This window comes from Nocardia sp. NPDC052316 (assembly GCF_044547795.1).
Classification (GTDB): Bacteria; Actinomycetota; Actinomycetes; order Mycobacteriales; family Mycobacteriaceae; genus Nocardia.
Genome location: NZ_JBIUBB010000003.1, coordinates 572,260 through 685,901 on the forward strand (window position 1 = coordinate 572,260; position 113,642 = coordinate 685,901).

The following is a 113,642-nucleotide window of genomic DNA, read 5'->3' on the forward strand; positions in this document are numbered from 1 at the left end:
CGGACGGCAGCGGCGGCACGCTGAACCTCTACGCCTACGCGGTTCCCAAGCCGGGTTTCGACAAGGTCGCCGTCGAGTTCAACAAGACCGAAAAGGGCAAGAACGTCATCGTCAACGGGTCTTACGGCGCGTCGGGTGACCAGTCCCGCAAGGTCAAGGACGGCGCGGAGGCCGACCTGGTGAACTTCTCGGTCGAGCCCGACATCACCCGCCTGGTCGACGCCGGCCTGGTCGACACGAACTGGAATGCCGACGCCACCAAGGGAATTCCGTTCGGGTCGGTCGTCGCGATCGTGGTCCGCAAGGGCAACCCGAAGGGCATCAAGGACTGGGACGACCTGCTGAAGCCCGGCATCGAGGTGGTCACCCCGAACCCGTTCAGCTCCGGCTCGGCCAAGTGGAACCTGCTCGCCCCGTACGCGGCCAAGTCCGAGGGCGGCAAGAACCCGCAGGCCGGTTTGGACTACCTGAGCCAGCTGGTGTCCAAGGACCACGTGAAGGTGCAGCCGAAGTCGGGCCGCGAGGCCACCGAGACCTTCCTGCAGGGCACCGGCGACGTGCTGCTCAGCTACGAGAACGAGGCGCTGTTCTCCGAGCGCAACGGCGACCAGCTCGAGCACTTCGTGCCGCCGGTCACCTTCAAGATCGAGAACCCGGTCGCGGTGCTGAAGTCGAGCAAGAACCAGGAGAAGGCGCTCGCCTTCCGCGACTTCCTCTACACCCCCGAAGGCCAGAAGGCTTGGGCACAAGCCGGTTTCCGCCCGGTCGACCCGAAGGTGGCGGCCGATTTCAGCACCGATTTCCCGACTCCGCAGAAGTTGTGGACCATCGCCGACCTGGGCGGTTGGAAGGCCGTGGACAAGGAGCTGTTCACGCCGAACACCGGCTCCGTCGCGGTGATCTACGACAAGGCCACCAAGTAACCGGCTCCGGCGCACGGGATACTGGACGACTGTGACTGACACCAGCACCGCCGGGATCGGTACCAAGCCCGCTCCCGGCGGCTCCCCGAACACCGGCCGGTGGAATTGGTCCTGGCTGCGCGTGACCGGCTCGGTGGGCCCGCTCGGCATCGCCACCGCGGTGCTCTGGCTCAGCATCATCGTGCTGCTTCCGCTGGCCGCGCTGACCGTCACCTCCTTCGAGGACGGCTGGTCCGGCTTCTGGGACGCGGTCACCGCGCCCGCCGCGCTGGACTCGCTGCGCATCACCGTGCTCGTCTCGGTGGTGGTCGCGCTGATCAACGTGGTGATGGGCACCCTCATCGCCTGGGTGCTGGTCCGCGACGACTTCCCGGGCAAGGGCATCGTCAACGGTCTGATCGATCTGCCGTTCGCGTTGCCGACTATCGTGGCCAGCATCGTGCTGCTGTCGCTGTACGGTCCGCAGAGCCCGATCGACATCCACCTCAACGCGACTCAGCCCGGGCTGGTCGTGGCGCTGGCGTTCGTCACGCTGCCGTTCGTGGTTCGCTCGGTGCAACCGGTGCTCATCGAGGCCGACCGTGAGGTGGAGCAGGCCGCGCTCTCGCTCGGCGCGGACAACTGGACCACCTTCCGCCGCATCGTATTACCCACCTTGGCCCCTGCGGTCATCTCCGGCGGCGGGCTGGCCTTCGCCCGTGCCATCGGCGAGTACGGCTCGGTGGTGCTGATCGGCGGAGCGATCCCGCGCGAGACCGAGATGGCCTCGCAGTACATCCAGAAGCAGATCGAGATCGATCGTCCGATCAACGCGGCCGCGGTTTCGGTTGCGCTGCTGGCTATTTCGTTCGTATCGCTGCTCGTGCTGCGCTTGCTCGCCGAGCGCAGTGTGCGGAAAGAGCAGGAGACACGATGAATCTGTCGTGGCCTACCCGGATTTCGCTGCGCGTCGTCGCGCTGGGCTACCTGTTCGTGCTGCTGGTGCTGCCGCTGATCATCATCCTGCTGCGTACCTTCGAAAAGGGTATCGGCGCGTTCATCGACTCGATCACCACGCCCGCGGCCATCTCGGCGTTCCAGCTGTCGATGATCATCGTGGCGATCGTGGTCCCGCTGAACGTCGTCTTCGGTATCTTCACCGCGCTCGCGCTGGTGCGCGGAAAGTTCCCGGGGCGCACGCTGGTTCAGGGCATCGTCGACCTGCCGTTCGCGGTCTCGCCGGTGGTCGTCGGTGTCGCGTTGATCCTGCTGTGGGGTGCGAACGGCTGGTTCGGCGGGCTGGAGAGCATCGGCTTCAAGGTGATCTTCGGGCTGCCCGGCATGGTGATCGCCACCATCTTCGTCACGTTGCCGTTCGTGGTGCGTGAGGTCGAGCCGGTGCTGCACGAGATCGGCGACGAGCAGGAGCAGGCCGCCACCACCCTCGGCGCCACCCGGTGGCAGACGTTCTGGCGAATCACGTTGCCCGCCATCCGCTGGGGCCTCACCTACGGCGTGGTGCTCACCGTGGCCCGCGCCCTCGGTGAGTTCGGTGCGGTGATCATGGTGTCGTCCGCGCAACCCGGCAAGTCACAGACGCTGACGCTGCTGGTGCACGGCCGATACATCAACGACCACAACACCTTCGGCGCCTACTCCGCCGCGACCCTGCTGATGGGCCTCGCCCTCGTGACACTCCTGTTGATGACCCTCCTCGAACGCAAGCGGGGCACTAAATGATCACCGTGACCAATGCGAAGAAGAACTACGGTTCGTTCGCCGCGCTCGACGACGTCACCATCGATATACCCTCCGGCGAGCTGACCGCCCTGCTCGGGCCATCGGGTTCGGGCAAGTCGACGCTGCTGCGGTCGATCGCCGGGCTCGAATCGCTCGACTCCGGCATCGTGCTGATCGCGGGCAACAACGTGACCAGGGTGCCGCCGCAGAAACGCGACATCGGTTTCGTATTCCAGCATTACGCCGCGTTCAAGCACATGACCGTCCGCGACAACGTGGCGTTCGGACTGAAGATTCGTAAGCGGCCCAAGGCCGAAATCGCCAAGCGGGTAGACGAATTGCTCGGCATCGTCGGCCTCGACGGCTTCCAGCACCGCTACCCCGCGCAGCTGTCGGGCGGTCAGCGGCAGCGGATGGCGCTGGCCCGCGCGCTCGCCGTCGACCCGCAGGTGCTGCTGCTCGACGAGCCGTTCGGCGCGCTGGACGCCAAAGTCCGTGCCGACCTGCGTACTTGGCTGCGCAGGCTGCACGAGGAGGTCCACGTGACCACCGTGCTGGTCACCCACGACCAGGAAGAAGCGCTGGACGTGGCCGACCGGATCGCGGTGATGAACAAGGGGCGCATCGAGCAGATCGGTACCCCGGAAGACGTGTACGACCGCCCCGCCAACGAGTTCGTCATGTCCTTCCTCGGTGCGGTCGCGCGGCTCAACGGACATCTGGTGCGGCCGCACGATATTCGGGTCGGGCGCGAGCCGAGCATGTCGCTGGCCGAGCACGAGGGGACTGCCGAATCGGCGGGCGTTACCAGGGCGACCGTCGAGCGGGTCGTGCATCTGGGGTTCGAGGTTCGAGTCGAACTGCGTAACGCGGCGACCGGTGATCTGTTCGCGGCGCAGGTGACCCGGGGTGACGCGGAGGCGTTGCGATTGGCCGATGGTGAGACGGTCTACGCGCGGGCGACGCGAATTCCGGAGTTGCCCGCGCACTGATCGGTGGGGCAGTGCCCGCGCGGTAGATCATCCGGCTGCTGGAGCGTTGCTGATCTTGTGCTGGCGCAAGGAAATCCCGTCGTTCGTGCCGTGCGGAGTCCATCGCGTCAAGCCCTGCAAACGTCCGGAAGGTCCTTTCTGGACGGGTGCCCCAGAGGGCCGCGGTGAGAGTCTCGTACTTCTCGCACCGGCGGGCCGGGACAGTATCCGCCTTCGGCGGTCTCCTGTCTGGACTTCGAGGGATTGTTAGGGGCTATCACAGCATGTGAGAACGTGTATCCGCACCGGGTGCCCGACGTTCGCACGGTTGTGGTAGCTCTCCGCAAACACGGATGGGACACCCGCGAATATCGGCGTGTCGCAGTGGGATCCGGCCGTCGTCGCATACGCCGCCGTCCAGGGCAGGTGACCAGGATGGATGCTTGTGCTATGCAACCTGTGCCAAAACAGGCGGGCTGCGGACAACAGGGTGTCCGGTGGTTGGCAGGCGGGTCGCGGAGTGGTTGCGTGGACGGAGTTCGAAGCAAATCGGATCGGCGATCAGGTGGATTGCGATGGCGGTTGGTCTGGGTTTGAGCATCGGCACGGTGAACACGGTTTCCGCTCTCGCGGAGGAAGGTTCAGCGAAGGCTCCGCCGGGCCGCCGATGGGCCCAGCGCTCCCAATCCATCACCCGCCGAACAACTCTCACGTTCGACAGCACGGGCCTGGCCCGGGTCGGCATGATTCCGCGGCACGGGCGCGCGATCATCGAATTCGCCGATCTCACCCAGCGTTCGATCATGTCGGCGCGGGTGGGGCACCGCGCGCTGTCGCCCGCCGACCTGGTTGCGGTGGTGGCCGAGAGTCTCATCAGCGAAACCTTGCTGGATCATCCGCATTGCGACGGGCACGGCGGCGATGTCGGTATCGCGCTGACCTACCCGGCGCGCTATACGGAGGCACACGTCGAAGATCTGCGCGCGTCGCTGGATGCCATCGGTCTCGATCACGTCGCGCTGGTCGCCGAACCCATCGCGGCGGCGACCTGGCTGGAAGCCGATCGCGGCCCGCTCATGCCCGGGCTTGCCCTGGTCTATGACCTAGGTGGCGCGAGTCTCGACGTCACGTTGGTCCGGGTCGGCGCGGGCTGTCCGATCAATCCCATCGTCGGCGAGCCGATGCGTTCCGCCGAGTTCGGTGGCCGGGCTTTCGGTGCGCTTGTCGCGTCGCGGGTGGGGCACGGACTGCCGTCGGCCTCGATCTCCGGTTCGGTCACCGGCACGACCGCGGACGAGTTACGCACCAAGCACGTGCGCTCGTCGCTCGAACTCGTCTACCGATGTCTGCGCGTCGCGGACGTCACCATGGCCGACGTCGACTGCGTCCTTGTGGTCGGCGGCGCGGCGCGGCCGGTCGAGGTGGCCCAGGTGCTGGCGGGCGAGCTGGCCCGGCCGGTGATCACCGCCCCCGACCCGGAGCGCACCATCGCCGACGGGGCGGCGATCATCGGCCGACGGACCGCCGTCGCGGCCGAGGAGGCCGCGGGCAAGCACCACGGCAAGCGGCGCGGTGGCGGCGCGCATCGGGCGGCCACCAGGGCATTGGTGCTGTCGCAGCGGACCAAGCAGCGGCTGACCAAGGTCGCGACGGCCGCGGGGTTGTCCCTCGCCGGTGTCGGTATGGCGCTCGCGCTGCCCGCAGACGGGGTGATCGTGGGGTTGGCGCAGCTCGGGCTGCGGTAAACGGGGTGATCCGGTGGCGGCGGTGACGAGGGCGGCCGGCACCGGGTCCCCTGAACGTTGCGGCCGCGACCGCCTGTTTCCCTGGTGAGGGAACCGGCGGTCGCGGCCTCTTCGCATTTCCGCGGCCCAACTGTCCACGATCGTTGGTCCAGATGTGTCTCCGTGGGTTGACGTGACCTTCTGTAGGTGTAACTATGAGATACAGGTAAACGTTCTACTAGGAGAGGCAGCGACGACGATGTCTACAGCCGTGACGCCCCCGGTCGATTCCGATCTGGAGAAGGCGCAGGAGTACGCCTCGAAGCTTCTGTTGCTCTCCGAAGGCTCGGTCAACAAGCATTTCGACCCCTTCGACGATATCGACTGGGACAACCCCGACTTCGCCCCTGATGCGGGCCCTGAGCGGTGGATCCTGCCGGTCTCGGCGGACCCGCTCGGTCGCCACCCGTGGTACCTCGCGCAGTCCGAGGAGCGCAAGATCGCGATCGGCAAGTACCGCCAGGCCAACGTCGCCAAGGTCGGCCTGCAATTCGAGACGATCCTGATCAGCGGCATGGTGACGCACAACTTCGGCCTGCCCAACGGTTCCCCCGAGTTCCGCTACTGCTCCCACGAGATGATCGAGGAGCACAACCACACCCTGATGTTCCAGGAGATGGTGAACCGGATCGGTGAGGACGTACCGGGCATGGGCCCGCTCGTCCGGAAGTTCAAGTACCTCGGCGCGCCCGTGGCGGCGCTGTTCCCGAACTTGTTCTTCATGGCGGTGCTGGCAGGCGAGGAGCCGATCGACCACATCCAGAAGGCGATCCTGCGCTCCGGCGAGGACGTGCACCCGATCATGCGCGGTGTGATGGCCATTCACGTCGCCGAGGAGGCGCGGCACATCTCCTTCGCTCACGAGTTCCTGAAAATCCATGTGCCGGAGGCGAAGCCGGGCAGCAAGTTCGTGCTGTCGATCGCTATGCCGATCGTCATGTACATCCTCGGCCGCTCGATCTTCACGCCGCCGCGGTCGTTCTGGCGCGAATTCGACATCCCGGACTACGTCCGCAAGGAACTGTTCTACGGATCGAAGGAGTCCAAGCAGGAGTTCAGCGACTTCTTCGGTGACGTGCGCACGCTGGCCAAGGACATCGGCTTGATGAACCCGGTCTCCAAGGCTGTGTGGAAGCTGCTCAAGATCGACGGCCACACCACTCGCTACCGCTCGGAGCCGTTGCGCGCGGCCAAGGCCGGCTGACGTGCCCTACATCGTCACCCAATCCTGTTGCAGCGACGCGTCTTGCGTGTACGCCTGCCCGGTCAACTGCATCCATCCCACGCCGGATGAGCCGGACTTCCTGACCGCGGACATGCTGTACGTCGACCCGCAGGCCTGCGTCGACTGCGGCGCCTGCGCCACCGCGTGCCCGGTCGACGCGATCGTGTCGTCGAAGAAGCTGACCGAGGAACAGAAGCCGTTCATCGAGATCAACGCGAACTTCTACCGGCAGACCCGGCCGCGGCCGCTGCTCGCGAAGCCGGTGCCCGCGGCTGCGATCCACACCGAACGTCAGCCCCTTCGGGTGGCGATCGTCGGGTCGGGTCCGTCGGCGATGTACGCGGCCGACGAACTGCTGACCCAGCCCGACGTGTCGGTGACCGTGTTCGACCGGCTGCCGGTGCCCTACGGGCTGGCCCGGCACGGCGTCGCGCCGGATCACGACAAGACCCGCAAGGTCAGCCACCTGTTCGACATCATCTCGGCCCAGCCAGGATTCGGCTCGTACCTGAATGTCGAAGTGGGCGCGCATGTTTCGCATGATGAGCTGCTCGACCACTTTCACGCGGTGATCTACGCGGTCGGTGCTTCGGCCGATCGCAAGCTCGACATCCCCGGTGAAGGGCTGGCAGGCAATATCTCCGCCACCGACTTCGTCGCCTGGTACAACGGGCACCCCGATCACGTCGATCGCATCTTCGATCTGACGCAGCAGCGCGCCGTGATCGTCGGCAACGGCAACGTGGCCCTCGATGTCGCGCGCATCCTTACCAGCGATCCGGAGTCGTTGGCCGGCACCGACATCGCGCCGTACGCGCTGCGGGCGTTGCGGGAGAGCAAGATCGAAGAGGTGGTCGTCCTCGGCCGCCGCGGCCCGCTCGAATCCGCCTTCACCGTGCCGGAGTTCGTCGGCCTGCTCGGCGCCGATGTGGACATCGCGATCGAGGGCGACCTGCCCGAGCTGACCGACGGCCTGCCGTATCAGGTCGAGCAGAAGCTGCGATTGCTGCACAGCGTGCGCAACCGGCCGTTCGGTGAACGTAAGCGAATCGTCTTCCGCTACCTCGCCTCGCCCACCGCGATCCTCGGCACCGACCGGGTCGCGGGCATCGAGGTGAGCCGCAACGAGCTGGTCACCGACGCCGACGGCCGCACCCGCGCGGTCGCGACGGGTGTCACCGAACGCCTCGACGCGGGCCTGGTGCTCACCTCGGTCGGCTACCGCGGCGTGCCACTGCCCGGCCTGCCGTTCGACGCCGCGTCGAGCGTGATCCCGAACCTCGACGGGCGTGTCCTCGAAAGCCTCGGCGGCGCAGTGCTTCCCGGCACCTACGTCACCGGCTGGATCAAGCGCGGCCCGACCGGCTTCATCGGCACCAACAAGTCCTGCGCCCAGCAGACGGTGCAGCAACTCGCCGACGACTTCAACGCCGGACGCCTGCCCGAACCAGCAGGCACCGCAACGGAATTCGACCGTTTGGTGCGGCAACGCCAACCTGCCGTCCGGGCTGCGGGCGCCACCAAGCGCCGCACTCCGGTCCGCCGCCTGCTGACCCGCTCCTGACAGTCTCTCGCGGGACCGAGTGGTCCCGCGAGCCTCACCATCGACGTCAGCGCCGCCGTCGATGGTGCCCTGCCGTACCGGTCGCGCGATGAGGGCGTGACCGTGATCGGCTGGATTTCCGCACCGCGTAGCGGGTTGAGGGAGTCGATCGGCGCGGGGTGACGAACGGGCGATAGTCGGCATCTCGGCCGGGCCAGGCGAATTGACGTGCGGCCCAAGGGTGTTCTTCCGAGGTCGCTGTGATCATCCACCGCACTGGCCTGCGTGCGTCTGGGGCCAGTGCGGACAAGTGTGCCGGTTGATCAGCAAGTAGTGCACCTGTTCATGGTGCTGTTCGCCCTTGCGCCATCGACGCGGCCACCCAATAATTCTCGCGCTGTGCGATGTGGTCCCGGCATGCGTGTGCTTGTTCAAGGCGTAGCTAACCGCCTGCCGTTCGGACGAAACCACCCCAGTTTCGGGGCCTTGTGGGGGCGGGGGTGGGGCCGAACGATAGAGAGGTTCGGTACGTGGCCGGGGGTCTGTGTCGGCTGCGTTGTGGAGTCGCTGGGTGCAACCTGAGGAGTCGGTACTTGATGAGAAGTCTGCGGAACTCCGTTCCGATCGCTGTCGCGGTCGCCGCCGGGCTGGTCCTGAGCGCGCCCCAGGCGTCGGCCGAGATCGGAGCTCGCGTGGTGATCGCGGGCGGCGGTCTCACGAATGGGTTCGGCACCGGCTGTGCCTACCAGGTGGTCGCTACCGGCAATTCGAGTGCGGGCATGGATTTCTATGACAACGGTGTCTGGTTCGCCGCCACGGAGGGGAGTCCGAACCCGAAGACGCATGTGGCCAACTGGACTCCGCAGACCGTGGGGCCGCACACCATCCTGGTCACCCAGAACGGGGAGTCCAAGACCATCGGCTTGCAGGTGGGCACCGGGATCAACGGTGGGAGTTCTTGCCTGGTGATCTAGCGGGACCACGTCGGGTCGGTCCCGCTTCCGCTCGGACGGGTCGCGCGCGGCGACCCGTCCGAGCTCTCTTTGCGCACGCTACTGAGCGGTGAAACCGCCATCGATCGCCAGCGCGGCGCCGGTGATGAAGCTGGCCTCGTCGCTGAGCAGGTACGCGCAGAACGCCGCGATCTCCGCGGGCTGACTGATCCGGCCCAGCGGATGCAGCCCGGCGATCATCGCCTCGCCCTCGGGTGTCGCACCCATCGAACTGCGGAACGCCGGGGTGTCGACCGCGCCGGACGCGATCGCGTTCACCCGGACACCTTGCGCGGCGGCTTCCAGTGCGACGGCTTTGGTCAGCCCGACAACACCGTGCTTGGCCGCCACGTACGGCGCGACCGATCCCATTCCGACCACGCCGAGGTTCGACGCGTTGTTCAGGATCGCGCCGCCGCCTGAAGCGACCAGCGCGGGCACTTGGTGCCGGAGTCCGTAGAAGACACTCGTCAGGTTGAGTTCCAGGTCGGCCCGCCAGCCCGCCTCATCGATCTCGCCGATGGGGCCGAAGGCGTTTACGGCCCCCGCGTTGTTGAACGCCGCGTCGAGTTGCCCGTACTCGGTGATCGCGGCCTGGGTGAGCCGCGCTATGTCGTCCTCCACGGTGACGTCGGTCGGCACGAATACCGCCCGTCCGCCGCCCGCGCGGATCTCGGCGGCCAGCTGCTCGCCCGCATCCTTGCCGCGAGCGCCGAGCACCACGGCGGCGCCTTCGCTCGCCACGCGCCGGGCCACTGCCTTGCCGACACCCGAACTGGCGCCCGTGATCAGCACGACCTTGTCCGCGAACCGTGTAGCCATGGTCTCCGTTTCCCTTCTCCTTCTTGCGATCTCACCGCGCTGGTGGATCGTGGAAGTAAGTCAAGCCGGAGTCGAGTAGGGGCGCTGGCGGGAAACAGACGTTGAGTTGATGCGTCATTGTTCTTGATTGACGGTCTGTCCTTGCGTGAAGTGCGTTAACCGGCAATGCTTTAGTTACCGACCGGTCAGTGTCGTAAGGTGACTTGTCATTCTTTGGTCGACGCCGACAGAAGATCGGGTATCGGAGCATTGTCTGAATCGCTGCGAGATAACGGGATTGCACCGCCCGGTATCTAAATTGCCTCTTGTCGAGAGGGCTGGACGGTTTGATTCGTGCGCATACTCGCAGGTGATGTGGATCATTGCCGTCGGGAGCTAAACGTTTCACGCCATTCTCGGCCCGTTCATGTCGATTCCACATCCTTCCAGCGAACCCAACAGCTAATCTGTGCTGGCTGTTTGGAAGACGACCGCGGCCACATGGTTCTCTGTGTGATGGACGTGGTCTCGGTACGTTGACGGGATAGCAAATGACCACAGGTCTGGGTTTCAGCATCGGTGCAGTGAACTCTGTGACGGCTTCGGTGACCGGTGCGCGAACCCGGCCCGTCGTGCGCAGTCGACGCACCGCGGTGACCTTCGACAGCGCGGGCGGCCTGCGCATCGGCGGCATCCCGCAATTCAGCATGGCGGTAACGGATTTCGCCGACCTGAGCCGCGACCCGGAGCCGATGATCGTCGGCGGACGCATCTGGTCGCCGGCCAACCTCGTCGCGGCGGTAGTCAATGGCCTGCGGGCGGCTGAAGCCACTGCGGCTGAGTCGGGTGCGGTAGCCACCTATCCCGCGATGTACTCCGACAAGCAGGTGTCCCTGCTGCGGCAGGCGCTCGACCTGTCGGGTGCGAGTGATGTCGCGCTGGTGCCGGAACCGGTTGCCGCCGCGGAGTGGTTGGAGCGCGAGCACGGTCCGCTCGAGCCCGGCTTCGTGCTCGTCTACGACCTCGGCGGGACCAGCCTCGACGTCACCGTCGTGCGGGTGGGTCCCGACTGGGGCAACCATCCGATGGTCGGAAAGCCGTTGCGCTGCTATGACTTCGGTGGTCGGCCGCTCGGGGCGATGATCGCCCGATACGCCCACGACACCGGTCCCGGTGCGACCACGCCGATGTCGCTGCTGTCGATGGTCGACATCGACGGCCTGCGCACCGCGCACGTGCACGACACGCTGGAGGTGGTGCGGGCAGCCGTCCGATCCGCCGACCTCACCCTCTCCGACATCAGCCGCATCCTGGTGATCGGCGGGGCGTCGCGGCCCGCCGAGGTCGCCCGCACGCTCGCCGAACTCGGCCGCCCCCTGGTCGTTTCGGCCGACCCGGGCCACACCGTCGCCGCAGGTGCCGCCATGATGGCCGCGCGCACCATGGCGCTCGCCGCGTCCGGCGCTAAGGAGCATGCGCCGCGGGTCGCCGTATTCTCCAGTGCTGCTGTGGTTTCCGCGGTCGCCATGTCGGCCGTGACCGTCTTCGGCAGCCCCGCCGGCCCCGCCGCGTCACCGGTGCTCGAGCATTACCCTGGCCTCGACACGCCCTCGGCCGACGCCTTGCTCTACGACGCCGGCGCGGACAAATCCGCCGGACAGCACGAAGCCTGGGTGGCCACACCGGCGGGATGGAAGACGTCGCGAACCATCGCGGCCGGTCTCGGTGCGCCGATCCAGTCCGCTTACGGGCGGTTCATCACACCGGTGGCGCGGACCGGCACGCTGGGGCCGAGCATCGCGGAATCCCGGAGCGACGCGCACGACGAACTCGCAAGCCACAGCGGCGCACCGCGGCCCGGCGGCACCTACGCCGATCCGGCCCACTTCATCAATCCGCTGCCGTTCGGCAAGCCTGGACTGTTGCCGGGTCAGCCTTCGGTCCCCGGTGTCCCTGCTCATCCGGTGTCGCCGATCGCGGGTACACCCGCGGCGCCGCCCGCGTCGGGTTCGATACCCGCTGTGCCGCAACCCAATCCCGCGCCATCGGTGCCGGAACCGGTCGCCACTGCGGCCACTGGCGGTGCGGTGAACAGTCCGACGGCCGGCACGGGTGCCGCCACCGGCACAACGCCTTCCGAAACCACCAGCGGCACTACCTCGGGAAGCACCTCGTCCGGCGGAACCACGCCTGGCGGCACTTCCGGCGAGTCCAGCACAGGCGGTACGTCTTCCGGGGAAACCTCGGGTGGCGCCACCTCCGGGACCGGCGGTACCTCCGAAACCTCCTCCGGCGGAACCACGTCCGGCGGTACCTCGACTGGTGGTAGTACTTCCGGCGGGACCTCCTCGGGCGGAAGTACATCCGGCGGCACTTCGACAGGTGGAACGTCCAGCAACAGTACCTCCGAAACCTCTTCTGGTGGCGCCACTTCCGGCGGCTCGACCTCCGGTGGTTCTACTTCCGGCGGCGACTCCGCGAGTAGCCACTAGCTGCAGCGGTCCGTAGTCGACTCGAGTATCCCGTCGGATGCGGTGGATGACTTCCTTCGTCAACGGGCTGAATGTTCAGCTGGCGGCTGTCAGCTGCCCTTCGGCCGTAGCTGAGCGGGCGAGCGGTCCTGCTGCAACGAAATCGGTTTGGCCTGAGCATATTTTCACGCCGTCTACGACCACGGCGGCAGCTACGACATGGTCGTTGGCACCGCTGCGGGGACATGGTCGTCGACATCACTGCGGGATCGCCTGCCGGAACTACCGAGAGCTGTGCTGTGACGTGAACCGCTAGGCGGGGTGGCCTGACGTTCGGGCGGCCCGCTTGAACCACCAGCCGGTCGGGATAGGGGGAGTGCTGAATCACCGGAGCGAGCAGCAGGCTCCATGCGGTTGATCGGGGGACGAGCGCAGCTATCGCGGGGCACAATGGGCTGGTGGCAACTGGGGGACCCCAGCTGATCGCGCTGGATGTGGACGGCACGCTGCTCGACACCGGCAGCCCGGTGACCGAGCGGGTAGCCGCCGCTGTGCGCGCGGCCGTCGCGGCGGGCGCGCATGTCGTCGTGACCACCGGGCGAACCGTGTTGGCGACCCGTTCGGTGCTGGCCGAGCTCGGCCTCGTAGAGGGGCACGCGCTGTGCTCCAACGGCGCGGTGCACGTCGATGTCGCCAAAGGCCAGCCGCTCACCGTGCAGGATTTCGACCCGGCGCCCGCGGTCGTCGCGTTGCGCGCCCTGATTCCGGAGATGATCTTCGCCGTGGAGAAGGTCGGCGTCGGCTACTGGGCGACCGGCGTCAGCCCTGGACAGTTCTCGCTCGGCGAATACGTGCTCGTCGACCACTCCGTCCTGAGCCGCGAGCGCACTCCGCGACTCAACGGCTGGTGGCCGCAGGGTTCACTGGCGGAGATGCTGCGCCTACTGGCGGAACTTCAGGTCCCGGGCGCAAGCTGGGTGCACGGCGAATTCGGCCCCTGGCTCACGGTCTCGCGCCAAGGAGTCTCCAAGGGCTGGGCGCTCGAACGGCTCCGTCTCGCGCTGCAGATCCCATCCACCGCCACCCTGGCGATCGGCGATGGTTACAACGATCGCGAAATGCTGCGCTGGGCAGCGCATTCCGTGGCCATGGCGAACGCCCCTGCGGAGGTTCGGGACTTGGCGGACGAGGTCACCGGCGACGTGCTGGAAGACGGCGTCGCCACGGTACTCGAGCGGTGGTTCCGGCCCTGAGCAGGACCGAACGTGCGCCGAGAACGACCGACTCCGCCTGAAGCGCCTACGGTCGCAACCGCCGCCACAAACCGGCGACCCGGGTGGTCCACCCCGCCTGGCTGCGTGGTTCCGGAGAGTCGTTGTCCGACAACCCTTCCAGCGGCGGCATGATCGCGGTCTGCTCCAATGTGCTGACCGCGGGGATCATTTGGGTTCGGCCGAGCTTGTCCACCGACGGCCGACCGGCCTCGTCCGGGGTTCGATCTCGCAACGAAGGTGCCTCCGCAGCACCGTTCGCATCGTCTGCCGCTCCAGCGGGGATGACCATAGCTGTCCTTCCAAGCCTGAAGCCGCTCGCATTGGCACGGCCTGATGTGGCCCAGATCATATGACGCCCCACCCCGCATCGCCCGGCCCACCCCACCTGCGCCCGATATCCAGCCCGAACTGCGGGTCATGACCGATCGGTCCAGCCCGAGCAATCGCCCCGGGCGTCATCTGAAATGCCTCGCGGGCATTGCATCTCCGATCATCCCCTGGCAACAACCTCGTCGCACGGTCGCACGCTCGCACCGGTCGCGGGGTTTGGCGAGGTTGGCGGGTTACGGCCGCCGGGTTGTCGGGCCGCCAGGTGGCCGGGCTGTGGGGTGGCCGGGCCGCCAGGTGGCCGGGTGGTCGTGCCGAGGGGTTGGCGGGCTACGGCTGGCCGAGCCGCGGGGGCGCGGGTTGCGGGCCGCGGGGTAGCCGGGCCGCGGAGTAGCCGGGTCGCGGGGTTGTCGGGCGGTGGGGTTGCCGGGGTACGGCTGGCCGTGCCGCGGGGTGGCCTCGTTGCGGGTCGCGAGGGTCGCCGGGTTGCGGACGGTCGATTGCCCCGCAGGAGACTGCGGGGCATTCGAATGGATTGTTCAGTGGCGGCGACGCGGTCGCGGCGGGTGACTACGCCGGTCCGGTTTTGGCGAGCACCTCGAGGTAGTGCGGGTTCGACATCAGGCCGAGGACGTTGCCGAAGGGGTCGACGACCGCTGCGGTGACGAAGCCGGTGTTGCCGCGTGGGGTGATCGGATCGTATTCCTTGGCGCCGAGCTCGAGCAGCCGGTCGAAGGTGGCTTGGAGGTCGTCGACGTGCCAGTTGACGATCGCGCCGCCGGGGGCGTTGTGGGCGCCCGCCGGTCCGTATGCGCGGTTGACGATGCCGAATTCGTGCAGGTAGTCGCCGATGCGGAACTCGTAGTAGCCGCCGGGGACGTGGAAGTACGGCTCGATGCCGAGGAACTCGGTGTACCAGTCCTTCGCGGCCTCCAGATCGTCGGCGTAAAACGTGCTCGTCGCCATTCCTCGCAGCATTGTGGTCTCCTTCTTCGGTTTGTTCCTTGCTGGTAAAACCATCATCCGCCCTAAAGTGCTCACCTAATGAGCACTTTTTCGGGCAGAATTGTGCGCATGCGAGCGGACAGACTTGTGGCGATCCTGCTGATGATGCAGACGCGCGGACGAGTGACGGCGGCCGAGGTCGCGGAGGAACTTGAGACCTCGGTTGCTACCGCGCGCCGCGACCTGGAGGCGTTGTCGACGGCGGGCGTCCCGGTCTACCCGCAGCCCGGCCGTGGCGGCGGCTGGTCCCTGGTCGGCGGCGCGCGCACCGACCTCACCGGCTTGACGGCGGGCGAGGCGCGGGCATTGTTTCTGCTGGCTGGGCCGTCGGCGAACGCGGTGCCGGAGGTGAAATCGGCGCTGCGCAAACTGGTTCGCGCCTTACCGCAGCCGTTCCGCACCGATGCCGCGGCGGCAGCCGACGCCGTGGTGATCGATCCGGCCCGCTGGGGTCAGACCGACCGCGAACTGCCGCCGGTGGTCGCGCTGCTCCAGCGAGCGGTGGTGCAGCGCAACAAGGTTCGGCTGCGCTACGCCAGTAAGAAGGGCGAGCACACCGAACGACTCGTCGACCCGTGGGGCCTGATCGACAAGGACGCCATCTGGTACCTCATCGCGGGCACCGCCAACGGCCAGCGCACCTTCCGCATCGACCGCATCACCGAGGCGGTCGTGACCGACGAAACCGCCCACCGCCCAGCCGATTTCGACCTCTCGGCGACCTGGAACGAGGTGGTGGACGAGCTCGAGCAGCGCCGTGCCGCCACCGCCGCCACCGTCCTGATCTCCGAGCGCCTGCTGCCCATCCTGCGCAATCAGCAGGGCAGGCACTGCGTGGTCGACGGCCCGATCGAGGACGGCCGCATCCGTGTCCAGGTCACCGCCCCCACCGCGTGGATGCTCGCCCAGCAGCTGGCTGGCTGGGGAGCCTCCATCGAAGTCCTGGACCCGCCGGAAGTCCGCACCGAACTCGCCCGGATCGGCACCGAACTTCTCGAGCGCTACCACTCCTGACCCGGAACCCCTCGAAAGTGCATACGACCGTTCGTGCATTAAAGTACGACCGTACGTTCTTGTATGCGACTTTTCGTGGAAGAATGGAGCCATGCCCGAGCCGACCACCCCTGTCGACCAGCAGCAAGGCACCGATCAGCGCTTGGCGAAGGGCGCGCGATCCCGGGCTTCGATCGCCAGACACGCCGCCGACGTCGCCTCGGTCGAAGGCCTGACGGGCGTGAGCATCGGCAAGCTGGCCGCCGATCTCGGCATCAGCAAAAGCGGCATCGCCACCTTGTTCGGCAGCAAGGAGAGCCTGCAGTTGGCGGCGGTCAAAACGGCCCGCGAGGTCTTCATCGACCAGGTGATCACGCCCAGTCTGGCCGAGCCGAGCGGCATGCCGCGCCTGCGTGCCCTCGTGAACCATTGGTTCGGCCAGGTCGCCGAACCTGCATTTCCCGGCGGCTGCTTCCGCGTCGCCACCCTCGCCGAGTTCGACAGCCGGCCCGGCCCCATCCGGGATGCCATCGCGGCGGACCACCGCGACTTCCTCGCCTTCCTGTCCAAGGAGATCCGCCTCGCCCAGGAACAAGGCCACCTCGGCGAGCGCAACGCCGACATCATCGCCTTCGAACTGGACGCCGTCATATCGGCCGCGCACACCGCTCGTCAGATGGACGACGAGTGGGGGGTCGCGACGGCTAGAGCCATCGTCGACAATCTGCTGAGCACCTAGCGGGGCGCGCTGTCAGGCCGACATCGTGAGAGTCGTGGTGATCGCCGCGTCGTAGCGGTCCCAGACGATGTCGGTGAGAGCTGCGTGGGGTCCGATGACGTCGGCGTGCAGCACATTCGGTGCGGCGGCGACCAGGCGATCGGTGAGCAGGCCGGGTGCCAGGAACCACGGTGCGACGAGAATTTCCTCGGCGCCACGCGTGCGCAGCCGGGAAATCGCTTGGGGCAGTGTCGGTTCGGTGGTAGCGAAGCAGACCTCGGTGCGATGGCCGGTAAGTGCGGCAAGGCGAAGGGCTACCTCGGCGGTGCGGGCATTGGCGGCGGGGGAGGAGGAACCCACGGCGGCAACAGCGATCCCCAAGCGACGATTCGTCCGTGCGCCCAAGGGATCTCGGCCAGTCGAATAGGTGCACGCCCCTGCCACACGATCCGCCAGAGCCGCGATCAGCCGGGCCTCGGGTCCGAGGACCTCGGCCTGGGTCAGTTGCAGCTGAGGATGCCGAGCCTGCGAGGCAGCGAGTAGACCGGGCAGATCCACCCGTGCATGAAAGGCGCTACCCAGCAACAGCGGCGTGACCACCGCATTGGTATGCCCCTCGGCCGCAACAGCATCCACGACCTGCTCCACGGACGGCGCATTGAGATCGAGAAACGCCAACCGCACATCGACGCCCGGCCGCGCCGCCGCCAGCTCGGCCACCACCGCAGACATCGTCGCGGCCGACCGCGGATCCCGGCTCCCGTGCGCCACCGCGATCAGGGCGGGGCGGCCGAGCGCCGCCGCCACGTCACTGTTGATCGCGCGAGCCGCCAGGCCCCCACCCACCACGGGAGTGACGGCAGGCCAGGTGACGCCGGACGGATCCGTCATCTCAGACTCCGGTACCGACCTCGACCGCCGACAGCACGTCGCCGACGAGGCCTGCGGCGAGGGTGTTGCCGCCGGACGGGTCGATCAACAGGAAGCTGCCGGTGTGCCGGTTCACTCGGTAGTCATCGACTGCGAGCGGTTCGGCGACGCGCAGGGAGACGCGGCCGATGTCGTTGAGCGCCAGTGATTCCGGGTTCGGGTCGGCGATCATGCGCTGCTCGTCGAAGCGTTCCAGCAGGCCGCCGACGATCGCCTGGGTGGTGCGGGTGCCGTGCTTGAGCAGCAGGCGGGCGCCGGGGCGCAGCGGCTTGTCGCCGAGCCAGCAGACGGTGGCGTCGAAGGTGTCGATCGGCTCGGGGGCGTCGGCGACCGAGGCGATGGTGTCGCCGCGGGAGATGTCCACGTTGTCGGCCAGGATCAGCGTGACGCTGCGGCCGGTCTGCGCGACCGCGAGTTCCCCGTCGGGGGTGTCGATCCGTTCGACGGTGGTGCGGATCCCGGACGGCAGCACAACGACCTCGTCACCCGGTGCGACCGAACCGGCCGCGATCTGCCCCGCGTAGCCGCGGTAGTCGGGGTACTCGGCGGTGCGCGGCCGGATCACGTACTGGACCGGAAAGCGAAGTCCCAGTGTGTGATTGCCGGTGCTGTCGGCGTCGACCGGCACCGACTCGAGGTGCTCGATCAGCGAGGGGCCGTTGTAGTACGGGGTGTTGTCCGAGCGGGTGGCGATATTGTCGCCGTGCAGCGCGGAGACCGGAATCTCCAACACGTCGTCGTCGGACCAGCCGAGGGTGCGGGTGAGCCGGTTGAACTCGGCCGAGATCTCGGCGAACACGGTCGCCGCGTCGTCGACCAGGTCGATCTTGTTCACCGCGAGCACCAGCTTCGGCACGCCGAGCAGCGCGAGAACCGCAGCGTGCCTGCGAGTCTGCTCGATAACGCCCTTGCGCGCGTCGACGAGCAGGATCACCAGCTGCGCGGTCGACGCACCGGACACCGTGTTCCGGGTGTACTGCACGTGCCCCGGCGTGTCCGCGAGCACGAAAGAGCGCTGCGGTGTAGCGAAGTAACGGTAGGCGACATCGATGGTGATGCCCTGCTCACGCTCCGCGCGCAGCCCGTCAACGAGCAGCGAAAGGTCCGGTGTGGCAAGACCTTTGTCCACCGAGGCGCGGGTCACGGCATCGATCTGATCGGCGAGCACGGATTTCGTGTCGTACAGCAGACGCCCGACCAGAGTGGACTTACCGTCGTCGACAGAACCGGCGGTAGCCAGCCTCAATAGGTCGGACATGTCAGAAACTACCCTCTCGCTTACGTTTTTTCCCCGGGACGTTGCCCACGCCGCGCACCAGGTTCACTGCGGTCGCCATCAGAAATAGCCTTCGCGCTTACGGTCTTCCATCGCGGCTTCCGACACCCGGTCGTCGCCGCGGGTGGCGCCACGCTCGGTCAACCGCGATGCGGCCACCTCGGCGAGGATCGCCGCGTTGTCGGCCGCATCGGAAAGCACCGCGCCGGTGGATGACCCGTCGCCGACGGTGCGGTACCGGACCGAAAGCGTCTCCAGCACTTCGTCTTCCCGTGGTCCGCCCCACACACCGGGGGTCATCCACATGCCGTCGCGCTGATACACCGGACGCTGGTGCGCGTAGTAGATGCTCGCCAGGTCGATGTCCTCGCGAGCGATGTAGCGCCAGATATCCAGCTCGGTCCAGTTGCTCAACGGGAACACCCGGACATGCTCGCCCGGCGCGTGCCGCCCGTTGTAGAGGTTCCACAGCTCGGGCCGCTGCCGCTTCGGATCCCACTGCCCGAAGGCGTTGCGCAGCGAGAAGATTCGCTCCTTGGCCCGGGACCGCTCCTCGTCGCGGCGGCCGCCGCCGAACACCGCGTCGAAGCGGTGCTCGGTGATCGCGTCGAGCAGCGGGACGGTCTGCAGCGGATTGCGGATGCCGTCCGGGCGTTCGGTGAGCCTGCCGTCGGCGAGGTAGTCCTCGACCTTGGCGACGTGCAGCCGCAGCCCGTACCGCTCGACGATCTTGTCCCGGAACTCCAGCACCTCGGGCAGATTGTGCCCGGTGTCCACGTGCAGCAGCGCGAAGGGCAGTGGCGCGGGCCAGAATGCCTTGAGCGCCAGATGCAGCAGCACGGTGGAGTCCTTGCCGCCGGAGAACAGGATCACCGGCCGCTCGAATTCGCCGGCCACCTCGCGGAAGATGTGGATCGACTCCGACTCCAGCGCGGCCAGGGTATCGAAATCGCTGATGCCGAAGGCACGCTCGGTGGACTGGTCGCTCACCCGTTCGCTCACGTTCATGGTCTCCGTCATGACTGGTGCAACCCGCATTCGGTCTTGGCGAGGCCGGCCCAACGCCCGCTTCGTGGATCGGATCCCGGCTCCGGCTTCCGTGTGCACGGAGCGCAGCCGATGGACGGATACCCCTCCTCCACAAGGGGATTGACGAGGATGCCGTGCTGTTCGATGTAGTTCTGCATCTCGTCGTCGGACCAGGCGGCGATCGGATTGATCTTCACCAGTCCGAACGCCTCGTCGAACGAGATGAGCGGCGCGTTGGCGCGGGTCGGCGACTCGACTCGGCGGATGCCGGTGACCCACGCGTTGTACCCGCTCAACGACTTCTTCAGCGGAACGACCTTGCGCAGCCTGCAGCACTCACCGGGGTCGCGCCCGAACAGGTCCTTGCCGAGCAGCTGATCCTGTTCGGCGACAGTGTGTTCCGGCCGGACGTTGATCACGTTCACCCCGTACACCGCCTCCACGGCGTCCCGGGTGCCGATGGTCTCGGCGAAGTGGTATCCGGTGTCCAGGAACAGCACGTCCACCCCGGGACGGACCTGCGCGGCCAGGTGCACGAGCACGCCGTCCTGCATGTTCGAGGCGACGATGTAGCCGCCGGGCGCCTGCGGGTCCGCTGCGGCGGAACCGAAGGTGTCCTCGGTCCACCGCAGCAGGTCGAGCGCCGAGGCGTCCGGGCCGAGATCGGCGGCACCCCGCTCCGCGATGGCCCGCAGCTCCTCCTCGGCCAGTTTCGCCACCAGTTCGGTTGTCACAGTTGATCTCCCATCTTCGCAGCGAGGCTCATTTCAAATCGGCCTCGTCGGCGCGAACGACCCACTGCGCGAATCGTTCGCCATCCTCGCGATGCTTGATGAAGTTGCGCACCACCCGCTCGATGTAGTCACCGAGCTCGTCGCTGGTCACCTTGTGCTGACGCAGCTTGCGCCCGAAGGCGCTGTCGAAGCCGAGGCTGCCTCCCAGGTGAACCTGGAAGCCCTCCACCTGATTCCCGGTGCCGTCGTCGACCAGCTGGCCCTTGAACCCGATGTCGGCGATCTGCGACCGCGCGCACGAGTTGGGGCAGCCGTTGATGTTGATGGTGACCGGAACGTCGAGCTGCGCATTGAGATCCGCGAGCCGCTCCTCGAGTTCGGGCACCAGCGCCTGAGACCGCTTGCGGGTCTCGGCGAACGACAGCTTGCAGAACTCGATTCCCGAGCAGGCCATCAGGTTTCGCCGCCACAGCGACGGACGCGCCTGCAGGCCGAGGGGAGCCAGCTCGTCGATCAGCGCGTCGACCTTGTCGTCGGCGACATCCAGCACGATGAGCTTCTGGTACGGGGTGAACCGGATCCGGTCCGACCCGATCCGCTCGACCGCATCGGCGACCTTGGTGAGGATCGTGCCCGAGACCCGGCCCGCGATGGGGGAGAACCCGACCGCGTTGAGCCCGTTCTTCAGCTTCTGCACGCCGACGTGGTCGATCGGCTTGGTCGGCTGCTCCGGCGCAGGCCCGTCGATCAGCTTGCGCTTCAAGTACTTTTCCTCGAGCACCTCGCGGAACTTCTCGATGCCCCAGTCCTTGACCAGGAACTTCAGCCGCGCCTTGGTGCGCAGGCGGCGGTAGCCGTAGTCGCGGTAGAGCGAGACAACGGCCTCCCACACGTCGGGCACCTCGTCCAGCGGCACCCACGCGCCGACCCGTTGCGCGAGCATCGGATTCGTGGACAACCCGCCACCGACCCACAGGTCAAGGCCGGGCCCGTGCTCGGGATGGTTCACCCCGACGAACGCGACGTCGTTGATCTCGTGCACCACATCCTGCTGGCCCGAGATCGCGGTCTTGAACTTGCGCGGCAGGTTGGAGTACTCCTTCTTGCCGATGTAGCGGCGCACGATCTCGTCGATGGCAGGCGTCGGGTCGATGATCTCGGTGAGCGACTCCCCGGCCAGCGGCGAGCCGAGCACCACGCGCGGGCAGTCGCCGCACGCCTCGGTGGTCTTGAGCCCGACCGCCTCGATCCGCTGCCAGATCTCGGGGACGTTCTCCACCTCGATCCAGTGGTACTGCACGTTCTCGCGGTCGGAGAGGTCGGCGGTATCGCGGCCGAACTCGGTGGAGATCTGGCCGAGCGTGCGCAGCTGCTCGACGTTCAACGCGCCCGCGTCGCAGCGGATGCGCATCATGAAGTACTTGGCCTCGAGCAGGTCGATGTTCTCGTCACCGGTCCAGGTGCCGTCGTAGCCCTGCTCGCGCTGGGTGTAGAGACCCCACCAGCGGAAGCGGCCGCGCAGGTCGCCCTTGTCGATGCTGTCGAAGCCCTGCTTCGAGTAGATGTTCTCGATTCTGGCGCGGACGTTGAGCGGGTTGTCGTCCTTCTTGGACTGCTCGTTCGGGTTCAGCGGTTCGCGGTAGCCGAGCGCCCACTGGCCCTCCGCCCTGCGGCGCACCGGCTTACCCGTGCGGGCGCGCGGGCCTGCCGAGGCCTCCGGACGCGGGCGGTCGGGACGGACGCGACGCTCGGCGGCGGGGCGTTCGGGGCGTGGGTGGTGACCCGGCCGGGATTCAGGGCCGGACTGATCGATCGGACCGGCGTCGGTGCTCGACGTCATGGGGTCGCTCCTGCGGGGTGGGTTTACATCCGTGCTGGAGGCGCGAGGGGCTGACTCGCACCTGCGGTGTCAGCGGGACCGATGAGGTCGATATGCGGGATCGCCGGGAGAACCCGGGGATGGGCGTCGCTGAGCTACCGAGGGGAATCGGGCAGACAGCTGGCGCTACAGACGCGCTTGTAGTCGACGTGGCGACGTGCCACAAGTCGTACTCCCGATGCGCGCATGCAGCCTATTGTGCCACCTCAACGGGCCGCTTCCGACCGTAGATCGATATTTTCCGCAAAAGTGCGGGAAATCCCCTGGACCGTTCGGCGGATATGTGACGGCGGTCATAGATCATCCGTCGATGGCGGCCGGTGATACGGCGGGCTCACCAAAAGTGAACTGCGCCACTCCTGCTGAGTTCGCCGCCGTCGAGGTCCGCCAGCGCTACTCGACTGAGCCGGCCAGGCTACCGGCGCAGGTTCCCGATGTACGTCGCAGACAAGAGAGCTGCTGCCCACCGCCAACCAGAACGCCGTCATCGCCGAATGCCGAGCGGTATCGGTGAGGTGGCACTGGAGTTGGCGTTGCGCGAGTAACGAACAGCATCAGTTCCCCATGATCGTTCGTCCAGGTCCCATCAGCGTCGCGGGGGAGGCGTCGAGTGTTGGTTGTGGGGCGACCTGCACACTGGAGGGGTGAGTTCACCTGCGGCTATCCCTGTCGGCACCGAGACGTCCGGACCGGTGCTCAGCGACTTCGGGGGCGGTCCGTTCGGGATATACGTGCATGTGCCGTTCTGTGCGACACGCTGCGGATACTGCGACTTCAACACCTACACGGCGGGTGAGCTCGGGACTTCAGCGTCGCCACAGTCCTGGCTGGCGGCGCTGCGGGGTGAGTTGGCCACGGCGGCAGAGCAGTTCGCGGCGCTGCCGACCGCAACGCCGGAGGTGGCGACGATCTTCGTCGGTGGGGGCACCCCGTCCCTGCTCGGCGGCGACGGATTGGCCGCGGTCCTCGATGCCGTTCGCGCCAACTTCGCCCTCGCCTCGTCCGCCGAGGTGACCACCGAGTCCAACCCCGAATCCACCTCGCCGGAATTCTTCGACCAGATTCGCGCCGCCGGCTTCACCCGGATCTCGCTCGGCATGCAGTCCGCCGCCGCGCACGTGCTGAAGGTGCTGGACCGCATGCACACTCCGGGCCGGGCCGTCGCCGCCGCGCGAGAGGCCCGCGCCGCCGGTTTCGACCACGTCAACCTCGATCTGATCTACGGCACCCCCGGCGAACGCGACAGCGACCTCGACGCAAGCCTCGACGCGGTGCTCGACGCGGGCGTCGACCACGTCTCCGCCTACTCGCTCATCGTGGAAGACGGCACCGCACTGGCCCGCCGCGTGCGCCGCGGCGAACTCCCCGCGCCCGACGACGACGTACTCGCCGCGCGCTACGAACGCATCGACGCTCGCCTCACCGCCGCGGGATTGAGCTGGTACGAGGTGTCCAACTGGGCCGCGAGCGAAGCCGCGGCCTGTCGGCACAACCTCGGCTACTGGGACGGTGGTGACTGGCTCGGCGCGGGTCCCGGCGCGCACAGCCACGTCGGCGGCGTGCGCTGGTGGAACATCAAACACCCCGCCCGTTACGCCGACCGCGTCGCCGCAGGCGGCCTGCCCGCCGCAGGCTGGGAAACCCTCACACCCGACGAGCGCTACACCGAACGCGTCATGCTCGCCGTCCGGCTCCGCACCGGCCTGCCCCTCGCCGAACTGGACCCGGCTGGCGCCGCGGCGGCCGACCGCGTCATCGCGGACGGTCTCGCCACTCGGGTGGGCGACCAACTCGTCCTCACCGACCGAGGCAGGTTGTTGGCCGACGGAGTAGTCCGTCAGCTACTCGTCCCGTAACCGTCCACACGGTTCCCGCACGGCCGTCGGTCGAGCGGCGCCGCGACCGGAATATCCGGCTCCTCGCTGGGCCCACGTCGAGCGGCACACAGGCGGAGGTCTCCCGGCCAACGTCGCCACCATGCGCCACTCGACGGAGACGGTTGCCGCTCAGCTACGGGCTCGCCGGACTTTGTTCGGCCCAGCGGTGTCGAGAGGGGTCGACACCAAGATTCGCACTTCGGCCGGCTCGTCTGGCGTTGCCGTCTGGAAGTGCCGCGCGGCCGATCCTCGCCATCATGTGACGTAACACTCACCTTGCTTCGGTCGGGATCGGGTGTGCGGTCGAGGAGCCCTCCGCGCCGACAAAACCACCTTCGGCGGCGTTCAGTAGCCTCGGCGGCCAGGCTCGCCCCGGGGCGCTCGCAAGCGCCCGACCACCCCGGCTGGCGTGGGAACTCGTTCCCGTACGGCGCGCCCCGCCACCGGTCGAATTGTCTGCATCGTGCCGCCCGACAGACCCCGGTCAGCGAACTGCCGGGTCGGTTCGGCTGTCGCGGAGCGAGCGCGCCTTGTAGGCTTCGAGCAACCCCAAGGAGATTCATGTCCCCGGCACGACACATCACTCTCATCCACGAACCGGGCGAATTCGCCGAGGCGCGGGCAAATGAAAAGGCCGAAACTGCGCGACAGAGCGCGGTGGCCGCACGCACCGTTGCCAGCTATTCACAGAACGCCGATGATTGCCAATCCCTATTGGCGATGCTCGGCCTGGACGCACTCGCCGGCAAACAAGCCAGAGTCTGCGACTGACAAACCGCCCCGTGGGCGAAAGCCATTCGCGGGGTGTCTCCCGTAAGCGTTGAACCACACGCGACGGGTCACGAAAACCACAGCGCCGCGCGATCATTGCGATCGTGCGGTGTCTGGCATCGGTATGCGCGGTAGATGGACTCCGCTGCTGTGCTGGCGGGTCACGATGTGGCCGTATGGCCGTGCACGCGACCTTCGGCATGTCACCGTGCGGCGTGGTTCGCGGGTGACCTTCGCCAGTCCGCAGTGTCGCTGCCATGGGCTGAGCCGCACGCGGCGCTGCTGGTTGCGACCGTCTGGATTTGCGGCGGCCCGCCCAGGCCACGTCGCCCAGAAGGCCGAGCGGGCGCACACGTAGATCGAGGATCGCCCAGTAGACCGAGCCAGGCACAGCAGACCGGGCCAAGCACGATCCTCCTCGTCCGCTGCAGCACTGGTCACGCTCTCACCTCCGTGGCTGCATTCGGGCTCATGACGCCAGCCGTGCCCAGGTGGGTAGGCGTTGGGCGTGGCGCATAATTACGTGATCACGAAGGGGGACGGCGTGGGAACTGAGGATGTAAGCGGTTGGAGCCGGGGTGGATTCGAGGCAACCTGCGCGCATATGGACAATTCGGGCTCTGTCGATCTGCTGTACGCGGTCCGGCACGGGCAGAGCACTGCGAATGTTGCTGCTGCTGCAGGCGAACTCATCGAATCCGACGACATGACGATCGAACTGACCGGGTTGGGGGAGCGGCAGGCCGTTGCGGTCGGCCGATGGTTGGTTTCCCTGGAACCTGATCAGCTCCCTGACTTAGTGCTTTGCTCGCCGTACCTGCGGGCGGTGCAAACCTGGCAACTCGCCGAACAAGAACTGCGGGCGGCGAACCGCTCACTTCCGTGCCTGCACATCGATCAGCGGCTGTACGACCGATCCCGTGGCCGGTTGAAACACCTACCGCCGACCGCTGTGCGCGAGCGCTTCCCCGACGAACCCGCGAAAGAAGCCCGCGACCCACTCGGCTACCGCCCACCTGGCGGCGAGTCGTTCAGGGATGTCGCCGAGCGCCTCCGCGGCGTCGTGTCCGATCTGCGATCCGAGCACCGGCACCGCCGCGTGCTGATCGTGGCGCACGACGCCGTCGTGCTGTTCCTTCGGCAGATTCTCGAGAACCTCACCGACGCAGCGGTTTTGGCGCTCGCCGAAGCGGGACTCGCGGGCAACGGCTCGATCACCAGCTGGCAACGCACCGCCGACGGCTATCAACTGTTGACCTACGACCAGCGCACCCATCTACCGGAATCCTGAGCACATTTCACCAATTGACGCCGCCCGCAACGTGAACCGGCGTCACCGTTCGATGATGTTGTCCCGCAACGCCGGTGGGAGCCCGACCACGAGTTGCGAAACATTCCTGCGCACCTGACCCACCCGGAGCTCCGGCGGCAACGACTGCCACACCTGACGGATCTGCTCACGCGCGTGGTCCAGTTCCCCTTGCCGAGTCCACAGGGCGGCCATGTCGAGATCGAGCAGCGCCCGACCCACCTGGTCCTTCTCCGCCATCGGCAACTCGAGCATGCGGTCGCGGACCGCCTCGGCCGCCCGCCAGTCACCGATCGAACTCAGCGCATGCGATTGATGCCAGCGCAGAATGTATTCGGAGGTGCCGAGGTTGTCGTCGGTCGTCGCGGTCTCGGGCAGCGCGTCGAACATCCGCTCCGCCGCGTTCACCGCCTCCAAGGCGTCGCGGCGCCGCCCGATTCTGGCCTGGATCCCCGCCTCGGCCAGCAGCCCGAACACCCCCGCTGCGGTCGGCGTACGTCCGCTGGTCGCCTGTGCCGAACGGGCTGCGGCCAATCCTTGATCGAGCGCGTGCCGATAGCACTCGTGGGTGTGCGCCATGTGTCCGGCCAGCCACGCCTCGAGCGCGGGATCGCCGGCATGGCGGGCGGCCCGGCGCGCTTTGGCGAACCACATGAAGGTGTCGTGCAGATCGGCGACATCGTTCAGTCGAAAAGCGATGAGGCCAGCCAGGATTGCCTCTATGCGGTGCAGCCGCCGGTGCAGATCGGCGGAGTGATCGGTCAGCTTCACATGCTGGACCTGAGCCAGGTCACGCATCCGCGCCGGAATGTATTCCGAAGGGGGAAGGACGTATACGAGATAGCCGCTGAGTTCGAGGCTTTCCTCCAGTGCGCGCACGGTATCTCGCGCGGTGGAGCCGACATGCGAAGCGGGAGCGACGACCAAGCGGCCGGGTAAAGCGGGAGAAGGGGTTTCGTCGTCGGTGTAGTCGTGTCCGAAACCGAGCCGGTCCGGTCGCGTGCGATACAACCGGCACAGGGCGTCGAGGAACTGATACGTCGGCATGTCCAGGCCGGTCTCCCAGCGGGACACGCTCTGATGGGACAACCCCCGGCACGACGATCCGTCGGCGCTGACAATCTGCTGTAGTCGCTGCGCGACATCGACGAGTGTGAACCCATGCGCGATGCGATGAGCGCGCAACAAGGAGACCCCGCAATGCGATCGCACCGCGTGTACCTGCTCCCACGTCGACCCACCCGCGGCCTCGTATTCGCGTACGACTCGTCTTCCGCACGCAATGCTGTGCTGCCCACCCACAACATCTCCAGATCATTGGTGTTTCTGATAGTCGGGACACGCGTAGGTATCTGCGACGTCCGCGCTTTCGACGGTATCCCTGCCCTACGACTTCGTCCATAAAAGTCGTGGTTCTGCGCGTAAGGCGTGCAAGAGCGGGGCAATCCCTGGCCGCAGGGCCCGGTCAGCGGCACGCTGGGGGTATGAAAAAAATCGTCATCGTCGGCAGGGTCCTGGCAAACCCGGAGTGTGCCGCTGACGAGGATGACCATGTGTCATTCGCCCACAAAATGGTGCACGTAATGACGCCTATCGCGACTGTGGTGACCGCACTGGCCACCTTCGTGACCGCGGCCTCGGAAATGAACACCCTGGCCGTGACGGCCCTGGCGGGAGCCTGGGTGGTGGCGGGCTGGCTGGCTCGCGGCCGCCGCTGTCACTGTCGTGAAGATCGAAAGCACGCCCGGCTGCATAATGCGGCAGGGGGTACCGCCTAGTCGAATGTTGCCCTGACCGAGGCACGCGCCGGACACGTGACGCCGTAGCGGGAGTCGATCAGCCCGCACCGTTGTAGCTGCGGCAAGTCGCGAAAAAATACCCGGGAGTACGGAACCTGGGTGTCGCTCAAATCGGTAATGTGAGCGATATCAACGGGTCCGAGATCGTACAAAGCAGACATTTCACTGACCTGCGCGGTATCGGAGCGCTGGTTCTGCTAACCGCGTCATTTGCCATGCTCACTGTGGTATCGCGGTATCTCGGTGGCGGCTTCACCGCGCCCCAACAGGTCTATCTCCGTACGGCTCTGGCGTTCTTCATCGCGATAATCGTATTCAGCCGATGTATCCGCTGGCGTACCGTGCTGCGGATCAGTGCGCGGGAATGGTGCGTGGTGATCGGACGCACCGTGCTGCTGTACGTAGTCGGCACCACGCTGTTCGCCAAGGCCGCCGGTATGACGGCGGTGAGCGACATTTCGTTCATCGCCGCCTTACCGCTGGTCGCGGCCCTCGGGATGCTGCTGCGCAGCGTGCGCGTGTCTGCCGTGCGGGTCGTGTTCGTCGGTGGGTCCGCCGTGGGAGTCGCGATCCTGTCGGGATTCGGTGGCAATGCGTCGAGCTCGCTGAACTACGGCAACCTGCTCGCATTGGTCGCCATGGTGGCCATTTCGCTGAGTTACCTCGGCCGTGAGCTGCACGACGGAACGTTGAACAATCACGAACTCACCGCGCTGACCCTCGGTGTCGGCGCGGTGGGTGTCGCGCTGACCTCGCTGCTGCAAAGGGATGGTCTGCCGCACGTGCCTGCGCACGCGTCAGCGGTAATGCTTTGGGCCGCAGTCGGTATCGGCGGACTGCTCAGCGTGCTGAACGTCTTCCTGATCAACTACTCGTTCGAGCGGGTGGACCCGGTGCTCAGCGGAAACATGCTGACCGTCGAATGCGTGTGGGGGTTACTGTTCGGACTGATCTTCTTCGGTCAGATGCCTACGTGGAGCGGGATCATCGGCGGTGCGCTGATCGTGTTGTGCGCGCTGGCGCTGAACATGCTCGATGGGCGCGGTGCCACGACCGTCACCGAGCCCGATGGCGACGATCCGGTGACCGCGCAGCAACCGGAGCTCGCGCTGGCCGCGGCCGAGCAAGCGCCGCCGGTACTCCGGATGTATCTGTCGGAGGAGCACGATCAGCCGCGCACGCAGCGGGAGGAAGAACTGGCCGCGAGCCACTCGTGGATCGGGGCGTGGGAGCCGGCGAATGGTCGAGGTCAGCGGTCTGCGGCCAGTTGAGGAGGATCGATGCACGGCGTCCCTCGGCTGTCGCGGCGCGGTTGTCACGAGTTCTTTCGAGCCGCAGGTCGCAGGCATTTATCTGGGTTTGTCCGATTCGGATTCATCAGCGATGGAGTTATTTAGCGTCAGCAATATTTCTCTTCGGAAATGGTTAATGCTCGACTGTTAATTGTGCGCTCAACATTTGCGACACTTGTGAACGCATTATCCCGAACGCCGCAATGCGATTTATCACCACAGGTATCAATGTGCAGGCGATCGCAATTGTTACGTCAAGTAGATGGTTACCAGCTGGCATCTTCGAGACGATTCAAGGCCTGAGTTATCCAGGTGGTGAAGTGACCGATCAGGTCGGTGGGGGTGGTGGGGCGGATGGTGATGTGCGGACCGCGGATTTCGGTGTAGCGGCCGTCGTCGGTGATGTCGTGCCACTGCAGGACGTGCCAGGGCTGGGCCTGGGTGGATAGCGGGGCGGCGATGAGGACGGCGGTGCCGCCACCGTCGGCGGGGCGGCCGACCAGGCGTTGGTACTGCTCGCGAGGGGTTTGACGGGCGACGTCTTCGAAGTAGCCGTCGCGGCGCGGCGCGATGTCGTCGGGGTGGAAGGTGGCAGGCGCGGCGGTGCCGGGCGGGCAGGGCGGCACGGACTGAACGGTGCGTGCGGCAAGGCTTTCCGGGCCGAACATGCGGACGCGGATCGAGCCGTGCTCGGTGGCGGTACCTGCCTGCATCAGGGTGACGGCGTGATAAGCGTTGCGGGCGCCGATGACTCGGTACTCGCGCAGGTCCTCCCGGCCGGTGCTGTTCTTGTGTTTGCATGTGCCGCCGAGGATTTCGATCCGCAGGTCGGAGGTGCCCAGGGTATGCAGGGCCAGTTGAATCTCCTCCAGCTCGTCGGAGGTATAGCGATCACGCACGGCGCGACGATGTGCCGCGAACTCGTCACGCAAAGCGAACCGGCTCGTGTAGCGCAGGGGGCCGGGAAACCGATCATGGGCATCGGAATACCAGAGTGCAGCGAAATCGTCTGGTTCCCAAGTCCATTCAGTCATCTCGGTCCGATCTTCTACGTGGTCGTTCTGTTCGTGAGCGCCATTGACGGCCGCGCTCGCACCACCCGGTCCTCATCGGGTAGGACTCCCGCGAACGGGACACGACGGCGGCGAAGCGCGAGTTGCTCCCGTCATGTCCCGTTCGGCGCGGTGTCGTCTGGTCTAAGTGGTGTTGTCGCCGCCGATTACGCCGCCGGGGATCGTTCTCGGGAGCTCGCCGAGCAGTTCGTCGGTGTTCTCCTGGGTGATCAGGTAGTCGGGGATCTTGTGTTCGGAGTCGTCCTCGGACTGACCACCTCGCGCACCCATGCCCGGGGCGCCCATGCCGGGGGTACCGCTCGCGCCACGGGCGCCCGCCGCGGCCGCTGCCGCCGGGGTGGACGTGGTGCCAGGAATGGCGGGACTGCCGGGGATACTGCGGCCGGGTTGCGGAGTCTTCGAACTCGGCGAACCTGGACTGCTGGGGCTATTGGGACTGCCCGTTCTGCTGGGACTGCCGGGACTGCTCGGAGAGTACGGCGTCCCCGTGCCGGTCGGCGCGGTCTTCGCCGGATCAGTGGAGGTGGGGTTGCTCGGCGTCGGCGTGGTCGGGTTGGTGCCGGCCGGTGTGGTCTGAGTGCCTGCCGGGTTCGTCGAGGCAGGTGTGGTCTGCTCGGCCTTCGGGTTGTCAGCCGACTTCGGATTCTGGGTCGACGGTTCGTCGGGCTTACCGTCGCCGTCTTTGTCGCCGGGAACGGTGGAGTTGTTCGGAGTCGGGTCGTTGGTAGTCGACGTGGGTTGATTCGGCTGACCACCATTGCTACTGGTGTCGGTGTTGTATCCGCCCGGCGGAGGTGTGATGTCGACACCCTTGGTGGGACTCGTCGGGGTAGGCAGGACTGGGATCTTGCCGTCGATCTGGCTGAACGGCTGCACGTAGTGCTCGTTCATCGCAACGCGCGCCTTCTGCGCCTCCTCCGACTGGTCCCGCTGCAAGTCCCACCGGCGTGGCGGCCAGGCCCAAGACGTCCACGTGACCTCGACGGGATCGGGAATCGCCTTCTTGGTGTTCACGATCGCGGTCGCCGCGTCGCGCACCCGGGTATGAAGTTCGGCCAACGCGGGCGTCAGTGTGTGGGCGTCGGTCGTGTAGGCCTGGATCGAGTTCTTCGAATCCTCGGCAGCCGGCCCGGACCACGCTTGAGAGATCGAGTTCTGGATCGAGCGGGCAAAGGTTGCCACGCCCTGCTCCCAGAGTTGGTGCATCTGCCAGTACTTTTCGGCCTGATCGATCGCGTTGGTGGTGTCGAGCGGGTCGAACGCACTCTTGATCTCTGGGTGATCCCAGCTGTCGGTGTGCTCGCCGCCGCCCGGAATCCGCGGGGGTTCGTAGCCGGTCATCTGGCGGTTCCGTCCGGGAGGAGGTATGGGCCAGCGGGGAGCTGCGCGGGTGGGCGCTCCGGGAGGATCTCGTTCAAACGCGTGAACTCGCTGGCAAAGTTGCTGTCCGCCTGCATCATTCGCTCCCGGACTGATCGATAGACGGACTGGATGTCATCGACGATTTTGTAGTGCTGCTCCATCACCGTATAAACGTCGTTACCGTCTTTCGCTTGTTTGGCTTTCTGTCTGAACCGATCGACCACTGTGCCCGCTGACACCATCTGGTTGTTAGTCTCTCCGAGCCCCCAGCTGGGCTGATTCGACACTTCGTCTGCGATCGTCTGGATTCGCTGGATTGTGCGCTTGAAGTAGTCGCAGTCGCGGTCGATGTAGACGAAGTCTTCTGGCTTCATCTCAACCGCCAGTTGGCCTTCGCGAGCTGCGCTGATCAGGTTCGACATCGGTCGAGGCGATGGTGTCTGATCGTCCCCCATGATTCCTTCCCTCCCAATCGGGGCCGTCGCGGTCAGTGGAGTTACACGTTGGCAGGCAAGGTCGGTACAACCTTCTCCGCGAGCTTACGAGTGAGCTCGCAAGTGTCGAGATGCCCAGTGTTACGCCGTGACGGTGGGTTGCTCAGATTGAATTCGAGGCTGCCGCCCTTCATCTCCACATCCACAGTGCAGGCAGCGTCCGGGTGATCACTGGACTGTCGCGTGGAGACCGCCCGGCGACCGTTCATCGTGAACTCTCGGGTGTCGGGGAAGTTCTTCGCGCGCACCATGTCCACTGTGATGTTCGTCGTCTGGATTCGGGCCCCGTACCCGTCTGTTTGCGCCCAGAGACAGCCTCGCCACTTTATGCCGCCTGACGTGTTCGAGTTATCCGGCGTTCTATCCAACAGCTTCTCAGAGTCCAACACGCTTTGCGGAATGTCTTTGCATGGGTCGTAACCAGCGGGTACGTCCGGAGCGACGCTCGGTGTGGAGGTTGATGAGCTTCCGGTCGGCTTATCACCTCCGCCATCAGAAGGCCCGCACCCCGCCAACACAACCACGGCACCAAGAACGAGACCGGACACCTGCCACGAGAGAGACCTGCTCGTCATCGGATCCTTCGCCCGCCGGTGCTCGAATCGATCGCACGGGACCGGACCGGCTTCTCCGCCCCCCGCTTCAGCTCATGCTGACGCTACCGATGCGTCTACCTGGGTGCAAGCGAGTCGCGCCGCAGGTCGACGGCCGTCGGTGGCGGGTCGGCTCTGCGCGACACCGGGCCCGGGACCTCGCGGAGAGCGACGTCCCGGGCCTGATTCACATCCTCGGCATAGCCTTACCGCAGATCCCCACCGGCAACACCGGCGGTAAAGGCCCCCCACGCACTGGAGCTGAAAACAAGTGCGGAGCCGTTCGGGTTCTTCGAGTCACGAACGCCGACCAGGTCGCCGGCGAGGAAGGCGACTTCGACACAGTCTTGGTCGGCATTACTGTGGCTGCTCTTGAACCAGGGCGTGTCGGATAGGTTCCTGTTCACGTCGCGGACTCCTTCGCGATCTTGTGGATGAGTGACCGACTGCGAGCCTCATCCAGTGCCGAGCGTTGCAGGTCGGCGTACGCCTGCTGATACTGCTGTACCTCGTCGGTCTTCTCAAGATACAGCGCACCGGTATACGCCTGGATGTACACGACAGGCGGTTCGGTGAGATGCGCGGTTGGGTGCCTTGGGAATTCGAGGAGCACGAACGGCCCGACATTCAACGCCCCATACGCTTCTGCACTGAGCGGGACCACGCGCATCGAGACGTTCGGCAGTTCGCCGACTGTCGCGAGATATTTCAGCTGGCCCACCATGACGGCGGGACCACCGATGGCCCGCCGCAGCGCCGCCTCGTCCACGATGGTGTCGAGCGCGAGGGGTTTGGTCGAGTCGGTCAGTCGAGCTTTGCGCTGGTTGAACATTTCGATGCGCCGTTCGACCTCTGCGGTCGGCATCGTCGGTGACTTCAGCCAAATCATCGCCCGCCGATATTCATCGGTCTGCAACAACCCCGGCAGCAGCACCGTCTGATACGAAACAATCCTCTTCGCAGCCTCTTCCAACCCGACGAACAAATCGAAATGCTTCGGCACGGCATCCCCGTACGCGTGCCACCACCCGGTGCGATGCGATTCTTCCGCCAACCCGAGCAGCATCGTCGTCACGTCCTCGGGTGCACCGTACACCTCGCACAACCGCTGGATGAACAACGGATTCAAGCGTACGGGTTGTCCGGTCTCCATTCGCCACAGTGTTTGTTTGCCAACGCCTATCGCCAGGCGCGCGATTTCCGCGCTGACACCTGAATTCTCCCGTAGTTCGCGCAGCTGACGTGCCAGCATGCGCCGGGGGAGGGTGGATCCGGTGGGGGTCACGGCAATTCCCTTTCGTAGCCTCACTATTGGCCAGGTATGCAACTGGAACCGCATGGACGGGAATCCTTGGAACCTTGCGAATTTTCCCCTGGTTCCACTACTGGGAACGTTCCCGCCGATCATTTCCGGTGCTCTACTGAACGCGCGCCCCGGTCCGTGTCATCGAAGTCTTGAAACCCTATCGGCGAGAGCGGGTTCAGGTCCACTCGGAACCGGGGGCACCAACCGATCGATCGAGGTGAGTAGAGGTTCGATATGCATGACCCAACGTTCAGGGACACCCCTTTTTCGCGCTGTGCCTATTACCGCCGCACCTGCGGGCTACCGGCCGGAATCCAACCGGAAGCAGGCCGAATCGTCGTCAAGGTCGGCCTGGTCGGCGCCATCACCATGCCCGCTCGCCTCGGCCAACGCGTCCGGGACGACATGCTGTTCCGTGGCTGCCCGGTCGGCCCGATAATGGCCCATATCCGTTCCCGGCGTTGGACTTTCCTCTGCCGGCCGGACGTACCCGACGACACCCGCCTGTTTACCGAACTATTCCGCCTCGACGTCGCCATCGTGCCGTTCGGCGGTGAGATCGCCCTTCCGTCCCCCACGGATTCGCACACCCCTTCCCGCGCCTGGGTTGTCCTGCCGCGGGACACTTTCCGTCCCTCCTGTGCGGTCATCATCGATTACCTCCGCGCCTGCACCAAGAGGCCTGCCCGGTGACTTCGCACCCCACGAAAACTCGAGCGTTCCAAACACACTGCGTGCGAACTATGCACTCATTGTTGGAACCTCACACCCTTTCTGTGAACCGCACACTCAGTACACGGCGTGTGCGGCTCCGACAACGGGTGTGCAATGAAGTCCCCGCACCGGGGGAGGTAATCGCGTGAGTGGTTCGTTGCCGACGAGAAGTCAAGTGCTGCGGGCGTGCCGTGGCGAGAGCACTGTCGACCATCCGTTGTTACGTGCGGCCCGGGAGTTGACCGCACTGCACGAACACCGGTTGTCCACTCCGCAGGAAACCGCCTGCCATATAGACGAATATCGTGCTCGGGAGGTCCGTGACATCGACCGCTGGGTCAGCGCGCACCTCCCCGTGGCGCACGGCGGTGCCTATGTGCACACCGAAACCCTCGGCGCGATCCTCGATCGCCTCGCCCGGCTCACCGCGTGTGCCAACGCATCCCTGGCCGGTGAATCCGACTGGGAGCTCTGGTTCGCCTGGGAACGCCTCGCCGAACTGGCGGTCGGCTACGAGGACCTGATCACCGAACTGACCGCGGGCCGCCGCCGTCTGCCTACCGGGTGCTGATCATGAGTTTTGTTCGTGTGACGTGGTTTCCGACACTGATTAGGTCACGATTCACCGGGTATTCGAGAACCGATAAGGGAGCCGTCGCAATTGGGTTAACCTGCCGTGGATCGTTCGATAAGCCGAGGGAGTTGCCGTTGATCGCAGGCGGCAGGCGGGGCTGGGCGGCCATGGCAGCACTGACCACGGTCGTCCTCATGCTGTGCGCGTGCGGCACCATCTCCACCGAGGCGAAGGTGCGTCCCAGCGCCGAATCCACCGCCCCGAAAGCGGCGAAAGCGCAGGCGGGCACGCCGGGATCGCAAGAGCTGGCCGCTATCGCGCCCGGCACGGCCGACCTCATGGCACGGATCCGCGCCACCGACCCGTGCGCACTGCTGAATCGCGAATTCGCTGAGCGCTTAGGACTTTTCCAGCGCTATGAACGCAGTCCCGGATTGGAACGCGGCGGCGGGTGGACCGGTTGCGGATTGATACTCAGTGCCCCCGATGATGCTTATTATTCGTTCAATCTGGAACTGGACAAGCTCTATACCTCGTCCCAGCGGGCCGCGGACCGGACCGAGCAGGTCAACGGTCGCACCGTGTATCGCAGCGCGAGCAGTGACGACAGACCCGAGGCGTACGGCTGCGACTACCGAATCCCGGCCGGGGACACCGGATTCGCGCACCATCTGAGCGTTGCCAAGATGACCGGCCCGACCAAAACGCCGGTCCCGTGGTCCCAGCCTTGCCGATTCGTCAGGGAGTACCTCGCCGCGTCGATCGACGCCCTCACGGCCTTACCACCCCATGTCGTCGATGAACCAGCCGGACGGTCACTGCGACAGCGCAACCCGTGCGGGGCCACGTCCCAGATCGCTGCCCAATTCACCGGCTGGCAGTTGACCTCCGTCGGCTGGACCAAGGCCTACAAGTGCGCGATCACCCTCGTGCAGACCGGCGGCGCCCACCGCGCCACCGTCGAGGTCTCCTTCGACCAGAGCAACGAGCAGATGGTCAAGACCGGCGAGGTGAACCGCCTGCCCTCCGGCCTCGACGGCGGCCAGGCCATCCAATACGCGCGCCACACGAACGTCGAAGGACTCACCGGTACCGAACTCCGCACGGTCCAATCCACCGATCCCACCAGGGAAAACTCCACCTGTGCGATCACCCTGAACTACCGCCGCGCCGACCCACCCACCGCAAGCAACGCCCACCTCCTGCGCGTGTCGGTCAACCTCGCCCCCGCCACCCCACCCTTCCCCTTCGACGCCTGCACGCAAGTCGTCCAAATCGCTCCAACGGTCCTGCGCGCGATCCCCTGACCGAAGCACACGCCGGCCGCGCACGAACACGATGGCTGCCTCGGTGCCCGCGAACCCGGTGTCACGATTCTCTCGATCGCCCCTGAAGGCATATACCGATCGCAGTCCAGCCTCTCCACCCGTGGCGCGCAAGCGGCGATTCGGGTATAGGCAATTAGACTGGTTAACCAGACGGACCGGGATTCGCATGAAGTTGTGCGATGTGACGGGTTCGCCGACGGCCTACGGCGGCGTACCCGAGGACGGAAGCGAGGAGGTGGGGCCGATGTCGAGCACCGAGGACAGGCGGTTCGAGGTCCTGCGCGCGATCGTCGCGGATTATGTCGCGACCAAGGAGCCGATAGGGTCGAAGAGCCTGGTGGAACGGCACAATCTAGGTGTCTCCAGTGCGACGGTGCGCAACGACATGGCGGTGTTGGAGGCCGAGGGCTACATCACGCAGCCGCACACCAGTTCCGGGCGGATACCCACCGACAAGGGCTATCGGCAGTTCGTGGATCGGATCGCCGAGGTGAAGCCGCTGTCGGGGGCGGAGCGCCGGGCGATCATGGAGTTCCTGGAGTCGGGGGTCGACCTCGATGACGTACTCCGCCGGGGCGTGCGACTGCTGGCCCAGCTGACCAGGCAGGTTGCGGTCGTCCAGTACCCCTCGGTGTCCGCGTCCACAGTGCGGCACATCGAGGTCGTCGCGTTGAATCCGGCGCGCCTGCTGCTCGTGGTGATCACCGACACCGGCCGCGTCGACCAGCGACTCGTCGAGCTCGGCGCGCTGATCAACGACGACGATCTGGCCGCGCTGCGCGGCATGCTCGGCGGCGCGATGGACGGCAAGCGACTGGCCGCGGCGTCGGCGGCGGTGGCCGAACTGCCCGAGCAGGCGCCACCACGGTTGCGTGACGTGCTGATCAGGGTGTCGACAGTGCTGGTCGAGACGCTGGTGGAGCATCCGGAGGAGCGGCTGGTGCTCGGCGGCACCGCCAACCTGACCCGCAACGCGGCCGACTTCGGATTCCCCGGCTCGCTGCGTGACGTGCTGGAGGCGCTGGAGGAACAGGTCATCGTGCTCAAGCTGCTGGCCGCCGCGCAGCAGCCCGGCACCGTGACGGTGCGCATCGGCGAGGAGACCCAGGTCGAGCAGATGCGCGGCACCTCGGTGGTGTCGACCGGCTACGGCACGTCCGGGGCGATCCTCGGCGGCATGGGTGTGCTCGGCCCCACTCGGATGGACTATCCCGGAACCATCGCCTCGGTCGCGGCCGTTGCCCGCTACATCGGTGAGGTCCTCGCCGAACGCTGACGGCTCCGATGCCGCTGATACGCTCGTAGTTCCGGCCGGATAAAGTTGAGTGCATCCGACTAATGCTGTCGATCAGCATGCGGTTGGAGCGGTGAAGCACCGTCGGCACTGTCGAGAACGACCAAGGACTAGAGAACTCAAGTGGCACGGGACTACTACGGACTGCTCGGCGTCGCGAAGAACGCGACCGACCAGGAGATCAAGCGCGCCTATCGCAAGCTGGCGCGGGAACTCCATCCCGACATCAACCCCGATGAGACGGCGCAGGCCAGGTTCAAGGAAGTGTCTGCCGCCTACGAGGTGCTGTCGGATCCGGAGAAGCGACGCATCGTCGACCTCGGCGGCGACCCGCTGGAGTCCGGTGGCGGCGGTGGCGGGTTCTCGGGCGCGGGCTTCGGCGGCCTCGGGGATGTGTTCGAGGCGTTCTTCGGCGGCATGAACGCCTCCGGTGGCGCGCGCAAGCCGCGTGGCCGGGTGCAGCCCGGCGCGGACTCGCTGCTGCGGACCCGGCTCAGCCTGGCCGAATGCGCCGTCGGCGTGACCAAGCATCTCACCGTCGACACCGCGATCCTCTGCGATGTGTGTACCGGCGCGGGCACCAACGGCAAATCCAAGCCGGTGCGCTGCGAAACCTGTGGCGGCGCGGGCGAAGTGCAATCAGTGCAGCGCTCCTTCCTCGGTCAGGTGCTCACCTCGCGCCCCTGCCCGACCTGCCGCGGCGCCGGCGAGACGATCCCCGATCCGTGCCACAAGTGTGGTGGCGACGGCCGGGTGCGCGCGCGTCGCGAGATCGCCGCGCCGATCCCGGCCGGTGTCGCGAACGGCATGCGGGTGCGGCTCGCCGCGCAGGGTGAAGTCGGCCCCGGTGGCGGCCACGCCGGCGACCTGTACGTCGAGATCGTCGAGCAGCCCCACGACGTCTTCGTCCGTGACGGCGACGACCTGCACTGCACCATCCGCGTCCCCATGGTCGACGCCGCGCTCGGCACCACCGTGGTGATCGACACCATCCTGGACGGCCCCACCGAGCTGACCATCGCGCCGGGCACCCAGCCGGGCGAGGTCTCGGTGCTGCGCGGCCACGGCATGCCGCGGCTGCGGTCCGGCGCGCGCGGCGACCTGCTCGCGCACCTGGACATCGTGATCCCCGCCAAGCTGGACAGCAAGCAGACCGACCTGCTGCGCAAGTACAAGGGCATGCGCCCGAGCGAGCGCGCCGAGGTCATGTCCACCCAGTCCGAGCACAACAGCGGCCTGTTCGCCAGGCTGCGGGCCTCGTTCAGCGGTCGTTGATTGGCCGCCACGGTCTTCTACCTCGACGAGGTGCCCGAGCCGGGCGCCGTCGCCGTGCTCGACGGCCCGGAGGGCAGGCACGCCGCCACAGTGCGCCGCATCCGGGTCGGGGAGCCGATCACCCTGTCGGACGGGCGCGGCGTGCTCGCCGAATCGGAGGTCGTTGCGGCGCAGCGTGACCGGCTCGAGCTGCGGGTATTGAATCGCGCTGTCGCACAAGCTGTCTCGCCGCGCGTGACGGTTGTTCAAGCGCTACCGAAGTCGGACCGCTCGGAGCTGGCCGTCGAGCTGATGACGGAGGCGGGCGCCGACACCATCGTGCCGTGGCAGGCCGCCCGCTGCATCGCGAACTGGGAAGGCAAGGCGGGCAAGGCCGTTGACAAATGGCGTGCCGCCGCACGGTCGGCTGCCCGCCAATCCCGCCGCGCCTACATCCCCGAGGTCGCCGACCTGCACCGCACTCGCGACCTGCTCGAGCTGATCCGTAAAGCCAAGGCGGATGGCGCAATCGTCGCCGCGCTGCACGAATCCGGCGCGGGCCGTTTCACCGAACTCGCTTTCGCGGACGTGCCCGAGGTAGTGCTGATCGTCGGGCCCGAAGGCGGCCTCGACAACTCCGAGCTGTCCGCACTGTCCGAGGCCGGTGCCGACATCGTTCTCCTCGGCCCCACCGTGCTCCGCACCTCCACCGCGGCGGCCGTCGCCCTCGGCGCGCTCGGCGCCTTGACGCCTCGCTGGTAGCGCACAGCGAAGTCAGCCCGTGCTGTCCACGCGGAGGTGCTGAGTCCGAAACGCCAAGGTGGACACCAGAATCAACGCCACCGTCAGCAGAGCGGCAACGCAGATGACGAGCCCCGCCCACCCGTGCCGGGTGTAGGCGATACCTACGGCACCACCGACGAGGCCGCTGCCCACATAGAACGAGAACAGATACAGCGACGACGCAGCGCCACGATTCCCGGTGGCCAGCACGCCGACCCAAGCGCTCGCCACGGTGTGTGCGCCGAAAAAGCCTGCGGTGCAGAAGGCCATGCCGAAGATGAGCGTCACCAGGTTGTCGGGCACGGTCAGGACCAGCCCCACACCCATGAGCAGCACCGTGCCTGCGAGCACCCGAGGGCGGCCGACGCGATCCGCGAGCCGCCCGGCAACGGTCGCGACCGCAGTGCCCGCGAAGTAAAGCAGAAACACCAAACCCGCTACCGCGTCGGGCAATTCGAACGGCGGCTGGGTCAGCCGGTAGCCGAGAAAGTTGTACAGCGAGACGAAACCGCCGACCAGCACCAGTGCCAGCCCGAACAGCGCGAGCAGCCCGCGATGACGTAGCTGAAGGGCGAGATCGCCGAGCACGGTGCGGATTCCGGCGGGTCGGGCGACGAAACCACGCGACGGCGGCAGACTGCGGACGAACCACACCGTGCACACCGCGGCGGCCACCGAGATGATCGCCTCGGCCCAGCGCCACGACCCGAGGCCGAGGACGAACCCCGGAATCACCCGCCCGATCAGCCCGCCCATGCTGGTACCCGCGATGTAGACACCCATCGCGGCCCCGAGCCCCGACGTGCCGATCTCCTCCGCGAGATACGCCATCGCGACGGCAGGCACCCCGGCCAAGGTGAGCCCTTGCAGTGCTCGCCCGGTCAACAGCACCTCCAGCGTCGGGCTGAACGGCAGCAACAGGCCGATCACCGCCGAACCGATCGCGGAGACCATCATCACCCGAGTACGGCCGATCCGCGAGGACAGCGCGCTCACCGGAATGATCGCCAGTGCGAGAAACGCGGTGGTGAGCGAGACCGCAAGCGCCGCATGGGCCGGGGTCGCGTCGAAGGCGGCGGACAGGCTCGGCAGTAAGGCCTGTGTGCTGTACATCGTCGCGAAGGTCGCCAACCCCGCCGCGAACAGCGCGGTGGTGATCCGGCGCTCGTGTGCCGTGCGGCCTGCGGCGGCGGGCCCGGACTTCATCGAGGTCATGGCTTTCAGGATCGCCAGCGAACCCTTCCGAAGGGAAATGAATAATAATGGCGGAGTTGATGCACTGAGCGTATTTAGGGAGAGCAGCGTAGGCCGCCCTCGGCTGCGCTGTGACACGCATCACCGGAAAGGGCGGACGTGTGCTGAGCGAAGACCTCGAATGGTTCATCACGCTCGCTGAACTCGAACGGGTCGGCGCGGCCGCCGAACGCCTGCACCTCGCTCAGCCCACCCTGTCTCGCATGCTCGGCAGGCTGGAGCGCAGGCTCGGCGTCGAGTTGTTCGACCGCCGCGGCAAACGCATCATTCTCAACGAGTTCGGTCGCATCTATTACGAGCAGGCCCGCCGCGCGCAATCCGAACTCGACACCGCGGCCAAGTCGATCGCCGATCTGAGCAGCCCCGCCAACGGTGTGGTGCGCCTGTCTTTTCTGCATTCCTTCGGCGGCTGGCTCGTCCCGCAACTGGTCGGCGAATTCCGCCGCGGCTCGACCAGAATCACTTTCGCATTGCGCCAAGGACCCGCCGAAATGGTGGCCACCGATGTGCTCGACGGAACCTCCGATCTCGGCATCGTCTCGCCGCGCCCGAGCGGGCCCGGCGTCGGCTGGCGCGGCTTGTTGCGGCAGCGGCTCGCGCTGGCCGTGCCCGCCGATCACCGGCTGGCCGGCCGCAGACAGGTGCGCCTCGCCGAGGTCGCCGACGAGGACTTCATCGCCATGCATCCCGGCTTCGGCATGCGCCGCATCGTCGACCAACTATGCGCGGCCGCCGATCTTCGCCCGCGCATCGCCTTCGAGTCCAGCGATCTTGTGACCGTCGCGGGCCTGGTCGCCGCAGGTCTCGGCGTCGGGGTGCTGCCGGAGGAACATCTCGGCCCGGCGAACTCGCCCCGGGTGGCCGGCGGTAAGGCCGATGGGCGGCTGGCCGGGCCGGTGCTGATCCCGCTGGCGGACGCGGGTGCCACCAGAGAGGTCGGGTTGGTGTGGTCGGCGGCGAGGTCCGCGCCAGGGGCGGCGCGACGCTTTCGTGATTTCGCCGAGGGTTGGGCCGAGCGCCGCGGGGGAATCCCGTGAAGACCCGGTCCCTCCGTTAGCGGCTTATTCACTGGGCGGTGTCGGTGGGGCGCGTTAAACTTTCATCAACACAGCAGCACGTCGAGACCGGAAAGCAGGCTGTAGCCACTTTTGAGAACACAAGGCGAGATCGGCGACCCGACGACATCAGCAACAGGTATCGGCGCCGACGAAACCAGCTCGGGTCCCGCAGCGCGCACCGTGCGTTCCAGTATCGAACTCGCTCCCGAATCCGTGTTCCCGTTCCTCGGTTCGGCCGACCAGAACCTGCGTGAACTCGAAGAGCTGCTCGACGCGGATATCCACGTTCGCGGCAATTCCGTCACTCTCACCGGCAAGGCGGCCGAGGTCGCCCTCGCCGAGCGGGTGATCGAACAGCTCGTCGCGCTCACCGGCCGGAACCGCGTGGTGACCCCGGAAGCGGTGCGGCACACCGTGTCCATGCTCACCGAGGGCTCCTCGGAGTCCCCGGCCGAGGTGCTCAGCCTGGACATCCTGTCCCGGCGCGGCAAGACCGTGCGGCCCAAGACGTTGAACCAGAAGCGCTACGTCGACGCGATCGACGCCAACACCATCGTGTTCGGCATCGGCCCCGCGGGCACCGGCAAGACGTATCTGGCGATGGCCAAGGCCGTGCAGGCGTTGCAGACCAAGCAGGTCAACCGGATCATTCTCACGCGTCCCGCGGTGGAGGCGGGGGAGCGGCTCGGCTTCCTGCCCGGCACGCTCAACGAGAAGATCGACCCGTACCTGCGCCCGCTCTACGACGCGCTGCACGACATGATGGACCCCGAAGCCATTCCGAAGTTGATGGCGGCCGGCGTCATCGAGGTCGCGCCGCTGGCGTACATGCGTGGTCGTACGCTCAACGACTCGTTCATCGTGCTCGACGAGGCGCAGAACACCACGGCCGAGCAGATGAAGATGTTCCTCACCCGCCTCGGGTTCGGCTCGAAGATCGTGGTGACCGGCGACGTCAGCCAGGTCGACCTGCCGACCGGCGCGCGGTCCGGGTTGCGCGCCGCCAGCGAGATCCTCACCGACATCGATGACATCCACTTCTCGCAGCTGACCAGCAGCGACGTGGTCCGGCACCGGTTGGTCGCCGACATCGTCGACGCCTACGACCGGGCCGAGTCGGAGACCAGGCCGCAGGTCGGCCCGCACTATCCGGGTAACCGGGCCCAGCGTCGCGCCGCCAGCCGCGGCGACCGGCGCTGAGCCGCGTGCTCGACACCGTCCGACCGACATCCCGCGACGCCGGGTGTCAGCCGGACGGCGGCATGCCGTGACATAGGCTGACCGGGTGAGTATCGAGATCGCCAACGAGTCGGGTATCGACGTACCCGAAGAAGATCTGGTCAGTGTCGCGCGCTTCGTGATCACCCGGATGGATGTGCACCCCGCCGCGGAACTGTCGATGGTGCTCGTCGATCTCGACACCATGGCAGACCTGCACATGCGCTGGATGGACCTACCCGGCCCGACCGACGTGATGTCCTTCCCGATGGACGAACTCGAGCCGGGCGGGCGCCCCGACAGCCCCGAACCCGGCCCCTCCATGCTCGGCGACATCGTGCTGTGCCCCGAGTTCGCCGCGGGCCAGGCCCGCAAGGCGGGCCACTCGCTGGACCACGAACTCGCGCTGCTCACCGTGCACGGCGCGCTCCACCTGCTCGGCTACGACCATGCCGAGCCGGAAGAGGAGAAGGAAATGTTCGCGCTGCAGGCCCGGCTGCTCGAAGAGTGGTACGAGAGCCTGCGCGAAGCACAGCGGCGGGCCGAACTAGCCGCCCGAGACGCCAGGCTGCTGGGGAAGGCGGGCTTCACCACACCTGGTGACGCATTAGGACCCGCGTGAGTTCGCTGACCCTGATAGTTTTTGCCGTCCTGCTCGTCCCGGTCGGCGGCGTATTCGCGGGCGTCGATTCGGCGTTGAACACCATCTCACCGGCCCGCGTCGACGATATGGTGCGAGCCGACCGGCCCGGCGCGGTGCGGCTCAGCAAGATCGTCTCCGATCGCGCCCGCTACGTGAATCTCATGGTGCTGCTGCGCATTCTGTGCGAAATCGGCGCCACCGTTCTGCTCGCCGCGGCACTCATCGCGGTCTGGGACGACAATTGGGCGCTGCTGGTCACCGCCGCGGTGATGGTGCTGGTGTCCTATGTGGTGATCGGGGTCGGCCCCCGTACCCTCGGCCGCCAGCACGCCTACTCGATCGCCTTGGCCGCCGCGCTGCCGCTGCAGTTCATCGGCGCGCTGCTCGGCCCGCTCAGCCGCGTGCTCATCCTGCTCGGTAACGCGATCACACCGGGTAAGGGCTTCCGCAACGGCCCGTTCGCCTCCGAGATCGAGCTGCGCGAGGTGGTCGAGATGGCCAGCGAGCGCGGCGTGGTGGCCGACGACGAACGCCGAATGATCCAGTCCGTCTTCGAACTCGGCGACACCGCCGCCCGCGCGGTGATGGTGCCGCGCACCGAGATGGTCTGGATCGAAGCGGATAAGACCGCGGCACAGGCGATGTCGCTCGCGGTGCGATCCGGGCACTCGCGTATTCCGGTGATCGGTGAGAACGTCGACGACATTCTCGGCGTGGTGTACCTGAAAGACCTTGTGCCCTACGCGGAACGAAGTCGCAAGGTGCTGGTGCGTGAGGTGATGCGCCCGGCCGTGTTCATGCCCGACTCCAAGCCGCTGGACAGCCTGCTCGACGAGATGCAGCGCAGGCGCAACCACATGGCCCTGCTGGTCGACGAGTACGGCGGCATCGCCGGGCTGGTGACCATCGAAGACGTGCTCGAGGAGATCGTCGGCGAGATCGCCGACGAATACGACACCGACGAGACGCCGCCCATCGAAGACCTCGGCGACGGCCGCTACCGGGTCTCGGCGCGCCTGCCCATCGAAGATCTCGGCGATCTGTACGGGCTCGACATCGAGGAAGAAGACGTCGATACGGTCGGCGGGTTGATGGCGCACGAGCTCGGCCGGGTGCCGCTGCCCGGGTCGAAGGTCGTGGTGCACGGGTTGATGTTGCGCGGCGAGGGCGGCGCGGACACCCGAGGGCGGGTGCGGGTGCACACCGTGGTGGTGCGCAAGGTGACGGACAAGGCGCAGAACGCCGACGGCGAACAGCCGGACGGCAAAAAAGGCAATGGATCGGATCGGGAAGTCCCGGCCGGTCGACACGAGGACGGAGACACCGAATGACCGAATTGGATCCCGAGGACAACAAATTACTGGTGCTGGCGCGCGGCGCGATGGGCCGCACCGGCGGCGCCAGCGGCGCAGCGATCCGCGACAGCGACGGACGCACCTACGCGGCGGGCGAGGTGAGCCTGACGGCGCTGCGCCTGACCGCGCTGCAGGCGGCGGTCGCGGCCGCGATCTCCAGTGGCGCAGAGGGATTCGAGGCGGCCGTGGTGGTCGGCGGACGGTTGTCCGATTACGGGGTCGCGGCGGTGCGCGAGGTGTCGCCCGAAGCCAAGATCATCTTCACCGACCGGGACGGTGCGGTCTTCGAGATCGTCGACGACTCGCAGCTCACCGTCGACGCGCAGTCGGCCGAGGTGCACGGTGGCTGACGGCCAGGATAACGCCGAATTCCGTTCCGGCTTCGTCTGTTTCGTCGGCCGCCCGAACACCGGCAAGTCGACGCTGACCAATGCCCTGGTCGGCCAGAAGATCGCGATCACCTCCTCGCGCCCGCAGACCACCCGGCACACCATCCGCGGCATCGTGCACCGCGACCACGCCCAGCTCATCCTGGTCGACACCCCCGGCCTGCACCGGCCGCGCACCCTGCTCGGCCAGCGGCTGAACGACCTGGTGCGCGATACCTATTCGGAAGTCGACGTGATCACGCTGTGCGTGCCCGCCGACGAGAAGATCGGTCCCGGTGACAAGTGGATCGTGTCGCAGATCAAGCAGATGGCGCCCAAGACCACCGTGCTCGGTGTGGTCACCAAGATCGACAAGGTGAGCCGGGACCAGATCGCCGAACAACTCCTCGCGCTGTCCAAGCTGCTCGGCCCTGACGCCGACGTGGTGCCGGTCTCCGCGGTCAAGGGCGAGCAGATCGAGGTGCTCGTAGACGTCATCGCCTCGAAAATGCCTGAGGGGCCCGCGTTCTACCCCGATGGGGAGCTCACCGACGAGCCGGAGGAAACCCTCATGGCCGAGCTCATTCGCGAGGCGGCGCTCGAAGGTGTCCGTGATGAGCTGCCGCACTCGTTGGCGGTGGTGATCGAGGAGATCCTGCCGTACGAGGAGCGGGAGGACATGCTCGATGTGCACGCGATCCTCTACGTCGAACGCCCCAGCCAGAAGTCCATCATCATCGGCAAGGGCGGGGCTCGGCTCAAAGAGGTCGGGACGAATGCGCGCAAACAGATCGAACATATTCTCGGGACGCGGATCTATTTGAACCTGCATGTGAAGGTCGCCAAGGATTGGCAGCGGGATCCGAAGCAACTGGGGAAGTTGGGGTTCTAGCCGTCGGGCGACTACGCGATGGCGCCCTTCGCCGTCATCGTCCCTGTCGTCGCCGCGGCGTGGTCGTGACGATCAATCGCCGGGGCGCGTTCGGCTGCGGGATGGAGGCCAGATAGACCATGCGGCCGTCCACCCCGGCGCAGTCCTTCAGCGAGATCGCCTCCAGCAGTGGGAAATCGCCGATGGGTGTGAGGTCATCCGGCAGCGTGACCGCGGACAGCTCCAACGATCGGAGCTGGGGCAGCATGGCGGTGAGTGCGGGCAGCTCGTCGACGAGATCACAGTCGGCCAGCGTCAGTCGTTCGAGGTGCAATGCCCGGCCGACCGCGGTGAGCGCGGCCGGTGCGCCCTCGCCGCTGAGGCTGAGCTCGCTCAGTCCGTGATCCACGAGGCAGGTCAGGTCGTACCCCGTCGGAACCGGTTCGAGGCCCAGCGATCGCAGCTGAACCGGTAGCGCTGCCCCGACCAATTGCGGCAACGACTGCCAGCCCACCAGCTGAAGGCGGTGCAGCCCGGTGCACGCTGCCAGTCCGTCCAGGCCGTCGAGTACTGCCTGATGGTCGTTCGTGGCGAGCACCAACTCGCGTAGGTAGCCGAGGTCGCGCACAGCGGCAAGGGCCCGCAGATCGTTGACTCCGGTCAGCCGGAACAACGACAGCAGTGCGGCCGCCGGTAGTCCGTCGGCTGCCAGTGCGCCGATGCTCGAGGGGAATTCGACGATCAGGGATCGAAGGTTGTCGAGCCGGACGGTGGGCTTCCACTGGCGCGGCCGAAACAGCCAGAGGTCGAGACCGGGCTCTGCGGGAAAGTTGGCGAGTACCGCATCGGCGTATTCGATCGGATCGTAGTAGTCCCAGGTGTTGATCAGCTCCTGCTGTATCTCTTCGCGAGTGTCTTCGGTATAGCCACCCAGCAACCGCAAGGAGGCAGGCCCGCCGATGAGCGCCGCCGTCCGTACCGTCGTCATCGCGCTCACATCGGGAAGGTCATCGAGACGCTTCGGCAGATACCGCAGCAACGGCTCGCCGACGGCCACGAGCGAGGCGGCCTCGTCGAGATCCTGCGGCGGGACGAGCCCGGCGATCGTCTCGTCCAGCCGCTGGGCCAGTTCGCCCGAGAGCGACTCGATCGTTTCCCAGCACGACGCGGCCAACAGCCGCAGATGTCGTCCATTGCGGTCGTCATTGTTCGCGCGGTCGAGCAGGCCGGTGATCAGCTCCCCGCGCTGGCTGCTGTTGGCGTGGCCGGCCGCCATGATGACCGTGTCGTGCCACACGTCCAGATGCGCGCGTCCGACGAGGTTGCCGATGCGGTCCTGCGCGGCGGCCTCCGCTGCCGCGAGGTACTCCTGAAAAGTTCGGTGCACGAAGTCGACTCGGCCGTCGGCGGGGGATCTGAGAATGCCCGATCGATTGAGCAGATAGTCCAGCACGTCCTGCGGGTCGACCGTCAGATGACGCATGGACGCGATCTTCGTGGTCACGTACCCTGCCGCCCTGTCGGTGTCGACTTCGTTGAGATTGTTGTCCGACAACCGCCAAGCCAGATCGCGGAGCACGGTGACCTTGTCGGTCAGGCTGAGTGAAGCCCCCTGCGCGCTGGGAATATGCCGCTCCGCATCGCGTCGCTGCACGAGCAGATCCACCGCGATCTGATACAACTCCATGCGATTGCGCGGCAGCTGTCGCTTGCGCCTCAAATGCAGCGAACACAGCATCGCGGCGAGAAGCGGGTTGGCGGCCAACGCTTGCAGATGCGGGCGATCCCGGACACTGGCGATGAGCGCGCGCTCGTAGTCGGGCAGCTCCGTCGGCGCGCACGGCAGCTGCTGACCGCTCGCGCCGATCGCTTGATGCCATTGGCGGATGAAGGCGTCCAGATCCGACTGCGTCATTCGTTCGAGCTCGACCGGTGTGAAATCGGTGTTGGCGAGCCAGTCATGGTGGGCGGCAGCCGGTCTGGAGGTGACGACGATTCTGGTCAGCGGGTAGGCGTTGAGTAGGAGACCGATCCACTCCCGGACTTTGTTTCGATCCGCGGGAACGAGTTCGTCCACACCGTCGACCAGCAACAGGACCTGACCACTCGCCAGTTGACGATCGACCCACGCGTCGGGCATGTGGCTGGTCAGTGGGCCCGCCGCGTCGTCGAGCAGCTCGTGTAGCTTGGGCAGCTCGCGAGCGGTATAGCTGCGCAGCCTGAGCAGCACAGGGACCAGCCCGTTCCACGCGGCGAGGTCGCCGGTGAACGTCGCACGGGCCGCGGTGACCGCCAACCAGCGCAGCAGCGTCGTTTTGCCCGATCCGGCTTCGCCGCGGAGCAGGATTCGCAGCTTTCGGCTCAAGGCCGCCTCGACTCGTCCGCCGCCGAGTCCTTGTTCGTCGGCCTGGCGCCGGTCACCGAACCACAGGTAGTTCTGGCCGACCACGCGCAGACTGACGTAGGCAACGGAAAGCTTGGTCCGCAAAGGCTGTTCGACAGCGAAGCTGAACAGCTCCACCTCGTCGAGCGTCCGACTGATCAGCTCGAGATACTCGCGGCGAAAGGCGGCGTCGTGGTCGCTGCCATCCGGTGCGTACAGCGACCGCTTGGGTAGTCGCCCGAGCACCTGCTCGACGTCGGCGCCCAATCTGTCTACGCGCCTGAGCAACTCGGGCACCGCTCGCTCGACGAAGACGGGCAGATGACGCACGATCTGCACGTAGCAGTCGCAGCATTCCGCGACGAGCTGTTCGTACAGTGCCGATCCGGCGGCACTGAGCCACGTCGGTGTCCGCACCGTTTCGCGCATCCGCCGGGCCAGCTGCGCCGGATCGGCGTTCGACGCGAAGATCGCGGCGTCGGACAGATCGGCCTGTTCGAAGGCGTGCACCACCGCCTCGACGACCGCGGTGTGCTCACCCGCATCCATCCCGCGGAACTCGTGGGCGAGCATGGGTTCGAGCCGCTCGGCCACCGCGTCCGCGATCTGTTCGAACTGTCGCTTGACGCTGCGCTGGGGGCGAAAGCCGGGAACGTGGCGCCGAATCAGATCGTCCATGTCGGAGCGGCGCGCTTGGTCGCTTTGCTGTTTCGCCAGCAGCAGCCGCGCCGCACGACCCACCAGCGCGGTACCGAGCCGCACCGCAACGAGTTCCGCGCTCATGTGCCCCCCTGTCGCAAGGTTTGCGCTATCCGAACCACCTCGTAGCTCTCGATGATGCCACTGCCGTCGGACACCTCGAGCGAACTGCCGATAGTCGCCGCCAGGCCAGTTCTTCGTTGCCACGACGGCATTCCGCGGGCACTCCGGCCACGACGAATCGGCATGTGGTGGTCAGTCGCGCTGCTCCAGGGTTCGCGCACGAACCTTCCCCTGGGTTCGCTGGATGGACCGAAATGTGTCCTCCGAGACCGGCCCGCCGCCAGTCTGGAGGCGTGTTCCGCCGACGCGACGAGTCGGATGGCTCGATCCGCAAGTCATGTCAGATGTGGAGGGTTCGTCATGGGCAATGTCAACGGGGATTCGACGGTCACCGATGTACCTGCCGTTGCCGGTACGCATGAGGCGGCCGGAATCGGCGTTTTAGGAACCAGCAACACCGGATTCGGTGTTCGCGGCGATGGCCACGGTCCAGGTGCCGGTGTGGTCGGGGTGAACAATTCGGCTGCTCCCGGGGGCAATGGTGGGTGGTTCGAAAGTGCTGAGGGGGAGGGTGTTCGGGGTTGGTCGAAGAATCCGAATCACGGCGCGGTGGTGGGGGTCAACACCGGCGGCGGCACCGCCGGGTTCTTCGAAAGTGCTGAGGGGGAAGGTGTGCGGGGGTGGTCGAAGAACCGGAACCATGGCGCGGTGGTGGGGGTCAACAGCGGCGGGGGTGATGCGGGGTACTTCGAGGGCAATGTGTACACAACCGGAAATGTCACGGTGAGAGGCGATCTCGTGCTCGAAGGCGCAGACTACGCCGAGGCATTGACCACGACCGACGATACCGTGGCGGCCGGGCTGGTCGTCGTGCTCGGGTTGGATGGCGAAGTTCATCCGTGCACCCGCGACTACGACACGGCCGTGGCAGGCATCGTATCCGGCGCGGGAGGTGTGAAACCAGCCATCGTGCTCGACCGGCAGGACAACAGCGCGCATATCGCGCTGATGGGCAAGGTGTGGTGTGCGGCCGATGCCGACTGCGCACCCATCCGACCCGGCGACCTGCTCACCACATCGGCGACGCCCGGTCACTGCCGCCGGGTCACCGAGCCCGCCCGCGCATTCGGCGCGGTGATCGGCAAAGCGCTGACCTCGCTGGCCGACGGTCGAGGTTTCGTCCGAGTCCTCGTCAGCCCGCGCTGACAGCAGCGAAGAATCGTCATGGTCGCATTGCGCGAAGCCACCCGACGGTAGGTTCCAAGCTGTCGGCGCAGCGGGTCGCGGTACCTCGAACGAACCGGCCCAGCACGACCGCCGAACCCCCGCACCTTTTCTCGGGATCCGCACTGACTTCATGGCACTAGAGCGAGTGCGGATCCCGAATGAGGGTGCGGCATTTGCGTATCGACGGTGGACTGCGAATCCGGTGGGCCGCGCTGTGCTGGCCAGCGAAATTCTCGTTTCGAAGCGGACGTGGGTGCGTCTGCGGTTCAGCGAGACAGCCACCACGGGCTGGGGCGTTCCCGTTCCCAGTGCAGCTCCGATTCCAGTTGCGCGGCAACCGAAATCAGCAGTGGCTCGGTCGATGCCGTGCCCATCAGCTGTGCGCCGACAGGCAACCCCGCCTCGGTGAATCCGGCGGGCACGTTCACACTCGGCCAGCCGAGGACGTTCCACGGCCAGGTGTAGGGGCAGGCGGCGGTGATCAGGTTGTTGGTGGCGTGCACGCCGATGCCGTCGATGTCCTCGGCGCGCGGGGGAGGTGTCGCGGTGGTGGGGGCGAGCACGAGGTCGTAGTCGCGGAAGAAGCTGCCGATGCGCTTGTGCAGCAAGGGTTCCGCCTGGCGGGCGGCGAACAGCACGGGTCCGTCGAGGAGTCTGCCCAGTCGAGTATTGGCGATCGTGCGCGGATCCACCTCGGCGCCAGGGAATTTCTGATGCGCCGCGCGGATACCGGCCATCGATCGTGGCAGGAAGGACGCGCCGATCAGCAAGCCGTAGTGCAGGTCTGCGACGGTTACGGTGTGGCCCAATTTGCGTAGGGTGTCGCCGAGGCGTCGCACCGCCGCCGCTACCTCGGGGTGCAGCGCGGTCCTGGTCGCGGTGAACGGGGTGCGTAGCGAGAGCGCGATGCGCAGTCTGCCGGGGTCGCGGCCGACGGCCGCGCTCGCGGAAATCGGTGCGGGAGTGTGTAAATCGCCGTCGTGCGGTCCGGCGGCCACGTCGAGCAGCAGGGCGGCGTCGGCGACGGTGCGCGCCAGTGGCCCGTTGACGGTGAGCCCGTAGAACGCTTCGGCGTGCGGCCAGGTGGAGATGCGGCCGCGCTGCGGCTTGATGCCGACGAGATTGGTCCACGACGCGGGGATGCGGATGGAGCCCGCGCCGTCGGAACCCAGTGCGGCAGGGACCAATCCGGCCGCGACGGCCGCCGACGATCCGCCGGAGGAGCCGCCGGGCGTGTGGTCGGCCGACCACGGGTTGCGGGTGTAGCCGAAGGCGGCCGCGCTGGTGAACGGCAGCTGTCCGAGTTCGCAGGTGTTGGTCTTGCCGACGATCACCGCGCCTGCCGCGCGCAACCGCCGAACCGATTCGGCGTCTTCGGTTTTCGGAGCGAAGCTGCCGCCGCAGCCGAACGCCGTCGGCTCACCGGCGATGTCGGTGTCGTCCTTCACCGCGACCGGCACGCCGAGCAGCGGTAGCCGTTCGCCTGCCGCGAGGCGCCGGTCGGCATCGGCCGCCTCGACGAACGCGCGCTCGCGGCGCACGAGGCGAAACGCGTTGAGCGTCGATTGCGACGCCTCGATGCGGTCGAGGGCGGCGCCGACGGCGGCAACGGAGCTGATCGTGCCCTTGGCGAGGGCAACGGCATGGTCGGCCAGTCCCAGGTCGCCGGTCTGCGGCTCGGACGCCGGCCGAGTGGGTTCGGGCACCGTCATCGTGAGCTCCCTCTCGTCGCGCTTTCGAAGACGTTATCGCGCACCTGGTCAAGTGACTAGTTCGTCACTGTGGGTTCGCTCCCTTTGTCGCGGCGCCGAACCGTGTCGGCGGCCGACTCGAGCGCGAGTCTGCCAGTGGCGTGGCTGATTTCGGCTGGCCGACCGGCTTGGCTCTAGACATACATACGGAATGTATGTAAAAGTGGACAGACCGCAACGCTCTGGAGGAACGATGGGAATCAGCACCGAACTCGGTCCCGCACACGAGGTTGACCTGCCCGGCGGCCGCATCAGCTACCACGACACCGGCCAGGGCTCCCCGGTCGTTTTCGTACACGGCCTGCTCGTCAACTCCGACCTGTGGCGCAAAGTCGTCCCCGGCGTCGCCGCCGCGGGCCACCGCTGCCTGACCCCCGACTGGCCGCTGGGCGCGCACCAGATCGCCATGCCCGATGCCGACCTCACCCCGTCCGGCGTCGCCGATCTCATCGCAGCCTTCCTCGAACGACTCGACCTGTCCGACGTCACCGTGGTCGCCAACGACACCGGCGGCGCGATCACCCAGGTGTTGATGACCCGCCACCCGGCCAGGATCGGCCGCGTGGTGCTCGCGGCGGTCGACAGCTACGAGGGCTTCCTCCCGAAACCGTTCGCACTGCTGTCCTGGCTGGCGCGGATCCCTGGCTCGATGCGCCCGGTCGTCGAGTTGGCGCGCATCCGCGCGCTGCATCAGACGCCACTGGTGTTCGGGATGGTCGCCAAGCGCCGGGTGCCGCAGGAGATCGCCGACTCCTATCTGGCGGGCCCACAGCAGTCCGGCGCGGTCCGCAAAGATTTGCGGCTGTTCCTCAAGAACGCGCACCGGCGCTACACGCTCGAAGCCGCTTCCCGCTTCCCTTCGGTCGACCTCCCGGTGCTGCTGGTGTGGGCGCGTGAGGACAAGATTTTCCCGATGTCCTACGCCGAACGCCTGGCCAGGGACCTGCCGCACGCGACGTTGAAGGTCATCGACGACTCCTACACCTTCCTGCCCGAAGACCAGCCCGAGTTGCTCACCGAGTCGATCCTGGAGTTCACTCGGCTGCATGCCACGCCGTAGCCAGGAGGACCGCTCCCGCACCACCAGGGCCGCGCTCGAACAGGCCGGACGGCGCCTGTTCACCGAGCGCGGCTTCGCGGCCACCTCGGCGGAGGAACTCGTCACCGAGGCCGGGGTCACCCGGGGTGCGCTGCATCACCACTACGGCGACAAGCGCGGCCTGTTCCTCGCGGTGCTGGAACAGATCGAGGTGGAGACCACCGAGGAGATCGAAAAAGCCATCGCCGCAGTCGATCCCGACGACGTGATGGCGGGGATGGCAGTGGGCCTCAGCGTTTTTCTGGAGATCTGCCAGCGCCCCGCCATGCTGCGCATCGCGCTCACCGACGCGCCGGCGGTGATGGGTTGGCAGGCCTGGCGTGAATTCGAGAACCAGCACGGCCTCGGCCTGATCACCGCGCAGTTGGAACGCGCCCGCGCCGCGGGCCTGATCGCCGACGCCCCCATTCAGGTCCTTGCCCAGCTATTGCTCAGCGCGCTCACCGAGTCGGCGTTGATCGTCGCGCACGCCGACGACCCGGACCGTGCCCGCGCCGAAGCCCAGCAGTCGGTGCTGCTACTCATCTCCGGCATCGTTCGCACCTGAATCCGCTCGCGCGAGCGATACCGTTCTACTCCACGAACTGCAGCTCTACCTGCGGTAATTCGACCATGACCCGGGCGCAGACGGCCCGATGCCAGGTCGCCGGATAGCGGGTGTCCGGCTCGTGTCTGCAGTAGTCGTCGTTGGTGCGATAGGTGTGCAGACGCGGGGAGATCTCGCCTGCGCCGATGGCGTCTACCATCGCCTCGACGACCTGTTCGGTCTCGTCGGCAATCTCGGCCAGCTCGCGGGCCGCCGTGTCCGGGATCTGGAAGGCGCCCCGTTCCCACCGTTCCACGGTGCGTTCGGCGACGGCGAAGAGCCGGGCGCACCAGGGCACCGGCAGGCCGAGTAGTTCGCGAGTGGCCCGGAACCCGGCGGCGGTTCCGGTACCAAGTAGGTCGTCCAAATCCGAAAACCCCTCCCCAGCAGTGCGGTAGAGAAAAAGAATAGGTCAGTGCGCCGACCTGCACGGGGGATTCGTCGGGGAAGTGGCAGAGGTGATGCCGCGCCTGCCGAAGACTGTCGGGTCCTCGTGCGAGGATGAGGCGTGCGTTTGTATCGAGATGTGGCGGTGGTGGTACGCCAGCACAAGCTGGGCGAGGCGGACCGCATTGTCACGCTGCTGACGCGCCAGCACGGATTGGTGCGCGCGGTGGCCAAGGGGGTGCGCCGCACCAAATCGAGGTTCGGGGCCAGGCTGGAGCCGTTCGCCTACATCGACGTGCAGCTGCATCCGGGACGCACGCTGGACGTGGTAACCCAGGTACACACCGTGGAGGCGTTCGCCGCCGACATCATCGACGACTACGGGCGCTACACCACGGCCTGCGCGGTGCTGGAGACCGCCGAACGACTGGCAGGCGAGGAGCGCGCCCCCGCGCCGCGGCTGCACGCGCTCACTGCGAGCGCGTTGCGCGCCATCGCCGCCAAGCAGCGACCCCACGAGCTGATCCTGGACGCATTCCTGTTGCGCGCCATGGGTTTCGCGGGCTGGGCGCCCGCGTTGGACGAGTGCGCCAAGTGCGCGACGCCGGGCCCGCATCGGGCGTTCCACGTCGCGGCCGGGGGAGCAGTGTGCGTGCACTGCCGCCCGCCGGGTGCGGCGACACCGGCCGCGGGGGTGCTCGATCTGCTCGTCGCGCTGCTGCGCGGGGAGTGGGCCTACATCGAGACGGTGCCCGACGGGGTGCGCAGGCAGGCCAGCGGCCTGGTCGCCGCGCATCTGCAATGGCACCTGGAACGGCAGTTGCGGACGTTGCCGCTGATCGAGCGGTCGAGCCCGGTACGCTCGCCCGCCTGATCGCCGGGTGGGCGGAGACCTTCACAAGGCCTCCACAACCATCAGGCAGGATAGGGGCCGTGATCCTCCGCCGAGACTCCTCCACCGCGACCAAGTCGGGCGCACCCCGCACTGTTCGTCCGCCCTCGCAGCACCCCTCGGGCGCGCGTCCGCCGGAGATCCCGGCCGTGCTGGTGCCCAACCACGTCGCGCTGGTGATGGACGGCAACGGCCGGTGGGCGCAGGAACGCGGGCTGCCGCGCACCGCGGGCCACGAACGCGGCGAGGCCGTGCTGATGGACACCGTCGAGGGCTGTATCGAGATCGGCGTGAAGTGGCTCTCGGCCTATGCCTTCTCCACCGAGAATTGGCGGCGCAGCCCCGAGGAGGTGCGCTTCCTGATGGGCTTCAATCGCGACGTGATCCGGCGCCGCCGCGACGAGATGAACGAGATGGGCGTGCGGGTGCGCTGGGCCGGACGGCGACCTCGTTTGTGGCGCAGCGTGATCAACGAACTCGAGGTCGCCGAGGAGCTGACCAAGGACAACACGGTGATGACCCTCACCATGTGCGTCAACTACGGCGGGCGCGCCGAAATCGCCGACGCCGCAAGGGAAATCGCGCGACGGGTAGCGGCGGGGGAGATCGACCCGGAGAAGGTCACCGAGTCGACGCTGGCGAAATACCTGGACGAGCCGGACATGCCGGACGTGGATCTTTTCCTGCGCCCCTCCGGCGAGTTCCGCAGCTCGAACTTCCTCATCTGGCAGTCCGCCTACGCCGAATACGTCTACCAGGACACCCTGTTCCCCGATTTCGACCGGCGCAACCTGTGGGCCGCGTGCCTCGAGTACGCTTCGCGGGACCGCCGCTTCGGCGGCACGAAATGAACGGCGGCGCGGACATGGAATCATCGGTGACCCCGGAACACGAACTGCAAGCCCGCGCGGGCGCCTGCCTGTCGCTCTACGACATCGACGTGCGCGTCGACCCCGAAGGCTCGATCGGTTTCGAGTACGAGGGCTCGCTGTGCTCGCTGCGCGCGGTGAGCCTCGCGCCAGGGCTTGACGTGCTCACGCTCACCTGTGTGCTCGCCTGGGATCGCCCGATCAAGCCGCAGCTGCACAAGCGGGTCGCCGAGCGGAACAACGCGCTGCAGTTCGGCTCGCTCACCGTCATCGCGCACGACAAACTCGCCGACATCATTCTGCGCTACACCTTCCCCGCCGCCGGACTCGACGACCAGGCGCTGGCCACCATGCTGGTCCTCGTGCTTTCCGGCGCCGGGCGTGCCCGCCAGGGTCTGCTGCCCTGATCGGCCGCACCACCCTTCTCGGGCGCTATGCCGTTCTGTAGGCAGTGCGAACGGGATCGGTGCTCGAATCGCATTCGTGTGCTTGCGCTTTCGGCACCGAGAACCAGGTGGGGCGGGTGTGCCGGCTGTTAAGGCAGCACGACGCAGGCCGGGCCGGCGTTGAGGCCGGTGCCGACGGTCACCGAGGTGAGGAAGTAGGTCTCGCCCGCGATGTATTCGGCGGCCCAGATCTTGTGCTCACCCTTCTTGGCCGGGGTCCAGGTGGTGCTGGCCTTGCCGGACGCATCCGCGACCGGGCCGACCGGCTTCAACGTATCTGTGGTGCGGAATCCGTCGACCTCGTCCAGGAAGACCACCGCGACGCCAGGGCGGGCGGTCGCCGTGACCGTGTACGAGCAGCCGGTGCCGTAGGAACCCGAGCTGCCGAAGCTGAGGCCGGGTGCGATATCGATGCGGGTGACCGCGGCACCGGCGGTGGGGGCGGCGAGCGCGATCGCGGCGGTCAACGCGCCGAGCGTGGTCACGGTGGCGGCGGTCTTCTTCGAAACGGTCACTGCGGGTTTCCCTTCGGACAGATTCATCCCATGAGGTTCCGACACTTACACAGGTGTAGTCAGCGATCAATGGCCTGGAACGGATGGGACTGCCGGTAGTTTCTGGGGGATGGGTCCGCTGGCTATCGAGGAGCCGGTGTTTCGGCCCCTTGTCCACACCGCTTGGCAGAACCGACCTGATAGTCGGCTGAGAACCCGGCAAACGCGACACTTTTGACCCCGTCCGCCGCGTTGAGACTGGTGAGAGGGCCAACGCGGCCACCACGAAGGAGTTGGACATGAGCCTCATCGGGACCCTGATCGGGTACGCCTTGACGGTGTTCATCGTGTTGCTGCTGGCTCGGATGGTGTTCGACTGGATGGCGGCACTCGGCAACAATCCGAGCTGGGCCAACCGCCCCCGCGAACTGACGCACGCCGCGACCGAGCCTGTGATCGCACCGGTTCGGCGGGTATTGAAGCCGATCCGCGCCGGCGGGATGGCGATCGACTTGGCGTTCACCGTGGTGTTCATCGTCGCGCTGATCCTGCGCGGAATCGCGTTCAGCCTCTGAGTCACGGGCGAGCCCGCGCTGGCTTATACCGATTGGCCAGCCGGTTGCCGTGGACGGCGTTTCCGCGACAGGCCGAGCTTCGCGGGGATTGGTCCGGCGGCTACGCACCAGGCAAGTGCTTCGCCGGGATGGGTCCGGCGGCTACGCATCAGGCAAGTGCTTCGCGGGGATTGGTCCGGCGGCTACGGACCGGGCAGGTGCTGCGCGGGGATCGGGACGGCGGCCACGCACCAGGCAGGTGCTGCGCGGGGATCGGGCTGGGGGCCGCGGGCCAGGCAGGTGCTGCGCGGGGATTGGTCCGGCGGCTACGGACCGGGCGAGTGCTTCGCTGGGATCGGGACGGCGGCTATGCATCAGGTGAGTGCTTCGCTGGGATCGGGACGGCGGCCACGCACCAGGCAAGTGCTTCGCTGGGATGGGTCCGGCGGCTACGCATCAGGCAAGTGCTTCGCGGAGATCGGTGCGGCGGCCGCGGGCCAGGCAGGTGCTTCGCGGAGATCGGTGCCGCGGCCGCGGGCCAGGCAGGTGCTGCGCGGAGATCGGGTGGGCGGCTACGGGCCAGGCAGGTGCTGCGCGGGGATCGGGACGGCCGCCGCGCACCAGGCGAGTGCTGCGCGGCGGGGCACCGCTAACCCGCACCCGTTCTCGGGACCGCACGCATTCTCGGGGCACGCACGCGTTGCGGGGTACTAGAGGTAGTGCAAATCCCGACATCGGGTGCGGGTGCGGGTGCGGGTGCGGACAGGGTGGCGGGTGCCGCATGCCCGTCAGGCGTCCGGAGACCCGTAGGGCAGTAGCGTGCGGATGCCGCGGGCCAAAGTTTCGGGATCGATATCCCCGATTATCAAGTGCTGCAAGATGAATCCGGGCAGCACACCCATGATGGCGGTGGCTACCGCGTGGATGTCGGCGTCGGCGGGAATCCATCCTGCGTCGCGCATGCGCTCGGTGTACTCGTACCAGCGGCCGCGGAGGCCGAGGATCGCCTCTTTCACATACTGAGCCGCGTCGGGGTCGACGAGCGCCAGGGCCCACGCTTGGGGGGCCAGTCGCAGCGGCCCGTCGGGTCCGCTGTGCGCGACCATGTGCTTGGCGAGGGCGGCGACCAGCACGTCCGGCGTTGGCAGGGGATCGGCGCGGATCAGTTCGGTCATCTGCGCGCGCAGGGGGAGCGTGGTCTGGGTGGCCAAGACCGCGATGATGTCGTTCTTGCTCTTGAAGTAGCGGTACACCGCCCCGGCCGACAGTCCTGATTCAGCGAAGACGTCCTGCATGGACGTCTCATGGAAGCCCTTGCGTGCGAAGCAGAGGCGGGCCGCCTCGAGAATCTGCTGCCGACGACGTTCCAGGTGTTCTTCGCTGACTCTGGGCATGCCTCCAAAGTAAAACGAACATCCGTTCTTGACAAGTTCGAGGTTGCGCGCGACGATATCCCCCATCGAAAGAGAACGATCATTCGATTTACGGGAGAACATCATGAACACCACTAAGCGAGCGCTCGCCGTCGGAGTCGGCGCCGCCTTGCTCCAGGCCCTGATGCTGATCGCCTTCGCCTGGCCCGCCGCCAATATCACCCCGCTCGATCTGCCCATCGCCGTCACCGGCCCGCAGGCGGAGATGGTGGTCGGCCGGTTGGCCGAGCACAGCCCCGGCGCCTTCGAGGTCTCCCGCCAGGCCGACGAGGCCGCCGCCCGCGCCGCCATCGCGGACCGCGAGGTGTACGGCGCGATCGTGACCGGCGACGGACCGCCGCGAGTGCTGGTCGCCTCCGGCGCGAGTCCGATTGTCGCGCAACAACTCACGCAGATCGGTCAGCAGATGTCCGGCGCCCCGGCGCCACGAATCGACGATGTGGTGGCCGCCGACTCCGACGATCCGCGCGGCGCCGCGTTCGGCGCCATGGTGCTGCCGCTGGTGATGGCGGGAATCACCGCTGGCGTACTGCTCAGCCTGGTGATCCCGACCGTCGCCGGAAAAGCGTTGGGGCTGCTCACCTTCGGCGTAGTCGGCGGCCTGCTGAGCATGGAGATCATCCACGGCTGGATGTCGGTGGTGCCGGGCTCCTACCTCGAACTCTCCGCCGTCGCCGGCCTCGTCTCGATCGCGGTCGCCGGTGCGGTGGTCGGACTCGCCACCGCGATCGGCCGGGCAGGCATCGGCATCGCCGCCCTGACCATGCTGCTCATCGGCAACCCGTTCTCCGCCGCCACCTCGGCCCCGGAACTGCTCCCACAGCCGTGGGGCGCCATCGGCCAACTCCTCCCGCCCGGCGCCGCCGCCTCCCTGCTCCGCTCCGTAGCCTTCTTCGACGGCGCAGGCGCCACGGGTCCACTTGCTGTACTGCTGATCTGGACCGCCGCCGCCCTCGCCCTGCTCGGCATCGGCGCACTACGCGGTCGGCGTACCGCCGAAACGGCTACCCCGGCACCTGTTCCCGTCGCGTGCTCGTGCAATCGGACGGCGTGATCGAGCCACCGGCTTCGCTGCCGCAGGTCAATTGATCACAAGTACTGGCAGTTACCGTCGGAATCCGGGTTGCACGGCCACTTGTCTTTGTACTTGTCCGGCTGCGAAGCCTTTGCATCTGCGAGCTTCTCGGGTGTCAAGCCGATCGTGTCCAGGAAGTTTTCTTTATAATCCTTCGCAACCTCGTCCGCCTCCTCCTTGTCCTCGGCGTCCAAGTCTTCGTACGGTCGGCCGGTCTCTCTCTCGGCCGCCTTCTTGGCCATTTCGTCGATTACCTTCTCGACGTCTTCCGGTGACTCGCGCAGGCTGAGTGCGATGTTATCGTTCAATTTTTTGTCAAAAAACTGCTGCATACCGTCCTCGGTTGCGCAGCAAGCCTTGACGGAGCCTTTGTTTTCTACCGCGACACGTTTCAACGCCGTTGCGAAGTCCTCTTGGTTCTGGCAGATCTTTTGGCGCGTCCTGGGGTTGAATACCGTATGTCCTGACTGGTACACGCCAAAATATACTTCATAGTCGAGGCGGTCGTCGTCGATCATCCGCACCGCTGTGGAGTGCGGCAATATGTTCCCACGTGTTTCGTAGGGAGCTTCGTCCTGAATCACCGAGTACTCTTCGTACCATGCTCTACTGCGCTCGGCTTTGCCGTCACCTGGCAGGCGAATTTATTGATGAATGTCGCGATCTGCAACTCTTGGTCCTCGGAGTAGGCGGCGGCGGGACCGGTCCCAGTGCCGAGCATCAAAGCACCGGACACTCCGATCATCAAGGCGTGCCGCCACAACTTGCACATCGATATGCTCCTCAATTTTGTACGATGCACGGCGCCTGCGACCGCAAGGCGCACGCGATGCTTCGTCATGTGGTGAATGGACAGAACAAAGCCCTCGGTCGGTTGCGGAAGGTCCCTCCTCGACCTCGGCACAGGGCTGGAACCCCTGCGTCGACAAGTATTCGGACCAGCCACTTGCGCGGATTGGTGACAGTTCGCAGAAATTTTCCGCTGGAAGTGGTGGGTCGCCGTCGCAACAGCTCAGTGCCCCGGGCAGCACAAAGTCGCCGACGGTCGAAGCTGTCGACCGTCGGCGATTCGGAGTGCGGTGGGTCAGCTCACCGTGAACGCGAGGGTTGGTGCGGTGGGCGCGCCCTCGTCCTTTTGGCTGTTGTAGGTCAGTACGTAGTCACCGCTGGTCGGCGCGGGCAAGATGAACACGACGTAGTTCTTCGGATTGTCGATGGTCTTGCCGGCGTCGAGCAGTTCGTTGATCGGGCTGCGGTCGTCGGCGACCACGGTTTTCCCGTCCGGTGTCCGCAGCGAGAAGTACTCGGTGAAGATATTTGCCCCGCCTGCGGGAACCCCTTGCCCGCCAGTGATTTTGATGTGTAGCGCGAGCTCGTTCTTGCCGCGCTCGTTCTTGGTGTAGCTCGGGCCGAGCTTGCCCGCGGTCACCTCGATCGTGGTGTGGCCCTGCACCAGCGTGCCGGTGACGGGCAACGTCTTCGGCTGCACGCTCTCGACTTCGCCTGCGGCGCTGAGCGGAATCTTGGTCTGGTTGTCCGAAGCCTGCCCGTAGACCACGGTCATGGTGTCGAGCAGGTGCTCGGCGTCCTTGGCGGATTTGACCGGCGTGGTCACCTTGCCGGTCGCCGAACCGCCGCCGGGCACCGTCGGGTTGTCCCAGCTCGCTCCGCCGTCGACTTCGCCGTCGACCAGCAGCGAGGTGTTGTTGTCCATCGTCTTGTTGTCGAGCGTGGTGTTCTTGTAGGTGATGTCGATCAGCACCTTGGCGCCGCCGTATTCGTCGGGCACGAGGGTGGCCTTGTCGACGGTGATGGCGAAGCCGTCGTACCAGCCGGTCTTGCCGACCGGCCGAACCGTCGACTGTCCGCTCTTGCCGCCGGGCTGACCGTTCGCGACGGCACTGGTGGTTGCGGCCGCCGAGGTCGGTGTCGCGATGCCTGCCTTGTCGTCGCATGCCGTCAGGACGAGCACGGCCGCGCCGACCAGCGCGACCGTTCCTGCGGCGGTACGGATTCGACGGCTATCCGCCGCAACCGCAGATGGAATCGAGCGCACGCTGCCTCCCAGAAGATGTGCGAAACCCAGCGTTCGATACCCGGTTCGTCCGGGCGTTCCTGGGCTCGCGTTGAAATCTGTACGGGGAGGGGCGGTGTTAACCAGGGTGCGGTCCGCTGAGCGGACTACTCGACCGCCCGGCCGTCGCCATTGCCCGCGGTCGCGCAGGACCGGCAGGTGCCGAACACCTCCATGGTGTGGCTGACCTCGGTGAAGCCGTGTTCCCGCGCGATGGCGCCCGCCCACGCCTCCACGGTCGGGCCCTCCACCTCCACGGTGCGCCCACAATGCCGGCACACCAGATGATGGTGGTGCCCGGTAGAACACTGCCGATAGACCGATTCGCCGGTGTCGGTGCGCAGCACGTCGACCATGCCCGCGTCGGCCAGCGACTGCAGCGTGCGATAGACCGTGGTCAGGCCGATGCCCTCGCCACGCTTGCGCAACTCGTCGTGCAACTCCTGCGCGGAGCGGAACTCTTCGATATCACCGAGCAGCGCGGCGATCGCACTGCGCTGTCTGGTGCTGCGGATGCCGACCGGCTTCTGCGGAACGACAGTGTTCTCTGACACGAATTACCCTTCCTCGGCGTGCGCGACGGCGTCGACCACGATGTGCGCGAGGTGGTCGTCGACGAGTTCGTACAGCACCTCGCGACCGGACCGCTCGCCGTGCACGACGCCTGCGGACTTGAGGATGCGCAGATGCTGGCTCACCAGCGGTTGGGTCACTCCGAGCGCGTCGACCAATTCGTGCACACAGCGCGGTGACTCGCGCAGTTGCAGCACAATGGCGATACGGACGGGTGCGGCCAGGGCTCGAAGTAACTCGCCTGCGTCCTCCAGGACGGTCCGCGCCGGTACCAGCGCGGGCGCGGGCGAGCGGTACGGGTTGTGTGGATGGGCGGCGGCGGTCTCGGCGGTCATGGCACCAACTCCTTATTGGAAAGCGATCCCATTTTGATATGCATAGTTGCGCATGTCAAACGGACGCGCCGGAGGGCTGGCACTTTCCGCGAAGCGCAGGAGGTTGGCCGTGCGGTGGAAAGTCGGTTGGGCAGGGCCGATAGTCTGTCTTCGTATCGTTGCGTACACGCAAAACAAGAGCCTGAACGCACAATCCGACTCGTAGTGGATGGAGAATTCTCGCGTGGCACCCAAGTCGAAGGTGGACACCGTTGCCAACCTCGCCAAGCGCCGGGGTCTGGTGTACCCGAGCGGTGAGATCTACGGAGGCACCAAGTCGGCATGGGACTACGGTCCGCTGGGTGTCGAGCTGAAGGAGAACATCAAGCGGCAGTGGTGGCGGTCCATGGTCACCAGCCGTGAGGACATCGTCGGCCTCGACTCGTCGGTGATCCTGCCGCGCCAGGTGTGGGTGGCCTCGGGCCACGTCGGGGTGTTCAACGACCCCCTGGTGGAGTGCCTGAACTGCCATCATCGTTTCCGGCAGGACCACCTGCAGGAGGCGTACGCGCTCAAGCACAAGATCGATGACCCGGACACCGTCTCGATGGAGCTGCTCGCGTGCCAGAACTGCGGCACCGTCGGCAAGTGGACCGAGCCGCGCGACTTCAACATGATGCTCAAGACCTACCTCGGCCCGATCGAGTCCGAGGACGGCATGCACTACCTGCGGCCCGAGACAGCGCAGGGCATCTTCGTCAACTTCGCCAACGTGATGACCACCGCGCGCAAGAAGCCGCCGTTCGGTATCGCCCAGATCGGCAAGAGCTTCCGCAACGAGATCACGCCGGGCAACTTCATTTTCCGCACCCGCGAGTTCGAGCAGATGGAGATGGAGTTCTTCGTCAAGCCGGGCGAGGACGCGCAGTGGCACAAGTACTGGATCGAGACCCGCTTCTCCTGGTACACCGACCTGGGCATCAACCCGGACAACTTGCGGCTCTACGAGCACCCGAAGGAAAAGCTGTCGCACTACTCGGCCGGTACCACCGATATCGAGTACCGCTTCGGCTTCCAGGGCAACGAGTGGGGTGAGCTCGAGGGCGTCGCGAACCGCACCGACTTCGACCTGAAGACGCACTCCGAGCACTCGGGCACCGAGCTCAGCTTCTTCGATCAGACCACCAACGAGCGCTACATCCCCTACGTCATCGAGCCCGCGGCAGGCCTGACCCGCTCGCTGATGGCGTTCCTGGTCGACGCCTACGCCGAGGACGAGGCGCCGAATGCCAAGGGCGGCGTGGACACTCGCACGGTGCTGCGACTGGACCGCAGGCTGGCCCCGGTCAAGGCGGCCGTGCTTCCGTTGTCGCGCAACGCGGATCTGACGCCGAAGGCGAAAGACCTTGCGGCGCAGCTGCGCCGGAACTGGAACGTCGAGTTCGACGACGCGGGCGCGATCGGCCGCCGCTACCGGCGCCAGGACGAGATCGGCACCCCGTTCTGCATCACCGTCGACTTCGACACGCTCGACGATCAGGCGGTGACCATCCGCGAGCGGGATTCGATGGCTCAGGAGCGGATCGCGCTGGACAAGGTCGAGGGCTACCTGGCCCAGCATCTGCTGGGGTCCTGAGGCTTTCGCGAGAATCGAACGACCCGCACCGAGTGATCGGTGCGGGTCGTTCGACGTTGCGCCCCTTGCCGCCTCGGTGTTTCAGCGCCTCGGCGGGACGGGTGGCAGCGGTGGCATCGGCGGCATCGGTGGCTGCTGCGGTCCGGAACCGTTGCCGCGCACAATGATTCCGATCGCCGTCGGAATGAGCAGCGCGCAACCCCACGGCACGGCAACCCAGAACGGCCAGAAGTCGCCCATCCCGGTGGCCGCCCAGATCAGCAGGCACAGCATGTTCACGAACACCCACGGGGTCCACATGATGATGACCCACTGCGGCACCGCCTTCGCCGGCGCAGCGCGCGAACCGCGGTGCTCGGGCAGATCGGACAGCAGCGGGGTCAACTCGCCATAGGTCTTGGCGGCGTACACCTGTTGCAATCGGTCGTCGTACTCGTGCAGGGTCAACCTGCCTTCGTCCATCGCCGAACGCAGTCGTTCGACGATTTTCTCGCGGTCGGCATCCGACGCCCGCACATTCTCCGCACCCACACTGGTAAGAGTAAGCGGTGTCGTGTGGTCCGCGCCCTAATTGTTCGGTGGCAGTGCGCGGCACCGGTGCCGTGATGCGTCGCTTCGCCGACGTGCCGCTGCCTGCCGAGCGCGGTGAGGTCCAGGTAGTTGCGGGTGCCGATGAGGATGTCTTGCCATAAGACGCTGGTGCCAAGAGGCCCGGTGCGGAACGATCGATTTCGGCGCAGGTCGATGGGAATGAACAGGTCGTCGCGCGCCGTTGACGCTCCAAATGCCGTAGTCATTGAAACGAGGAGCCGAGCATGGCAAGAGCGGTGCAGTTCGATCGATATGGCGGAATCGAAGAGTTGAAGGTGGTCGAGGTGCCGACGCCGACCGCCGGTCCTGGGCAGGTGGTTGTCGAGGTGGTCGCGGCCGGCATCAATCCGGGCGAGGCCTACATCCGCAGCGGAGTGTTCCATGAGCAATGGCCCGCGACGTTTCCGTCGGGGGAGGGGAGCGATTTCGCAGGCCGGATCGTCGAGGTCGGGGCAGGGGTCGGCGGGGTCGAGGTCGGCGACGAGGTGCTGGGGTTCACCGAGAATCGGGCCAGTCACGCGACGCATGTGGTGGTTCCCGTAGACCAGGTGACGCCCAAACCTGCCGGGCTGGACTGGGACGTCGCCGGGGCCCTGTATGTCGCGGGGACAACGGCTTTCGCGACGCTACGGGCGGTGGAAGCCAACGCGGGCGATACGGTCGCCGTGTCCGGCGCCGCGGGCGGCGTCGGCTCGATCGCGGTGCAGTTGCTGCGGGCGCGCGGGGCCGAGGTGATCGGTATCGCGAGCGCGGCCAACCACGACTGGCTGCGCAAGGTCGGCGTGACACCGGTCGCGTACGGCGACGGACTGATCGACCGCCTTCGGGCCGCCGCGCCGAAGGGTGTGGACGCGTTCATCGATACGTTCGGCGCCGACTATGTGGACATCGCGGTGGAACTCGGCGTACCGATCGAGCGGATCGACACCATCATCAACTTTGCCGCCGTCGAGAAGTACGGCGTGAAAGGCGACGGCAACGCCGCCGCGGGAACCGTCGACGTGCTCACCGAATTGGCGGATCTCGCCGCGGCGGGCACGCTCGAGGTGCCGATCGCCGGGGCGTACCCGCTCGACAAGGTGCAGGAGGCTTACCGGGAGCTCGAGCAGCGGCACACGCGCGGCAAGATCGTGCTGCGTCCCTGAACCTCGGTTTGCCGCATTGAAATATGTGCGGCAAACCGAGGTGCGGCAGGGAGCGCCAGTCGTTCGGCTGAAAAGGTGTACCTGGGCCGACCAGTGTCGGCTGATCGAGGACGCGCCGGCCGACCCAGCCGAGCGGCTGATCTCACGCGTACCTCAGGCGGGAACGTCCCAGAAGGCGAGTTCGTGGCGCATGCCTTCCAGGAACAGTTGTTCCGCGCGGGCCGGGTCCGCTCCGGCTTCATCGATCATCTGCGCGCAGCGGCGGGTGAGTTCCGCGAAGCCCGGGTCGGCGTAGGTGTCGACCCAGCGGCGGTAGCGCGGTTCGGCGGGCGGGTTCTCCGCGAGGCGGGCACCCAGGGTGGAGTAGCCCCACATGCACGGATACAGGGCGGTGAGTCCCTCGGCGTAGTCGGCGGCCGAGTCGAGCAGGAACGTCGTATAGGCCTGGCAGGCAGCACCTTTGGCGGCACCGCCCAGATCGGCGCCGAACTCCGCGGCCAGCGAGCGATGCAGTGCGAGTTCGTCGTGGTAGGTCGCGTGCGCCAGGTCCACCAGGTCGCCGAGATGGGTCGCGGGGGCCTGCCAAGCCAGGCGGCTGAAGACGCGGACGTAGTCGAGCAGGAACAGATAGTCCTGCTCCAGCCAGGAACGGAAAATCGGCTCGGGCAGGTCGCCCTTGGCGATGCCCGCCACCGTCGGGTGGTCGAGCTGATGCTCGACCAGCGGGCGGCCGAGTTCTTCCAGATGCGCGGCGAGACTCATGCCTGCCAGTCTGGCGCATGCCGCGGTTTGCGCGTCCGCCGGTGTTGCCGCACGCTTGCGAGGTGTTGCGGGATGAGGATGCGGTGGTGCGCGTGTTGGCACCGTCGGAACAGCGGTTTGTTCGGCACGGCACCTACACGGGCCGGTCGGTGTCGGTGACGGGGCAGCTCGATGCGGTGGCGTTGAAGGAGGCCTTCGCCGCACTACAGCTGGCTTATCCGGTGGTGCTCTGCCGGATCGTCGAGGACGAGGCGGGCTCGGGTTATCTACTGCGCCCGCAGGATTCGCCCATCGAAGCCTCGGTGGTCGAGGGTGATGTGCGGACTGTGCGTTTGCCCGCTGTCGCGGTGGACCCGGCGACGCAGCTGGCCTACCTGGATGTGGTGGTCGCCGGTGGTGATCGGTGGCGGGTCACGCTGTACGCGCACCACAGCATCGCGGACGCCGGGCACTGCGTCGAACTGCTGTCGCGGTTCTGGGACTTCTACACCGACATCGTCGAGTCCACGTCGATGAGTGTGGTGCCACAGGAGTATCCGCAATCGTTGGAATGGCATGTGGCACAACGCGGTATCACCGCCGGGGCCGTGACCGGTTTCGAGGATGTGACGCGCCCGCTGCCGCCGGAGGCACAAGCTGTCCCGGCCGGTGAACCGACACCCGCTTCGCTGGCCAGGCCGGTGCGTGCGCTGCTGGACGAGACAACGACGGCGCGGATCGTCGGGCTCGGCCATCAACGGGGCGTCAGCGTCAACGGGTTGATCACCGCCGCGCTGCTTCGTGCTTATGCGTCCGAAACGGTCGATGTCGCAGGGGGTTCGGTGCCGCTGGGTTGTTTGTATCCGGTGGACATGCGCTCGCGACTCGATCCGCGGGTGCGGCCCGCCGAGGGCACCAACATGGCCGGACTCGCGTCCTTCGCCGCCGACATCGACCTCTCTGGAAGCGTTCTCGAACTGGCCCAGCGGGTTTCGAAGCGGCTACGCGATGACCTGGCCGAAGGCGTCGTGCAGCAGTCGGTGCTGCACTTTCCCGACTTCTTCGGCCCCAGTCGAATTCGCTCCCTCGCAGGTCACGTCGCTATCACCAACACCGGTGCCGTGCCGCGCTTCCGGACACCAGCGGGCCTTGTGTTCACCGACTACGAAATCGTCTACCTCTCCGCACACCCGCGTCCCTCGACCGGCGCATCCGCTGCGGTCACCTTCCTTGTCTACACCTTCCACGGACGGCTGGCCGTTGGCCTGCTCGGTGGCGGCACCGACGCCGACCGGCTCCTCGCGGCGGTACGCAAAGAACTCACCTCGTTGGCCACTGAGTCGATCGAGGAGTGAGCCGGTACTCGTAGCCGGTGCGGCGGGATCGATGTCCAGCACTTGGGCTGAGCCAGCTCCTCGCCCGGGGCGGGTCTCAGCAGGGGGCGGTACGTCGGCGCGGCTCATGACAGGCTGCGGCCCTTCGGCACGGGTGTGGCGCCGAGTGCGCCCATCGGAGAAGTCGTGGTCGGATCGGATTCTGCGGCACCGCACAGGCACCGGGCATCGGGGCTGGTCGACTACAGCGGCGGGCGAATCAGCGGCTCGGCGGTCGTGCGCCGTGTGTCCACCTGGTCGGGCTGAAGAGGAAACCGGCGGGCCGATGACGCCGGTCGGGCAGAATGCTGGATGACAGCGGACGATGAGGCGGAAGCGGGTGTGCCGGCGGTGGTGACAAACGGAGACCGGAGAACCGGCGGACGGGTTGCGGCGGCCGCGGTAGGCGTGGCGGCGCTGGGGGTCGGCGAGGCGATCGCGGCGACCAGGGGCGGCTCGCTGATCGACACGCTGGGGCGGGCGGCCATCGATGTCGCTCCGGTTCCGGTCGTCGAGACCACGGTGGCGATGTCCGGCAGACACGACAAAATCATTACCCGGTCCGGTATCGGTGCGGGGGTGATCGCGGCTGTGGTCGGGCTCAATGCCTTGCCCGAACGGTTGCGGACGCCGGCGGCCGCCGCGCTGGGCGTGGGCGCGGGTGCGCTGGCGACGCGGTTGCCGACGCGTTCGACCTCCGCCGTCGCCGGTGCGGTGGCGGCTGCCGGAGTGCTCGCCGCCGGCCTGCGCAGGCGACCGCGCGGCCCGCTCGGCACGCTGGCCTGGGCGGCGACCGGTGCCGGAATGTTCGCGGCCGCGCACACCCTGCAGCATGATCTGGACCGTAAGCACGACAACGAGATTCGCCGCATAGGCCCGATGGGTGCGCTTGGCGTGGTGCCGCAGGACGGGCTAGAGGACGAGCCGGGGTTGTCACCACTGGTCACCGCCGCGCGCCGCATGTACGTCGCCGACGTGAATCTGCGTGCGCCGCGCATCGATCCGAGCCACTGGCGGCTATCGGTCAAAGGCAAAGTGGCACACCCGCTGCGGTTGTCATTGCGTGAATTGGCCGAGGACGCGGTGGAGTTCGACGCCGTCATGGTGTGCGTGCACAACCACGCCGGAGAGGGCCGGGCGGCCAACGGGCGATGGTACGGGGTGCCGCTGTCCGATCTGCTGAAACACGCCATTCCGGAGTCCGATGCCACCCGACTGGTCACCCGAGCCGTGGACGGTTACTCGATCTCGCTGCCGCTCGCGCCGCTGCGTTCCGGTGAATGGCCCGGCTATGTGGTGATCGGCATGAACGGTGAACCGCTGACTCCGGCACACGGTTTCCCGGCCCGCGTCTTCGTCCCCGGCCTCTACGGCCAGTACACCGGCGCGAAATGGCTTGGCGAACTGGAACTTACCGACGACAGCCACGTCGACTACTGGTGGCGGCGCGGCTGGCCGTCCGGCCCGCTGTGGGTGACGCCGCAGGCCCGCATCGACGTGACTGCACCGGGTAGGTCCGCCGCGGGCACCACCACGGTGGCCGGAGTCGCCTGGGCGCCGCCGCACGGTGTGGCCGGAGTGGAGGTGCGGGTCGGCGAAGGTGATTGGCGCCCAGCCGATCTCGGTACCGAACTCGCCCCGGCCGCTTGGCGCCGCTGGCGCACGACGGTGGAGTTACCGCCGGGCGAGCACCGAGTACAGGCCAGGGCGATCAGCCGGTCCGGTGAGGTGCAGGAGGGACGTCACCGCCCACCGTTCCCCACCGGCCCGTCGGGACTCCATACGGTCACTGTTCAGGTCTGAGCAGCACTCGAGGGTGTGCGCCGCACCTACTTCGCGACGATGGGTTCCTGTAATTCGGTGACCCAGCCGCTCGGGTCTTCGGTGTAGACCAGCGTCACCTCGCGGCTCGGACCGCTGAGCCGGTAGCCGTTGTCCTCGACCCAGCGGCCCAGTGTCTGCCAGGGTTCCAGCACCTCGGTCATGTTGCCGCGATGGACGACAGTGGCGGCTTGGGGTACGGCGGGCAGATCGACGACGGTGAAATCGTGTGACTCGTCCGGGTCGATATCCACCGGCATCGCGGCGTGCGCGAGCACCGACCCGTCTGCGCGGTGCTCGTAGTACGCGATCCCGCATCCGACGATCGGCACACCGGCTTTCTCCAGCCGCGCGCAGATGTCCTCGAACAGCGGCCCTATCACCGGACCGATCGAGCTCGGCTCGAAATCGGATGCGACAGTAGACAATTCAGCAACCCGAACGGCTGGCAGGGATTTGATCATCACATCATGTACCGGCATGACGCCCTCTTTCTCGATGATGCGGAGCCTCGTTTCGACCTGGCAGAGCCTGGCGCGATCGCCCGCGATGCGCTGCTCGAGCTCGGCGCGGCGCAGGGTGAGCATGCCGCGCAGTTCCGCGCCGCTCACCTGATCGTCCAGGATCTGGCCGACCTGCTCCAGCGTGAAGCCGAGATCCTTCAGTGCGACAAGGCGATTGAGCCGGGCCAGCTGTCCGCCGGAGTAGAAGCGGTAGCCGTTGTGCTCGTCGACCCGATCCGGGCGCAACAGCCCGATCGCGTCGTAGTGGCGCAGCATGCGTACCGACACCTGTCCGTGCCTGGCGAAGTCTCCGATGGTGAACATAACGACTCCTGGTCTATGACCTCACACGGTGTCAGGGTCAAGCGGTCAGAACCGGCCGCCCTGGCTGATCCGCCGCGAACCCGACGAGCCGCCGTAGGAGCCCGTGCTCCAGCCACCCGAACCGGATCGGCGGCCGCCGCCGGCCGCGCCGCGCAGTAGTCCGTCGATGAGGATGCCGCCGAGCACCGCCCCGGCCTGCGAGGAACCCGTCATCGGTTGGCGCGTTTCCCAGGCTCGCACGCTGGCCTGGGCGGCCTGCAACGCGCGTCCGCCGAGGTCGGCGGCGGCTTGGGCGCTGGCCAGGGCGCGCGCGGGATCGGTTGTGCTCAGCTGTTGTGCCGCGTCGAGATTGCGTTGCGCCTCGGACAGCCGGGTGCGGGCCTCGGCGTCGATGCCGCCGCGCCGGGTGGTGATGTAGTCCGATGCGGCGCTCACTCGGGAACCAGCAGCGGTCAGCGCCTGGTCGAGCCTGCGCCGAAGGTCCTCGGCCGCGAGTTTGCGGTCGGTCGCCGCCGCGATGGCCCGGTCGAGCTCGCCGTCGGCGGTGACCGCGTCGTGGAAGGCGTCGAGCGGGTCGGCGGTCGCGGTGCCCTCGGCCTTGTCCAATGCGGTGCGCGCGGCGGCCGTCGCTGCCGCCAGCTCCGGACCGCCGTAGCCGGAAAGCTCGGTGGCGGAGGCGATATCGCGGCGCAGCTCGTCCAGCACCGCGGGCAGGCCGTCGCGGGCCTGCTGGATGTTGGTGGCCGCGTTGTCGATGCCGTCGAGCAGGGTACGGGCCTGGCCGACCGCAGCCTCCGCCGAACGGATCGCGGCGACCGCACCACCCTGCTTTCCCACCGGCTGGGTGAGCGCCGTGCGGCCCGCGTCGATGTTCTGCTCCGCGAAGGTGATTCGCTCGCCTGCCATGGTCACGTTGTCGTGGATCGGGGCGAGGACGCTGGCTGGTTGCGCGGCGGTGAGCCGGGACAATTCGGCCTCGGCGGCGGGCACACGGCTCTTCAGCTCGACCAGATCCCTTGTCAGCCCGTCCAATCGGTCGGCGGCGTTGATCAGCAGGTTGCGCATGGCGTCGAACTCGGCGACCTGGGAGTCGAGTTCGCGATCGGCGCGCCCGACGGTGCCGATCAGGTCGACCAGCAACGCGCGCTGTTCGTCCGTGGTCTCCGGGATGTCGTCGTCGAGCCGCTGCCGGATCGAGAAGGCTTTGGCGGCCGCGGCTTTCGCGTGATCGAGGGCGGTCTGGAAGGGGAGGACGGCGGTGGCGCCGAACTCGCCGGTCGCCAGCTCCAATTCCTCGGCGCTGGTGCGGATCGCGTTGTCGATCTCGACGAGCGTCTCCCGCGAGCGCGCGTGCAGCGCCTCCAACGGGAGCGCGGCGAGGGCGGTGGTGTCGTCCGGGTCCACCTGCCGTGCCGCCGCGAGTTCGCCCTTTGCCCGGTCGCGGCGCCGCTTACGGGAGAACAGCACCAGCCCGCCCACCACGAGCACCAACAGCGCGGCGATGACGAGCAAGAAGCCGAGGTGCACGCCGCCACCCTGCCTGGCTGTCTTCAGGCCGTCCGCCGTCTCGACGCCCGCATCGGCCCAGCGGCCGTCGCGCAGCGCCGGCTCCACCTGCCGCGTCAGCAGACTGTTCAACTCGGAATCGCTGACGCCACTGGGCAATTCCCCGTAGAACCAATACGCGCGATCCTTCGTGGCGACCGCGAGAAGTAGGTCGCGGTTACCGAACCCGGACTCCGCGGCCGTGCGCTGCGCCCACGCCTCCGGCCCGAGCCCACCGAAGTCGCGCACGTAAACCACCCACAGCCGTACCTGCTGGTCGGTGTAGAGCTCGTCGACCGCCGACCGCACCCGATCGAGTTGCCCGCCGTTCAGCGCCTGCGCCGGGTCGACGACGTAGGTGTCCATGCGCAGCGGTGCCTCCGCCGACCCCGTCGGCGCACCCAGCAGCACGGTCCCGGCGAGCAGCACGCCGAGCACCATCCGGGAGGTCCAGCGGGCAACACGATTCGGAAGCGGCATGGCACGAATCTATCGCGTGGCCTAGCCCTCGGGTCGCTGGTAAACGTCCTCGACCGGAAGTTCCGGCCCACGGCGCATGGTGGTGAGCTCTCCTCGCGAGATGCCGCAGCGACGTGCCGTTGATCATGCGGGTTCGGCGCGCGGCGATGGCCGGGGTTGCGGGTGGTCGATAGCATCGTCGGTGTGATCACCATCGATCGCCCGTATACCGGCCATGTGTCGCCGGGTTCCGACCCGCAGCAGCGGGACGTGCCGGGCGCCCGCATCGTCAAGATGTCCGTCGGCGGCATGGACAACAACTGCTATCTGGTGCAGTGCACGGCCACCGGTGCCACGCTGCTCATCGACGCCGCGAACGATCCCGAGCGGGTCGAGGCACTCGTCGACCACGTCGCGCCCGGTCAGATCGCGCTGATCGTGACGACGCATCAGCACCCGGACCACTGGCAGGCGCTGAAGCAGACCACGGCCGCCACCGGGGCCCCGACCGCCGCCCATCGACTCGACGCCGACCCGCTGCCGGTCCGCCCCGACCGGCTACTGGCCGACGGCGACCAGCTCGCCATCGGCGACCTCACCCTCGAGGTCGTGCACCTGCGCGGGCACACGCCGGGTTCGGTGACGCTCGCTCTCACCGACGGCGCCGGCCAGGTCCACCTGTTCACCGGCGATTCGCTGTTCCCCGGCGGACTCGGCCGCACCAACGGTCCGGCGGACTTCGACAGCCTCTACCACGACGTCACCACCAAACTCTTCGCCCGCTACCCCGACGACACCGTCGTCTACCCAGGCCACGGCGACGACACCACCCTCGGCACCGAGCGCCCGCACCTGCCCGAGTGGCGCGAACGCGGCTGGTAGATCCGCGAAAAACGCGGGCGAAGCACACGTACTGGCAGACTTGGGGAGTGGATTCGCCAACGATGCGCGCTCGAGCCGATTCGGTGCCCGACCCCGTGCTGCCGCGGAGTAAAGGCGCGGGGGTGCGGCGGTGGGTGCGGCGGCTGATCGTCGGATCGGTGTTGATGGGGCTGGTGCTGGTCGGCGGGACGGCGTTCCGGGTGTGGCAGGTGGCGCGCATCGACGACTACGCGACGGCCGACGCCATCGTCGTGCTCGGCGCCGCGCAATACTCCGGCACGCCCTCGTCGGTGTTCGAGGCACGACTCGACCAGGCCTACCGGCTGTTCCGGCTCGGCGTGGCACCGCGGGTGATCACGGTGGGCGGTAAGCAAGAGGGGGATCTGTACACCGAGGCGGCGTCCGGCAAGAACTATCTGCAGTCGCGGGGCGTGCCGAGCGACAAGATCCTTGCGGTCGAGACAGGTTCGGACACCTTGCGCAGCGTCGAGGCGGTCGCGACGGCCATGCAGGCCCGCGACATGGACTCCGCGGTGCTGGTGAGCGATCCGTGGCACTCCTTGCGCACCCGCACCATGGCCCGCGACGAGGGTTTGGACGCGTGGACCGCGCCGACCAGGACTGGACCCGCCGTCTACACCCGTGAGTCGCAGGCGCATGGAATCGCCAGGGAGACAGGCGCTTTGCTCTGGTATCAGCTCACCCATTTCGCGGCGGATTTCCGATATACGGCAGGGCAGTAGTGGACGGTTACACCGAGCACGATTGCGAACGGCTGGTTGTCGAGCGCGCGAAAACCGCGGGACTCGGCCCGCCGCGCAGCGAATTCGAGACCGGGCATCGCACCGAGTTCGCTCGGGACCGGGCCAGAGTGCTGCACTCGGCGGCCCTGCGTCGCCTCGCCGACAAGACTCAGGTGATGGGTCCGCGCGACGGTGACACCCCGCGTACCCGGCTCACCCATTCGATCGAGGTCGCCCAGATCGGCCGCAGCATCGCCGACGGTCTCGGGTGCGATCCCGACCTGGTCGATCTGGCCGGGCTGGCGCACGACATCGGCCACCCGCCGTACGGGCACAACGGCGAGAAAGCCCTCGATGTCTTCGCCGACGCGCACGGCGGTTTCGAAGGTAACGCGCAGAACCTGCGCATTCTCACCCGTCTCGAGCCCAAGGTGCTCGACGCCGAGGGGGCGAGCGCGGGTCTCAACCTGACTCGCGCCGCTCTCGATGCCGCCCTCAAATATCCCTGGGGCAGAACGGGTCCCGGCACGAAGTTCGGCGCCTACGACATCGACACCGACCGCCTGGACTGGGTACGCAAGGGCGCGCCTGAGCGTCGCCGCAGCCTGGAGTGTCAGATCATGGATTGGTCGGACGACGTCGCGTACTCCGTGCACGACGTCGAGGACGGTGTGATCGCGGGCCGTATCGATCTGCGCGCTCTGGCCGACCCGATCGAGCAGGAGGCGCTGGCCAGCCTCGGCAGGCACAAGCATTACTCGCTGTCGGCGGACGAACTCGTCGCGGCGGCGCAGCGGCTTTCCGAGCTGCCGGTCGTCGCTGCGGTGACCGATTACGACGGCACGCTCGCCAGTTCGGTTGCGCTCAAACGACTCACCAGCGAGCTGGTCGGCCGGTTCGCCACTGCTGCCATCTCTGCCACCCGGGAGACCGCCGGCAGTGCTGCCCTTTCCCGGTACGGTGCCGACCTCGAGGTTCCGCAGGTGGTGGCCGCCGAGGTGGCGGTGTTGAAAACCGTCGCGCTTCGCTACGTCATGTCCGACCCCGATCACCGACTTCGCCAAGAAGCTCAGCGCGAGCGCATCCACGCGGTTGCCGAGGGGCTGCTCCGCCAAGCGCCGCGCAGTCTCGAACCGCTGTTGCTGCCGTGGTGGGAGGCCGCCGCCGACGACACCGCGCGGGTTCGGGTGATTGTGGACCAGATCGCGTCTTACACGGAGAGCAGGTTGGAGCGGGTGGCGGCGTCGCTGCGTCAGTGAGTGGCGTCGTCGGTCAGTGTGACGAGAATGACGCGGGTTCGGTGGGCCGGGCGTAGCGGACACCAGCTCGCTTGCTCAGTCGACTTCGCGGAGAAGTGTCGTTGAGCGCGCCTGCGTGCACTGTGTCGCTCAGTGTGACAAGCATGACCCGGCGCTCGAGCGGGCAGGCACGGGACCGCGTTTTGCGAGACGCCGACGCGCACGGCTGGTTCGACTTGTTCAGGTTGCAGGAACTCGCGCCGCCGCGTCGCTGCAGTTCGGGTGCTACCGCCACCTTCTGCCATGTCGCGTCGCCGCAGTGGCAGTCGAGCCGGAGCCAAGGGTGAAGAAGGCACCCCTCGACGGGTACGCTCACTGCCGTGGCCGGACGACTCCCAGATCGCGATATCGCGGCGATACGTGACCGCGTCCGCATCGAAGACATTGTGGGGGAATACGTCGCGCTGAAGCGCGCCGGCGCGGACTCCATGAAGGGGTTGTGCCCGTTTCACGACGAGAAGTCGCCGTCGTTTCATGTGCGCCCCAATCATGGCCTCTTCCACTGCTTCGGCTGCGGTGAGGGCGGCGACGTCTTCGCGTTCCTGCAGAAAATCGACCATGTCGGCTTCGTCGAAGCGGTCGAGCAGATGGCCGACCGGGTCGGCTATCAGATCAACTACGAGGGTGGCGGCACCTCGGTGCAGCGCGACCGGGGCACCCGTTCCCGGTTGGTCGCCGCCAATGCCGCCGCGCACGAGTTCTACATGGCGCAGCTGCGCGAGCCGGAAGCGGAGACCGCGCGCAAGTTCCTCACCGATCGCAACTTCGATGCCGCCGCCGCCCAGCAGTTCGGTTGTGGTTACGCGCCCGCGGGCTGGGACACGCTGACCAAACATCTGCTGCGCAAGGGTTTCGAGTTCAAGGAGCTGGAGGGCGCGGGCCTGTCGAGGCAGGGCCAGCGCGGCCCGATCGACCGGTTCCACCGCAGGCTGCTCTGGCCGATCCGCAACCTCGGCGGCGACGTCATCGGGTTCGGCGCGCGCAAGCTCTTCGATGACGACACCATGCCGGGCAAGTACATCAACACCCCGGAAACGATCCTGTACAAGAAGTCCCAGGTGCTGTTCGGCCTCGATCTCGCCAAGCGCGACATCGCCAAGGGGCATCAGGCCGTCGTGGTCGAGGGCTACACCGACGTGATGGCCATGCACCTGGCCGGCGTGAAGACCGCCGTCGCCTCCTGCGGTACCGCCTTCGGTGACGAGCACCTCGCGCTGCTGCGCAGGCTGCTGCTCGACGACAATTTCTGGCGCGGCGAGATCATCTACACCTTCGACGGTGACGCGGCGGGCCAGGCGGCGGCGCTGAAAGCCTTTGCGGGCGACCAGAAGCTGGCCGGCCAGACCTACATCGCGGTGGCGCCCGACGGGCAGGACCCGTGCGAGCTACGCCAGCAATCCGGTGACGGTGCCGTCCGCGACCTGGTGGCGCGGCGTACCCCGTTGTACGAGTTCGTGATTCGCGGCCTGCTCGCCGACCACAACCTCGATACCGCCGAGGGCCAGGTGGAGGCGCTGCGCCGGGCGGTCCCGGTGGTCGCGCAGATCAAGGACAACGCGCTGCGTAAGGCGTATGCGACGAAGCTGGCCGGGTGGGTCGGCTGGGACGACATCCAGACCGTGGTCCGCCGGGTCGGCGACGAAGCCAAGCGCAACCGCACCGGCGGAGGCGGCACCGGCGGGCGACAGGCCCCGCCCGTGCGGCAGACCGAGGTGGTCGCCGAACATCCTGCGGCCCGGCCCAATCCGAACGATCCGACGCTGATGCCGCAGCGACAGGTACTCGCCGCGGCGTTGCAGTACCCGGCGATGGCCGGGTCGGTGTTCGACTCGCTGGAGGCCGACGCCTTCACCCACCCCGCCTATGCGGCGGTTCGGCTGCTGATCGCGGAGGTGGGCGGCACCTCGGCCGGGCTCGGTGGCGCGGAGTGGGTCAACGCGATTGCCGACCGCACCGATGACCTGACCATGCGCGCACTGCTGTCCGAGTTGGCCAACGAGCCGCTGCCGGTGAAGAACGCGGCCGGTATCCCACGTTTCGTCGCCGGTGTGCTGGCGCGCACGCAGGAGGCCTGGGTGGGGCGGCAGATCGCCGAGCTGAAGTCGAAGTTGCAGCGGGTGTCGTCCACCGAGCAGCCGGATGCGTACATGGCGCTGTTCGGGGATCTGGTGGCGCTGGAGCAGTACCGCAAGAGTCTGCTGACGCAGGCGATGGGCAACCACGACGACTTCGCTACCGGGGCTTGAGAACCCGCGTCGGCGTTCCCGGACGTACTCGATAGTGTCGTGCGCGAGCGTCGGCGACGAGCTCATCGTCGGCGTCGAGCCGCAGCGGAAGTCGCCCGACGAGCCACCCAGCGCAGTAGAGCTCGTTGAGACCGATCGTGTCAGTCGATCGGGCGTCAGCGGCGGAGCTGATCCTGCGGCACGAGGATGGTGGTGCGCTCGTCCAGCGGCTCCATCGGTTCCAGCCGCGGTTTCGTGCTGAGCTTGTCCGACAGCTTCTGCCTGCCGACCAGCACCAGCTTGCGGGTCACCGGGCTCTCGGAGAGCGCCCGGGTCGCCGCGCTGATCTGCTCGTAGCGAGCCCGCCCGGCCTTGCTGCCGAGTACATACCCGGCCGCCACGCCGATGATCAACCGCAGCATCTCGATGTGCTCCTCCCAGTTGCCTGTTCGCGGCTCTATCCTGCCCGACGGCCGGTGGCCCTGTCGATCCGGATAGGGCCTGGGAGGCGGATGCTCAGGCGGCGAGTTCTTCTCGCTTGGCCCGATGCTCGTCGCACAGCTGGCGCTGGCCGCGGCGGATGTGCGCCGGATCCAGCAGTTGTGCGAAGGTCAGATTCTCGCGACGCCAGCAATCGCCGCATGCGAATTCGTTCATGGCGGCCACCTCGTTCCTCTGCTCAGCGGGGTTGCCAAGGAGTTCCCAATTCACCACGCGCTCAGCGCTTTGTGTTCATTCTCGCCCCTGATAGCGGCCGTACCGTTACTTCCAGGTGAGAACGGTGGAACGCGATCCGGTTTCATGAACCTCTCATCTCGCCCATCCATCGTTGCCGTCATGCCGTACGGAACTCTTCGAGACATCACCCTCGCGTCGGCCGCCGCACTGCTCGCCGCTCTGCTGGTGGCCCCTCGATTGCTGCCCGAGACCGGCGGGTTTCGCCAGCTCGTCAGCAGTTTCCTGCCCTGGCTGATCGTCCCGACACTGCTGCTCGCCCTCGTCGCCCTCTGCGCGGCCTCCAAGGTCGGCCTCGTCGCTGTCGTGGCCCCGATCCTGGCTTGGACGGTGATCTTCGTCCCCGAACTCGTCGACCGCCCGCACGGCGAGTCGTCCCCTGACGCGTTGCGTGTCGCCACCCAGAACCTCGGTGCAGGCGGCACAGCAGACGAATTGACCGACGCCGCAGTGATTTCGGTACAGGAACTCACCGACCGCAACCGAACAGCCGTAGCAGCCGCCCTGGACCCACACCACCCCCACGTCGCGACCGTCGGCACCATCGGCCTGTGGAGCCGCTACCCCCTATCCGACGTCGAACGCCTCGACCTAGGCCAAGGCTGGGCCCGCGCCCTACGCGCCCACCTCGAAACCCCCACCGGCGACGTCACCGTCTACGCCGTACACCTAGGCTCCATCCGCTTCAACGACACCGACGCACGCAACCGCACCCTTCGCACCCTCACCGACCTCGTCCACCGCGACCCCGCCCACCGCCTCCTCGTCCTCGGCGACCTCAACACCGCCTCCACCGACCCCGAACTCACCGCCCTCGCCCTGCACGACGTCCGCAGCGGCCTCGGCTTCACCTGGCCCGCCGACTTCCCCCTCACCCGCCCCGACCACATCCTCACCCGCGGCTTCACCCCCCGAGCCGCCACCGTCCGACACACCCCCGGCAGCGACCACCGCGCCGCCACCGCAACCCTCGACCCAACCCCACATGTCAGCAGGTAGCGACGCGATTTGGGCGGGCGCCCGCCCATACGCTAAAGTTTCTCCTCGGCCCGCCTAGCACAGACGGACCGAGGATAGTCCCCTATAGCTCAATTGGCAGAGCAGCCGACTGTTAATCGGCAGGTTTCTGGTTCGAGTCCAGATGGGGGAGCAGTGACCAGGGCGAACGGTACAGTTCGACCCTGGTTTTTTGCTTTTCGGTGTTAGAACGACACGGAAACGACACGTTTTCAGCGTGCGAGGCCGCCTAGAGCGGCGGTGAAGTCAGGTGCCTCGGTGGGCTGGTCGATGTAGTGGCGTTTGGTGACCGAGTCGTTGGCGTGGCCGAGCTGCTGAGCTGCTGCTTGGGGGCCGTATTGCTCGGCGATGAGCGAAGCGACGGTCTTGCGGAAGGTCTTGGGGGTGACCCAGGCGAACTTCTCGCCGCGTGCCTGGCGCCACAGGCGGTTGAAGTTGTGGGGATCCCAGATGCCGCCGTCGCGGTTGGGGAAGACCAGGTCCAGTTCGTTGGCGACTGCCTCGGCCTTGACCCGCCGGAGGGTGTCGATGACGAATTGAGGCAAGACCACCGTCCGGTATCCGGAGTCGGTCTTGGTCCATTCCTGGCGGATCAGTCCTTTACCCTTGATCCGGATGATGGTGCCGGAGAAGGTCATCCGTGCCGGGGTGCTGTCGAGGTCGATATCCGACCAGCGCAGGGCTAATGCTTCGCCGGGGCGCGGGCCGCGGGCCGGTTCCGAGTTCGATGTCGGCGACGTCGAGGAGCCTACCCGCAGGTTGCCGAGCGCTGACTGGCTCGCCTCGCCGCCCGCGCCGCCGCCAGACAGCCGGATGCCGTGCCGGTTGCCTTCGAATTCGACGGCACTTACTTCTGCCCGGCGATGCTACGTTCTTCCCGGACACGCAAGACGCGAAATGTCGCTGCAGGCAACGAGAAGATGGCACTGGCCGTCGACGACCAGGTTTCGCTCGACTCGTTCATTGCGCCGCCGCCTGCGCGTCTGCGGTCACGCCGAACCGCCTGTTGACCGCACTGGCAGCTGGGGCGCGGTAACTACCTTCAAATCATCCCAGTCAGCCCTGAGGCTGGAAGCTGGCCAGGACAGCGGTCGGTGATCAGTGGTACGACACCGGCCGTTCTGGACAAACCTCTCGGATTCCGCGCACCATCAGAAGCGTTGGAAGGAGCGTTGCGATGGCTGCCTGAGATTGCAGGCATTATCGACCGTTCTGCACAGCGTTCGACATCGGCAAGCACTCCCTCTACATCACAATCTTGTGTTCAACGGCATAGTAAGAAAGAAGTTGCGCTCACGTTGCTTACCAGGGCCACCGGATGGTGCATTCACCGACAAAGTTCGCTGAATGCACCAGGGCTCTTTCCGTCCCAGGCTCGGATTGCCCAGGTTCCAAGCGTGCCCAGTCGACATCAGACGATGCCACCCCGTTCCAGGCCATGCTCGCTCGCAATGATCCCGACGTGACATGGTCCATAGCGTCGCCTAATTAATATACTCTATTATCGATTGAATGCAATCCATGCATCAGCTGTGTAGGGGGACATCTCAGGGTTCGATGAGAGTTTCACTGCTAGTGCCTGAAACACCCGAAAACTTAAATCGATACAACCAAGTGTTGGCGTGTCGTCACTGTCTATCCTCGCCATCTAGTCCAGAACGAAATTCTTTGCCGAATATCTCAAGGTAAGTGTCATACGTTCGTTCCATCTCTTTCGCAGCGATGGATCTGCTAGCCGGGGATTGCGCCTCTCCATCGAGGAGCTCCGCCAGTACTCGGCGACCAGCCTCGCGGCGACCAGCCTCTACCAAGGTTGCGGCTAGAATACGCCCAATTTCGAACTTGCGAAGACTTTGCGCTCTGCGCGCACTCGCATAGGCACCCTCTAAATAATTGATTGCCTCGAGAGGTCGCGTCGAATTTCGTAACACCTTGGCTACTGCGAGCTGAGTATTCAGAATAGCTGTCGGATTCGAACCAGCGCTCGAATGTATGCACAGAACACGTTCCAGGGTCTCGATGTCGCCCCGGGATTCTGCAGCAGCAGTGATGGGACCGAGCATTCCCAGTACAGGTGAATCAGCCGTATAACCGTCCGTGTCTGCCTCAATCTTCTGAACAAGTGTCAATAAGAGGTCATATTCCACACTGGAGAGGTCCGCCTCTTCTGACGGCGTGGTTGACCCCTCTACCCGATCAATAGGACCGAAGTCGACAGGCCTGCTCTCGCGAGATTCTCTAGCAGAGCGCACGGTCGATATAGTTTCCTCTTCGACCTTCGCGTCAAGGTATGTATTGGCCGACCTCAAAAAGCCTTCAAGGGTGGTCTGATGGTAGGATTGACCGCATTCTGTGGCCATTTCCATAACCATCTCGATCCGCGGTCCGATGGTCCTGCCGTGTAACTGGACATAGAAATCCTCCTTCACATCGTCGGTAACGAAGAGCATTTTTTTCTGTGTACATTTTGCATGTTCAAGCAACTCGAACCATATTAGACAATCCCCCAATGGATCAGGCTTTTTCTTATAGTCCTTATAACCCGGAGGAATCCCCTCTTCCATGCGACGCTGTGCGATAGCGCGCTTCTTTTCGCTTTCTTCGACCGAGAGTGGCGCGCCAGTGTTGGATTCGCTTACGAGAGCGTCGAGTGCGGCGCGGACTGGATCGTCGACCTGTACTTCACTGAACTCGAGAGCGTGGGTCGACCGGAGCGATCCAAATTCTGATTCCAGTTTTTCTCGATACTTTTCAGACAAGGCGATCAGCTCTTCCTGTGCTTCTCTGAAGTGCCGCTGTATTGCCTCTCGCATTTCACGATCTCGGACTTTTCTCTTGGCTACCAGCGACCGCTCTTCAAGAGTCTGCTGAACAAATTCGGCGATGCTCCTCATCGCTGTTTCGGGCATCCGCTCCACTTCGTCCAGGTCCGCGTTGACGTCCCAGGCCGTCTTGAGCCTGTTCTTTTGATACTCGTAGGCAACCTGGAATGGAATCCATAGCCGGTCGCCGATCTTTCCCAGAACTGACAGAATTTGGGCTCGTTGAGAGCCGTTGACTCGGTAGAGAGACAGGAGAACGTTGGCGTCCAGGGCGATCGTGCCCTGCTTGTAGAACTCGCCGAGTTCGTCGTGTGTCGGCGAATACCATTCACGGAGCACGTTCTTCATCTGATCCCCTTCAATAGAAGGTCATACAAAACTATGGACTTTGGAGATCTCGGAACGATCCCAGGGTCTTGCCTGGGACTACGAAATCGGGGTCGAGTAGCACTTCAGGGTCCCGCCACATTTCGGGTGGCACGGTTATCCCAGCTGACTTCTCCCAGCGGAATTGGTCCGTGTCTTCCGGTATGAGTTGTTGCAGGTCGTCGTGGGTGAGCTCGCGGACCGCTTCGACGTGGATCGCCCCGATCTTGTCGGCCAAGAGTGCAGTGTTACTGAGGACGATCTGGATAAGCCTCCACCGCGTTCCGCAGTAGATCGCTGTGTCGAATTCGTTTCGCGTGATGTGGAAACCTGCCGAGGTGGACGAGGTGGCTGCCTTCACCTCTATGCAGTCGACATCTCTGCCGGGCACCTCGATGTCGTATCCGTAGGCGTCGCTGAGCTGGGCAATATGAACGGGATGGCTGCCCTCGTACTCAAGGGCAGCCATCATCAGCAGCTCGGCTGCGTCTCCCAATGCTTTCGCAGCCTGGTTGTCGACTTCGGCGTTAATGTCGGCCGCGGATCGCACCAACACTTGGTCGAGGCGTGGCTCCAGCCAGAGTAATCCGTTCAGGTCGTTAGTGGGGATGAGTTCACGCTGGACATGTCTGCCTTTTACGGCTACGTACAGCCAGAATGGCGGACGGGCTCGCAGCATCACCTGTGCGATGTGACACATCGCACGTCCGTCTGGAAATCGTGCGGCGGCCAGCAGTCGTGGGGAAATCTTGACGTGGGTATCGATGCTTGCCAGTCGGCAGTCGACGAGGTGCTGTGCGTAGGTGCGCATTTCGATCTGAGATGCCAGCTGCCGGCCATGAGTACCGCGGGCTGCGTCCACCCATTCATCGATGCTGCGGCGCGCTGTGAGGAGTGCGACCTGAGTGAGCAGCAGCGTGCTGTAGGCGGCACCGTGGAGGGGAAGCATCAGGATCCCGCCTGCAGCAAGGCGGCGACGGCCGCGATGTCGTCGTCGGTGCCGGCATGTTCTCGGGCATCGGTGTCAGGCTCAGGGAGGGCCATTTTCACAAGGCCGGGGTCGGCCATCAGCTGAGACAGCACGGCGACTTTCTCGCGCAGACGTCCGTCGACCAATTCGTCTATGGTTCCTTCGCTGAGGAGGAGCGTAAACCTGGTTGCGATGTTGTCGGCGAGTCCCAGGCGATGTATCCGATCCTGGCTTTGGAGAAAGTGGCCGGCGTTGAAGGTTCTGTCGAGATAGATGGCATGGTGGCACCAGTGGTGCAAGCTCACGCCCTCGCCACACGCCGCAGGATTGGCCAGAAGAACCCGGCAATCCGGCTCGAAGCGGAACCGATCGAATTCCATGTCACGAGTGACCTGGTCCGGTTTGGCGCTGTCAGCGTAGGGAATCCCCCCGTGGACCAGCGCTGGCTGATGGATGCGGAGGTAGTTTGCGAGCAGCTTGAGGTTACGGACGAAGGTCGACCAGATGATCACCTTCTCTCCGCGAGACGCTGCGGCCTCGACGATCTCGGCGACCTTCGTGTATTTCCAGGGGACCTCGAGGTCCCGGTACTGCAAAAGGAGGTCGGCCACCGGTTCGTTTCCGGCGATGTCGAGCGGCGGGTGTTCGAAGCCCTCCTGGTCGTCTGCGTCGGATCCGGCGGTGAGCAGCATTGGGTTGGTAGCGCCTTCGAGCAGGTACATGGTGATCCGGCCGAGCCTGTCGAATTTCCGGCGATCGGGAGTATTGAGCTGGAATCGACCGCGGTACTGCCCGATCAGCGAGGCGTAGATCGCTCGCTGAATCGGCAGCATAGGCCTTCTGATCACTTCGAAGGTTGTGGGCGGCAGGGCAAGGTCTGCCTTGGGTGTGCGCACGAAATATCGGGAAATCGCCGCGCTGGCGGCGGCGACCACCTCCTGCTCACGACCAGACTTCTGGTCGTATACCGCCTCAGGAAGGATGTCCTGATCCTGGCCCGGGTAGAGAAACCGCACCGGTGCCACGAGGTCGGAGGCTCCCTGCGGCGCAGGCGTGCCTGTCAGTACATCTCGGCGCCGTGCAGCGTAGGCGAGGTCCAGGACCGCGCGACCGTGAACTCCGTTCTCGCCGCGTTTGATTCGGTGTGCTTCGTCGAGGATCATCTGGGTGGGCTTTGCTGCTACGAATTCTCGGATGCGGTCGTAGTCAGCAGCGACCCTGTTGTAGTTGGTGAGCAGTATTTCCGTGTCGTCGGGTATGAGCGACATCGTGCCGGCATGCACGAGGATGCGCGGCGCGGGTTCGATGCAGTCGGCAGAGTCCTCTTTCCATGACTGGAACGCCGCAATCGGCGCGACGACCAGTAAGCGCTGTACCGATCCTCTTGATCGGTGCAGAAGGTAGTTGGCGAGAGCGACAGTAGTTTTTCCTGCCCCTGGAACTGAGAAGTCCGCGCCATGCGGCATTCGTTGTATCGCGGCCAGGTTGAGCAGCTGGAATGGTTTGAGTTGCCGGATGAAGCCAGCTTCTTTCAGTTCGGCCTGTAGGTCCTCGGGCGAAACTTGGGGCGGTTGAGATAGAGCTGCCCGGCGGTCACGTCGATCGCGGGACAGCGTTCGGAGTTGCTCGGTCAGAATCGGCCCGAAATCGAACTTTGTGCCGTACAGCATCCGGACCTCTTGCAGCGCTTTGAGTTCGGCGAAGAAGACATCGGCGCGCACCTGTGCCGTCTCTGTCGTGCCGCCGACGATGCCTCGGGACAGCGCTTCTTGCAGGCGCGCCCACGCTCCGGGTTTTGCGTCTTCTCCTTTCTCCAGCGCGACGATCGGCCGTTTTCCTTGGATTAGTTCGGCGACGATCATCACTCACCGGATCTTGTCGAGCGCTACACTGATCTCGGCAATCAGCTTTGCGAACTCAGCCTCGTCCCATTCCTTGTTGCGTCGCGCCTTGGGAAGCGTCGCGACCACCCGGTTCAGCTCCTCGATCGCCTTCTTGGCGCGAACCAGTGGAGCCTGGAGCTCTGACTGGTCTCTCCCCTCTTCCTTGGCTTCATCCGCCGCAGACGCGATCGAGCTTCCGATGCTGGTCAGCATGTCCTGCACCTGGACCCGCTCTCCATCATCGAGGGTGATGTTGGCCTCTGGCCGCTTCTGTGCGACGAAGGCAAGCAGGCTGTGCAGGGGGGAGATCGGTTCGGAGCCTCCTACGAGGTCATCGAGAAGGTCGTCGGCCGTGTCAGGGGTCGCTGTCTCGGCCTCCGAGGTTGTCGCTTCGGCGAGATCGAGAATCGACCGCATCGTTGTCTCGTCGGCGAGCTCCTGGTGGACTAGCTGCGCCGCGTCGGCGCGTCGAAGGTGCCGCAGTTGTCGATATGGGGTGCCAGTCAACACACCCAGGAAGTACACAGCGCGCACGGAGTCAGCTTCTTTTTGCGGCTTGTTCTTGATGTGCTTAGACAGCTCGTCGAATACCGACTCGTTGTCCACAAAGTCCAGATGGAAGCGCGTACCGCCGGAAAGTTCGACGAGTTGGTGAAGCTGTTGGAGCTTGTCGTACATGCCGCGGACATCGGTCACAGTGCGATGCATACGGTTCGCTACGTGGGCCCAGTTCTTGCCGACACGCTCGTAGAGTTCTTCGATGAGGATGGCTTCGTTGACCCAGGAGTATTCCTGTTTCAAGCTATTAGCCACCTGCAGCTCGGCTTCCAGGTCTACGAGCTCGTCCGGCAAGGCATCCGCCGGCAGGACGAGGCAGGTCACATACCTGGCCGACAGAACCCCAGCCTCGTACAGCGATCGCAGCCCTGCTGTGCGCCGGTTGCCGTTGATCAGAATCCCGTCGGCGGTGACGATCGCCGGTTCCTGCTGACCGCGCTCTTGCAGATCTGTTTTCAGTTCGTCGAAGCCAGGTTGGCTGCAGAGGATCTTGTACTGGGCATCCTGGGCCACCGGTCCGAGCGGGTCGGCGGTAAAAAGGTCCGCACGTCCGGCGAGGCGCTTTTCTCGCTCCTGTTCGGCCCTGGTTCGATGGTTCGAGACGGAGAACCGCACCCATGTCGCCTCAAGCTCGACCTCAGGAAGGTTTTTCTCGCTTCTCGGCCACGCGGGCACACGCACGGTGTTGCTTTTGGTGCGCGCCGCCAGGAAGGCGCTCCGATCGGGGTCGAGGGTATCCAGCATCCGTCAGCTCCTGAACGTGGTGGCGCGGCCGGTCCCGAACCGCGAGGTGATGATCGTCTTGGTGTCGTCGCGGCGCTTTTGGAACCCGACGTGGCCGATGAACTGGGCAGCCTGTGCTGGCGCGATACCAAAGGCCTGGAGCAGTATTGCCGGGAAGACCCTTTCGACCTCGCCGTTCCAGTTCCACGCGTCGGCTTCAGGATTGCGGTCAGGCATCACGTATACGCACGGAGGCGGCACGCGGACCCGTCCGACCTCCAGGCCATAGGCGCTCTTGGGACACGGACGGTTCGGCGTTCCGCACATGTCGTTGTGGAAGATGATGCCCGAGAGGGTGTCCGGCCGCGTGCCGCGGAACTCCCCCAGCAAGCGCTTGACACCCTTGTCGATGTGCGCGCCGGGCTCGTAGCGTGTGCTGTCACATAGCCACCACAGGTAGGTTTCGCGGGCCCATTCGGGCACCTTCCAGCGTTTGCTGCTGTGGGCCCCGTCTGGGCAGCCCTTCTGGATGATGGCGACGTCGCCGAAGCCGCTGATTTCCAGGCGGTAGACCGTATTGTCGCCATACTCGGGCTTCTCCATGTATGCAACGAGGCCCGCATCGACGAGTCCCTGCAGGAGATCGGCTAGGAACATCTTGCGTCCGGATGTGCTCGCGCTACGCCGACCGCGGAATTGCTCGATCGCTCCCGGCAGGGCCGACCGGTACTCGTCCGCCGTCAATCCGTACTTGGTGAGCACCTCCGGGTCATCAGCGAGTTGCTGGATGAGCCGGGTTACGCTGTCGACCACTGCTGGCAGTGGGACACCTGCGTGGCGGCACGGTGCGGCCAGCTCAGCATCCACTCGTCAACCCCCTGTTCGAGCGGCTCAATCAGAGCCAACTTTAGTTGCGGTGCCGAACAATCGAAGTCGGCAGGCATCAGCAGCAATCGCTGACGAAGCCAACTTACTACCCCACACCGCCACGTGCAGCTACTTATGCGCTCACTCCGATGCAGACAGGATGCATCCCTTGAGTCGTGCCGTTTTCGAGGTAGCCCCAGGATGTGCCGCCGTGATCCCCAGGACGCGGCGGCGCTGTCGATGAAAGTTGGTTGGCAAACGGTGGGTGTCATACGCGACGGGTTCTCGGCGGTGAGGGTCTGCCGGTACCCTGCGGAACGCTACGGCACCTGGCGTGATTTGCGCTGTCCAGTTGTCGCCAGCGGCATTTAGTCGTTTACAGGCGCGTTCGGGCGTAGTTGCCGTCGGAGAATTGAGGGTGACGCGACCAGTCCCTCGTAGCTGTTCCACTTCGCGTGCGCTCTACATTCCCGACATCGAGCACACTGAACTTCGTTGATAGTTATGAAAACTCAACCTGTCCTTGGTGCGCCAGATGGCCACGAAGTGATGGTCGGCGCCGCCCTGGAGCCAGCAGTCGACGAAAGCGCGCGGCACGGCACTGGGGTGGTTGTTTCGAACGGCAGGAACGAAGGTACTACGACAGTGTCGATAGTGCCCGCGACTTACTTTGCGCTGCAATCGATCGGGGTTTGGTATGAGCCCGGAATGGCGGAGACAAATCTTTACGTCTGCCTAGTAGAGGCGCTCGCGGGCAGGCCAAAGCTCGGTGTGGTGCAATACTACGCCCGGATAGATTGGAGACTAAAGTCTTCTTGCCGCAAGGACGACGACTGGAGGACGACGCCGCATCGGCAGCTATCCCGGTTGGCCCCTGACCTGCGCCAGCAGGTGACTAAGGGCATGGCGATCTCGCGTATTGCACTCCCAGATCGTGAGGACGCGCCAGCCTTCGGCTTCGAGTTCCCTGCGCCGACGCAGGTCCCGCTCGATGTTGCCATCAAGCTTGCTGGTCCAATATTCCGTATTCGATGCGGGTCGCGCGGATCTGGGGCAGCCCGGATGTTGATGCCAGAAGCAACCATGGACGAATAGAACAATCCGTCTGCCGGGAAAAACCAGGTCGGGTTTTCCCGGCAAACGACGATCGTGAAGTCGATATCGCAGACCGGCGGCATGGAGGAAGCGGCGCACGGCCATCTCCGGCGTAGTGTCGCGCGATCGAACGGCCCGCATTGTTCGACTTCGTTGCTCCGGCGTCTCGCTCATAAGCTCGTGTCTGGTACAGGCCGTGAAGCGGTATGGAGAATTCGGAATTGCTTACGCCGCCAAGCGCTCGTCACGCAGCTTGTTCCTCCGTCTGGTTGGGCCGGAGCACTGCGGGGGCAGCGACCAGCGGTTCAATCAGGTTCTCCGCGAGGAAACGAACCACGTTCACCACGACCCCATCGCCCGCGAGATGGTAGGCATCGTTGTAGCGCTCAGGCAGCTTGTAATCGTCCGGCAGTCCCATGAGTCGAGCTGCCTCACGTGGGGACAACAACCGCGACCGGACGTTGTCGCCCTCGACGACGAGGATGGTCTGGCGACTCGAGCCTCCGGTCGGAGTGCGCAAGCAGCCGGCGACCTCGTCAAAACGGACCTCTGCCCGTTGCACCTTCTCTCGGATCTCTTTGCCGTCGACAACTGCGATGACTTTCCCTTCCGGTCGCATCCGCTTGTAAACGGTCCCCACCCTGCGGCCGCCTTTTTCTCTGGTATAGTTTTTTGCTGCCTCGACTTTGGCTTGGTTCACTGGGTTCATCAGAACGTTCACGAGGCGTTCGGTGACCTCGGGGCTGTTCCAAGTCACGCCCTCAAGCTCATCGCCCTTGATAAGGTCGGCGAAGGTCTGGTAATCATCGCGTTTGGCTGGTGCCTCCGGCAGCTTCCACCACAGCCATGACTCCTTGGCGGCAGGTACCAAGCGTCCGTATGCGGTGCGTAAAGCTGTGGTGTGCCAGACGCTATCTGGTCCCTCTGCGATGAGGTGGTCAGGAATCGGTTGGCGCTTGTCTACGGCGATGATGAACAACCGCGGTCGGGACTGCGGGACCCAATGAGAGGCATTGATGACAACCGCGCCGAAGTTGTAGCCAGCTTCCTCTAGCTCGTTCCCCAGCGTCGAGAATGCCTGGCCCTTCCCTGAGGTGAGCGCCCCGACGACGTTCTCCAACACCACTACCCGGGGAGGAGCCCCTGCTGCTCGAAAACCCTTGACCAGATTCCAGAAAGGATGAAATGAGCCGGACCGCTCGCCGCTCAGGCCTGCGCCGTTGCCAGCGAGGGACAGGTCTTGGCAAGGAAAGGACCCCCACACCAGATCGGCATCGCCATGTTTGCGCGCGACATCGACTGTCAGCTTCGCCACATCGCCCGGAATCATCACGCAGGGATCTGATTCCGATGGCTCGGGGTGCCAGTTCTTGTTGTAGATGGCGACCTTTTTGTCATCAAAGTCGTTGGCGAGCAGGCACTTCCAGTTCGCGCCCAATCCTGCCCGAGCCATGCCGCCACCGGCGAAGAACTCGTAGAAGCTGTACTGGTGCATCTATCCCCTCTTGTCTCTCCGCGCTGATCCGCTAGTTCGTGTACAGCACGCCCGCGTTCGCCAGATCCCATCGCTCACCACAGCGGTCGCCATCGATTGGCTGACAGGCGCGAGACTCACGCCGGGAGCCCTAGATGCCGCCGATCCACCTGAATTACAACCCTGTCATTATCTATCCCATTCCGGCCCATACGCTACAGCACACACCCGACAGGTTCCGCCAATATCCGGCGGTGCCTGACCGCCGCTGAACAAGAAGACGCCAGGTCACGGATGGCGCAAAGCCGACTGTATAGGAGCTCAACCCCTGCGGTGCAGAGGTTTCCATGCACTGCTGTACGGCGTCCGTCACCTTCAGGCCAGCATCGGGAGGCTGCAGGGATCTTGAGGTTCAGCCCAGTGCCTAGGTAGCTGCCTCGATCTTCGCGTGGTGTACGTAACAGTCCATGTCCTCTGTCCTGGACATTGAACGCGGTCTGCAGTGCGCGCGAGAGTTTCGACGTCTGCAGCGTGTCCACGGTCGCCTTGGTGTCCGCGAGTACCGTCTGCGCGGACCGCGGGAGCAGTAGATGGCCAGTGGCGGCACCAAGTCGTCCCCGTCGGACTCGCCTCCATGTCAGTAGCGTCTGCATCAGCCGTCCCGCTGAGCCATAATGCTTCGGGCGAGGCCGCAACGATGTTCCGCAAGGTTCGCCCCAGATTGGGTGGGGAACTCAGATGTCGTCATGGACTTCAACCTCGCATTCCCGCTACTGCTACCGCGGGCTCGGGCATTCCTCGCAACAGCCGCAGCGTCCTGGCCTAGCGGAGATCAAACTCCACGATGGAGACTGGATTCCGTCGAAACGCGCTCATATTGGGTGATCTGAAATTCGGTATTGCAGCTCGGCTGCTTCGACCGCAGCATGCTGATGCGTGCCGCGGTCTGTGCTGCAACAGATATGAAGAGCGCACAGTTCGTGGCCGCTTCTCGTCGAGGGAGGACGGCCGTAGAGTTGAGTTTTTGCGGCGAATTGGCCTCTGCGGAGAAGTATGATCTCGCGGAGCGCCATAGGATGGAAGGATTGAACTAGGTCGTGTTTCAGAGTAGTTACGCTGACGTAGTCAAGTCTATGTTTCCCGTGGACCACGGCTGGCCCGAACGGCTGCGCCGCCAGGCCCGCCGCCACCGCCGCAGGCTGCTAGTCACCGACGAGCTCGTCCCGCCCTCCGCGAGCGGTGAGGCCGTCATCAATGGGTAGTCGAGGCGTCGCCAGCTACAACGATCCGGCCAAGCGGCCGCCGACCAAGAAGTCCATGCCGACGCGGTTTGTGCGTGGGTTCCGTGAGAAGCTGTCGGCAGCCCTCAACACCGTGGATGGCGCGAGCGGCGTGAAGCTGAGCAAGTGCATCGGCGTGTACGCCTTCTATGACTACGATGGCGAGCCGATCTACGTCGGGCAGACCACCGAGGACTTCGGCACCCGCATCGGCCGCCACCTGACCGGGCAACGCTCGGATACCCTGGCCTACCGCATACTCGACCCGTTCGAAGTCGCCGAGATGGAGCTGTACCCGGTCGAGCACCTCCGCCAGGTGCCGGCCACGGAGCGTCGCCCCCAGGTGGACGCCATCGAGTACTCGGTCTACGTCCAGGCTATTCAGAACTCCAAATACAAGGCGATCCTCAACGAGAAGATCCCGCCGATATCGCCCATCGTCGACCTGCCCGCGTCGTACCGCTTCGACCTCGTCCCCGAGGACATGCGAGAGGATCGTGAGCACCCCGACGTTCGGATCGCCCGCCGGGCAGAGACGCTGGCTCGAGTGGCCGCCGTCGCCCACGAGCGCGGAGAGGTCTCGGCCGGGCTTCGGCGCGTGATCGTGATCCAGGCAGTACGCCTCGCCGACCTAGCGGCCGCACGTCTGGCCTATGCGGAGGGCCGAGCACGGCCGTCGCCCGATTCCATCCACGTGCCCGCGCTCGTCGGCAACGTCATGGCTGAATCCGGCGAAACCGACGCTAGTGACGACTAGGTCGACTTTCCCAAGCGCGGGCCGTGGCAGCTCCCAGCATCGAATCGTCTGCCGAGTGGGTCGATCCGGTCGGAGCGGGCACTGAGGAACACGATGGTCGCGCCGTTCTGGGCCACGGTAGTTGAGCCCGAACTGGTCGCTGGCGTACACGTCAAGGATGGTGCAGACCGTGCCACGTGGTTCGTTCCGACATTGCTTGCGATCTGGCGGAGGCGGAATGTACGAATGAAGCAATACCGCAGGCGCGACGATTTGCACATCGGCAATAGCGAGCACTCGAGTCCACCGAAGTCAGCGTCGGAAGCTGGCGTAGACACGCAGGCTGTAATGGCCATGCTCGGCATGAATCACCACAGCGATCGCTGATAAGTTCCTCCCGCTACCGGCATGTCGGCGGAAACTCGCAGTTCATGGCGGGCTGGCGCCTGTTGTGGATGCTGGACGTGCCGCTAGGGCGCGATCGACGAACGCCGATGGCCGTGCATGTCCAGTCGCCCGACCGCCGGGACTTATCCCTTACTGAAATTCCGAACGAGGGGAGAAGGAATATTGGCGTGGCCGACCTGAACACAGCCGTCGGCAGCCGACTCGGTCGACCTCTGGGCATTTCTTGGCTGTACGTCTGTTGACCAGCCGGGCTTGTTCCAGCCAGCATGTGCAGCGACCGCACCGAGGCCGCCTTCGCCGAACCGCGTAGCCCGTGGGCTGTCAACTCGACAGGGGGCAGTCGAGCCAGGCGTCCGCGCATACTGTTCCAAGGCAATTATTAGGCAGCACTGAACAAGCTGGTTCCCTCACCATCAGGAACCGTTGAAACGCAACAGGTTCCATCGGCGACCTCCGCGCGATCCGATCATCCGCCGTACCCTCGAACGGAGCGACGGCAGATGAAGGGATCGACCGATGGCCGAACCGGCTTACGTCAGCATCGCGGACGATTACGCGCGGCGGATCCGGAACAGGAGTCTGGCGGGCGGCATGCAGCTGCCGAGTCATGCGGAACTGGCTGAGCGGCATGGGGTGTCGCGGTCGGTGGTAAGGCAAGCCATTCAGTTGCTGGCTGCTCAGCGGCTCGTGCGGACCGTGCCGCGGCGCGGCACCTTCGTTGTCGAGCAATCGCCGGTGGTGCAACCCGAGAGTCCTGCGGTCGACGACGATGTGGATGAGATTCGTGCCGTGGCTCATCCGATCCGGCGGGCACAGCTGGCCGCTAACCTGATCACCCATTACCAACTTCGTATCGCCGAGCTCTCCGGCATCCGCCAGACCGCCATCGAGGACGCGCACGACCACGGCATGAGTATCGCCGACATCGGCGAACACCTGGGCCTGGCGAACGGCCGCATCGGCGGGCTGCCGCGAATGGACGACTAAGGGCCCGTTTCCGAGCGACGGCGGCAAGAATCTCGGGATGGAGCGGATTCCTTTCGATGTAGACGAATATGTGCGCCGGGTGCAGTCGAGCCCTTGTTTCATCTGCGCGATGGTGGCCGGTGAGCACGACTCCGTGATGGAGCAGATCGTGGTGGAGGACGACGAGAACCTTGTGTTCCTTCCGAGATATCCGTTGCTGCTCGGCTACGTGCTGGTGGCGCCGAAGGTACATCGGGAGCATGTGGTGCGTGACTTGCCCGAGGATGTCTATCTCCGGTTGATGTCGCTGGTTTATCGGGTCGCCCGGGCGGTGGAGATGGTGGTGCCGACGGAGCGGACCTATCTGCTGAGTCTCGGTAGTCAGCAGGGCAATTCGCATCTGCACTGGCATGTCGCACCGCTTCCGCCTGGCGTCCCGTATCGCGAGCAACAGTTCTACGCGCTGATGTCGGAGAACGGCGTGTTGCCGTGGTCACTCGAGCAAGCGATCGAGATGGCAGGCAAGCTGCGGTCAGCCTTGGCCGAGCTCTCGTGAATCTTGATGGGCGGGTTGGGGGAGCAGTAGTGCCAGGCCGACGGCGACGGCAGGAACTAAGCATAGGGCGGTCAGAACTGCTTGTGGCCCTTGGTGATCAGCGAGCATGCCGAGCAGCGGTACGAACAGTCCGCCTGCGCTGACTGCCAGGCCGAGGGTGACGCCTGCGGCGGTGCCTGGACGGTTCGGCAGATAGTCCTGGCCCAGCTTGACCAGTACCGCGAAGGGGATGTTCACCGTGATGCCGGTGAGCGCGGCCAGGCCGAGACCCAGCAACGGGCTCGGCACGAGACGCAGCGCGACCAGCGCGGGAATGGCTGCAGCGCTGCCGATTTGGAGCGTGCGCAGCGTGCCGATGCGGTCGGCGAGGCGGCCACCGAGCAGCGTGCCTGCCACGCCTCCGGCCATGAACGCTGTCAGGGCGGCGCCGCCGAGCGCGCGCGAGCCGCCGAAGGAGTTGATCCAATACAGGGCGAGGAAGGTGCTGAGTCCGAAGGAGATGATCGCGCGGACGACGGCGACAGCGGTGAGCACGAGGAACGGAACCCAGCGGTCCTGGCCCGGAGTCGGCGTCGCGGCAATCGAGCCGACGGATTGCCGAAGTTGGTAGCGCCACAGCAGGAAACCCAGCAAAACCGCTGGGGGAATGAAGAATGCGGTGGCACCGACGCCGTAGGAGACCAGCGCCGGTGTGGCGAGTGCGGGAGCCAAGAAGAATCCGACGCTGCCACCGGCGGCGAACAAACTCATGGCTGACGCACTGTTCCCCGCGTCCCGACGGGCGTCCCGGCCCGCCGACGGGTGGAACGCGGCCACGCCGATTCCCGAGAGCAGCAGCAAGATCCACACCATGGGATAGGTCGGTGCCAGCCCGGACAATCCGGCGCCCAGCCCGGCCACCGCGACCCCGGCAGGTGCGAGCCAGAGCAACCGCCACCTATCGGCGAGCAGGCCGAGCACCGGCTGGGGGAGCGAACTGCCCAGCGCCGCGGCTAGCGCGAGACCCGACGCGGCGACATAGCTGTAGTTCCGCTCCAGTACGAAGAACGGAATGCTTGCGGGTACCAGGCCCTGATAGAAGTCGTCGACCGCGTGGGCAATCACCCAGTACCGCATGCGTTTCCACGCAGAACGCACCACGACAGCATCTGTACTCACCGTGTCTCCTCCTCTGCCATCCGGCAGCCTATGGACGACAGGCCTCAGCAGGATTCCGATAAACTGCCTGATTATGTCGATCTTCCGCCAGGACACCACGGTGGCGAAGACGCTCACCGGCGGAGCGCGCATCCATCGCCACCGGCATGCCGACCATCAGGTGGTCTATCCGCGCTCCGGTGTGGCCGAAGTACGCACCGACGCGGGCAGTTGGATCGCCCCTGCGGACCGCGCGATCTGGATCCCCGCGGGCAGCTGGCACGAACACCACTTCTACGGCCCGACGCGCTTCCACACGGTGGGCTTCCCGCCCGAACTGGCTCCCGACTGGACCTCCCCGGCGGTGCTCGCGGCACTGCCGCTGATCCGCGAGCTCATCATCACCTGCTCGACGGCCGAGGACCTGCCCGATGCCGAACTGAGGTTGCTGCGCCAGGTCTTGCTCGATCAACTGCGTCGCAGCCCCGAACAACCGTTGCGGCTACCCGCGGCACGCGACGAGCGACTCCGAAAGGCTTGCGCCCTGGTCGAATCCGACCTCACCGAGGTGTGGACACTGGCCGGACTCGGCCGCCGGGTCGGTGCCGGCGAACGAACGCTCACTCGCCTTTTCCGTACGGAATTCGCCATGACCTACCCGCAGTGGCGCACTCAGCTGCGCCTGCACAACGCCATGCAACTCCTCGCCGAGCAGGTACCGGTCACCACAGTCGCGTATCGGTGCGGCTGGTCATCGGCCAGCGCGTTCATCGAGGTCTACCGCCGCACGCTCGGACACACTCCTGGCGCGAGCCGAGATCTGAAGTAGGTGCCCGAAAGGTGTTGCACTGCAAGCGGGTACCGAGGGTCGTCGCCGACCAATCGAACCCCGCGGCGTGCTCACCCATGAAAGACCACTACTTCTCGAACTGCGCCCGCTTCCAGTCCCCGTAGGGTTCGTCCCGCTCGCGCACAGCTGCCCTGAAACCTTCAGTGGCCGAACGTAATTGAAAGGCGTAACCCTCTCGAGTATGCCGAGAAATCCCATCGAAAACCGTGCTGATCATCCCCGAGTTGGCCACACCTTGCGCCAATAAAGCACTGTTGAGCGCCAGCTTCGCCATCATCAACTGATTGATCGGCATCCGCGCGATCCGTTCGAGCAACGCCTCGGTGCGTTCATCGAGTTCGTCGGCCGGCGCGGATTCGACTGCGAGACCCCACTCCTCGGCCTGCTTACCGGACAGGCAGTCACCGGTGAACAGCAGCCGTTTGGCGCGCTGGTCACCGAGGCGGTGTGCCCACATCCCGGCCGCCGGGATGCCCCAGACCCGAGTGGGCGGATACCCGATCTTGGTGTCGTCGGCGCAGATGATCTGGTCGGCGTAGAGCGCGATGTCGGTACCGCCCGCGACGGCGAAGCCGTGCAGTTTGGCGACGGTCGGCTTGTTGGCGTGCAGCAGGCTGGCGAAGCCGCGGTTGAACCGGCTCATCATCGCGTAGTCGACCATGGGATCCCAAGTCCCCCAGGGATTGTGGTTGCGGGCCTGGATCATCGGATCGAGCACGGTGCCTGCGGTGGAGTCCGCGTCGTCGCCGTGGAATCCGCTCTCCGCGAAGAGTGAGAGGTCGTATCCACCACAGAAACCCTTGCCGCGTCCCGAAACCACCATGACGTGCACGCGCGGGTCGAGGTCGGCCCGCTCGACCGCGTGCGCCAGCTCGATCGGGGTGTCGGAGGTGATGGCGTTGCCGTGTTCGGGCCGGTTGAAGGTTATTCGCGCGATCCGGCCGGTGACCTCGTAGGTGAGGGTGCGATAGCTGATGTCGGTCGGCGGCAGCTCGCGGTCGGCCCACGGCGAATCGGGGGCTTCGGTGAGTCCCTCATACCAGGCGGCCGGACGGGTCCCGGAATGATTCTCGAAGTCTGACAAGAGGCTTTCCTGACTGCAGCGGGGCGAACAACTTCTCCCGATATTACATACTTGTGCCAATTGACGGAACACTGTAATACTGATTTCATGCCCACCCACGCCGTTACCAACCAGGTTCCTCCGCTCGTCGACTACGACGCCGCCGAGCAGCCGGTGCTGCTCGAGGCGCTGCACCGCGCGGGCGCCGAGCACGCGCTCGACGAACTGCACGAGATCGGACGGCTGGCGGGCAGCGCCGAAGCCCTCGAACTCGGTGACCTCGCCGAGACACACCAACCGGTACTGAAGACACACGATCGTTATGGCAATCGCGTCGATGAGGTCGTCTACGACCCCAGTTATCACCGATTGATGACCTACGCGGTCGGCTTCGGGTTGCACGGCGCGGTGTGGGCCGACACCCGGCCGAACCCGCATCTGACCCGGGCCGCGAAACTGAGCGTGTGGGGTCCGGTCGACGCCGGGCACGGCTGCCCGATCTCGATGACCTACGCCGTGGTGCCCGCCTTGCGCGCCGCGCCGGAGCTGGCCGCACAATACGAACCTTTGCTGTGCGCGAAGGAATACGATCCCGTCCTGCGTGCGCCGCTGTCCAAGCGCGGCCTGATCGCCGGAATGTCGATGACGGAGAAGCAAGGCGGCTCGGACGTTCGGGCAAATACCACCGCCGCCACCCCGATGTCCGACGGCACCTATCGGATCACCGGTCACAAGTGGTTCACCTCCGCGCCGATGTCGGATGTGTTCCTGGTGCTGGCACAAGCTCCGGGCGGGCTCTCCTGCTTCTTCGTCCCGCGCGTGCTGCCCGACGGCACCCGCAATACCTTTGCGCTGCAACGGCTCAAGGACAAGCTGGGTAATCACTCCAATGCCAGCAGCGAGGTCGAGTACGACAACACCGTCGGCTGGCTGGTCGGTGCCGAAGGCCGCGGCGTGCCGACGATCATCGAGATGGTCAACCTGACCCGCCTGGACTGCACCATCGGCACCGCCACCGCGATGCGCACCGGGGTCGCCGCGGCCGCGCACCACGCCGCGCACCGCAGCGCGTTCGGCGCGACGCTGGCCGATCAACCGCTGATGCGTAATGTGCTGGCCGACCTCGCCATCGAGGCGGAGGCGGCGACCACGGTCGCGTTGTGGCTGGCCGACCTCACCGATCGCGCGACGGCCGGCGTGGACGGCGCCGACCAGTTGCGCCGGATCGCGTTGGCGGTGAGCAAATACTATGTGTGCAAACGCGGTCCGATCCACGCCGCCGAAGCGCTGGAATGCTTGGGCGGCAACGGATATGTCGAAGAATCGCGGATGCCGCGGTTGTATCGGGAAGCCCCGTTGATGTCGGTCTGGGAAGGATCGGGCAATGTCGCCGCACTCGACACTCTGCGTGCGATGGCCAAACAGCCGGAAACCCTCGGCGCCTATTTCGACGAGGTCAAACGCGCGGCCGGCGCCGACGCGCACCTGGACGCCGCGATCGCCCGGCTGGAGGGACAATTCGGCGACTTCGACACCATCCAGCACCGGGCCCGCCGCATCGTCGGCGATATGGCCCAGGTACTCCAGGCGTCACTGCTTGTTCGCTTCGGTCACCCGGCCGTCGCGGACGCCTTCACCGTGAGCAGGCTCGGCGGTGAGCACGGGGATGTTTTCGGTACCTTGCCCACCGGTATCGACAGCGCGGCGATCATTCAGCGAGCGACGCCCAAGACGAGCCGCTGAAACAGGCCGGAAGTTTTCAAGCGTCCGATGTGACGAGCAGGTGTTCGGCGAATGTCATGAATTCGGTACGGAACGCCGCGTATTCGGCGCGCAGCGGCAACCCCGGCCAGTCCGCGGGGAGCAGCGGATCGGGCAGCAAGGGATCATCGAGAATATGCCGCACCGCCGCTGCCGCCACCTCGAACCGCTCGCGCAGCGACGACGAACTCGCGAACTCGCCGAGCAACCGCTGCGCGTCGTGCGCCCAAACCCGCGGCGTGAAAAGGGTTTCCGCCAGCGCGACCGGTGAATCCTCTGGCGCCGCGGTGAACACCGACACCCGCCTGCCCGCATCCGGCCCGAGAACGATCTCGATGTTCGCGGGCCGGGTCCACACCCCTTCGCGCAATTCGCCGAGTTTGCGGGCGCGCATGGTATCTCGGAACGCGGTCCGCGCCGACGCGTCGTCACCGACCGCTGTCACCACCGCCAGATACCATTCGCCGTCCCAAGCTTTCACGACGGGACTCACCGCGGCGTCCTGCCTGCGCTGGCGCTCGATCAGCCGATCCGAGAGTCGATATACGCCGTTCGCGCGTTCCAGATCACCCATGGCGACCATCCGGGTCAGCGCGACCCGCACGGCCGATTGTTGCAGGCCCAGTTCCTCGGCTACCGAAACGATCCAGCTGACCGGTGCCTCGGCCGGATGCGCGCCGAGCAACGCACTGAGAATCGCCGACCGAGCGGTCAGCTTTCGCATGCGCTTCGCCACACACCCCGTCCTCTCCGAGTCACCGTCGGCCGAACTCCGGCCGACGAACCCGAAATTCTACCGATGCCGGCACCGGGACCACCCCGCGACATCGTCGCCGGAACTCCCGTGAACTGGCGATGTGCTCCAGACGAAGTCCGATTCCTCCGGTTTCGCTAGTTCGCGTTGTTATATGCCGCGACAATGTCGGCGGGGATGCGGCCGCGGGTCGATACGTTGTGGCCGTGCTTCCTGGCCCATTCCCGGATCGCCGCTGTTTGCTCGCGATCGGTCGCCGAAGTCGCTTTACCGCTGCCTTTGCGCTTCGCCCGTCCTGTCTTGCGCGCTTTTTCCGCCCAGGGCTCCAGTGTCACCCGCAGCTTGCCCGCGTTCTTGGTGGACAGATCGATCTCGTAGGCCACGCCATCGATCGAAAATTGAACTGTTTCATTCGCTTTCGACTTGCCATCGTAGTCGTCGACCAGGGTGACGGTGACTTTCTTGGCCATGGGATGCGTCCTTTGCGTAGTCACGGGTAATTGCTCGAAATACTAATACCGTATCGCATCGAACTCGGCGAGGAGAAAAGTACTGTGCCGCACAACTGCACGCGCATCGCCGGGTGCGCTAGTCAGCGCAGCGATTCCGCCGCTGTCGCGGCTATCGCAGCGGCCACCGCGCTCAATGCCGGTGAGTCGAGCCGCCATTGCTGCCAGTACAGCGGCACATCGATGAATGCCGCACCATCGATGGGCACCAGCTCGGTGGTAGTAAAATTGCGGGATTGCAGGTCCGGCAACATCCCCCAGCCCAATCCGAGCCGGACCGCCGCCAGGAAACCGGCAGAAGACGGAACGTAATGCCGCGGTGGATCGAGGGGTTGACGGCTGCGGCGGCGCAGGTGCCGGTCTTGCAGATCGTCTTTGCGATCGAATAGCACTACCGGTGCCGCCGCATAAGCCTTGGCGGTAGCACCGTCACCGAACCAGGTGCGCGCGAAGCGCGGTTCGGCCATCGGCCGATAGCGCATCGCGCCGAGTCGTTCGACTTTGCAGCCCTGCACCGGCGCGGCGGTGGCGGTGATCGCCGCCATGACCGTGCCGTCGCGGAGCAGCCGGGTGGTGTGTTCCTCGTCCTCGCGGTGGATCTCGAAACAGACACCGGGTGGCGCGGCGGCCAGCGCGGGCAGCACCCAGGTTTCCAGTGAGTCGGCGTTGACCGCGATGGGCAGCCGGGCCGGTCGGTGCGCCTCACCGAGCTCGCGGGCGGTGTCGACGGCGAGCAGGTCGATCTGCCTCGCCAGCCGCAGCACCGCGAGCCCGGATTCGGTGGCGCGCACCGGTTTTGTGCGCTGCAGCAGGACGCGGCCTGCCGCGTCTTCCAGCGCTTTGATCCGTTGGCTGACTGCGGACGGCGTGATCCGCAGGCTCTTGGCCGCTGCGTCGAAGGTGCCCTCGGTGACCGCCGCGTTCAACGCGCGGAGCTGATCCAGCTGGAGATCCATGTTAAGGAATCGTAATGGTAGTGCAGAAACTTTAGTTTGCCTGGAGATAATGTGCTGCTTAGCGTCGATGAATATGAACGTCTCCTCGGCGGCCGTGGCGGCCCTCTCCGGTCTCGGTGTCGGACTCTCGCTGATCGTGGCCATCGGCGCGCAGAACGCCTTCGTGCTGCGCCAGGGGGTGCGCAGGCAGCACATCTTCGCGGTGGTCGTGGTGTGCGCGCTGTCGGATGTGGTGCTGATCGCCGCGGGCGTCGCGGGATTCGGTACGGTCGTGCACTCGGTGCCCGGGGTACTCACGGTGGTTCGGTATGCGGGCGCCGCGTTTCTGCTCGGTTACGCCGCACTCGCGGCCCGCCGGGCGTTCGGGTCGGCGACGTTGGCCGCGGGGTCGGCGGGTGCGACGGTCGCGCTGGGTGCCACCGTGGCCACCTGTCTCGCCCTGACCTGGCTGAATCCGCATGTCTATCTGGACACAGTGGTACTGCTTGGTTCCATCGCGAGTACCTACGCCACCCCTGACCGGTGGTTCCTCGGGGCCGGCGCGATGGTCGGCAGCGTCGTCTGGTTCACCGCGCTGGGGTACGGCGCTTGCCTGCTCGGCCCATTGTTCGCCCGTCCGATGGCGTGGCGCGTGCTGGATTCCGCTATCGCCGTGGTGATGACGCTGCTGGCGGCGGGTCTGGTACTGGCCGGACCTTCGGCGTGAGGGCGAAAGTCGTTGATCATGACGTGGGTGGCTTCGATCTTCGGGTGAACGAAACCCGGCGTGTCACAGTCGAAACCAGAATGTTGCCGGTACTGCAATTATGAGTGTTGTTCAGCGAGAACCGGGTTCGCTGTTGTCCGGACGTGATGCGAGACACAGCCCGCACCATGTCCGTAACCGATTGGAGCCGAGGGGGCCGGGTATGCGGCGAATGACCGCCCACACCCCTAGTTGGAGGAGTAGTCATGACCAAGCACGACAGCGGACCGCGCGAGGCCGTCGAGGGCGTCGTCGAAGATGTCAAGGGCAAGGCCAAGGAAGCCGCGGGCATCGTCACCGGGAACGAAGGCCTGAAGAGCGAGGGCCGTGCCCAGCAGGACAAGGCCGAGTCCGAGCGTGAGGCCGCCAAGAAGGAAGCCGAGGCGGAGAAGGCTCGCGCCGAAGCCAACCTCGATGAGGCCAGGCAGAGCGCCTACGAGGGTGGCAAGGATTCCTAGTCGCACAGGTTTCTTTCGGCGGCGCGGGGACGAATTCGTCCCCGCGCCGCCGAGTTACGGTGCGCTGCGGAACATTTGAGCGGACGCGGCGCGCTCGGTGACGATCTCGCGCCGTCGCTCGGCCATTGCCGCGGCCGGTGCACCGCCACCGGTGATCGCCGCGGTGAGCGCCGCCGCGTCCTCGATGGCGTCGCGGGCACCGACACCCGCGGCCGGTGTGATCGCGTGGTCGGCATCGCCGCACAGAATCACCGGGGCCTGTGGTGCCCGCGCGCCGGCCAGCGGCACGGTCCGCGCGTTGGAGACGTGCACGGTGCCGGTCGCGGCCAGCATGGTTTCGGCGAGTTCGGTAATCGCCTTGGTGCCGAGCAGAATCGGCTCGACCCACCGGTCGATCGGCTGAGATCCGACCTCTGCCACCGGGAGCGGTGCCCGGGTGAGGCGAGTGAACCACAGCGATACCTCGCTGTTCCAGAAGTGCCCGAAGGTACTGACGGGTCTGCCGTCATCGTCGAGGTGTCGGTGGAAGTGCAGCACGGACGGTTCGGTGCTCGGCCGAATCGGCCGGTTGGTGACGCCGTAAACGACTAGCTGACCGGCGTATTCGGCCACGCGCTCGGGTTCGAGGCGCTGGCGCGCGAGCGAATCGATGCCGTCGGCGGCGATGATCACGTCATCGGCCGGAAGTCGTCGTTCTCCGCTGTACAGTGCCCCGTCGACGCCGTTCAGCTCGGTGACAGGAGTGTCGTAGTGCATGGCAGCCGTTGTGGCAGCGGCGAATTCGGTCAGGACCCGCATAAGGTCGGCGCGCAAATACATGCGGCGATCGGTACCGGCGCCGCCGCGCACCACCCCGGCACGATCCGTCGCACGCAGCTCGGCCAGCGGATGCGACGCCGCGTGCAGCCGGTCTATCGAGACGCCCAACCGCGCCATGGCGGTATGTGCCCGATCATCCAGTGCCAGAAAGGCTCCCGTGCCGACGGCCGGTTGGCTTTCGCACACCGTGACCGGGTGGCCGGCGCGTGCCAGTGCGCCTGCCAGCAACGTGCCCGCGATGCCGCCGCCGATGATCGTGACCATGCCCCCACCTTAGGTCGCCCGACCCGGGTGCGGCGCAGTCGCGCACCCGGATCGGGACTTCGTGCTGGGCGATCAGCAGTCGGTCGGCGCAGGCACGCCGCGCAACCGGTCGTCGAGCCACGACATCGCGGCCGGAGCGCCGAGCACCGCGGTGGTCAGATGGTCCGGGCTCGGAATCAGCTCCGAATCGACGCGCGCGCCCGCCGCGCAGTACCGGCGCACCGTATTGTCTATCGAGGCGACTGGAATCAGCGCGTCCTCCCGCGAACGCCATTGGTAGATAGGCATTTTCGGCACGCCCTCGTAGAGTTCCAGGCTGTTCTCCTCGAGCACCGACCGGGCACTCGGGTCCTCGGCCAGCGCGGTGGAGCTGGCCACGTCGAGCACGCTGCGACCGGCGCCGGCCGCCAGGATTTCGTTGGTGCAGCCGTTGGCGATCTGGTCGCGCATGGCCCGGCCGGTGGCGTTCAGACTGTCGCTGATCGGCAGTCGCGTCGGGTACTCCCGCTCCAGCCCGATGGCCGCGGCGAACGCCAGCCCGAACGCCGGATGCCTGGAGTAGCCGAGCCCCTCGGTCATCTTCACCAGGTTCATCGGAACGCCGCCCTCGGCCGCGCCGACGATCTCGAGTTCCGGTGCGTAGGTCGGCGCGAGCGCGGCCGCCCAGCCCGTGGCCATGCCGCCGCCGGAGTAGCCGAACATCGCCACCGGGCTCTCGGCGACACCGAGTTCGGCGACCCGACGGGCCGCCCGGATACCGTCGAGCGTGATCATTCCGCCCAGCTTGGCCGCCCCGTAGGCGCTGGTCGGCCCGAGATGGTCGGGCAGCGCCACCGACCAGCCGCGCAGCAGCACCGCGTTGAGGGCGGGTGCCTCGCGGACAACGAGATTCGGGTCGGCCGTGTAGAGCACCCGCGAGACAGCGCACTGGGCGCCGAGGCCGTTGATGATGTGCTGATAGGACAGCAGCGGCGCACCGGGTGCATGGCCGGGCGGGGTCAGCACGGTAGTGGTGGCTGCGATCGGGTTACCCGCCGAATTGGTGGACCGGAACTTGATCATCGTGACGGTGGTGCCCGGGAAGCTGAGCAACGGTGGCATCGAGCGGACACCGAGCACGTCGCCTGGTTTCGCCCGATCCAGATCCGCGGGCGCCGCGTAGAAGGGATCCGGGTCCGGCAGCGGGTAGATCGGTTGCGCCGCAGCGGTACCCGGCACGACGGCCACGTGGGCGACCGAAATCAACAGTGCGACAACGGCGAGCGCGGGGCGGATGTGTCCAAGCATGGCGATGAGCGACTCCCATTCATCACGACATTCACGGGGATTGTGGGGCATGTGGAAAGTCGAATAATCCGAAAATTAGCCGTGAATAATCGCCCGGCCGGTGTTCGGACGAGCGACACGATATGGGAAAAAGGGAAAGCCGGGCGGGAGCCGCGCCGTGCGGAAGAATCGACAACGGCCGGGCGGCGCCACCCGATTGCCGGCTGGCCGGTTACGGTGGCCTGGTGATGCTGCTCGTAGTCGGCCTCGGTCTGTTGGGTGTGTTCCTGCTGCGGTTCCGCAGCGATCGGCGGCGGCTGAGCAACGGTGTGTTTCTGCTGCTCGGGTTGGCATTCGCCGGTGTCTGGCTGATCGGCTCCGGCGCCAAGGGTGACCTGCCCGTTGTGCTGGCCGGCCTGCTCGTGCTGTTGTCGCCGCTGCTCGTGCTCGTGCTCGCCGGTTTGCTGATGGTCAACGGCGGGCAGATGGTTCGCCGCGAAGGATTGCGTCTGGCGAATCTGCTTCCGCTCGGACTCGGCGTCGCCCTGCTCGTGCCCTATGTGTGGCTCGCGGTGGCCATTTTCACCGGCGATATCTGGGTCGTCGTGATTTTGGCGTCGGTGACCATGGCGGTGAGCTACATCGGATTCCTGTTCGCCAGTTTCCTGCTGTATTCACTGTTCTACGGGGCGTTGCCCTATCGGCCCGGCATGGACGCGATTGTCGTGCACGGCTCCGGCCTGGTCGGCGCGCGAGTGCCGCCGCTGCTGGCGAGTCGCCTGGATCGCGCCATCGAGGTGTACCGCGCCGAGCGCGCGGCAGGACGCAGGCCGCTGCTGATCACCAGCGGCGGCAAGGGTTCCGACGAGGCCGTGTCGGAGGCCTCGGCGATGGCGAGCTACCTCATCGACAACGGTGTGCCCGCCGACAGTGTTGTGCAGGAGGACCGTTCGACGACGACGCGGGAAAACCTGCTCTTCACCAAGCGGTTACTGGGCGAGCGCGGCGAATCCACCCGAATGGTGCTGGTGACCAGCAACTTTCATATCCTGCGCACGGCGATACTGGCTCGGCGCCTCGATCTCGACGCCGAGGTGACCGGTTCGCGGACGGCGTTCTACTACCTGCCCTCGGCGATTCTGCGCGAGTTCGCCGCGATCGTCGTGGCCTACAAGTGGGTCAATGTGCTCACCTGTGCCGCGCTGATGGCGCTGCCGGTGTTGGCGCTACTGCTCACCCGCGATATGCCGCACAACTACGGGGACTGAGGCAGATCGTCGAACGGCTTGTGCGGGATACCGACGGTGAGCCCCCCGTCGATGACGAATTCGGCACCGGTCGAGTAGGACGATTCGTCGCTGGCCAGGAAGGTGATCAACGCGGCGACCTCGGACGGGTCGGCGGCGCGGCCCATCGGGATCTGCAGGAACTCCGCGGGGATGCCCTCGGTCATCGGCGTAGTGATCAGGCCGGGGTGTACCGAGTTGACCCGAATGTTGTGCTGCGCCAACTCGAGTGCCGTGGACTTGGTCAGGCCGCGGACAGCGAATTTGGTCGCGACGTAGCCGTGCAGGCCGACGCTGCCGCGCATGCCTTCGACGGAGGAGATATTGATGATCGAGCCGCCGCCCGCCTCGGTCATCGCGGGGGTTGCGGCCTGCATGCCGAGGAACGTGCCGGTGAGATTGATGTCGATGATCCGCTGCCATTCGGCCAGTTCGAAGTCGACGAGCAGGTTGCCGTTGGCGATGCCCGCGTTGTTCACCAGGACGTTGAGCGAGCCGAACCGCTGCACCGTCTCGGCGACCGCGCCCTGCCAATCGCCCGGTTCACGCACGTCGAGGTGCACGTAGGCGGCGGCGTCGCCCAGTTCCTTGGCGACCGCGGCGCCTTCCTCGTCGAGCACGTCGCCCAGGACCACGCGGGCGTCCTCGGCCACCATGGCCTTGGCGTGTGCGGCGCCCATGCCGCGGGCGCCGCCGCTGATCAACGCCACTTTGCCGGTCAACCGCCCCATCGCGGCACCTCCGTCTCTCGTTCGTCCACGCCCAACGTACTAGAACAAGTTACAGAAGTGCGCCGGATCGGGTGCTGGTCTCGCATCCGATCGTGCCATATCGCTTCGCGTATCGGGGAAAAGTGTTGCGAGCCTGGGTATTCGGAGCGGCCACCGCAATTGATGCGGATTCGGTGTCCGGTCCCTGTCGCCGCTGTGGCATCATCGTGTAGAACACGTTCTAATTCTGTCCGCGATCCGCGGGAGGCGCACGATGACGAACTCACGATCCACGGCGGCGCTGCGCCGGTTCGCCAGGCGGGTGCCCGACATCGCCGAGGTCCCCGGCGGGCGACTGGTCGAATTGCCGGGACGCGGCCGCACCTATGTGGTCGACATCGCCGGGCCGGAAGGTGCGCCCGCGCTGGTCCTGCTGCACGGCACCGGCTGCACCGCCTACCTGAACTGGTTTCCCGCGCTGGCGGCACTGGCCGAGCGATACCGGGTGATCCTGTTCGACCAGCGCTGGCATGGCCGGGGCATCCGCTCCGAGCGGTTCTCGGTGGACGACTGCGCCGACGACGTCGCCGCCGTACTCGACGCGCTCGGCGTGCCACAGGCGATCTGCGCGGGCTACTCGCTCGGTGGTGTGGTGAGTCTGGCGGCCGCGCATCGGCATCCGGATCGGGTGAGTGGGCTGGTGCTGTGCGCCACCCCGTATCGGTTCCAGGAGAAGTGGCGTGAGCGCGCCTTTCATCAGGCGTTCGGCGCGTTCGCCGCGGCGTTCGGACCCTATTCCTTCCGGCGTATCGAGCAATTCGCCGGTCGGCTGCCGGAGCTACCGGAAATCGCTTGGGCACCAGGCAGCTTGGAGCGCTGGGCGCTCACCGAGTTGCGCAGCACCAGCGGCTGGGCGATCACCCAGGTGATCGGTGAGGTCGGACGATTCGACGCGACCGCGTGGTTGCCGACCTTGAAAATGCCTACCGCAGTGGTCATCACGACGCGGGACCGGGCCATTCCGGTCTATCGGCAGTTGGAGATGGCGACCATGATCCCCGGGGCCAGTATCCATCTGATCAAGGCGGGGCACACGGCCTGTGTGCTGGAGGCCGAGCTGTTCGTGCCCGCGCTGCTCGAAGCCTGCGGGGCGGTCGCCGCGCGAGTGTGAGAGTGCGGCTCGGCGCCTGTTCGGCGGCGATGACGAACAGGCGCCTAGTTGCCGGTCATCCCAGTTGCCGAGCGGCGGCGAGCAATTCGGCGACCACGTCGGGGACCGCGTCGGCGAGCTCGGCGATGTCGGGCACCAGCTCCTTGCAGGCGATGAAGCCGAAGTCCAGATCGTCGTTGTTCGATATCACGGTCACCGTGAGCCCGGCGCCGTGGAAGACCGGGCCGAACGGATACATCCCGTCCACCCGCACGCCGAGAAAGTAGAGCGGCATCGGCGGGCCAGGCACATTCGATACCACCAGGTTGTGCACCACCGGATGGTGCTCGGCCAGCTTCAGCGACGAGTACACCCGCGCGGCGAGCTGAAAGGTGTTCGGCGGGGCATACTTCGACCAGTCCTGGAGGAAGTCAGCGCCGATCAGGTCGTGTTCCTCCTTGGCGCTGCGGTTGTCCTCGGCTACTTGCCGCAGACGTTGCACGGGGTCCGCGATGTCGGTGCCGAGGCGGGCGAACAGCGTGGACACCTTGTTGATACCCGCGGTGTGCCGCGAGGATTCGTGCACCGAGACCGGCACCGACGCGACCAGCGATCGGTCGGGCAGTTCGTCGTGCTTCTCCAGATAGGCCCGCAGCACCCCCGCGACGATGGTCAGCACCACGTCGTTGATCTTCACCCCGAAGGCGGACTTGATCTCCTTGATGGTGCCCAGTTCCGCGTCGGTGAACGCGACCGCGCGATGCGGGGTGATGGCCAGGTTGAACGGCGTGCGCGGCGCGGAGAACGGTAACGCCATGCCCGCCTTGTCCTTCCGGCGGCGTTGTGCGAAACCGGCGACCATGCCCAGGGTTTTCGGCACCATGCCGACGATGCCCGCTTTGGTCGGGAACTTGACCACTGCCTTGGCCAGCAGTTGCCAATCGTTGGGGCTCGGTTCCGGTCGCCATTGCTCGGCGGGTGGGGTCTTGGCCGCATCCGGTTCCAGATCGCACAGGTGCATCATCATGTTCGTGCCGGTGATGCCGTCCACCGCGGCGTGGTGGTACTTGCAGATCACCGCGATCTTGCCGTCGTCGAGGCCTTCCACCACCGACATCTCCCAGAGCGGGCGGTCGCGGTCCATCGGCCGGCTGGCGATGTCGCCGACCAGCTCGGCCAGCTCGCGGCGGCCCGCGGGCGCGGGGATACCGATGCGCCGAAGGTGATAGTCCAGGTCGAAGTTCTGATCCTCCACCCAGACCGGGTGATCGAGATTGAACGGAACCTCGTAGACGCGGCGGCGCATCTGCGGAATGAGGGGTAGGCGCCTGCCTAGCTCGGCTTTGAATTTCTCGAAGGAATAATCCCCTGAGCTGGGGTCGAGGATCAGCAGAGCACACACATGCAGGTGCTGGGTCCCGGTTTCCAGGTACAGAAAGCTGGCATCCAATCCGGTTAGTCGTTCCATAGCGGAAGACTACTAGAACGCGTTCTAGTTTTGGCCGGAACGGGAGCGAGGTGGCTCACAGTGCACGGCTCTAATGTCAAGGGGGGTGGCGGTATTGGTGGGCGGCCGCGGTCCGGTGCGCGCGCCGGGGCTGAATGTCCTTCGAGGTGGCCACGGATCTTCATGTAACCCGTAGTTGCATGTATGTGTATGATGTTTGCTACAGCCATGCAGGAAGGCGCGCGACGACGCGGTCGTGAGAGGAGTACCGATGAAGCTACTTCGGCGGGGCCGAGGGCCGGATACCGATCCGGGCGAGGTAGCACTGCACGCACGCAATGTGCAGTTCCAATGGGCCGACACGCCGCTGCACTGGATGCCTGCCGAGCCGATCGCCTCGCACCTGATCAACTCGCTGAATCTGCTGCTGCCCGAGGGGGAGCGCATGTTCTGCGCCGCGTACACCGAGGCGCTGCCGTTCGTGAAGGACGACAAGTTGCGGGAGGCCATGCTCGGCTTCATCGGCCAGGAGTCCATGCACGCCGAGACACACGACAAGGTGCTCAACGAGGTGCTCGCCGCGCACGGCATCGACCCGGAACCCTATGTGCGCCAAGCCGAATACCTGTTCCGCAAAACGCTCGGCCCGAAGGCCGCCGACGGCGTCGCGCAGCGTCAGGTGATGGTGGAGCGGTTGGCGTTCATCGCCTGCCTCGAGCATTTCTTCGCCTACCTCGGCGACTGGGTGCTCAACGCCGACCTGGAGAAGTTCGGCGCCGACCCGCGGATCGCGGATCTGTTCCGCTGGCACGGCGCCGAGGAGGTCGAACACCGGCACGTGGCCCACGATGTCGCGGTCTACTTCGGCGCGGGCTACGTGCGGCGCGCGGCGATCATGACGATCGTCTTCCCGATCTTCATCACGCTGGTGGTGCGCGGCACCAAATTCATGGTGCACCAGGACCCTTCGCTGCCCGACCTCGGCTACCCCCGGCTGATCAAGCGGGTGCTCGGCGCGATGTGGCGTGGGGCGCTGCCCGGCGTGCCGTCGCTGCTGTGGAGCGCGCTGTCCACCTTCAAGCCCGGCTACGACCCCGAGACGGTCGGGTCCACCGCGCAGGCGGTGGCATACCTGGCGAAATCGCCTGCCGCGCAGGCGGTCGCGTCGTGACGGAATCGGCTGGGGTTGGAGCGTGACTTCGCGGCAGATCCCAGAACAGTTGCCCGCCGACCTGTTCGGCAAGGGCGACCGCGACCGGGCGGTGCGGGTGCTCGACGCGGTCGCCTCGGCGCGACTGCGCTGGACGACGATGATCAACCGGCGCGATCTCGCGCCGCGGGTCGACGATCACCGGCTGGCCCTGGTGGTGACCGAACGGCGGATCGAGGCGCACGACCAGGACGTGGTGAGTCTGCGACTGGCGGCGCCGGATCGGCGGGAACTGCCGCCGTGGCGGCCCGGTGCCCACCTGGATCTCGACCTGCCCTCGGGCCGGTTGCGGCAGTACTCGCTGTGCGGCGACCCCGCCGACACCCGGGCGTATCGCGTTGCGGTGCGTCGCATTCCGGACGGTGGCGGCGGGTCGGTGGAGGTACACGACAATCTTCCGGTCGGCGCGCCGATCACGGTGCGCGGGCCGCGCAATGCCTTCCCGTTCGCGGTGCCCGGCCACGGATCACCGGCCGCCCGTTTGCATTTCATCGCGGGCGGGATCGGGATCACGCCGATCCTGCCGATGGCGCGGCTCGCGCAGCGGCTCGGTATCGAGTGGTCGATGGTGTACACCGGCCGCAGCCGCGACACCATCCCGTTCCTCGACGAGATCGCCGGGTTCGGCGACCGGGTCACCGTGCGCACCGACGACGAGCACGGCCTGCCCGACGCCGCCGCGCTGCTGCACGGTGTCGCGGCCGACACGGCGGTCTACTGCTGCGGTCCGGTGCCGATGACCACGACCGTCGCCGCCGCCATACGCGAAATGCCCTGGGTGGAACTGCATTCCGAGCGTTTCTCGCCACCCCCGATCGTGAACGGCGTGCCGTTCGAGATCGAGTTCGCGTCCACCGGTGAAGTGGTCGAGGTGGCCGCCGATCGGTCCGTGCTGGACACCATCCTGACGACCCGCCCGGACCGCCCCTACTCCTGCCGCCAGGGCTTCTGCCGCACCTGCAAGGTCCGGGTGCTCGCAGGCGAACCGGAGCATCGGGAGACCGTGCTCACCCCGGCCGAACACGAGGCGGGCGAGATGCTCGTCTGCGTATCCCGCTCGCCCGGTGGGCGACTGGTGCTCGATCTGTAACCACGACCTCTGGTCAGCAAGGAGAAACCGATGACGACCATCGAACCACCGGAGCTCGTGGCCGCCGAGCGGACGGTGCGCAGCGGCGAATTCGAGCTCGCCGTCTACGAATACGGCGATCCGAGCGCGGAGACCGTGCTGCTGGTGCACGGCTGGCCGGACACCAACCACCTCTGGGACGCGGTGGTGCCGTTGCTGGCGCGCCGCTTCCACGTCGTCACCTACGACACCCGCGGGCACGGGCGCTCCACCCGCACCCGGCGCACCGAGGACTTCCGGCTCGACCGGCTCGCCGCGGACTTCTTCGCCGTCGCCGACGCGG

At 66.1% G+C, this 113,642-nt stretch carries 108 protein-coding genes and 1 tRNA gene (2 of these 109 only partly in view); 60 read left to right on the plus strand and 49 right to left on the minus strand.

Annotation, left to right across the window (positions count from 1 at the left end; genetic code table 11):
* The 8 genes from ACIHA7_RS15330 to ACIHA7_RS15365 form a co-directional block, all read left to right on the plus strand.
* Positions 1–923: the 3' portion of a sulfate ABC transporter substrate-binding protein gene (locus tag ACIHA7_RS15330; protein ID WP_397289708.1), read on the plus strand. Its footprint begins 124 nt before the window's first position; the window shows 923 of its 1,047 coding nt (coding positions 125–1,047); its start codon lies beyond the left edge, outside the window; its stop codon occupies positions 921–923.
* A gap of 55 nt (positions 924–978) precedes the next feature.
* Positions 979–1,839 (plus strand): sulfate ABC transporter permease subunit CysT, encoded by an 861-nt coding sequence (gene cysT / locus ACIHA7_RS15335; RefSeq protein ID WP_397290772.1) that lies wholly within the window; start codon positions 979–981, stop codon positions 1,837–1,839.
* Positions 1,836–2,642 carry a sulfate ABC transporter permease subunit CysW gene (gene cysW, locus ACIHA7_RS15340; protein WP_397289710.1) on the plus strand — a complete coding sequence of 269 codons (807 nt, stop codon included), beginning with the start codon at positions 1,836–1,838 and terminating at the stop codon, positions 2,640–2,642. The genes cysT and cysW overlap by 4 nt, the downstream gene beginning before the upstream one ends.
* Entirely contained in the window at positions 2,639–3,634 is a 996-nt protein-coding gene (locus ACIHA7_RS15345) for a sulfate/molybdate ABC transporter ATP-binding protein (protein WP_135235559.1), read from the plus strand. Before cysW ends, ACIHA7_RS15345 begins: the two co-directional genes overlap by 4 nt.
* A 554-nt stretch (positions 3,635–4,188) precedes the next feature.
* Positions 4,189–5,358, plus strand: a complete 1,170-nt coding sequence (locus ACIHA7_RS15350) for an Hsp70 family protein (RefSeq protein ID WP_397289712.1) — start codon at positions 4,189–4,191, stop codon at positions 5,356–5,358.
* A 238-nt stretch (positions 5,359–5,596) separates the two neighbouring features.
* The gene (locus ACIHA7_RS15355; protein ID WP_397289714.1) at positions 5,597–6,601 is read left to right on the plus strand and encodes a diiron oxygenase; all 1,005 of its coding nucleotides are present in this window, start codon (positions 5,597–5,599) and stop codon (positions 6,599–6,601) included.
* Position 6,602: 1 nt separating this feature from the next.
* The gene (locus ACIHA7_RS15360; protein WP_397289716.1) at positions 6,603–8,186 is read left to right on the plus strand and encodes an FAD-dependent oxidoreductase; all 1,584 of its coding nucleotides are present in this window, start codon (positions 6,603–6,605) and stop codon (positions 8,184–8,186) included.
* 575 nt (positions 8,187–8,761) lie between these two features.
* Positions 8,762–9,139, plus strand: a complete 378-nt coding sequence (locus tag ACIHA7_RS15365) for a hypothetical protein (RefSeq protein ID WP_397289718.1) — start codon at positions 8,762–8,764, stop codon at positions 9,137–9,139.
* A 78-nt stretch (positions 9,140–9,217) separates the two neighbouring features.
* Here ACIHA7_RS15365 and ACIHA7_RS15370 read toward each other — a convergent pair whose 3' ends face one another.
* Positions 9,218–9,979, minus strand: a complete 762-nt coding sequence (locus ACIHA7_RS15370; RefSeq protein WP_397289720.1) for an SDR family NAD(P)-dependent oxidoreductase — start codon at positions 9,977–9,979, stop codon at positions 9,218–9,220.
* Positions 9,980–10,542: 563 nt separating this feature from the next.
* On the opposite strand from ACIHA7_RS15370, the gene ACIHA7_RS15375 reads away from it, so the two are divergent.
* Together ACIHA7_RS15375 and ACIHA7_RS15380 are read left to right on the plus strand one after the other, a co-directional pair.
* Entirely contained in the window at positions 10,543–12,450 is a 1,908-nt protein-coding gene (locus ACIHA7_RS15375) for an Hsp70 family protein (protein ID WP_397289722.1), read from the plus strand.
* 437 nt (positions 12,451–12,887) lie between these two features.
* The gene (locus ACIHA7_RS15380) at positions 12,888–13,682 is read left to right on the plus strand and encodes an HAD family hydrolase (protein ID WP_397289724.1); all 795 of its coding nucleotides are present in this window, start codon (positions 12,888–12,890) and stop codon (positions 13,680–13,682) included.
* A gap of 46 nt (positions 13,683–13,728) precedes the next feature.
* Here the strand turns inward: ACIHA7_RS15380 and ACIHA7_RS15385 are convergent, their stop codons facing one another.
* Together ACIHA7_RS15385 and ACIHA7_RS15390 are read right to left on the minus strand one after the other, a co-directional pair.
* The gene (locus ACIHA7_RS15385; RefSeq protein ID WP_397289726.1) at positions 13,729–13,935 is read right to left on the minus strand and encodes a hypothetical protein; all 207 of its coding nucleotides are present in this window, start codon (positions 13,933–13,935) and stop codon (positions 13,729–13,731) included.
* Positions 13,936–14,600: 665 nt separating this feature from the next.
* Positions 14,601–15,008, minus strand: a complete 408-nt coding sequence (locus ACIHA7_RS15390; RefSeq protein WP_397289728.1) for a VOC family protein — start codon at positions 15,006–15,008, stop codon at positions 14,601–14,603.
* Between the two features lie 96 nt (positions 15,009–15,104).
* Here ACIHA7_RS15390 and ACIHA7_RS15395 point away from each other — a divergent pair, with 96 nt between their 5' ends.
* Together ACIHA7_RS15395 and ACIHA7_RS15400 are read left to right on the plus strand one after the other, a co-directional pair.
* Positions 15,105–16,049 (plus strand): helix-turn-helix transcriptional regulator, encoded by a 945-nt coding sequence (locus ACIHA7_RS15395; protein ID WP_397289730.1) that lies wholly within the window; start codon positions 15,105–15,107, stop codon positions 16,047–16,049.
* Between the two features lie 91 nt (positions 16,050–16,140).
* Positions 16,141–16,767, plus strand: coding sequence for a TetR/AcrR family transcriptional regulator (locus ACIHA7_RS15400; protein ID WP_397289733.1), 627 nt, complete (start codon positions 16,141–16,143; stop codon positions 16,765–16,767).
* Positions 16,768–16,779: 12 nt separating this feature from the next.
* Here ACIHA7_RS15400 and ACIHA7_RS15405 read toward each other — a convergent pair whose 3' ends face one another.
* From ACIHA7_RS15405 to ACIHA7_RS15430, 6 genes are all read right to left on the minus strand, one after another.
* Positions 16,780–17,637 carry a sirohydrochlorin chelatase gene (locus ACIHA7_RS15405; RefSeq protein ID WP_397289735.1) on the minus strand — a complete coding sequence of 286 codons (858 nt, stop codon included), beginning with the start codon at positions 17,635–17,637 and terminating at the stop codon, positions 16,780–16,782.
* Between the two features lies 1 nt (position 17,638).
* A complete protein-coding gene (locus ACIHA7_RS15410; protein WP_397289738.1) occupies positions 17,639–18,934 on the minus strand; it encodes a sulfate adenylyltransferase subunit 1 in 1,296 nt (431 codons plus the stop codon).
* A gap of 78 nt (positions 18,935–19,012) precedes the next feature.
* Positions 19,013–19,960 (minus strand): sulfate adenylyltransferase subunit CysD, encoded by a 948-nt coding sequence (gene cysD, locus ACIHA7_RS15415; RefSeq protein ID WP_397290773.1) that lies wholly within the window; start codon positions 19,958–19,960, stop codon positions 19,013–19,015.
* A gap of 8 nt (positions 19,961–19,968) precedes the next feature.
* On the minus strand, positions 19,969–20,715 hold the full coding sequence (locus ACIHA7_RS15420; protein WP_397289740.1) for a phosphoadenylyl-sulfate reductase: 747 nt from the start codon (positions 20,713–20,715) through the stop codon (positions 19,969–19,971).
* A gap of 28 nt (positions 20,716–20,743) precedes the next feature.
* The gene (locus ACIHA7_RS15425) at positions 20,744–22,555 is read right to left on the minus strand and encodes a nitrite/sulfite reductase (RefSeq protein ID WP_397289742.1); all 1,812 of its coding nucleotides are present in this window, start codon (positions 22,553–22,555) and stop codon (positions 20,744–20,746) included.
* A gap of 134 nt (positions 22,556–22,689) precedes the next feature.
* Positions 22,690–22,782, minus strand: a complete 93-nt coding sequence (locus ACIHA7_RS15430; RefSeq protein ID WP_370465231.1) for an Ms4527A family Cys-rich leader peptide — start codon at positions 22,780–22,782, stop codon at positions 22,690–22,692.
* A gap of 504 nt (positions 22,783–23,286) precedes the next feature.
* Here ACIHA7_RS15430 and hemW point away from each other — a divergent pair.
* The 3 genes from hemW (at position 23,287) to ACIHA7_RS15445 (ending at position 26,533) form a co-directional block, all read left to right on the plus strand.
* Complete coding sequence (hemW, locus tag ACIHA7_RS15435) at positions 23,287–24,450, plus strand: radical SAM family heme chaperone HemW (protein ID WP_397290775.1); 1,164 nt, start codon at positions 23,287–23,289, stop codon at positions 24,448–24,450.
* Positions 24,451–25,032: 582 nt separating this feature from the next.
* Positions 25,033–25,242: a hypothetical protein gene (locus ACIHA7_RS15440; protein ID WP_107654883.1), complete on the plus strand. Its 210-nt coding sequence runs from the start codon at positions 25,033–25,035 to the stop codon at positions 25,240–25,242.
* Between the two features lie 604 nt (positions 25,243–25,846).
* The gene (locus ACIHA7_RS15445) at positions 25,847–26,533 is read left to right on the plus strand and encodes a histidine phosphatase family protein (protein WP_397289746.1); all 687 of its coding nucleotides are present in this window, start codon (positions 25,847–25,849) and stop codon (positions 26,531–26,533) included.
* 42 nt (positions 26,534–26,575) lie between these two features.
* Here ACIHA7_RS15445 and ACIHA7_RS15450 read toward each other — a convergent pair whose 3' ends face one another.
* A complete protein-coding gene (locus ACIHA7_RS15450) occupies positions 26,576–27,853 on the minus strand; it encodes a helix-turn-helix domain-containing protein (RefSeq protein ID WP_397289748.1) in 1,278 nt (425 codons plus the stop codon).
* Positions 27,854–28,035: 182 nt separating this feature from the next.
* On the opposite strand from ACIHA7_RS15450, the gene ACIHA7_RS15455 reads away from it, so the two are divergent.
* Positions 28,036–28,329 carry a hypothetical protein gene (locus ACIHA7_RS15455; protein WP_397289750.1) on the plus strand — a complete coding sequence of 98 codons (294 nt, stop codon included), beginning with the start codon at positions 28,036–28,038 and terminating at the stop codon, positions 28,327–28,329.
* Between the two features lie 236 nt (positions 28,330–28,565).
* Entirely contained in the window at positions 28,566–29,621 is a 1,056-nt protein-coding gene (locus ACIHA7_RS15460; RefSeq protein ID WP_397289752.1) for a DMT family transporter, read from the plus strand.
* Positions 29,622–29,908: 287 nt separating this feature from the next.
* On the opposite strand, the gene ACIHA7_RS15465 is transcribed toward ACIHA7_RS15460, so the two are convergent.
* The 6 genes from ACIHA7_RS15465 to ACIHA7_RS15490 all read right to left on the minus strand — a co-directional run bounded on the left by ACIHA7_RS15465 (position 29,909) and on the right by ACIHA7_RS15490 (position 34,449).
* Positions 29,909–30,676 carry an ESX secretion-associated protein EspG gene (locus ACIHA7_RS15465; RefSeq protein WP_397289754.1) on the minus strand — a complete coding sequence of 256 codons (768 nt, stop codon included), beginning with the start codon at positions 30,674–30,676 and terminating at the stop codon, positions 29,909–29,911.
* Between the two features lie 162 nt (positions 30,677–30,838).
* On the minus strand, positions 30,839–32,056 hold the full coding sequence (locus ACIHA7_RS15470; protein ID WP_397289757.1) for a hypothetical protein: 1,218 nt from the start codon (positions 32,054–32,056) through the stop codon (positions 30,839–30,841).
* The gene (locus ACIHA7_RS15475) at positions 32,053–32,499 is read right to left on the minus strand and encodes a hypothetical protein (RefSeq protein WP_397289759.1); all 447 of its coding nucleotides are present in this window, start codon (positions 32,497–32,499) and stop codon (positions 32,053–32,055) included. The genes ACIHA7_RS15470 and ACIHA7_RS15475 overlap by 4 nt, the downstream gene beginning before the upstream one ends.
* Positions 32,500–32,573: 74 nt before the next feature.
* A complete protein-coding gene (locus ACIHA7_RS15480; protein WP_397289761.1) occupies positions 32,574–33,146 on the minus strand; it encodes a DUF3558 domain-containing protein in 573 nt (190 codons plus the stop codon).
* Positions 33,147–33,370: 224 nt separating this feature from the next.
* Positions 33,371–33,571, minus strand: coding sequence for a DUF397 domain-containing protein (locus ACIHA7_RS15485; protein ID WP_397289763.1), 201 nt, complete (start codon positions 33,569–33,571; stop codon positions 33,371–33,373).
* Entirely contained in the window at positions 33,568–34,449 is an 882-nt protein-coding gene (locus ACIHA7_RS15490; protein WP_397289765.1) for a helix-turn-helix domain-containing protein, read from the minus strand. The genes ACIHA7_RS15485 and ACIHA7_RS15490 overlap by 4 nt, the downstream gene beginning before the upstream one ends.
* Positions 34,450–34,704: 255 nt before the next feature.
* Here ACIHA7_RS15490 and ACIHA7_RS15495 point away from each other — a divergent pair, with 255 nt between their 5' ends.
* The 6 genes from ACIHA7_RS15495 to ACIHA7_RS15520 all read left to right on the plus strand — a co-directional run bounded on the left by ACIHA7_RS15495 (position 34,705) and on the right by ACIHA7_RS15520 (position 40,396).
* On the plus strand, positions 34,705–35,163 hold the full coding sequence (locus tag ACIHA7_RS15495; protein ID WP_397289767.1) for a DNA-directed RNA polymerase subunit beta: 459 nt from the start codon (positions 34,705–34,707) through the stop codon (positions 35,161–35,163).
* Positions 35,164–35,329: 166 nt separating this feature from the next.
* Positions 35,330–35,755 carry a DUF4254 domain-containing protein gene (locus tag ACIHA7_RS15500; RefSeq protein WP_397289769.1) on the plus strand — a complete coding sequence of 142 codons (426 nt, stop codon included), beginning with the start codon at positions 35,330–35,332 and terminating at the stop codon, positions 35,753–35,755.
* A gap of 170 nt (positions 35,756–35,925) precedes the next feature.
* Positions 35,926–37,065 (plus strand): DUF3558 family protein, encoded by a 1,140-nt coding sequence (locus ACIHA7_RS15505; protein WP_397289771.1) that lies wholly within the window; start codon positions 35,926–35,928, stop codon positions 37,063–37,065.
* 265 nt (positions 37,066–37,330) lie between these two features.
* Positions 37,331–38,362 carry a heat-inducible transcriptional repressor HrcA gene (gene hrcA, locus ACIHA7_RS15510; protein WP_107660156.1) on the plus strand — a complete coding sequence of 344 codons (1,032 nt, stop codon included), beginning with the start codon at positions 37,331–37,333 and terminating at the stop codon, positions 38,360–38,362.
* Positions 38,363–38,503: 141 nt separating this feature from the next.
* Positions 38,504–39,655, plus strand: a complete 1,152-nt coding sequence (gene dnaJ / locus ACIHA7_RS15515; protein ID WP_107654897.1) for a molecular chaperone DnaJ — start codon at positions 38,504–38,506, stop codon at positions 39,653–39,655.
* Positions 39,656–40,396: a 16S rRNA (uracil(1498)-N(3))-methyltransferase gene (locus ACIHA7_RS15520; protein ID WP_397289773.1), complete on the plus strand. Its 741-nt coding sequence runs from the start codon at positions 39,656–39,658 to the stop codon at positions 40,394–40,396.
* 12 nt (positions 40,397–40,408) lie between these two features.
* Here the strand turns inward: ACIHA7_RS15520 and ACIHA7_RS15525 are convergent, their stop codons facing one another.
* The gene (locus ACIHA7_RS15525) at positions 40,409–41,632 is read right to left on the minus strand and encodes an MFS transporter (protein WP_397289775.1); all 1,224 of its coding nucleotides are present in this window, start codon (positions 41,630–41,632) and stop codon (positions 40,409–40,411) included.
* A gap of 140 nt (positions 41,633–41,772) precedes the next feature.
* Between ACIHA7_RS15525 and ACIHA7_RS15530 the strand changes: the two genes are divergently transcribed.
* From ACIHA7_RS15530 to era, 6 genes are all read left to right on the plus strand, one after another.
* Positions 41,773–42,708, plus strand: coding sequence for a LysR family transcriptional regulator (locus ACIHA7_RS15530; protein WP_397290778.1), 936 nt, complete (start codon positions 41,773–41,775; stop codon positions 42,706–42,708).
* Between the two features lie 129 nt (positions 42,709–42,837).
* Complete coding sequence (locus ACIHA7_RS15535; protein WP_397290780.1) at positions 42,838–43,929, plus strand: PhoH family protein; 1,092 nt, start codon at positions 42,838–42,840, stop codon at positions 43,927–43,929.
* 85 nt (positions 43,930–44,014) lie between these two features.
* Complete coding sequence (gene ybeY, locus ACIHA7_RS15540; protein WP_397289777.1) at positions 44,015–44,569, plus strand: rRNA maturation RNase YbeY; 555 nt, start codon at positions 44,015–44,017, stop codon at positions 44,567–44,569.
* Positions 44,566–45,921, plus strand: a complete 1,356-nt coding sequence (locus ACIHA7_RS15545; RefSeq protein ID WP_397289779.1) for a hemolysin family protein — start codon at positions 44,566–44,568, stop codon at positions 45,919–45,921. The genes ybeY and ACIHA7_RS15545 overlap by 4 nt, the downstream gene beginning before the upstream one ends.
* Positions 45,918–46,295 carry a cytidine deaminase gene (locus ACIHA7_RS15550; RefSeq protein ID WP_397289781.1) on the plus strand — a complete coding sequence of 126 codons (378 nt, stop codon included), beginning with the start codon at positions 45,918–45,920 and terminating at the stop codon, positions 46,293–46,295. The genes ACIHA7_RS15545 and ACIHA7_RS15550 overlap by 4 nt, the downstream gene beginning before the upstream one ends.
* Positions 46,288–47,205, plus strand: coding sequence for a GTPase Era (gene era, locus ACIHA7_RS15555; RefSeq protein ID WP_397289783.1), 918 nt, complete (start codon positions 46,288–46,290; stop codon positions 47,203–47,205). Before ACIHA7_RS15550 ends, era begins: the two co-directional genes overlap by 8 nt.
* A 34-nt stretch (positions 47,206–47,239) precedes the next feature.
* Here the strand turns inward: era and ACIHA7_RS15560 are convergent, their stop codons facing one another.
* Positions 47,240–50,350, minus strand: coding sequence for an NACHT domain-containing protein (locus tag ACIHA7_RS15560; protein WP_397289785.1), 3,111 nt, complete (start codon positions 50,348–50,350; stop codon positions 47,240–47,242).
* A gap of 777 nt (positions 50,351–51,127) precedes the next feature.
* On the opposite strand from ACIHA7_RS15560, the gene ACIHA7_RS15565 reads away from it, so the two are divergent.
* Positions 51,128–51,535: a hypothetical protein gene (locus tag ACIHA7_RS15565; protein WP_397289787.1), complete on the plus strand. Its 408-nt coding sequence runs from the start codon at positions 51,128–51,130 to the stop codon at positions 51,533–51,535.
* 287 nt (positions 51,536–51,822) lie between these two features.
* Here ACIHA7_RS15565 and ACIHA7_RS15570 read toward each other — a convergent pair whose 3' ends face one another.
* The gene (locus ACIHA7_RS15570; protein ID WP_397289789.1) at positions 51,823–53,268 is read right to left on the minus strand and encodes an amidase; all 1,446 of its coding nucleotides are present in this window, start codon (positions 53,266–53,268) and stop codon (positions 51,823–51,825) included.
* A gap of 232 nt (positions 53,269–53,500) precedes the next feature.
* Here ACIHA7_RS15570 and ACIHA7_RS15575 point away from each other — a divergent pair, with 232 nt between their 5' ends.
* Both ACIHA7_RS15575 and ACIHA7_RS15580 read left to right on the plus strand, forming a co-directional pair.
* On the plus strand, positions 53,501–54,367 hold the full coding sequence (locus tag ACIHA7_RS15575; protein WP_397289791.1) for an alpha/beta fold hydrolase: 867 nt from the start codon (positions 53,501–53,503) through the stop codon (positions 54,365–54,367).
* Positions 54,354–54,953 carry a TetR/AcrR family transcriptional regulator gene (locus ACIHA7_RS15580; protein WP_397289793.1) on the plus strand — a complete coding sequence of 200 codons (600 nt, stop codon included), beginning with the start codon at positions 54,354–54,356 and terminating at the stop codon, positions 54,951–54,953. The genes ACIHA7_RS15575 and ACIHA7_RS15580 overlap by 14 nt, the downstream gene beginning before the upstream one ends.
* Positions 54,954–54,978: 25 nt before the next feature.
* Here ACIHA7_RS15580 and ACIHA7_RS15585 read toward each other — a convergent pair whose 3' ends face one another.
* A complete protein-coding gene (locus tag ACIHA7_RS15585; RefSeq protein ID WP_159080204.1) occupies positions 54,979–55,359 on the minus strand; it encodes a DUF1870 family protein in 381 nt (126 codons plus the stop codon).
* A gap of 141 nt (positions 55,360–55,500) precedes the next feature.
* Between ACIHA7_RS15585 and recO the strand changes: the two genes are divergently transcribed.
* The 3 genes from recO to ACIHA7_RS15600 are packed head-to-tail and all read left to right on the plus strand — an operon-like array spanning position 55,501 to position 57,547.
* Positions 55,501–56,253 (plus strand): DNA repair protein RecO, encoded by a 753-nt coding sequence (gene recO / locus ACIHA7_RS15590; RefSeq protein ID WP_135235594.1) that lies wholly within the window; start codon positions 55,501–55,503, stop codon positions 56,251–56,253.
* A 59-nt stretch (positions 56,254–56,312) separates the two neighbouring features.
* Complete coding sequence (locus tag ACIHA7_RS15595; RefSeq protein ID WP_397289795.1) at positions 56,313–57,122, plus strand: isoprenyl transferase; 810 nt, start codon at positions 56,313–56,315, stop codon at positions 57,120–57,122.
* A complete protein-coding gene (locus ACIHA7_RS15600) occupies positions 57,119–57,547 on the plus strand; it encodes a hypothetical protein (RefSeq protein WP_397289797.1) in 429 nt (142 codons plus the stop codon). The genes ACIHA7_RS15595 and ACIHA7_RS15600 overlap by 4 nt, the downstream gene beginning before the upstream one ends.
* A 128-nt stretch (positions 57,548–57,675) precedes the next feature.
* Here ACIHA7_RS15600 and ACIHA7_RS15605 read toward each other — a convergent pair whose 3' ends face one another.
* Complete coding sequence (locus ACIHA7_RS15605; RefSeq protein WP_397289799.1) at positions 57,676–58,101, minus strand: hypothetical protein; 426 nt, start codon at positions 58,099–58,101, stop codon at positions 57,676–57,678.
* 278 nt (positions 58,102–58,379) lie between these two features.
* Between ACIHA7_RS15605 and ACIHA7_RS15610 the strand changes: the two genes are divergently transcribed.
* The gene (locus tag ACIHA7_RS15610; protein WP_397289801.1) at positions 58,380–58,655 is read left to right on the plus strand and encodes a YggT family protein; all 276 of its coding nucleotides are present in this window, start codon (positions 58,380–58,382) and stop codon (positions 58,653–58,655) included.
* A gap of 767 nt (positions 58,656–59,422) precedes the next feature.
* On the opposite strand, the gene ACIHA7_RS15615 is transcribed toward ACIHA7_RS15610, so the two are convergent.
* On the minus strand, positions 59,423–60,028 hold the full coding sequence (locus ACIHA7_RS15615; protein WP_397289803.1) for a TetR/AcrR family transcriptional regulator: 606 nt from the start codon (positions 60,026–60,028) through the stop codon (positions 59,423–59,425).
* Between the two features lie 103 nt (positions 60,029–60,131).
* Between ACIHA7_RS15615 and ACIHA7_RS15620 the strand changes: the two genes are divergently transcribed.
* Positions 60,132–61,121 (plus strand): hypothetical protein, encoded by a 990-nt coding sequence (locus ACIHA7_RS15620; RefSeq protein ID WP_397289805.1) that lies wholly within the window; start codon positions 60,132–60,134, stop codon positions 61,119–61,121.
* A gap of 35 nt (positions 61,122–61,156) precedes the next feature.
* Here ACIHA7_RS15620 and ACIHA7_RS15625 read toward each other — a convergent pair whose 3' ends face one another.
* The 4 genes from ACIHA7_RS15625 to ACIHA7_RS15640 form a co-directional block, all read right to left on the minus strand.
* Entirely contained in the window at positions 61,157–61,726 is a 570-nt protein-coding gene (locus ACIHA7_RS15625; RefSeq protein WP_397289807.1) for a hypothetical protein, read from the minus strand.
* A 500-nt stretch (positions 61,727–62,226) separates the two neighbouring features.
* Complete coding sequence (locus ACIHA7_RS15630; protein WP_397289809.1) at positions 62,227–63,198, minus strand: hypothetical protein; 972 nt, start codon at positions 63,196–63,198, stop codon at positions 62,227–62,229.
* Positions 63,199–63,323: 125 nt separating this feature from the next.
* Positions 63,324–63,770, minus strand: a complete 447-nt coding sequence (locus ACIHA7_RS15635; protein ID WP_107654919.1) for a Fur family transcriptional regulator — start codon at positions 63,768–63,770, stop codon at positions 63,324–63,326.
* Positions 63,771–63,773: 3 nt separating this feature from the next.
* Positions 63,774–64,124 carry a helix-turn-helix transcriptional regulator gene (locus tag ACIHA7_RS15640; protein WP_107654920.1) on the minus strand — a complete coding sequence of 117 codons (351 nt, stop codon included), beginning with the start codon at positions 64,122–64,124 and terminating at the stop codon, positions 63,774–63,776.
* Positions 64,125–64,347: 223 nt separating this feature from the next.
* On the opposite strand from ACIHA7_RS15640, the gene ACIHA7_RS15645 reads away from it, so the two are divergent.
* Positions 64,348–65,739, plus strand: coding sequence for a glycine--tRNA ligase (locus ACIHA7_RS15645; protein ID WP_397289812.1), 1,392 nt, complete (start codon positions 64,348–64,350; stop codon positions 65,737–65,739).
* An 81-nt stretch (positions 65,740–65,820) separates the two neighbouring features.
* Here ACIHA7_RS15645 and ACIHA7_RS15650 read toward each other — a convergent pair whose 3' ends face one another.
* Positions 65,821–66,270 (minus strand): DUF1707 domain-containing protein, encoded by a 450-nt coding sequence (locus ACIHA7_RS15650; RefSeq protein ID WP_397289814.1) that lies wholly within the window; start codon positions 66,268–66,270, stop codon positions 65,821–65,823.
* 284 nt (positions 66,271–66,554) lie between these two features.
* Between ACIHA7_RS15650 and ACIHA7_RS15655 the strand changes: the two genes are divergently transcribed.
* Positions 66,555–67,475, plus strand: a complete 921-nt coding sequence (locus tag ACIHA7_RS15655) for an NADP-dependent oxidoreductase (RefSeq protein WP_397289816.1) — start codon at positions 66,555–66,557, stop codon at positions 67,473–67,475.
* A 153-nt stretch (positions 67,476–67,628) separates the two neighbouring features.
* On the opposite strand, the gene ACIHA7_RS15660 is transcribed toward ACIHA7_RS15655, so the two are convergent.
* Positions 67,629–68,237 carry a TenA family protein gene (locus ACIHA7_RS15660; protein ID WP_397289818.1) on the minus strand — a complete coding sequence of 203 codons (609 nt, stop codon included), beginning with the start codon at positions 68,235–68,237 and terminating at the stop codon, positions 67,629–67,631.
* A 62-nt stretch (positions 68,238–68,299) separates the two neighbouring features.
* Between ACIHA7_RS15660 and ACIHA7_RS15665 the strand changes: the two genes are divergently transcribed.
* Positions 68,300–69,571 (plus strand): acyltransferase, encoded by a 1,272-nt coding sequence (locus ACIHA7_RS15665; protein ID WP_397289820.1) that lies wholly within the window; start codon positions 68,300–68,302, stop codon positions 69,569–69,571.
* Positions 69,572–69,901: 330 nt separating this feature from the next.
* Positions 69,902–71,392: a molybdopterin-dependent oxidoreductase gene (locus ACIHA7_RS15670; protein ID WP_397289822.1), complete on the plus strand. Its 1,491-nt coding sequence runs from the start codon at positions 69,902–69,904 to the stop codon at positions 71,390–71,392.
* 26 nt (positions 71,393–71,418) lie between these two features.
* Here the strand turns inward: ACIHA7_RS15670 and ACIHA7_RS15675 are convergent, their stop codons facing one another.
* A complete protein-coding gene (locus tag ACIHA7_RS15675; protein WP_397289824.1) occupies positions 71,419–72,237 on the minus strand; it encodes a MerR family transcriptional regulator in 819 nt (272 codons plus the stop codon).
* Between the two features lie 45 nt (positions 72,238–72,282).
* Positions 72,283–74,262, minus strand: a complete 1,980-nt coding sequence (locus tag ACIHA7_RS15680) for a TPM domain-containing protein (RefSeq protein ID WP_397289826.1) — start codon at positions 74,260–74,262, stop codon at positions 72,283–72,285.
* Positions 74,263–74,445: 183 nt separating this feature from the next.
* Here ACIHA7_RS15680 and ACIHA7_RS15685 point away from each other — a divergent pair, with 183 nt between their 5' ends.
* From ACIHA7_RS15685 to dnaG, 4 genes are all read left to right on the plus strand, one after another.
* Positions 74,446–75,123: an MBL fold metallo-hydrolase gene (locus ACIHA7_RS15685; protein ID WP_397289828.1), complete on the plus strand. Its 678-nt coding sequence runs from the start codon at positions 74,446–74,448 to the stop codon at positions 75,121–75,123.
* A gap of 164 nt (positions 75,124–75,287) precedes the next feature.
* Entirely contained in the window at positions 75,288–75,866 is a 579-nt protein-coding gene (locus tag ACIHA7_RS15690) for a YdcF family protein (protein WP_397290782.1), read from the plus strand.
* Positions 75,866–77,125 carry a deoxyguanosinetriphosphate triphosphohydrolase gene (locus ACIHA7_RS15695; RefSeq protein ID WP_397289830.1) on the plus strand — a complete coding sequence of 420 codons (1,260 nt, stop codon included), beginning with the start codon at positions 75,866–75,868 and terminating at the stop codon, positions 77,123–77,125. Before ACIHA7_RS15690 ends, ACIHA7_RS15695 begins: the two co-directional genes overlap by 1 nt.
* Positions 77,126–77,484: 359 nt before the next feature.
* Complete coding sequence (dnaG, locus tag ACIHA7_RS15700; RefSeq protein WP_397289832.1) at positions 77,485–79,410, plus strand: DNA primase; 1,926 nt, start codon at positions 77,485–77,487, stop codon at positions 79,408–79,410.
* A 155-nt stretch (positions 79,411–79,565) separates the two neighbouring features.
* Here dnaG and ACIHA7_RS15705 read toward each other — a convergent pair whose 3' ends face one another.
* Together ACIHA7_RS15705 and ACIHA7_RS15710 are read right to left on the minus strand one after the other, a co-directional pair.
* Positions 79,566–79,811 (minus strand): hypothetical protein, encoded by a 246-nt coding sequence (locus ACIHA7_RS15705; RefSeq protein ID WP_107654933.1) that lies wholly within the window; start codon positions 79,809–79,811, stop codon positions 79,566–79,568.
* Between the two features lie 94 nt (positions 79,812–79,905).
* On the minus strand, positions 79,906–80,046 hold the full coding sequence (locus ACIHA7_RS15710) for a hypothetical protein (protein ID WP_167768984.1): 141 nt from the start codon (positions 80,044–80,046) through the stop codon (positions 79,906–79,908).
* A 180-nt stretch (positions 80,047–80,226) separates the two neighbouring features.
* Between ACIHA7_RS15710 and ACIHA7_RS15715 the strand changes: the two genes are divergently transcribed.
* Complete coding sequence (locus ACIHA7_RS15715) at positions 80,227–81,123, plus strand: endonuclease/exonuclease/phosphatase family protein (RefSeq protein ID WP_397289835.1); 897 nt, start codon at positions 80,227–80,229, stop codon at positions 81,121–81,123.
* 78 nt (positions 81,124–81,201) lie between these two features.
* A tRNA-Asn gene (locus tag ACIHA7_RS15720) sits at positions 81,202–81,274 on the plus strand.
* 79 nt (positions 81,275–81,353) lie between these two features.
* Here ACIHA7_RS15720 and ACIHA7_RS15725 read toward each other — a convergent pair.
* The 8 genes from ACIHA7_RS15725 to ACIHA7_RS15760 all read right to left on the minus strand — a co-directional run bounded on the left by ACIHA7_RS15725 (position 81,354) and on the right by ACIHA7_RS15760 (position 91,920).
* Entirely contained in the window at positions 81,354–81,956 is a 603-nt protein-coding gene (locus tag ACIHA7_RS15725; RefSeq protein WP_397290784.1) for a site-specific integrase, read from the minus strand.
* Between the two features lie 813 nt (positions 81,957–82,769).
* Complete coding sequence (locus tag ACIHA7_RS15730; RefSeq protein ID WP_397289837.1) at positions 82,770–84,311, minus strand: PIN domain-containing protein; 1,542 nt, start codon at positions 84,309–84,311, stop codon at positions 82,770–82,772.
* Positions 84,312–84,342: 31 nt separating this feature from the next.
* Complete coding sequence (locus ACIHA7_RS15735; protein ID WP_397289839.1) at positions 84,343–85,278, minus strand: protein NO VEIN domain-containing protein; 936 nt, start codon at positions 85,276–85,278, stop codon at positions 84,343–84,345.
* A complete protein-coding gene (locus tag ACIHA7_RS15740; protein ID WP_397290786.1) occupies positions 85,278–87,161 on the minus strand; it encodes a DEAD/DEAH box helicase in 1,884 nt (627 codons plus the stop codon). The genes ACIHA7_RS15735 and ACIHA7_RS15740 overlap by 1 nt, the downstream gene beginning before the upstream one ends.
* A 3-nt stretch (positions 87,162–87,164) precedes the next feature.
* On the minus strand, positions 87,165–88,484 hold the full coding sequence (locus tag ACIHA7_RS15745) for a hypothetical protein (protein WP_397289841.1): 1,320 nt from the start codon (positions 88,482–88,484) through the stop codon (positions 87,165–87,167).
* A gap of 3 nt (positions 88,485–88,487) precedes the next feature.
* Complete coding sequence (locus ACIHA7_RS15750; protein WP_397289843.1) at positions 88,488–89,330, minus strand: hypothetical protein; 843 nt, start codon at positions 89,328–89,330, stop codon at positions 88,488–88,490.
* 858 nt (positions 89,331–90,188) lie between these two features.
* Complete coding sequence (locus ACIHA7_RS15755; protein WP_397289845.1) at positions 90,189–90,599, minus strand: very short patch repair endonuclease; 411 nt, start codon at positions 90,597–90,599, stop codon at positions 90,189–90,191.
* 70 nt (positions 90,600–90,669) lie between these two features.
* Entirely contained in the window at positions 90,670–91,920 is a 1,251-nt protein-coding gene (locus ACIHA7_RS15760) for a DNA cytosine methyltransferase (protein WP_397289847.1), read from the minus strand.
* 1,112 nt (positions 91,921–93,032) lie between these two features.
* On the opposite strand from ACIHA7_RS15760, the gene ACIHA7_RS15765 reads away from it, so the two are divergent.
* From ACIHA7_RS15765 to ACIHA7_RS15780, 4 genes are all read left to right on the plus strand, one after another.
* Positions 93,033–93,161 (plus strand): hypothetical protein, encoded by a 129-nt coding sequence (locus tag ACIHA7_RS15765; protein ID WP_397289849.1) that lies wholly within the window; start codon positions 93,033–93,035, stop codon positions 93,159–93,161.
* Positions 93,162–93,216: 55 nt separating this feature from the next.
* Complete coding sequence (locus ACIHA7_RS15770) at positions 93,217–93,936, plus strand: GIY-YIG nuclease family protein (RefSeq protein ID WP_397289851.1); 720 nt, start codon at positions 93,217–93,219, stop codon at positions 93,934–93,936.
* 903 nt (positions 93,937–94,839) lie between these two features.
* Positions 94,840–95,310, plus strand: coding sequence for a GntR family transcriptional regulator (locus ACIHA7_RS15775; protein WP_397289853.1), 471 nt, complete (start codon positions 94,840–94,842; stop codon positions 95,308–95,310).
* A gap of 37 nt (positions 95,311–95,347) precedes the next feature.
* On the plus strand, positions 95,348–95,845 hold the full coding sequence (locus tag ACIHA7_RS15780) for an HIT family protein (protein WP_397289855.1): 498 nt from the start codon (positions 95,348–95,350) through the stop codon (positions 95,843–95,845).
* Here the strand turns inward: ACIHA7_RS15780 and ACIHA7_RS15785 are convergent.
* Positions 95,822–96,961, minus strand: coding sequence for an MFS transporter (locus tag ACIHA7_RS15785; protein WP_397290788.1), 1,140 nt, complete (start codon positions 96,959–96,961; stop codon positions 95,822–95,824). The genes ACIHA7_RS15780 and ACIHA7_RS15785 overlap by 24 nt on opposite strands.
* A 115-nt stretch (positions 96,962–97,076) precedes the next feature.
* Between ACIHA7_RS15785 and ACIHA7_RS15790 the strand changes: the two genes are divergently transcribed.
* Positions 97,077–97,811 carry a helix-turn-helix domain-containing protein gene (locus ACIHA7_RS15790; protein ID WP_397289857.1) on the plus strand — a complete coding sequence of 245 codons (735 nt, stop codon included), beginning with the start codon at positions 97,077–97,079 and terminating at the stop codon, positions 97,809–97,811.
* 88 nt (positions 97,812–97,899) lie between these two features.
* On the opposite strand, the gene ACIHA7_RS15795 is transcribed toward ACIHA7_RS15790, so the two are convergent.
* Complete coding sequence (locus ACIHA7_RS15795) at positions 97,900–98,916, minus strand: crotonase/enoyl-CoA hydratase family protein (protein WP_397289859.1); 1,017 nt, start codon at positions 98,914–98,916, stop codon at positions 97,900–97,902.
* A gap of 87 nt (positions 98,917–99,003) precedes the next feature.
* On the opposite strand from ACIHA7_RS15795, the gene ACIHA7_RS15800 reads away from it, so the two are divergent.
* Positions 99,004–100,638, plus strand: a complete 1,635-nt coding sequence (locus ACIHA7_RS15800) for an acyl-CoA dehydrogenase family protein (protein ID WP_397289861.1) — start codon at positions 99,004–99,006, stop codon at positions 100,636–100,638.
* 16 nt (positions 100,639–100,654) lie between these two features.
* Here ACIHA7_RS15800 and ACIHA7_RS15805 read toward each other — a convergent pair whose 3' ends face one another.
* From ACIHA7_RS15805 to ACIHA7_RS15815, 3 genes are all read right to left on the minus strand, one after another.
* Entirely contained in the window at positions 100,655–101,380 is a 726-nt protein-coding gene (locus ACIHA7_RS15805; RefSeq protein WP_397289863.1) for a PaaX family transcriptional regulator C-terminal domain-containing protein, read from the minus strand.
* 167 nt (positions 101,381–101,547) lie between these two features.
* Positions 101,548–101,880, minus strand: a complete 333-nt coding sequence (locus tag ACIHA7_RS15810) for an Lsr2 family protein (protein WP_397289865.1) — start codon at positions 101,878–101,880, stop codon at positions 101,548–101,550.
* Between the two features lie 122 nt (positions 101,881–102,002).
* Complete coding sequence (locus ACIHA7_RS15815; protein ID WP_397289867.1) at positions 102,003–102,875, minus strand: LysR family transcriptional regulator ArgP; 873 nt, start codon at positions 102,873–102,875, stop codon at positions 102,003–102,005.
* A gap of 73 nt (positions 102,876–102,948) precedes the next feature.
* Here ACIHA7_RS15815 and ACIHA7_RS15820 point away from each other — a divergent pair, with 73 nt between their 5' ends.
* Entirely contained in the window at positions 102,949–103,581 is a 633-nt protein-coding gene (locus tag ACIHA7_RS15820; protein WP_397289869.1) for a LysE/ArgO family amino acid transporter, read from the plus strand.
* A gap of 245 nt (positions 103,582–103,826) precedes the next feature.
* Entirely contained in the window at positions 103,827–104,078 is a 252-nt protein-coding gene (locus tag ACIHA7_RS15825; protein WP_107654943.1) for a CsbD family protein, read from the plus strand.
* Between the two features lie 54 nt (positions 104,079–104,132).
* On the opposite strand, the gene ACIHA7_RS15830 is transcribed toward ACIHA7_RS15825, so the two are convergent.
* Together ACIHA7_RS15830 and ACIHA7_RS15835 are read right to left on the minus strand one after the other, a co-directional pair.
* The gene (locus tag ACIHA7_RS15830; RefSeq protein WP_397289871.1) at positions 104,133–105,161 is read right to left on the minus strand and encodes an FAD-dependent oxidoreductase; all 1,029 of its coding nucleotides are present in this window, start codon (positions 105,159–105,161) and stop codon (positions 104,133–104,135) included.
* A gap of 72 nt (positions 105,162–105,233) precedes the next feature.
* Positions 105,234–106,448, minus strand: coding sequence for a lipase family protein (locus ACIHA7_RS15835; protein ID WP_397289873.1), 1,215 nt, complete (start codon positions 106,446–106,448; stop codon positions 105,234–105,236).
* A 227-nt stretch (positions 106,449–106,675) separates the two neighbouring features.
* Between ACIHA7_RS15835 and ACIHA7_RS15840 the strand changes: the two genes are divergently transcribed.
* A complete protein-coding gene (locus ACIHA7_RS15840) occupies positions 106,676–107,695 on the plus strand; it encodes a YdcF family protein (protein WP_397290790.1) in 1,020 nt (339 codons plus the stop codon).
* On the opposite strand, the gene ACIHA7_RS15845 is transcribed toward ACIHA7_RS15840, so the two are convergent.
* Positions 107,683–108,444, minus strand: coding sequence for a glucose 1-dehydrogenase (locus ACIHA7_RS15845; protein ID WP_397289875.1), 762 nt, complete (start codon positions 108,442–108,444; stop codon positions 107,683–107,685). The two genes, ACIHA7_RS15840 and ACIHA7_RS15845, sit on opposite strands and share 13 nt — an antisense overlap.
* A gap of 253 nt (positions 108,445–108,697) precedes the next feature.
* Here ACIHA7_RS15845 and ACIHA7_RS15850 point away from each other — a divergent pair, with 253 nt between their 5' ends.
* Positions 108,698–109,594: an alpha/beta fold hydrolase gene (locus tag ACIHA7_RS15850; RefSeq protein WP_397289877.1), complete on the plus strand. Its 897-nt coding sequence runs from the start codon at positions 108,698–108,700 to the stop codon at positions 109,592–109,594.
* A gap of 55 nt (positions 109,595–109,649) precedes the next feature.
* On the opposite strand, the gene ACIHA7_RS15855 is transcribed toward ACIHA7_RS15850, so the two are convergent.
* A complete protein-coding gene (locus ACIHA7_RS15855; protein WP_397289880.1) occupies positions 109,650–111,041 on the minus strand; it encodes a wax ester/triacylglycerol synthase family O-acyltransferase in 1,392 nt (463 codons plus the stop codon).
* A gap of 250 nt (positions 111,042–111,291) precedes the next feature.
* Here ACIHA7_RS15855 and ACIHA7_RS15860 point away from each other — a divergent pair, with 250 nt between their 5' ends.
* The 3 genes in view from ACIHA7_RS15860 to ACIHA7_RS15870 are tightly spaced (at most 30 nt apart) and all read left to right on the plus strand, a layout consistent with a single transcriptional unit that may run on beyond the window.
* A complete protein-coding gene (locus ACIHA7_RS15860; protein WP_397289882.1) occupies positions 111,292–112,191 on the plus strand; it encodes a metal-dependent hydrolase in 900 nt (299 codons plus the stop codon).
* Positions 112,192–112,213: 22 nt separating this feature from the next.
* Entirely contained in the window at positions 112,214–113,320 is a 1,107-nt protein-coding gene (locus ACIHA7_RS15865) for a PDR/VanB family oxidoreductase (protein ID WP_397289884.1), read from the plus strand.
* Positions 113,321–113,350: 30 nt separating this feature from the next.
* A protein-coding gene (locus ACIHA7_RS15870) for an SDR family oxidoreductase (protein ID WP_397289886.1) crosses the window boundary here: on the plus strand, positions 113,351–113,642 show its 5' portion. Its footprint extends 1,487 nt past the window's final position; only the first 292 of its 1,779 coding nucleotides appear in the window; its start codon is at positions 113,351–113,353; the stop codon falls past the right edge of the window.

What these genes read in the sequence shown, in the direction of transcription:
- ACIHA7_RS15550 (WP_397289781.1), top strand. Translation starts at nt 45,918, where the DNA reads ATGACCGAATTGGATCCCGAGGACAACAAATTACTGGTGCTGGCGCGC.
- ACIHA7_RS15670 (WP_397289822.1), top strand. Translation starts at nt 69,902, where the DNA reads ATGACAGCGGACGATGAGGCGGAAGCGGGTGTGCCGGCGGTGGTGACA.
- ACIHA7_RS15810 (WP_397289865.1), bottom strand. Translation starts at nt 101,880, where the DNA reads ATGGCCAAGAAAGTCACCGTCACCCTGGTCGACGACTACGATGGCAAG.
- ACIHA7_RS15430 (WP_370465231.1), bottom strand. Translation starts at nt 22,782, where the DNA reads ATGCGCGCATCGGGAGTACGACTTGTGGCACGTCGCCACGTCGACTAC.
- ACIHA7_RS15655 (WP_397289816.1), top strand. Translation starts at nt 66,555, where the DNA reads ATGGCAAGAGCGGTGCAGTTCGATCGATATGGCGGAATCGAAGAGTTG.
- ACIHA7_RS15365 (WP_397289718.1), top strand. Translation starts at nt 8,762, where the DNA reads ATGAGAAGTCTGCGGAACTCCGTTCCGATCGCTGTCGCGGTCGCCGCC.
- ACIHA7_RS15730 (WP_397289837.1), bottom strand. Translation starts at nt 84,311, where the DNA reads ATGAAGAACGTGCTCCGTGAATGGTATTCGCCGACACACGACGAACTC.
- ACIHA7_RS15765 (WP_397289849.1), top strand. Translation starts at nt 93,033, where the DNA reads ATGTTTCCCGTGGACCACGGCTGGCCCGAACGGCTGCGCCGCCAGGCC.
- ACIHA7_RS15825 (WP_107654943.1), top strand. Translation starts at nt 103,827, where the DNA reads ATGACCAAGCACGACAGCGGACCGCGCGAGGCCGTCGAGGGCGTCGTC.
- ACIHA7_RS15610 (WP_397289801.1), top strand. Translation starts at nt 58,380, where the DNA reads ATGAGCCTCATCGGGACCCTGATCGGGTACGCCTTGACGGTGTTCATC.
- cysW (WP_397289710.1), top strand. Translation starts at nt 1,836, where the DNA reads ATGAATCTGTCGTGGCCTACCCGGATTTCGCTGCGCGTCGTCGCGCTG.
- ACIHA7_RS15505 (WP_397289771.1), top strand. Translation starts at nt 35,926, where the DNA reads ATGGCAGCACTGACCACGGTCGTCCTCATGCTGTGCGCGTGCGGCACC.
- ACIHA7_RS15495 (WP_397289767.1), top strand. Translation starts at nt 34,705, where the DNA reads ATGCATGACCCAACGTTCAGGGACACCCCTTTTTCGCGCTGTGCCTAT.
- ACIHA7_RS15835 (WP_397289873.1), bottom strand. Translation starts at nt 106,448, where the DNA reads ATGCTTGGACACATCCGCCCCGCGCTCGCCGTTGTCGCACTGTTGATT.
- ACIHA7_RS15680 (WP_397289826.1), bottom strand. Translation starts at nt 74,262, where the DNA reads ATGCCGCTTCCGAATCGTGTTGCCCGCTGGACCTCCCGGATGGTGCTC.
- cysD (WP_397290773.1), bottom strand. Translation starts at nt 19,960, where the DNA reads ATGAACGTGAGCGAACGGGTGAGCGACCAGTCCACCGAGCGTGCCTTC.
- ACIHA7_RS15815 (WP_397289867.1), bottom strand. Translation starts at nt 102,875, where the DNA reads ATGGATCTCCAGCTGGATCAGCTCCGCGCGTTGAACGCGGCGGTCACC.
- ACIHA7_RS15405 (WP_397289735.1), bottom strand. Translation starts at nt 17,637, where the DNA reads ATGACGGATCCGTCCGGCGTCACCTGGCCTGCCGTCACTCCCGTGGTG.
- ACIHA7_RS15770 (WP_397289851.1), top strand. Translation starts at nt 93,217, where the DNA reads ATGCCGACGCGGTTTGTGCGTGGGTTCCGTGAGAAGCTGTCGGCAGCC.
- ACIHA7_RS15345 (WP_135235559.1), top strand. Translation starts at nt 2,639, where the DNA reads ATGATCACCGTGACCAATGCGAAGAAGAACTACGGTTCGTTCGCCGCG.
- ACIHA7_RS15830 (WP_397289871.1), bottom strand. Translation starts at nt 105,161, where the DNA reads ATGGTCACGATCATCGGCGGCGGCATCGCGGGCACGTTGCTGGCAGGC.
- ACIHA7_RS15800 (WP_397289861.1), top strand. Translation starts at nt 99,004, where the DNA reads ATGCCCACCCACGCCGTTACCAACCAGGTTCCTCCGCTCGTCGACTAC.
- ACIHA7_RS15440 (WP_107654883.1), top strand. Translation starts at nt 25,033, where the DNA reads ATGTCCCCGGCACGACACATCACTCTCATCCACGAACCGGGCGAATTC.
- ACIHA7_RS15805 (WP_397289863.1), bottom strand. Translation starts at nt 101,380, where the DNA reads ATGCGAAAGCTGACCGCTCGGTCGGCGATTCTCAGTGCGTTGCTCGGC.
- hrcA (WP_107660156.1), top strand. Translation starts at nt 37,331, where the DNA reads ATGTCGAGCACCGAGGACAGGCGGTTCGAGGTCCTGCGCGCGATCGTC.
- ACIHA7_RS15790 (WP_397289857.1), top strand. Translation starts at nt 97,077, where the DNA reads ATGTCGATCTTCCGCCAGGACACCACGGTGGCGAAGACGCTCACCGGC.
- ACIHA7_RS15480 (WP_397289761.1), bottom strand. Translation starts at nt 33,146, where the DNA reads ATGACGAGCAGGTCTCTCTCGTGGCAGGTGTCCGGTCTCGTTCTTGGT.
- ACIHA7_RS15400 (WP_397289733.1), top strand. Translation starts at nt 16,141, where the DNA reads ATGCCCGAGCCGACCACCCCTGTCGACCAGCAGCAAGGCACCGATCAG.
- ACIHA7_RS15785 (WP_397290788.1), bottom strand. Translation starts at nt 96,961, where the DNA reads ATGCGGTACTGGGTGATTGCCCACGCGGTCGACGACTTCTATCAGGGC.
- ACIHA7_RS15620 (WP_397289805.1), top strand. Translation starts at nt 60,132, where the DNA reads ATGAACACCACTAAGCGAGCGCTCGCCGTCGGAGTCGGCGCCGCCTTG.
- ACIHA7_RS15465 (WP_397289754.1), bottom strand. Translation starts at nt 30,676, where the DNA reads ATGACTGAATGGACTTGGGAACCAGACGATTTCGCTGCACTCTGGTAT.
- ACIHA7_RS15745 (WP_397289841.1), bottom strand. Translation starts at nt 88,484, where the DNA reads ATGCTGGATACCCTCGACCCCGATCGGAGCGCCTTCCTGGCGGCGCGC.
- ACIHA7_RS15370 (WP_397289720.1), bottom strand. Translation starts at nt 9,979, where the DNA reads ATGGCTACACGGTTCGCGGACAAGGTCGTGCTGATCACGGGCGCCAGT.
- ACIHA7_RS15740 (WP_397290786.1), bottom strand. Translation starts at nt 87,161, where the DNA reads ATGATCGTCGCCGAACTAATCCAAGGAAAACGGCCGATCGTCGCGCTG.
- ACIHA7_RS15675 (WP_397289824.1), bottom strand. Translation starts at nt 72,237, where the DNA reads ATGTTCACCATCGGAGACTTCGCCAGGCACGGACAGGTGTCGGTACGC.
- ACIHA7_RS15735 (WP_397289839.1), bottom strand. Translation starts at nt 85,278, where the DNA reads ATGCTTCCCCTCCACGGTGCCGCCTACAGCACGCTGCTGCTCACTCAG.
- ACIHA7_RS15660 (WP_397289818.1), bottom strand. Translation starts at nt 68,237, where the DNA reads ATGAGTCTCGCCGCGCATCTGGAAGAACTCGGCCGCCCGCTGGTCGAG.
- ACIHA7_RS15580 (WP_397289793.1), top strand. Translation starts at nt 54,354, where the DNA reads ATGCCACGCCGTAGCCAGGAGGACCGCTCCCGCACCACCAGGGCCGCG.
- ACIHA7_RS15780 (WP_397289855.1), top strand. Translation starts at nt 95,348, where the DNA reads ATGGAGCGGATTCCTTTCGATGTAGACGAATATGTGCGCCGGGTGCAG.
- ACIHA7_RS15855 (WP_397289880.1), bottom strand. Translation starts at nt 111,041, where the DNA reads ATGGAACGACTAACCGGATTGGATGCCAGCTTTCTGTACCTGGAAACC.
- ACIHA7_RS15705 (WP_107654933.1), bottom strand. Translation starts at nt 79,811, where the DNA reads ATGCTGCGGTTGATCATCGGCGTGGCGGCCGGGTATGTACTCGGCAGC.
- ACIHA7_RS15755 (WP_397289845.1), bottom strand. Translation starts at nt 90,599, where the DNA reads ATGAGCGAGACGCCGGAGCAACGAAGTCGAACAATGCGGGCCGTTCGA.
- ACIHA7_RS15445 (WP_397289746.1), top strand. Translation starts at nt 25,847, where the DNA reads ATGGACAATTCGGGCTCTGTCGATCTGCTGTACGCGGTCCGGCACGGG.
- ACIHA7_RS15560 (WP_397289785.1), bottom strand. Translation starts at nt 50,350, where the DNA reads ATGAGCGCGGAACTCGTTGCGGTGCGGCTCGGTACCGCGCTGGTGGGT.
- ACIHA7_RS15350 (WP_397289712.1), top strand. Translation starts at nt 4,189, where the DNA reads ATGGCGGTTGGTCTGGGTTTGAGCATCGGCACGGTGAACACGGTTTCC.
- ACIHA7_RS15410 (WP_397289738.1), bottom strand. Translation starts at nt 18,934, where the DNA reads ATGTCCGACCTATTGAGGCTGGCTACCGCCGGTTCTGTCGACGACGGT.
- ACIHA7_RS15860 (WP_397289882.1), top strand. Translation starts at nt 111,292, where the DNA reads ATGAAGCTACTTCGGCGGGGCCGAGGGCCGGATACCGATCCGGGCGAG.
- ACIHA7_RS15570 (WP_397289789.1), bottom strand. Translation starts at nt 53,268, where the DNA reads ATGACGGTGCCCGAACCCACTCGGCCGGCGTCCGAGCCGCAGACCGGC.
- ACIHA7_RS15845 (WP_397289875.1), bottom strand. Translation starts at nt 108,444, where the DNA reads ATGGGGCGGTTGACCGGCAAAGTGGCGTTGATCAGCGGCGGCGCCCGC.
- ACIHA7_RS15690 (WP_397290782.1), top strand. Translation starts at nt 75,288, where the DNA reads ATGGGGCTGGTGCTGGTCGGCGGGACGGCGTTCCGGGTGTGGCAGGTG.
- ACIHA7_RS15525 (WP_397289775.1), bottom strand. Translation starts at nt 41,632, where the DNA reads ATGACCTCGATGAAGTCCGGGCCCGCCGCCGCAGGCCGCACGGCACAC.
- ACIHA7_RS15475 (WP_397289759.1), bottom strand. Translation starts at nt 32,499, where the DNA reads ATGTCGAACCTGATCAGCGCAGCTCGCGAAGGCCAACTGGCGGTTGAG.
- ACIHA7_RS15775 (WP_397289853.1), top strand. Translation starts at nt 94,840, where the DNA reads ATGGCCGAACCGGCTTACGTCAGCATCGCGGACGATTACGCGCGGCGG.
- ACIHA7_RS15355 (WP_397289714.1), top strand. Translation starts at nt 5,597, where the DNA reads ATGTCTACAGCCGTGACGCCCCCGGTCGATTCCGATCTGGAGAAGGCG.
- ACIHA7_RS15470 (WP_397289757.1), bottom strand. Translation starts at nt 32,056, where the DNA reads ATGACCGGCTACGAACCCCCGCGGATTCCGGGCGGCGGCGAGCACACC.
- ACIHA7_RS15575 (WP_397289791.1), top strand. Translation starts at nt 53,501, where the DNA reads ATGGGAATCAGCACCGAACTCGGTCCCGCACACGAGGTTGACCTGCCC.
- ACIHA7_RS15715 (WP_397289835.1), top strand. Translation starts at nt 80,227, where the DNA reads ATGCCGTACGGAACTCTTCGAGACATCACCCTCGCGTCGGCCGCCGCA.
- ACIHA7_RS15840 (WP_397290790.1), top strand. Translation starts at nt 106,676, where the DNA reads ATGCTGCTCGTAGTCGGCCTCGGTCTGTTGGGTGTGTTCCTGCTGCGG.
- ACIHA7_RS15395 (WP_397289730.1), top strand. Translation starts at nt 15,105, where the DNA reads ATGCGAGCGGACAGACTTGTGGCGATCCTGCTGATGATGCAGACGCGC.
- ACIHA7_RS15615 (WP_397289803.1), bottom strand. Translation starts at nt 60,028, where the DNA reads ATGCCCAGAGTCAGCGAAGAACACCTGGAACGTCGTCGGCAGCAGATT.
- ACIHA7_RS15640 (WP_107654920.1), bottom strand. Translation starts at nt 64,124, where the DNA reads ATGACCGCCGAGACCGCCGCCGCCCATCCACACAACCCGTACCGCTCG.
- ACIHA7_RS15820 (WP_397289869.1), top strand. Translation starts at nt 102,949, where the DNA reads ATGAACGTCTCCTCGGCGGCCGTGGCGGCCCTCTCCGGTCTCGGTGTC.
- ACIHA7_RS15600 (WP_397289797.1), top strand. Translation starts at nt 57,119, where the DNA reads ATGAACGGCGGCGCGGACATGGAATCATCGGTGACCCCGGAACACGAA.
- ACIHA7_RS15710 (WP_167768984.1), bottom strand. Translation starts at nt 80,046, where the DNA reads ATGAACGAATTCGCATGCGGCGATTGCTGGCGTCGCGAGAATCTGACC.
- ACIHA7_RS15425 (WP_397289742.1), bottom strand. Translation starts at nt 22,555, where the DNA reads ATGACGTCGAGCACCGACGCCGGTCCGATCGATCAGTCCGGCCCTGAA.
- ACIHA7_RS15455 (WP_397289750.1), top strand. Translation starts at nt 28,036, where the DNA reads ATGAAAAAAATCGTCATCGTCGGCAGGGTCCTGGCAAACCCGGAGTGT.
- ACIHA7_RS15460 (WP_397289752.1), top strand. Translation starts at nt 28,566, where the DNA reads ATGCTCACTGTGGTATCGCGGTATCTCGGTGGCGGCTTCACCGCGCCC.
- ACIHA7_RS15850 (WP_397289877.1), top strand. Translation starts at nt 108,698, where the DNA reads ATGACGAACTCACGATCCACGGCGGCGCTGCGCCGGTTCGCCAGGCGG.
- ACIHA7_RS15760 (WP_397289847.1), bottom strand. Translation starts at nt 91,920, where the DNA reads ATGCACCAGTACAGCTTCTACGAGTTCTTCGCCGGTGGCGGCATGGCT.
- ACIHA7_RS15390 (WP_397289728.1), bottom strand. Translation starts at nt 15,008, where the DNA reads ATGCTGCGAGGAATGGCGACGAGCACGTTTTACGCCGACGATCTGGAG.